The sequence below is a fragment of the Hydrogenophaga sp. genome (assembly GCF_041913525.1).
Taxonomy (GTDB): domain Bacteria; phylum Pseudomonadota; class Gammaproteobacteria; order Burkholderiales; family Burkholderiaceae_C; genus Hydrogenophaga.
The window spans coordinates 1-109,875 of sequence record NZ_JAYSFD010000010.1 but is presented as its reverse complement, the minus strand read 5'-3'; the positions used below and the strand labels follow the sequence as shown (position 1 = coordinate 109,875).

Genomic DNA, 109,875 nt, shown 5'->3' with positions numbered 1-109,875 from the left:
AGGCGCGGCTTCACACCTTCCTGGCAGACAAGCTGGGTGTGGCGTTTCCAAATGCGGCGCAAGAGGGGCAAGAGCCAGAGGAAGCAGATCGGCTCTATGAATCCGCAGCTCGGTGGCTCCTGGAGCAGACACGTGAGACCAGCAAGCACAGCCTGCTGTTCACGGAGAACATTTCTTACGGGTTCCGACGGAACATGCTGGGCATGCGATGGATCGGTCTGACATCGGCCGTTCTGGCTGCAACCTGGCTAGTGCTGGACAAAGTCGTAGCCCTGCCGACAACGTGGGCCGACCTTTGGGGTCTGCTTGTCACGATGCCGACTGGACATCGACTCGGTGTGATGGTCTGCGCAGTAGCCGCTGCCTTGTGGATTCTTGGAGTGTCCAGAGATCGCGTTCGCACTGCAGCGTTCGCGTACGCCGAGCGGCTGATCGCGGCTTGCGAAGCGCTTTCGGACCGCCAGCCAGCTGCTGGCGTCTCGGGACCAGAGGCCACCAAGAAGAGCCGCACTCGCGCTGGCGCAGGTTAGAACCTCCATCCCGCGACCGGGTGAGACTATCAGTGTGACCTCGTGGCGACTGCCAGTCGCACTCTATGCCTGTCACGGTCGCGTTCGATGGTGCCACTGGGTCAGCCCGACAGGGAATATTCCAAGCCCGACAGACTCTATTCCTGCAGATCACGCGCCGGCAGCCTGATCGGCCCTCACTCCACCGTCACGCTCTTCGCCAAATTCCTGGGCTTGTCTACATCCGTCCCCTTGGCCAGGGCCGTGTGATACGCCAGCAATTGCAGCGGCACCACGTGCAGGATGGGCGAGAGCGCGCCGTAGTGCTCGGGCATGCGGATCACGTGGATGCCGTCGCTGCTGGTGATGCGGGTATCGGCGTCGGCCAGCACGTACAGCACACCGCCGCGCGCGCGCACCTCTTGCATGTTGCTCTTGAGCTTCTCCAGCAGGGCGTCGTTGGGCGCCACGGTCACCACCGGCATGGCCGCGGTCACCAGGGCCAGGGGGCCGTGCTTGAGTTCGCCGGCCGGGTAAGCCTCGGCGTGGATGTAGCTGATCTCTTTGAGCTTGAGCGCGCCCTCCAGCGCGATGGGGTAGTGCAGCCCGCGGCCCAGGAAGAGCGCGTTTTCCATGCGCGCGAAGTCCTCGGACCAACTGATCACCTGCGGCTCCAGGGCCAGCACGGCCTGCAGGGCCACGGGCAGGTGGCGCATGGCCTTGAGGTGGGCGGCCTCTTGCTCGTCTGACAGGTGGCCGCGCACCTGCGCCAGTGCCAGCGTCAGCAGGAACAGGCCGGCGAGCTGGGTGGTGAAGGCCTTGGTCGACGCCACGCCAATCTCCACGCCCGCGCGGGTGATGTAGGCCAGTTCGCACTCGCGCACCATGGCGGAAGTTGCCACGTTGCAGATGGTGAGGGTGTGCTTCATGCCCAGGCCCTGCGCGTGGCGCAGCGCGGCCAGGGTGTCGGCGGTCTCGCCGCTCTGGCTGATGGTCACCACCAAGGTGCGCGGGTCGGGCACGCTGGTGCGGTAGCGGTACTCGCTGGCCACCTCCACCTGGGTGGGAATGCGGGCGATGTCTTCCAGCCAGTACTTGGCCGCGCAACCGCTGTAGTAGCTGGTGCCGCAGGCCAGGATGAGCACGCGGTCCACCTCTTTGAACACGCGGTAGGCGCCGTCGCCAAACAGCTCGGGCGTGATGCCATTGACGCCTTCCAAGGTGTCGCCAATGGCGCGCGGCTGCTCGAAGATTTCTTTCTGCATGTAGTGGCGGTACGGCCCCAGCTCGGCCGCGCCGCTGTGCGCGTGCACGGTGCGCACCGGGCGTTGGGCGGCCTCCAGCGAGCGCCCCTGGGCGTCGGCCACCCAGTAGCGGCCCAGTTGCAGGTCCACCAGGTCGCCCTCTTCCAGGTAAACGATCTGGTCGGTCACGCCGGCCAGTGCCATGGCGTCACTCGCCAGGAAATGCTCGGTGCCGCCCTGCCCCACGCCCAGCACCAGGGGCGAACCGGCGCGCGCGCCCACCACGCGGTGGGGTTCGTCTTTGTGGAACACGGCCAGGGCGTAAGCGCCGTGCAACTGCGCCACGGCGGCCTGCAGGGCCACGAAGATGTCGCCGTCGTAGACCGAGTCGATCAGGTGGGCGATCACCTCGGTGTCGGTCTGGCTCTCGAACACGTAACCCTTGGCCCGCAGGGCCGCGCGCAGTTCGTCGTGGTTTTCGATGATGCCGTTGTGCACCAGGGCCACGCGGCCCACGGCGCCGGGGGCGGCTTTCGGCCCGTGGCTGAAATGGGGGTGTGCGTTGTGCACGGCCGGTGCGCCGTGGGTGGCCCAGCGGGTGTGGGCGATGCCGGTGCCGCTGGCAATGCCCTCGGCCTGCACCTGCTGCGCCAGTTCGGCCACCCGCGCCGTGCTGCGCGCGCGCTTCAGGCCACCGGCGTGCACGGCCACGCCGCACGAGTCATAGCCGCGGTACTCCAGCCGCTGCAAGCCCTGAACCAGCACAGGCACGATGTCGCGCCCCGAAACCCCCGCCACGATGCCGCACATGAAACGCTCCTTGGTGTGTGAACGGGCACGATGCTACGCAGAGCCCCAAGAAATAAAACATCAAAAAACCACGGCAGATGAGTAAAAATTCCATACCCAAACGCCTATCGCCAAATCTTTCACATAAGACACGCAGATGGAACCTATCGACATCGACGAAGCCGACCTTCGCCTGCTGGAGCTGCTGCAAACCGATGCGGCCCGCAGCAACCAGGCCCTGGCCGAGGCCGCGCACCTGAGCCCACCCACCACGCTGCGGCGCCTCAAGCGCCTGCGCGCCTCAGGGCTGATCGAGCGGGAAGTGGCCATCTTGTCGCCCGACCGCCTGGCGCCTGTCTTGGGCCACGGCCTCAGCGCCATCGTGGAGATCACGCTGGAACGCCAGGGCGCCGAGTCGCTGGACGCTTTTGAGGCGCGCATGGCGCCCGAGCCCGCGGTGCAACAGTGCTACCGCGTGAGCCCGGGGCCGGATTTCGTGCTGGTGGTGCATTGCGCCGACATGCCGGCGTACCTGGCGCTCACGCAGCGCCTCTTCACCAGCGACGCGAACGTGCGCAACGTGAAGGCCTTCTTTGCGACGCGACGCAGCAAGTTCGAACCGCGCCTGCCCCTGAACAGTGCCAGGCCAACCCCCTAAACAAAACGGTGCAAACGCACGACACGAACGTGTCGTTTGGCGACCAAGGTAAACACTCCGTCGCCAGCAGCCGGTCAGGTGTAACAGGCTATTTACAATTTGCCGCCATCCGTATAACAAGCACAACAGGCATCAGGAGGCTTCATGGACATCTTGTGGACCGGTTTGGCCATCGGCGCAGCGCTGCTGTTGCTGTGCGGCTGGCTGTTTGTGCGCTTCGTGCGCGGCAAGAGCCCCGACGCAGACGACCGCTACGCCCCCGAGCGCATGCTGGTGACCGACCAGATGCAAATGCTCGACTACCTGCACGACACCTTCCCCGGCCAGGTGGTGCTGCCCAACGTGGCGCTGAAAGACATGCTCTCGGTGCGGCGGGCCAAGGACAAATCGCGCGCCAGCCAGCGGCTGAACGAACACAAGGTGGATTTCGTGGTGTGCGACCCCGAGGGCAAGCCCACCTTCGCCTTCGACATTGAGCGCTACCACCTGAGCAACGCCGACGCCTGGGCCGAACGGGTGAAGGTGAAAAACCGCATGCTCAAGACGGCCGGCGTGCGCTTCGTGTTTCTGAAGAACGGCATCCACCGCATGCCTGCCCCGGCCGAGTTCCGCGCGCAGCTCAAGCTGGCCGAACTGCCCAAGCCGAAGTCAGGCACCACGCCCAAACCCCAGACCGACGCCGACCGCGACAGCGTGCTCAAGGAACTGGAGAGCCAGCTCTCCGGTTTTGACCACCAGTACAACGGCAGCCCCAACACGGGCTTCCGCGACTCTGAGGTGATGGGCCTGAGCGGCCTGATGGACCTGGACCCGGACAGCCGCCACCGCGCGCCGCGCGGGCACAGCCGCCGCGGGCGCTGAGCCCGCCCTTCGAGGGCTCAGGCCTTTTTCTGTTTGACTGGCCGCTGCCAGTTGGCAATGGACACCTGCTTGCCCCGCGCCACCGACAGCGCGCCGGGCGCGGTGTCTTTCGTGATGGTGGAGCCCGCGCCCACCGTGCCACCGGCGCCAATGGTCACCGGCGCCACCAGCACGCAGTTGCTGCCCACGTGCACATCGGCCTCGATCACGGTGCGGTGTTTGTTGGCGCCGTCGTAATTGGCCGTGATGCTGCCCGCCCCGTAGTTCACCCGCTCGCCCACGATGGCGTCGCCCAGATAGGCCAGGTGGTTGGCCTTGGCGCCCGCGGCCAGGGTGGAATTCTTCACCTCAACGAAGTTGCCGATGTGCACCTCCGGCCCCAGGTCAGCCCCCGGGCGCAGGCGGGCAAACGGGCCGATCAGGGCACCGGCACCCACTTTCACGCCGGCCTTCTCGCCCTCGATGTGGGTGAAGGGGTGTATCACCGCGCCCGCTTCGATGACGGCATTGGCGATCACGCAGTGCGCGCCAACGCGCACACCATCGCCCAGTTGCACCGAGCCTTCGAACACACAGTTCACGTCAATTTCCACGTCCTGCCCGCACACCAGTTCGCCCCGCACATCAAAACGGGCCGGGTCGGCCAGGCGCACGCCCTGCACCAGCAGCTCATCGGCGCGGCGGCGCTGGTAGGCGCGCTCCAGCTCGGCCAACTGGGCCGGGCTGTTCACGCCCGCCACCTGCACCGCGTCGGTGATGCGGTGGGCGTGCACCGCCAGGCCATCGGCCACGGCGAACTTCACCACGTCGGTGAGGTAGTACTCGCCTTGCGCATTGCGGTTGTCCAGGCGCGCAAGCCAAGCACGCAGCAGGCGCGTGGGCACGGCCATGATGCCGCTGTAAATCTCGCGAATGGCGCGCTGCGCCTCGCTGGCGTCTTTGTGCTCCACGATGGCGCACACCTCGCCACCGTCGCCGCGCACGATGCGGCCGTAGCCGGTGGGGTCGGGCATGTCCAGCGTGAGCAGGGCCAGGTGCTGACCGGCGCACACGTCCAGCAGGGCCTGCAAAGTGGCGGCCTGGGTCAGCGGCACATCGCCCGAGAGCACCAGCGTCACGCCGTCGTCCTGCAGCACCGGCACGGCCTGCTGAACCGCGTGGCCGGTGCCCAACTGGGGCTCCTGGCGCACAAAGCTCAGCGCGGTGGCGGCAGGGGCCGCCAGACCGGCCTCCACCTGCTCGGCCCCGTGGCCGGTGATCACCACCACGCGGCGCGCCGATAACCGCGCGGCGCAGTCAATCACGTGCTGGGCCAGGGCGCGGCCACCGAGACGGTGCAACACTTTGGGCCGTTGACTTTTCATGCGCGTGCCCTTGCCCGCCGCCATCACGACCACATCCACCGGAAACGACATGTTGACCTCTTGTGCAGTTGGAGAGGCCGGCACAACAGCCGGCCTTCGATGGGGGCGGATTATCGCCCGCACCCTCGCCGTGGCGGCTGTGCTGGCGGCCCTGACGGCGTGCACCGCCACCCGAATGGCCTATCAGCAGGCACCCAACCTGTTGCACTGGTGGTTTGACCGACAGGTCGATTTCTCCAGCACGCAATCCAGTTGGGTGCGAGATGACCTGAACAACTTCTTCGCCTGGCACCGCCGCGAAGAATTGCCCCGCATCGCCGAGCGGCTGCGGGCCTGGCAGGGGCTTGCGCGGGCCACCCCCACCCACGACGAGTTCTGCCGCGAGGCCGACGCCATCTTCGAACACCTGCAGCGCCTGGGCGAACAGGCGGTGCCGTCGCTGGCCCGGCTCGCGCTGGACCTTCAGCCAGCGCAAATCGAGCACCTGCAAGACCGCCAGGCCAAGAGCAACGACGAGTTCGCTGAAGAGTTTCTGGAGGGCTCACCGCGCGAGCGCCTTCAACGCCGCCTGGACAAGGCCGTTGACCGGGCCGAGTGGCTCTACGGTCGCCTGAGCCCCGAGCAACGCGACCTGATGCGGCGCGAGCTGCAGGCCTCGCCATTTGACCCGCAGCGCACCCAGGCCGAGCGGCAACGCCGCCAGCGCGACCTGATCGACACCGTGCGCCAGGCCCAGGCCAACCCGGCACGCGCCGAGGCCCTGGTGCGCGCCTACCTGCAACGCGTGAGCCAGTCGCCCACGCCGGGCTACGGCGATTACACCCAGGCCCAACTTCGCCACGGCTGCGCGCAATTCGCCACCCTTCACGCCACCGCCAACCCGGCGCAGCGCGAGCGCGCCGCCAAGCGCCTGCAAGAGTTGGAAAGCGACGCACGCAGCCTGAGCGCCGCGCGCTGACGCGCACGCGCCGTCAGGCCCAGGCCATCCAGACCCAGGCGCCCAGCAGCGACATCAGGGCCACCGGCACGCCAATGCGCGCATGGCGCCGCGCATCGATCACCACGCCCTGCTGGCGCGCCAGATCGGCCACGATGAGGTTGGCGATCGAGCCCACCAGCAGCAGGTTGCCGGCAAAAGTGGTGAACAAGGCCAGCATCACCCCCGCCTGGTGCTCGCCCCCCAGGTGCGGCAACAGCAGCATCACGGCCGGCACGTTGGACACCAGGTTGGACAGCGTCACCCCCACCACCAGCAAGGGGCCCGGGCTGGACAGCGACACCCCGTGCGATTGCAGCCAGGCCACGGCCTGCGCGGCCACGCCGGTGGCGTCAAAAGCGTGGTTCACCACGAACAGGCCCATGAAGAGAATGAGCAGCGGCCAGTCCACCAGCCGCATCACGGCCGAGGTGGCCAGGCGGCGGCTGAGCAACAGCACCGCCGCGCCGATCAAGGCCGCCACTTCGTGGGGGCCATCGGTGAACAGGAACACCGCCATCAACACCGTGGCCACCACCAGGCCCTTCACGGTTTGCCAGGCGTCGAACTCGGGTTCGGGCTCGCCCACGCCTTCTGCTGGCGGCAAGATCGGGTCGCCGTCTTTCACAGGCCCCCAGGTGAGCCAGGCCCACAACAGCACCAGGCCCACCAGCACCGGCACCAGCGCTTGCTGGGCGTAGCTGGCGAAGTGCAGCTTCATCACCGAGCCGATCAGCATGTTCTGCGGGTTGCCGATCAGCGTGGCCGCCGAGCCGATGTTGGCCGCGCACGCCAGCCCCACCAGCAGGGGCACCGGGTCGATGCGCCGGCGCAGGCACAACCTGGCCACCACCGGCGTCATGGCCAGGCAGACCACGTCATTGGAAAACACGGCGGACAGCGCCGCCGCCACCACGATCAGCGCGGCGCTCAGGGCCGGCAGCGGCAGGTTCCACTCGCCCACGCGGCGCGTCACAGCGGAATAGAAGCCCCCCAGGCGCATCTGGGCCGAGATCACCATGAAGGCGAACAGCAGCAGGATGGTGGGCAGGTCAATGGCGGCCGCCGCCTGCGCCACCGTCATGCCGGTGATGGCGATCATCGCGATCGCGCCCAGCAAGGCCACGCCGGAGCGGTCGAGCTTCAGCCGCGGCAGCCCGCCCAGGAACATGCCCAGGTAGACCACGCCGAAAACCGAGATGACGGCCCAGTCGGCCAGGGCAATGTGCAGGGGTTGTCCATTCATGGGCCCGCCATGGTAGCGGGCCCGGGCCGTCAGGGCGACACCACCCGGCGCCCGCGCCAGGCGTCACACCGCAGCCAGGCCAGCAGGCCCAACATCAGGCGGGCGGCCGCCACCCCCACCTGTCCCAAGGCCCGCCCCAGCTCCCGCGCTGGCGCCCCGACCCGCTGCCCGAATCCAGCCGGCGCGCCCTTGACCGATGCCCTGGCCGGCAAGGCCAACCAGTCAAAGGCCAGGCCGTCGCCCCAGGCCTCCACCACCACCCGGGCGCCGAGCGGCACCGGCAAGCTGTCGCCGGCCGACAGCACATGGTCGATGCCGTCGCCCAGCGTCACCCAGGCCCGCCCACGCATCACCAGAAAGCGACTCGCCTCGCGAGGGCGCAGCGCGATGGCCTCGCCCGCGCCCAGGCGCCAGGCGCCCGGGCAACTGTCCGATGTGAAAAAGGTATCAATGGCCATGATCGGCTCCCGTAGCATGTGAGCCCAGATCTTGCGGGCCTGCAGGCGTGCCGTCCAATGAAAGCGAGGCCCACCTTTGATTCACTCCGCGCATCAATCCCCATGAGCACCACCAGCTTCCCCCCCCGCACCCGCCCCATCGGCATGGGCCACCTGCGCGCCTTCGAGGCAGTGGCGCGGCACCTGAATTTCCGCGCCGCCGCCGACGAGCTCTCGCTCACCCAGAGCGCGGTGAGCCGCCAGATTCAGGCGCTGGAGAGCGAGGTGGGCATCGCCCTGTTCCTGCGCCACACCCGGGCGGTGGAACTCACCAGCGCGGGCTCCATGCTGCTGCGCGCGGCCACCGGCGCGCTGGACCGCGTGGACAGCACGGTGCGCCAGATCCGCCAGAGCGCCGGGCGGCGCAGCGTGGCCATCACCACCTGGGCGTCGTTTGCCTCGATGTGGCTGATCCCGCGCCTGGAAGACTTCCAGCGCCAGCACCCCGACATCGACATCCGCATCGACGCCACCGACACCCCGGTGGACCTCAACACCGCCGACGTCGACCTTGCCCTGCGCTATGCCGTGCCACAGGCCGTGCCCGCCGATGCCGTGCGCCTGTTTGGTGAAACGCTCACCCCCGTGGCCAGCCCCTGGCTGCTGCGCACCCACCCCATCCACCGGCTGGAAGACCTGGCGAACTGCGCGCTCATCGAGGCCGGCGACGCCCACCGCACGCGCCACCTGGAGTGGCTCACCTGGCAGCGCTGGCTCGACGAGTTCGCCAGCCCGGCCCGCGCCCCGAAAGACCGCCGCACCGCGCCACCTTCGCGCCTGAGCCCGCAGCGCTGGCTGTACTTCAATTACGCCCACCAGATCGTGCAGGCCGCCCTCACCGGCCAGGGCGTGGCGCTGGCCCGCCTGCCACTGGTGGCCGAGAGCCTGGCCAGCGGCGCACTGGTCGAGCCCCTGCCCCACCACCGCATCGAGTCGCCCCTGGTGTACTGGCTGGTGCTGGCCCCGCGCAGCGCCCAGCGCCCCGAGGTGCAGGCCTTCGCCCAGTGGCTGCAGGCCCAGGCCGCCGCCACGCGACAAGCCATTGGCGACGTGCCCGACCCCGACGCAATGGATCACCTCGATTGAGGACGGTTGGCGCCTAGGCTGGCCCGGCACTGCGGCACACTCAGCCGCCCGGATACCCTACCCCGCATCAAACCCCATGTCCCACGCCAGCCACGCCCGCGGCAACCTGCGCAGCATCGTCGCCATGCTGATCGCCGTGGGCTTCTTCGCCCTGATGGACGCCTTGCTCAAGGCGCTGTCGGCGCGCTACCCGGTGCTGCAGATCGCCGCCCTGCGCGGCATCACCGCCCTGCCCTTTGTGGTGCTCTACATCGCCTGGCGCGGCGCCTGGCCCACCATCCTGCGCGCGCGCTGGCCATTGCACGCGTTGCGCGGCGTGCTGGGCATCGTGATGCTCTCGCTGTTCACCCGCGGCGTGCGCGAGCTGCCACTGTCGGCGGCCTACACGCTGTTTTTCATCGCGCCGCTGCTCATCACGGCCCTGTCGGTGCCCATCCTCAAAGAGAAGGTACCCGCCGCGCACTGGTGGGCCATTGGCGCGGGCTTTATTGGCGTGCTGATCGCCCTCAAGCCCGATGGCGCCGACCTGCAGGCCGGCTTCGTCACCTGGGGCGGACTGGCCGTGCTGGGGGCGGCCGCCTGCTACGCGGTGGCGGCCGTGGCCGGGCGGCTGGCCAGCCGCACCGACAGCAGCGAATCCCTCATCTTCACCATGATGGTCGCCATGAGCGTGGGCGCCGGCGCGCTGGCGCTGCCCGACTGGAAACCCATTGCACCGCAAGACGGCGCGCTGCTGCTGGGCCTGGGCCTCACCGGCTTTGCCGGCCAACTCGCCATCACCGAGGCCTTCCGCCACGGGCAAGCCTCTGCCGTGGCGCCGTTCGAGTACAGCGCCCTGGCCTGGGGCGTGGCATTGGACTGGCTGGTCTGGCACACCCTGCCCGAGGCCCACACCTGGGTGGGGGCGGCCATCGTGATCGGCTGCGGCCTTTACCTGGTGCGGCGCGAAAAGCGCATCACCGAGGCACACGCCACGGCCGAGCACCCGTAAAACGAAACGTCAGCGGCCCGACCAGGCCACGCCGGTGTCGCAAAGGATGGCGTCCAGCGGCACATCGTGCGGCTCGGGCTCCAGATCGGGCAGGTACCCGAAGTCATACCCCAGGCCCACGGTGAAGGGCTTGGGTTGCAAGGCGGCCAGGGTGCGGTCGTAGAAGCCCCCGCCATAACCCAGGCGGTAGCCCCCAGGGCCATAGCCCACGCAGGGCACGAAGATCAGCGTGGGCTGCACGATCTCGGTGTCCTTGGGTTTGGGAATGCCGAAGGCGTCCTCTTCCATGGGGCAGCCGGGGTACCAGGTGTAGAAGGTCAGCGTCTTGTCCACCTTGTTCACCACCGGCAGACCGATTTGACGCAGACGCGCGGCGCCCTGTGCATCGCCCTCCAGGCCGGCTTCCTGCCAGCGGTAGAGCGCGGGCAGCGGATCGAACTCGCCCTTGATCGGCCAGTAGGCGCCGATCACCGCATCCGGCCGGTCGATCAGCCAGAAGCGCATCACCCGCTGCAGCAGGTCATTGCGCCAGGCCCGATCTGCCAGGGACTGGCGCTTGGCGATCAACTCCTTGCGCCAAGCGGTTTTTCGAGCGATTGCCGGGGAACTCTGGCCGTCTTTGTTGTCCATAATCAACTCATGAAACCGGTCAAACACCCACCAGTGCAGCGCTGGCGGTCGCGGCTCATTATGGCCGCCCTCGCACTGCCCTCCCTGGCCTGGTCTCAAGCCCCCGCCGACCAGGCGCTGCTGGACATGCGAGACGCATTCCGGCGCAACAACGCCACCCAACTCTCCGCCTTGCTGCCCAGCGTGCGCGGCCACGCGCTGGAGCCCATGGCCCGCTACTGGGAAACGCGCGCCCGGCTGGACACCGCCAGCCCCGATCAGATCCGCGCCGCGCTCGACGCCATGGCCGGCACCTACTGGGAGGACCGCCTGCGCAACGACTGGCTGCTGCAACTCGGCCGCACCCGCGACTGGACCAACTTCGCCGCCGAGCTGCCACGCTTTCGCATGAACGACGACCGCCAGGTGCGCTGCTACGGCCTGCTGCTGGACGCCAGCAACGGCAAGCTCGCCCCCGATGCGGCCGCGCAGCGCGTGCGCCAGGAATGGCTGGCCCAGCGCGACACCGACGACGGTTGCCAGACCGCCGCCCGGGCCCTGCTGGAGAGCGGCCACCTCACGGCGCAAACCGTGTGGCACCGCGCCCGCCTGGCCATGGAAACCGGTCGCCCCAAGGTGGCCAGCCAGGCCCTGGCCCTGCTCAAGCCCGAATGGGCGGCCATGCTCGACGACATCTCGGCGGCCCCGGCCAAGTACCTGGACGAAAAAATCACCGCCATCCGCCCGCGCACCAAAGAACTCGTCACGCTGGCCATCATCCGCCTGGCCAGCAACGACCCCGACGGTGCCGCCGCCGAACTGGAGCGCACCCGCTGGCGCGCCCAGCTCACGCATGAGGAAAAGGGCTGGCTCTGGGGCGTGATCGGCAAGCGCGCCGCGCAAAAACTGCAAACCAACGCGCTCGATTACTTCGCCAAGGGCGACACCCGCCACATGCACGATGACCACCTGGCCTGGATGGCGCGAGCCGCCTTGCGTGCCAGCCGTTGGGACACCGTGCGCGAGGCCATCGGCGCCATGAGCGACACCCAGCAACGCGACGCCACCTGGGTGTACTGGCAGGCGCGCGCCCTGCAGGCGCGGCAAGACCCCGCCTCGGCCGCTCGTGCGCGCCAGTTGCTGGAATCCATCGCTTCGCCGCACGGCTTCTACGAACAACTGGCCCTGGAAGACCTGGGCCGTCGCGTGGCGCCGCAGCCCCTGCCGGCCCCGCTCACGCCGCAAGAGATCGCCAACGCCGAACGCGACCCTGGCCTGCAGCGCGCCCTGGCCGCCGTGCGCCTGGGCCTGCGCAGCGAAGGCGTGCGCGAGTGGAACTACACCGTGGCGCTGCACACCCCCGGCGGCATGGAAGACCGCGAACTGCTCGCCGCGGCTGACATTGCCTGCCGCAACGCCCTGTGGGACCGCTGCATCAACACCAGCCTGCGCACGCGCGACCAGGTCCACATGGGCCAGCGCTTTCCCACGCCCTACAAAGACGCCGTGGTGGCCCGCGCACGCGACATCGGGCTCGACCCGGCTTATGTCTACGGCCTGATCCGCCAGGAGAGCCGCTTTGTCACCGAGGCTCGCTCCGGGGTGGGGGCCTCGGGCCTGATGCAGGTGATGCCCGCCACCGCGCGCTGGACGGCCAAGAAAATTGGCCTGACCGATTTCCAGCCGCACCAGATCAACGACAAAGACACCAACATCCGCATCGGCACCGCCTACCTGAAGCTCGCGCTCGACGACTTCGACGGCTCCCTTCCCCTGGCCGCGGCGGCGTACAACGCAGGCCCCAACCGCTCGCGCGCCTGGCGCAACGGACCGGTGCTGGCCGGTGAGGTGTGGACGGAAAACATCCCCTTCGAAGAAACGCGCGACTACGTCAAGCGGGTGCTGTCCAACACCACGCTCTACGCGGCCCAGCTCACCGGCCAGGAACAATCGCTTCGCGCCCGCCTGGGCACGGTGGGGCCGCGCAACGCGGCCACGCCCGAACCCTCGCCCGACCTCCCCTGATGCCTGACCACATGAAAAACGTGTTGATCCTCGGCGGCACCGGCTTTGTGGGCCGCCACCTCTGCGAAAAATTGCATCGCCAGGGTTGGCGCATCACCGTGCCCACCCGCCGCCTGGCCAACGCCACGGCCGTGCAACACCTGCCCCGCGTGACCGTGGTGCAGGCCGATGTGCACGACCCGGCACAACTCACTGCCCTGGTGAAAGAGCACGACGCGGTGGTGAACCTGGTGGCCATCCTCCATGGCAACGAGGCCGCCTTCGAGCGCGCCCACGTGGCCCTGCCGCGCGCCCTGGCCCAGGCCTGCGCGGACAGTGGCGTGCGCCGGCTGGTGCACATCAGCGCACTGGGCGCCAGCCTGGACGGCCCGTCCCACTACCTGCGCAGCAAGGCGCGTGGCGAAGACGTGCTGCGCCGCGCCGGGCTTGACCTCACCATCCTGCGGCCCAGCGTCATCTTTGGCGCGGGCGACCGCTTTCTCAACCTCTTCGCCCAACTCCAGGAAAGCGCGCCCCTCGTGCCGCTGGCGGGCGCCAGCGCCAAGTTCCAACCCGTTTGGGTGGAAGACGTGGCGCAGGCCGTGGTGAACAGCCTGCTCGACCAGAACCTGGCACAAAGCAGCGTGGGCCAGACCTTCGACTGCACGGGCCCGACGGTGTACACGCTGGCCGAACTGGTTCGCCTGGCAGGGCGCTACAGCGGCCACCCGCGCCCCGTCTTCCCGCTGCCGGTGGCGCTGGGCTACTTCATGGCCTGCCTGATGGAGCTCGGGCCAGGCCAGCCCATGATGAGTCGCGACAACCTCGCCTCCATGTCGATGGACAACGTGGCCAGTGGGCAATGGCCTGGGCTACAGGCCCTTGGCGTCACGCCTGCCGAACTGACCAGCGTGGCACCGGGCTACCTGGGCCATCGTGGACCACGCAGCCAGCTGTTGCGCCACCGCTCAATGCGCCAATAAAGTAAACAAAATAGGTTCAAAAATGGTGTACTGGGTAAGTATTTTTTGGCACACTCAAAACCCCAAAACAATACTTTCCCTCGCACCATGAGCAACACCGCTGCACAGACCGCCTTCGCCCGGCCGGCCACGCCCATCCGCTCCAATCGCGGCATGAGCGAAAGCCAGCGGGATGTCATTAACCGGCTCAAGCGCATTGAAGGGCAAATCCGCGGCCTGATCGAGATGGTGGAAACCGAGCGCAGCTGCGAAGACGTGGCACAGCAGATGTCGGCCGCGCGCAAGGCGATGGACAAGGCCTTCTACCGCATGATGGCCTGCTCCATGGTCGAAGCGGTGTCGTCCAGCGCGCTGGAAACGTCCGCGCTGCGCGACGTGGAGCGCTCCACCCGCATTCTTGAAAAATACGCCTGAGCGCCGCCATCAGGCCGCTTTGATGCGGGTGGCGCATGAATCGCCCCACCGCATGGCAATGCTGGGCAGCCTGCACTCGCCTACCATGGGGCCTCTTAAGGAGGCCCCATGGCATTGCAACTCGTCATTGGCAACAAGAACTACTCGTCCTGGTCGATGCGCCCCTGGGTGCTGATGAAGCAGGCGGGCATCCCGTTTGAAGAAGTCCAGGTTCGCTTCGATTCCTTCGACGCCGGTTCGCAATTCAAACAATCCCTGCGCCAGCACAGCCCGGTGGGCAAGGTGCCCGTGCTGATCGACGATGGTTTTCCCGTGTGGGACACCCTGGCCATTGCCGAAACCCTGGCCGAGCGCTTCCCCGAGCTGAACCTCTGGCCGAATGACCGCCACCAGCGCGCGCGAGCGCGCAGCGTGTGCGCCGAAATGCACAGCGGGTTCACCTCGCTGCGCCAACATTGCCCCATGAATATCGAAGCCCACCTGCCCGAGGTGGGCCGGCTGATCTGGCGCGACCAAGCCGGGGTGCGCGCCGACCTGGCGCGCCTGTGCGGGCTGTGGGGCGATCTGTTGGCCGCCCAACCGGCAGGTTCCCTGCTGTTTGGCGACTTCACCATCGCGGATGCTTACTTCGCCCCGGTGTGCATGCGAATTCGCACCTACGACCTTCCCCTGCCCGCCGATCTTCGCGCCTATGTGGACCGGGTGGCCGCCTTGCGTGGCGTGAAGGCCTGGATCGACGACGCCCTGGCCGAGCACGACTTCCTCGATTTCGAGGAGCCCTATCGCCTCGGTCCTACCTGAGGCCAGGCGGTCGGCGCCGCCTACACTCGCCCGCATGGAGATTTACTTGGTGGGCGGCGCGGTGCGGGACGCGCTGATGGCCCGACAAACCGACGCCACGCCGCACGCCGACCGCGACTGGGTGGTCGTGGGCGCCACGCCCGAGTCCATGACGGCGCAAGGCTTTCTGCCGGTGGGGCGTGACTTCCCCGTGTTCCTGCACCCGCAAACCCACGAGGAATATGCCCTGGCCCGCACCGAGCGCAAGACCGCGCCGGGCTACCACGGCTTCGCCTTCCACGCCGACCCGGGCGTCACGCTGGAAGAAGACCTGGCGCGGCGCGACCTCACCATCAACGCCATGGCCGTGCCCGCCGAGCAGGCCGACCACCCCGCGCAGGGCCGCCTGGTCGATCCCTACGGCGGCGCCCAAGACCTGCAAGACCGCGTGCTGCGCCACGTGACCAGCGCCTTCGCCGAAGACCCGGTTCGCATCCTGCGACTGGCCCGCTTCGCCGCGCGCTTCCCCGACTTCAGCGTGGCCCCCGAAACCCTGGCCCTGATGCGCGACATGGTGGCCGCCGGCGAGGTGGACCACCTGGTGCCCGAGCGCGTGTGGCAAGAGGTGGCGCGCGGGCTGATGGAACAGCAACCCAGCCGGATGCTGGAGGTGCTGCGCGACTGCGGCGCGCTGGTTCGCCTCATGCCCGAGGTTGACCGGCTGTCGGGCGTGCCCCAGCGCGCCGAGCACCACCCCGAGGTGGACACCGGCGCGCACCTTTTGCTGGTGCTGGACATGGCCGCCCGCCTGGGGGCGCCGCTGCCGGTGCGCTACGCCTGCCTGGGGCACGACCTGGGCAAGGGCAACACACCGGCGGACGTGCTGCCGCGCCACATCGGCCACGAGGCGCGCAGCGTCAAGCTGCTCAAGGGCCTGGGCGAGCGCCTGCGCGTGCCCAACGAGTGCCGCGAACTGGCCGAGGTGGTGGCCCGGGAGCACGGCCACCTGCACGCCAGCCTCGACCTGAGCCCGGCCGCCACGGTACGCCTGCTGGAGCGCTGCGACGCCATCCGCAAGCCCGAGCGCTTCGAGCAGGTGCTACTGGCCTGCGAATGCGATGCGCGGGGTCGGGGCGGCTTGTCCGAACGCCCTTACCCGCAGGCCGACCGGTTGCGCCGGGCACTGAAGGCGGCGCTGGCGGTGAACACCGCCGAGGTGGCGGCACGGGCCATGGCCGATGGCCTGACCGGGCCGAAGGTGGGGGAGCGGGTGCACGCGGCGCGCATCGCCGCGGTGGATGCCGAGGGCGGCTGATCGCCCCGCCACCAATACCCCAGCGGGTTCCTCACATATCGACCCCGGCGGCGAATGGCGTGACACCATTTCGGCTTCCCGCCGGAGGTCGCCATGCCGCACCGCAACCCGCTGAACCGCACCCTGGTGCAAGGCATCCAGGACCTGGGCTTTCGCCGCTGGTACGAGCGCGAATTGCTGTCAAGCCACGCGCACATGGCCCTGGCGCTGCTGGCCACGGTGGCGATGCTGGCCAGCTTCGAGGCCTTGCGCGGGGCCTCGGCGGCCGAGAAGCTGATGAACACCCTGTTCATCCTGGGCTGCGGCGCGGTGGCGGTGTGGGCCATGCGCCGCTATTTGTTTTTGCTGATGCACGCCGAGTCGCTGGCCAACCAGGCCAACTGCCCGCATTGCCAGGCGTATGGCCGTTTTCAGTTGGGTGAAGCCACGGGCCCGGGCAACGGGCCCGACGTGCCGGTGCGCTGCACGCGCTGCGGCCACCACTGGACGCTGCGCGACGACTGAACCGGCATCAGCGCGGCGCGTGGGCGCGCGCCCAGCGCACGATATCGGCCACGCCCATGGCGCCAGGCTGCCGCGCCACCTCCCGGCCACCGGCAAACAGCGCCAAGGTGGGGATGCTGCGAATCTGCAGGCGGCCTGCCAGCGCTTGCGCTTCTTCGGTGTTGACCTTCACCACCCGCATGTGGGGCTCAAGCTGCGCGGCGGCCTGCTCGAAGGCGGGGGCCATCATGCGACAGGGGCCGCACCACGGCGCCCAGAAATCCACCAGCACCGGCACGTCGCTGCGCAGCACGTGCTTCTCGAAAGCGGCCTCGTCCAGCGATGCGGGGTGGCCGGTGAACAAGGGCCGGTGGCACTTGCCGCAATCGGGCGCGCTGCCCAATTGGGCGGCGGCCACCCGGTTGGTGGTGTGGCAGTGGGGGCAGACGATGTGCAGGGTGTCGGTGCTCATGCCCGGGGAGTTGGTGGCGCCGCCACCGAATTCAAGACACTGCCCGGGGTATGGCTCAGAGCAGGTGGGCGATCAGGCTGGCCAACAGGCTGAGCAGCACCGTGGACGCAAAAGGCAAGAACCACTCGCGGCCGAAGGCGCGGAAGTGAAAGTCGCCCGGCAGACGCCCCAGGCCCAGCTTGCGCAGAACGGGCGACACCCAGCTGATGAGCAGCAGGGCCAGGAAGATGACGATCATCCAGCGGATCATGGTGCCCTCTCGCTCAGAGCCGGTGGGTGCGGTCGCCCGCCACAAAGCCCAGCGGCACCCAGCCGCTGGCGCTGGCCGGCGGCGCCAGGGCGATCACCTTGAACAGCTCGCCCATTTCATGCTCGAGCACCAGCTTCTGCATCAGCGCGTTCTGGCGCGCATCGGCGCCACGGGCCTCGTCCATCAGGCCGGCGTTCAGCAGAAAGCGCCCCTGGCTGGTGTAGCCCAGCACCTCCAGGCCGGCGTCTTGCGCCGCCAAGGCGATGCCGGTGAAGTTGACGTGGGTGGTGATGTCTTTCAGGCCCACGTCGGCCAGCGGGTCGCTGTCGCTGCGGTGGGCGCGGTGGCAGATGAGCGTGCCCATGTGCCGCTGCGGGTGGTAGTACTCGGCCTCGGGAAAGCCGTAGTCGATGAAGAAGGCAGCCCCCCGGCGCAGGCGCTCGGCCAGGGTGCGCACGAAGGCCTCGGCCTGGGGGTGGATTTCCGTCAGGTAGTCGTGTGCGCCGTCCACCTCCAGCGGCGGGCGCAAGGCCGTGGGCCGGTCGGCCCAGGCCAGGGCGCCCGTGGCGTCCAGCGCCACGCCGCGCTCGGCCCACTGGCCGCCCACACGCGCCAGCAACTGCACCGGCATGGCGTCGAGCACCTCGTTGCCCACCACCACGCCCTCGATGGCCTCGGGCAGTTCGTTGGCCCACTGCACGCGGCTGGCGTGGGCGGCCAGGGTGGCGCGCTGGCGCTCGCGCAACGTGCCCGACAGATCGACGATGGTGTAGCGCTGCAGCGGCTGGCCCAGGGCGTCCAGCGCCTCAATGAGCTGCAAGGCCAGGGCACCGCTGCCGGCGCCGAATTCCCACACCTCGCGCGTGCCCGTGGCGGCCAGGGCCTGGGCCACCTGCCGCGCCAGGGTGCGGCCGAACAGGGGCGAGAGCTCGGGGGCGGTGACGAAGTCGCTGCCGTCTTCGGGCAAATGGCCAAAGGTCTGGCCGCCGTTGGCGTAATACCCCAGGCCCGGCTCGTACAAGGCCATGGCCATGAAACGGTCGAAGGGCAACCAGCCCCCCGCCTCGGCAATGGCCTGGCGCAGGCGCGCCAGCAGGGCGCTCGTTAAACTGCCGGGTTCGTTCAAGGTTTCGGTTCGCACCCGCCGATTGTCCCCCATGCCCCCCCATTCACCTGCCCCTTCCCCGGCCGGCACCGTCCTGGTGACCGGTGGCGCCCTGCGCCTGGGCGCCGAAATCGTGCAGGCCTTTGCCCGCGCGGGCTGGCACGTCTGGTGCCACTACTCGCGCTCGGCCGAGGCGGCCAACGCCCTGGCGGCCCGCCTGCGCCAGGAAGGTGCCCAGGTGGACACGGTGGCGGCCGACCTGGCCGACAGCGCCCAGGTAGAGGCCATGGTGGCCCACATTGCCGAGCGCGGCGGCCTGCGCGCCGTGGTGAACAACGCCTCGGCCTTCGAGCCCGACACCGGCATCGACTTCGACCCGGCATTGGCGCGCCAGCAAATTGAGGTCAATTTGATTGCGCCCTTGTTGCTGGGGCGCGAGCTGGCCCGCCTGCAGCGCCGCCAGCCCACGGGCGACGCCTGCGTGGTGCACGTGCTCGACCAGAAGGTGCACAACCTGAACCCCGACTATTTCTCTTACACCGTCACCAAGCTCGCGCTGGAGCGCGCCGTGGCCCTGCAAGCCCAGGCCCTGGCGCCCGAGGTGCGGGTGTGCGGCGTGGCCCCGGGCCTGATGTACCTGAGCGGCCCGCAGTCGCCCGAGAACTTCGCGCGGGCCAGCCGCGTGAACCTGCTGCGCCGCCCGATCGACCCGACCGAGGTGGCCCGCACCTGCGTGTTCCTGGCCCAGAGCACAGGCATCACCGGCACCACGGTGAACGTGGACAACGGCCAGCACCTGGTGCCGCTGGCGCGCGACGTGATGTTCGCGGTGGACGAGCTTTACCCGGAGACCTTGCGTGAGCGCGACTGACCCCTACCTGCTGATGCAGACCTGCCGCAAGCTGTTTTTGCGCCGCCACGAGGTGATGGTGCAGATCGGCGTGCACGAGTTCGAGAAAACCGCGCCCCAGCGCATGTGGATCGACGTCGATCTTTACGTGCCGCTGGCCCACACCACGCCGCAGAACGACCACATCGCCGAGGTGGTGGACTACGACTTCGTGCGCGAGGTGGTGGCGCAGCGCATCGCGCGCGGCCACATCGAACTGCAGGAGACGCTGTGCGATGACCTGGCGGACGAACTCATGCGCCACCCCGGTGTGCAGGCGGTGCGCCTGTCCACCTGCAAACCCGATGTGTACCCCGACTGCGACGCGGTGGGCGTGGAGGTCTTCCGCGCCAAGCCGCTCGCCTGATGCCATGAACGCAACCCACGCCGGCACCCAGATCCTCACGCTCACCGGGCTTCGCTTCGACGCGAACCTGGGCATCCTCGACCACGAAAAGCGGGCGCCGCAACCGATTCAGGTGGACGCCGAGCTGAACCAGGGCACCCAGCCGCTGCTGCCGCACGACGACGACATCGGCCACGTGCTCGACTACCGCAAGGTGCGGCAGATCATCATTGACGAATGCACCGCCGAACACGTGAACCTGCTGGAGAGCCTGATCGGCAAGCTCACGCGGCGCCTCATGCAACTGCCCGGCGTGATCGGCGTGCGCGTGAAGATCGCCAAACTCGAAATCTTTGACGACTGCGAAGTCGCCATCCGCATGGAAAGCGGTCAATGGTGAACCCCATGGAAGCCACACTCCCCGACAACGCCTGGGCCGCCGAGCCTGCCGACACCCCCGAGGCCGCCGACCAGGCGCAGGCCTCGCACAAGGAACAGCGCGAAAACCGCAAGCTGGAAAAGCGCCTGTGCCGCGAAGTGGGCCGCGCCATCGTGGACTACAACATGATCGAAGAAGGCGACCGCGTGATGGTCTGCCTCTCGGGCGGCAAAGACAGCTACGGCCTGCTCGACATCCTGATGAAGCTGCAGAAGCGCGCCCCGGTGAACTTCGAGCTGATCGCGGTGAACCTCGACCAGAAGCAGCCCGGTTTTCCCGAGCACATCCTGCCCGAGTACCTCTCGAAGCTGGGCATTCCCTTCCACATCGAGAACCAGGACACCTACTCCATCGTCAAGCGCGTGGTGCCCGAGGGCAAGACCATGTGCAGCCTGTGCAGCCGGCTGCGCCGCGGCATCCTGTACCGCGTGGCCGACGAGCTGGGCGCCACCAAGATCGCGCTGGGCCACCACCGCGACGACATGCTGCAGACCCTGCTGCTGAACATGTTCTTCGGCGCCAAGCTCAAGGGCATGCCGCCCAAGCTGGTGAGCGACGACGGCCGCCACGTGGTGATCCGCCCGCTGGCCTACGTGCCCGAGAAAGACCTGATCCGCTGGGCCGAGATCCGCGAGTTCCCCATCATTCCCTGCACCCTGTGCGGCAGCCAGGAAAACCTGCAGCGCAAGCAGGTGGGCAACCTGCTGCGCGAGTGGGAAAAGAAGTACCCGGGTCGGGTGGAGAACATGGCCACCGCGCTGCAGAATGTGGTGCCCAGCCACCTGATGGACCGCGACCTGTACCCCTTCCAGACGGTCAAGGCCACGGGGCAGGCCGACGAGAACGGCGACAAGGCCTTCGACGACGAGCCGGTGAACACCCCCGCCGCCGAGCCGCGCGCCATCATCCCGATCGCCACGCAGGGCTGAACCCACCGGGCATGAGGCCCGCAGGAGAACCGCCATGAAGCCGAGCACCGTGCACTCCCTGCTTCGCCTGGCCGTCACCGGCCTGCTGGCCCTGGCCCTGGGCGGCTGCGCCAGCGTGTACCTGGTGGACAACCAGGTGCAGAGCTTCGCGCGCTGGGACGACGCCAAGGCCGGCGCGCCCGTGCCGCAGCCCCCGCAGATCTACCACTTCGAGCGCCTGCCATCACAGAAGGAATCGCCCATTGCCGCCAGCCAGGGCGAGCTGGAACGCCTGACCGAGCAGGTGCTGGCCAAGGCCGGCTGGACGCAGGCCACCGCGGGCACAGGCGCGCCGTGGACGGTGTCGGTGAGCGCCAGCACGCTCAAGCTGCCCCGCGCCCCGTGGGAAGACCCGTACAACGGCTGGTGGCCGGGCTTCGGGCCCGCCATGCCCGGGCGCGACTACGTGGTCACCCGCACCGGCCAGGTGATCTGGATGCCCATGTTCCCGCGCTTTGAGACGCCCTATTACCAGCGCCAGGTGCAGGTGGTGGTGCGCCACGCCGCCACCGGCCGCGTGGTCTACGAAACCCGCGCCGCACACGATGGCCGCTGGAACAGCACGCCCGGCCTCTGGACGGCCATGCTCGACGCGGCGCTGCAAGGCTTCCCCGCGCCGCCCGAAGGGCTGCGACAGGTGAACATCGAAGTGCCGCGCTGACCCCCACTTCCCACCAAGGCCCCAACACCGTGCAAGTCACCCGCATCCTGGCCGTGCGCCATGGCGAAACCGCCTGGAACCGAGGCACCCGCATCCAGGGCCACACCGACATCGAACTCAACGAGACCGGCCGCTGGCAGGCCCGACAACTGGCCCGCGCCCTGCAAGACGAGGCCATTGCCGCCGTCTATGCCAGCGACCTCTCCCGCGCCCGCGAAACCGCCGAGGCGGTGGCCGGGCCCATGGGCCTGACGGTGAACACCGACAGCGGCCTGCGCGAGCGCGGCTTTGGCCGCTTCGAGGGCCACACCTGGGACGAGCTGGAACTGAACTGGCCCACCGAAACCCTGGCCTGGCGCAAGCGCATGCCCGACTTCGCACCACCCGGTGGCGAGTCGCTGCTGCAACTGCAGGCGCGCGTGGTGCCCAAGGTGATGGAACTGGCCTCGCGCCACCCGGGCGAGCAGGTGCTGATCGTGGTGCACGGTGGCGTGCTGGACATCCTCTACCGCGCCGCCACCCGGCTTGAGCTGCAGGCCCCGCGCACCTGGGAACTGCCCAACACCGCCATCAACCGCCTGCTCTGGTCGCCCGAAGGCCTGAGCCTGGTGGGCTGGGCCGACACGCGCCACCTGCAAGCCGAGGACGACCGCCTCGATGAAACCACTGCCTGAGCGCCCGTTCCCCGAGCGCCTGGCCTGCGCCGTGGGCCATGGCGTGGCCACCCTCGACACGCCCGCGCTGGTGCTGGACCTGGACGCCATGGAGCGCAACCTGCGGCGCATGGCCGACTGGGCCCGCGCGCGCGGCCTGCGCCTGCGCCCGCACGCCAAGATGCACAAGAGCGCCGAACTGGCCCGGCTGCAGATGGCGCACGGTGCCGTGGGCGTGTGCGTGCAAAAGACCGACGAGGCCCTGGCCCTGGCCCACGCGGGCGTGACAGACATCTTCATCAGCAACGAGGTGATCGCCCCGGCCAAGCTGTTGCGCCTGGCCCGTGCCGTGCGCGAGTTGCCCACGCGCTTTGGCCTGGCGGTGGACAGCGAACAGGGCGTGCACGCCCTGGTGTCGGCCCTGCGCCAGGCGGGCGTCGCGGGCCACGATCGCATCGACGTGTGCATCGAGATCGACGTGGGCCATGGCCGCTGTGGTGTGCCACCCGGCCCCGCCGCGCTGGCCCTGGCCCGCCTGGTGACCGCGGCACCTGTGCTGCGCTTCGCCGGCCTGCACGCCTACCACGGCCGCGCCCAGCACCAGCGCAGCGACGCCGAGCGCCACGCCACCATCGCGCAGGCCGCGCAAGCGGTGACGGCGACGCGGCACGCCCTGGAGGCCGCGGGCATTGCCGTGCCCGTGGTGACCGGGGCGGGCACGGGCAGCTTCGTGCACGAGGCCGCCAGCGGCGTGTGGAACGAGATCCAGCCCGGCTCTTACCTGTTTCTGGACGCCGACTACGCCGCCAACGAGGCCTCGCCCGATGCCCCGGCGTTTGAACACGCCCTGTTCGTGAAAGCCCAGGTGATCAGCCGCAGCGCCGACCGCGCGGTGTGCGACGCCGGCCACAAGAGCCACGCCATCGACACCGGCCTGCCCACCGTGTGGCTGCCCCAGGGCCTGAGCTTTGGCAATGGCGGCGACGAACACGGCGTGCTGCGCGGCGAGCACCTGCCCGAGCTGGGCGAGACGGTGTGGCTGGTGCCCAACCACTGCGACCCCACGGTGAACCTGCACGAGGCCTTGGTGGGTGTGCGCGGCGGGCTGAGCGCGGGCGTGGTGGAGCGCCTGATTCGGGTGGACGCGCGCGGCGCGGTGGGCTGAGGCGACGCGCGCCGATCAAGGCGCGCGAACCTGCGCCTCCAGCCCCAGGGCGCGCACCTTGGCTGCGGCTTTCTCGGCCTGCGCCTTGTCGGCGAATGGCCCCACCCGCACGCGGCTGAGCGTGCCACGCGATGACTCCACCGGGTCCACCACCACCGGCAGCCTGGCCTCGGCCAGGCGCTCTTGCACGCGGCGGGCGTTGGCGGGGTCAGCGAACAGGCCCACGTTGACGACCGGGCCGCTCAGGCGAGGGCGAACGGACTCTGCGGCAGCGGCGGCCACTGTCGGCTTGGCCTCGGTTTGACTGGGGGGCGGGGCAGGCGCAGGCGTCGGCACTGGCTCTGGTGCCGAAACAGGCGCGGCCACGGTGGGCACCGGCACCGGCACCGGCACCGGCACCGGCACCGGCACCGGCTCGGCGCTGGTGACGGGGCCTGCGACGGGTTCGCTCGCGGCAGGGCTGGCCGGCAGCGCGGCGCTGGCCGGCGACGGGGATGGCTCAGCGGGCTGGTCGGCGTCGGCGGGCGGCGCGGCCACAGCGGCCACCACAGCGGGGGCCGGCTCGGCGGGCGGGCGCCCATCTTCCACACCGCGCCACCACCACAGCGCCACCGCCAGGGCCAGAGCGCTGCCCATCAGCAAGGCAGCCACACCCCAACGCTCGGTGCGGCGGCGCTCGGCCAGCGCCTGGCAGGCTTCTTCCACCGTGCGGGCGTGGCGCACGGCCTCGGTCATGCGGGCGCGCACGTCGGCGTGCAGCCAGCCGTCGCCGCCCAGGCCGGGCACCACCGCCGCCAGCACAAGCAAGAGGCCGAGCAAGCCTACGGCCACGCCATCGGGCCAGGCCGCCCACATGGGGCGCATCCACCAGGCCAGGGCCGCCAGGGCGAACACGGCCGAGGCATACAACACCGCCCGCCCCCACAGCCCCCGGTACACCAGCCAGAACAGCGAGAACAGTCCCGCCGCGGTGTTCCAGTGGGCGCGGGCCATGCCGCGCTCATCGAAGGCGGCAAAGACCGTCAGGTAACGCGGGGTGTTCCCGTGCCCCAGGGCGGCCCGGTACAGGGCCGTGGTGGCGTTTTCAGGGGCGGAGACCGGCGCCGTCGTCATGGGTGTGTGTCAAGCACCGGCCTCGAACAGCCCGCCTTCGGTGCGCGGCGGCATCACGCCCAGGTGGCGATAGGCGGCCAGGGTGGCGGTGCGCCCGCGTGGGGTGCGCTGCAGAAAACCTTGCTGAATGAGGTAGGGCTCGATCACGTCTTCGATGGTGTCGCGCTCTTCGCCGATGCTCGCGGCGATGTTGTCCAACCCCACCGGCCCGCCGTCAAAGCGGTGGATCACCGCCTCCAGCAGCTTGCGGTCCATCAGGTCAAAGCCTTGCGGGTCCACGTCGAGCATGGCCAGGGCCTTGTGCGCGATTTCTTGCGTGATGGTGCCGGTGCCCTTCACGTCGGCGTAGTCGCGCACGCGGCGCAACAGGCGGTTGGCGATGCGGGGCGTGCCGCGCGAGCGCCGCGCGATCTCAAACGCCCCCTCGTCTTCGATGGGCGCGCCCAGCAGCCCGGCGCTGCGGCGCACGATGCGCGCCAGTTCATCGGGCGTGTAGAACTCCAGCCGCGCCACGATGCCGAAGCGGTCGCGCAGCGGGTTGGTGAGCATGCCGGCGCGCGTGGTGGCGCCCACCAGCGTGAAGGGCTGCAGGTCGAGCTTGATGCTGCGCGCCGCCGGCCCCTCGCCGATCATGATGTCGATCTGGTAGTCCTCCAGCGCGGGGTAGAGGATTTCCTCCACCACCGGCGAGAGGCGGTGGATCTCGTCGATGAACAGCACGTCGTTGGCTTCGAGGTTGGTGAGCAGCGCGGCCAGGTCGCGCGGCTTCTCCAGCACCGGGCCGCTGGTCTGGCGCAGGTTCACGCCCAGCTCTTGGGCAATGATGTGCGACAGCGTGGTCTTGCCCAGCCCGGGCGGGCCGAACAGCAGCACGTGGTCCAGCGCCTCGCTGCGCTTCTTGGCCGCACCAATGAAGATCTCCAACTGCTCGCGCACCTTGTGCTGGCCCACGTACTCGTCCAGCAGCTTGGGGCGCAGGGCTCGCTCGATGGCCTCTTCCTTGGGCGACACCGTGGCGGCCGAGACCACGCGCGGCGGCGGAGCGAAATCGTCGGTCTGGATGCTCATTTGGCGAGTGACTTGAGGGCCAGCTTGATGCCGTCGGCCACGCCCACGCCAGCGGGCAGGGCCTTGAGCGCGGCGGCGGCGTCTTTTTCGTTGTAGCCCAGGGCCATCAGGGCCTGCTGGATGTCGCCAGCGGCATCGCCCACGGCAGCGGCCGCGCCGGGCAGCCCCAGGTCGGCGCCAATCTTGCCCTTGAGTTCCAGCAGCAGGCGCTCAGCCGTCTTTTTGCCGATGCCGGGCACCTTGACGATGCGCCCGGCCTCTTGCGCCGACACCGCCTGCGCCAGCTCGGCCACGCTCAGGCCCGAGAGCACCGACAAGGCCGTGCGCGGCCCCACGCCGCTGATCTTGATGAGCTGGCGAAAGGCCTCGCGCTCGGCGGCGGTGCCGAAGCCATACAGAATCTGCGCGTCTTCGCGCACCACGAAATGCGTGAGCAGCGAGACCGCCTCGCCGGTGGCGGGCAGGTGGTAGAAGGTGCTCATGGGCACGTCCACCTCGTAGCCCACGCCATGGCAGTCCACCAGGATCTGCGGCGGGTTCTTTTCCAGCAGCGTGCCGGTCAACTTGCCTATCATCGGGGTTTCCTTTCGGGAGGCCGGGCGGGCTCGTCCACCGGCGTCCGTCCCCCGCACAGCGGCCGCCGCCACGGGGTGTTTTTTCCTACTCGCGGGATTATCGGCTTGATTCTCAGACACACCTTCTCCCCCCCGGACAACGAGCGCATGGCGCACTTGTGCGGCCCGCTGGACGCCCACATCCGCACCATCGAGGCCGCGCTCCAGGTGAAGGTGGCGCACCGCTTCGAGCAGTTCCGCGTGGAAGGCCCCAAGGCCCGCGCGCAGCAGGCCATGGAGGTGATCCAGGCGCTTTACGAAATGGCCAAGCGCCCCATTCCCGCCGAGAAGGTGCAGCTCATGCTCAGCGGCGACACCGCCGTGCCCGAGGTGGGCAACGACGCGCCGGCCATGCAGACACGCCGGGGCGAGGTGCGCGGTCGCACGGCCAACCAGGCGCGCTACCTGCAGAACATGTCCACGCACGACATCACCTTCGGCATCGGCCCGGCCGGCACCGGCAAGACCTACCTGGCGGTGGCCTGCGCGGTGGACGCGCTGGAGCGCAGCGCGGTACAGAAGATCGTGCTCACCCGCCCGGCGGTGGAGGCCGGCGAAAAGCTTGGCTTCCTGCCCGGCGACCTGGGCCAGAAGGTCGACCCGTACCTGCGCCCCTTGTACGACGCACTCTACGACCTGATGGGCTTCGACAAGGTGCAGAAGGCCTTCGAGCGCCAGCAGATCGAAATCGCGCCGCTGGCCTTCATGCGCGGGCGCACGCTCAACCACGCCTTCGTCATCCTCGACGAGGCGCAGAACACCACGCCCGAGCAGATGAAGATGTTCCTCACCCGCATCGGCTTCGGCAGCAAGGCGGTGGTCACCGGCGACGTGAGCCAGATCGACCTGCCGCGCACCCAGCTCAGCGGCCTGATCGACGCCGAGCGCGTGCTCAAGCGCGTCACCGGCATTGCCTTCAACCGCCTCACCAGCGCCGACGTGGTGCGCCACCCACTGGTGGCCCGCATCGTCGATGCCTACGACTCGCGCGGCACCGAGGCCGACGAAGCCCCCGCGCCCAAGCGCACCCGTCGCACCGCCTGAGCCCCCCTGCCATGCCCCTGCCCCAACTCAGCCTGTCGCTGCAATTCAGCGACCTCACCGACGCCGCCCCCCACCGCGCCGCACTGCCGCGCCACAAGGTCGCCCGCTGGATTCGCCACGCCCTGGACGGCGATGGCGAGATCACCGTTCGCATCGTTGACGCCGAAGAAGGCCAGGCCCTGAACCGCGACTACCGAGGCAAGGACTACGCCACCAACGTGCTCACCTTCGACTACGCCACCGAACCCGTGGTGATGGCCGACCTGGTGCTGTGCGCGCCGGTGGTGGCGCGCGAAGCGAAGGAACTGAAAAAGCCCCTGGCCGAGCACTACGCGCACCTGCTGGTGCACGGCACGCTGCACGCCCAGGGCTGGGACCACGAGACCAGCGACGAAGACGCCGAGGCCATGGAAGCGCGCGAGATCGAGATCCTTGCCGGCCTGGGGCTGAAGAACCCGTACCGATAAGGCAGGGCGAGCTGCTCAGGGCTGCAGGCGGAAGAGTCGCACGGCGTTGTCGCGCGCCACCTGGCGGGCCACCTCTGGGGGCAACTGCTCCACCAGACTGCGCAGGTTTTGCAGGCCCTCTTCCGTGCCGCCTCGCTCGATGCCGCCGGGGCCATAGAAGCTGTCGCTGCCCAGCATAAAGCGGTCAGGGAAATCGCCGATCAGGGCGAGCCACTGAGGCTTGACCCGGCCCGACGGGTCCAGTGCCGCGGCCGGACGCGGCGCGCTGCGGTTGAGGCGGAAGCTCATGTGCAGGTTGGGATAAGTCTCCAGCATCTGCCGCACGCGCGCCGGGTGGCGGGTGAGCAAGGGCTCAAAGCCCACGTGAGACCAGATGATCACCGCCTTGGGGTTGTGCGCCAGCAGGCGCTTGAAGGCCTCGCCATTGGCCTCGAGCTGCTGGGGGTTGGCCGTGTTCGGCCGCAGCGCCTCGGGCAGCGGCATGGCCTCGGGCACGAGATCGAAGTGCAGATCAATGGGCCGCTGCTGCTCGGCCGCGACATCGGCCAACAAGAGCAGCAAAGGGTGATCGGCCGGCACCGCTTCGTAGGGATGGCTCTCGCCCATGGCCGGCAGCGACAGGTGCACGATGGCGATTTCGCCAAAGCCCACCGCGCCCTGCTTCACATAGTCGAGCGCCTGCTGTCGAAAGCGGGTCTTGATGGCGTCGTCCACGGCACCGGCGGGGGTGTGGTGAATCATGGCGTTGAGGGCGCTGCCACCCAACAGGGCAAAGCGCCCCGGGTGCGAGCGCACCGCCACCTGAAGATCGGACAGGTCATGGAACCCGCGCAGGCTGGTGTCCACCTGCGGCGGCGGCATCAGCAGCGAACGCGCAATGCCCAGGCGGTCCATGCTGGCCACGGCGGCACCGGCCGCACCGGGCGGCAGCGCACCTTTGCTCACCTGAAAATGCATGTGCACGTCGATCAGCGCTGGCACCTGAGCCATCGCCACCGCGCTGCTGGCCAACAGCAGCGCCCCAAGACATCGGCGAAACACCATGAAGGGCCTCCCCTGCGTTCAACGGATCGTGATGGGAATGGTGACCGGCCCGTCGTTCACCAGGTGCACCTGCATGTCGGCACCGAAGCGCCCGGTGGCCACCTGCGGGTGCTGCTCGCGGGCCAGCGCCACGAAGCGGTCGTAGAGTGCCTCTCCCAGGACCGGCGCTGCCGCACCGGTGAAACCCGGGCGGTTGCCGCTGCGGGTGTCGGCGGCCAGGGTGAACTGGCTGACGATCAGCAGGCCGCCGCCCACGTCTTGCACGCTGCGGTTCATCTTGCCGGCCTCATCGGAAAAGACGCGCAGCTTCAAGATCTTGGACAGCAACTTCTGGCCCACCGCCTCGGTGTCGTCGGGCTCGGCGCACACCAGCACCAGCAGGCCGTGTGCGATGGCGCCCACGGTTTGGCCAGCAATGTCCACGCGCGCCTGGCTCACGCGCTGCAACAGGGCGATCAAATCAAGTCCTTCGGGTCGTCGAAATGGGCTTCCACGTCGGTGGGCAGCAACTGAATGGTGGCGCGCAGGCCCGGCACGGCGCTCATGAGGGCCTGCTCCACGCTGGTTCTCAGGGCCGCCGCCCGCCCCAGCGACCAGGCAGCCGGCATGTGCATGTGGACGTCCACGAAACGGCGTTGCCCGGCCTTGCGGGTGTTGAGGTGGTCAAAGCGGATGATCTCCACCCCCTCGCGCTCGTGGGCAAAACCCGACAGCGTCTGCTGGATGGTCTGCAGCACCTCGGGCTCGACCGCCTCGTCCATCAAGCCTTGCGACGAGCGCCACATCAGGTGAAAACCTTCCTTGAGGATGTTGGCGGCCACGCCCATGGCCACCAACGCGTCCAGCCACAGCCAGCCGGTGACCTGCACCAAGACAAGCCCCACCACCACCCCAACCGAGGTCCACACGTCGGTGACCAGGTGCTTGGCGTCGGCCTCCAGTGCGATCGAGCGATGTTGCTTGGCCGCCCGAAACATCACCCAGGCCAGCAAACCATTGAGCGCCGAACTCGCCACCGAGAACACCAGGCCCCAGCCCAGTTGCTCCAGCGGCTGCGGATCGAACAGGCGGTGCCCGGCCGCCCAGATGATGCCCAGCGCCGCCGCGATGATGAGCACCCCTTCGAAGCCCGACGAAAAATACTCCGCCTTGTGGTGGCCGTAGGGGTGGTCTTCGTCGGCGGGGCGGGCCGCGATCGTCACCATCACCAGCCCGAACACCGCGCTGGCGAGGTTCACCAATGACTCCATCGCGTCCGACAACAGGCCCACCGAACCGGTGATGTACCAGGCTAGGGTCTTGAGACCGATGGTGAGGATGGCCACCACGATGGAGGCCATCAGCAAGCGTTGCGGCGTGAGACGCTGAAGGAAGTTTTCGCTCATCCGGCGATTGTCACACCATGCACAATTCCGCCCATGCGCGCCCCGGCCCTGCCCCAACTGTTGCCCTGGCTGGTGGCGGCCGTGGCCGCCCTGGCGGGTGCCGCGCTGCTGGCCAGCAGCGAGTTGAAGGACCGGCGCGAGGCCTTCGACACCAACGCCCGCATTGCCCATCGCCTGCTGAGCCAGCGCCTGGTGCAGCACGACGCCGTGCTCGCCACGCTGGCCTTGCTCAACTCCACCCGTGCCGACCAGCCCGAGCAGCGGCTGCCGGCACTCTACGCCCAGATCTTGCGGGTGACGCGGCGCGAGGCGGGCCAGGCCTGGCCCGATGCCGACCACGCCCAGGCCGAGCAGCGATCACGCCAACTGGGGCACGCGGCGATCTCTGCCCTGGACACCCGCTCCGGCCAGTACGACCTGGTGCTGGCGGCCGGGCCAGGTGCCTACGCGCTTCGCATCGACATGGCGCAGACGGTGCCGCAAGACGAATGGCCCCTGCCCCCGGGGCGCAGCCCCGCCCAGGTGGCGCTGGCGCTGCCAGGCCAGCCGCCCTTTGCGCTGCAAACCGGCCAGGCGAACGGCGGCAACCTCGGCTGGCCCCTGCACTTTGACAAGGTGCTGGCCAGCCCCAGCCAACCCTTTCACCTGGTGGTTTCCCAGCGCGTGGGGCCGTCCGAGCTGCCCTGGATGGCCATGGGCGCCTGGTGTGCGGCCATGGTCGGCATGGCCCTGGCCTGGACCGCGTGGCAGCGTCAACTCACCCGGCGCCGCCGGGCCGAAGACCTGCTGCGGCTGGGGCAGGTCACGCGGCTGAACACCTTGGGCGAACTGGCGGCCGGGCTGGCGCATGAGCTCAACCAACCCCTGACCGCCGTGGTGGCCAACACGCAGGCCTCGCTGCGCCTGCTGCGCGAACAAGGCGACATCGACCCCACCGCCGTGGCGGCCATGGAACAGGCCGTGGCCCAGGCCCGGCGCGCCGCCGAGGTGGTGGCCCGCCTGCGGCGCGTCATTGAACGCCCGGCCCAGGCCGATGGTCTGCCATCCGTGGTCTTGCAAGACGCCGTGCGCGATGCCTTGCACCTGCTGGAGCCCGAATGCCAGCGACGGCAGGTGGCCACCAGCGTGGAGGCACCGGCCCACGAGGTGCGCGTGCGCGCCGATCCGGTGGCGCTTGAGCAAATCGTGCACAACCTGATCATGAACGCGCTGCAAGCAATGGAACAAATGCCCGTCGATCAGCGCCGATTGACGCTGCGCCTGGGCACTGAGGCAAGCATGGGACGACTGGACGTGATCGACACCGGCCCCGGCCTGTCGCCAGCGGTGATGGCCAAGCTCTTCCAGCCCTTTTTCAGCACACGGGCTGGTGGGCTGGGCCTGGGCCTAAGCCTGTGCGACACGCTGGCCACCGGCATGGGCGGTCGCCTGTCGGCGCAGCCCCACCCCAGCGGTGGCGCGGCGTTTTGCCTGACCATTCCCCTGGCCCCCCCATGACCATTCCCCTGTCTCCCCTGATCCAGCTCGTGGACGACGACCAGGCCGTGCGCGACAGCCTGGCCCTGCTGATCGCCACCGTCGGCCTGCGGGTGCAGACCTGGGCCGATCCCGCGGCTTTTCTGGCGGGCTTTGACCGCCAGGCCATCGGCGCCATCGTGCTGGACGTGCGCATGCCAGGCCTGGGCGGCCTGTCGGTGCTGGACACCCTGATCGCCCAAGGGGCCGACCAACCGGTCATCATGCTCACCGGCCACGGCACGGTGGAGATGTGCCGGCGCGCCTTCAAGGCCGGCGCGGCGGAGTTTCTGGAAAAACCGGTGGACGACGAGCGCCTGATCGAGGCCCTGCAGCAAGCCGTGCGCCAGCACGTGCGCTCGCGCCAGCGCCAGCGCGCCGACCAGGCCGCGCGCGAACGCTACGCCCAGCTCTCGGGGCGCGAACGCGAGGTGCTGGGCCTGATCGTCGAAGGCCTGACCAACAAGGAAATCGGCTGCGCCCTTGACCTGTCGCCGCGCACGGTCGAAACCCACCGCGCCAGCGTGTTCGCCAAGCTGGAGGCCGACTCGCTGGCCCAGCTCATTCGCCGCTACGCCGACCTGGTGGAAGGCGACCACCCTGCGTAGTTCTACGGACCCGCGCGCGTAGCGCCACGCATGGGCAAAACCGGGCGCGGTTTCTACAGTTCTCCCACGGTGATTCGCACCGCCACCCACAGGAGAACCCCATGAAAACGCCCATCGCCATCGCAGCCATCGCCCTCTCGCTGGCTTCGGCCTCTGCCCAGGCGCAAGCCGTTCGCACCGAGAAAAACATGTCGCTGGAGCTGGCCAGCCAAATCGCCGCGGCCACTGTGGCCGCCTGCGCCGCCAACCAGTACAACGTGACCGCCGCCGTGGTTGACCGCGCCGGCACCCTGCGCGCCCTCCTGCGGGCCGACAACGCCGGCCCCCACACCGTGGGCGCCGCACAGGGCAAGGCCTTCACCGCCGCGTCGGCTCGCGCCAACACCAGCGCCATGCTGGAAAACGTTCAGAAGAACCCGGGCGCGCAGACCCTGGTGGACATCCCCGGCTTCCTGGTGCTGGGCGGCGGTGTGCCGGTGCGCGTGGGCAACGAAGTGATCGGCGCCGTGGGCGTGGGTGGCGCGCCCGGCGGTCATCTGGACGAGCAGTGCGCCTTGGCCGGCATCGACAAAGTCAAAGAGCTGCTCAAGTGAAGCCCATGCGCCCGCGCCTCATGCGCCACGGCGCGCGGGCTGCCGCGCTGCTTGCCCTGGCACAGCTGGGGTTCGGCGCGCAGGCCCAGCAAGCGCCCACCCCGGCCGACCTCAGCCAATACCGAGGCCTGTTGGCGGCCGCGCACCAGGGAGACCTGGCCCGCATCGCGAGTGCCCCACGGGCAGCGCATCAGGTTCGCGACGCCCACGGGCGCACCCCCTTGCACGTGGCCACCCATGCCCGGCAACACGCCGCCATCCGCGCCCTGGCACAGGCCGGGGCCGACCTGAACGCGCTGGAAAGCGATCGCTACGACGCGGTCACCATCGCCGCCGTGGCCGACGACGAGGACACCTTGCGCCTGCTGCTGTCATTGGGTGCCAGCGCCCGCCAGGTGACCAGCCGCTACGACGGCACCGCCCTGATCGCCGCGGCCCACCTCGGGCATGCCGGCGCGGTGCGCCAACTCATTGCCGCCGGCGCCCCGCTGGACCACGTGAACAACCTGCACTTGACGGCGGTGATCGAGGCCATCGTGCTGGGCGATGGCGGGCCACGCCACCAGGCCACCTTGCAAGCACTGCTTGATGCCGGCGCCGACCTGACCCTCACCGACCGCCAGGGCCGCACGCCGCTGGCGCTGGCCCGCGCCCGCGGTTACCAGGCCATGGTCCAACAGCTGGAACAAGCCGGCGCGCGCTGAGCCGGCCGCCCCTCAGGCCAGGGTCACCCGGGCAAACTTGCGCTTGCCCACCTGCACCACAAACGTGCCGGCCGGCAGCTTCAGGCCCTTGTCGCTCACCACCGCGCCGTCCACCCGCACGCCGCCACCCTCGATGAGGCGGTTGGCCTCGCTGGTGGAAGGTGCCAGGCCCGCCGACTTCAGCAGCGCGCCGATGCCCAGCGGTGCCCCCGACAGCGAGACCTCGGGAATCTCGTCCGGCACACCGCCCTTGCTGCGGTTGATGAAGTCCTGCTCGGCCGCGTCGGCCGCCTGGGCGCTGTGAAAACGCGCGGTGATTTCCTTGGCCAGCATCACCTTGGCGTCCTTCGGGTTGCGCCCGTTGGCCACCTCCTGCTTGAGGGCCTCGATCTCGGCCATCGACTTGAACGACAGCAAGGTGTACCAGCGCCACATCAGCGTGTCGGAAATGCTCAACACCTTGGCGAACATGGTGTTGGGCTCTTCGGTGATGCCGATGTAGTTGTTCTTCGACTTGGACATCTTGTCCACGCCGTCCAGGCCCTCGAGCAGCGGCATGGTCAGGATGCACTGCGGCTCTTGCCCGTATTCCTGCTGCAGGTGGCGCCCCATCAGCAGGTTGAACTTCTGGTCGGTGCCGCCCAGCTCCAGATCACTTTGCAGCGCCACCGAGTCGTAACCCTGCATCAGCGGGTACAGGAACTCGTGCACGCTGATGGGCGTGCCGGCCTTGAAGCGGTCGTGGAAATCGTTGCGCTCCATCATGCGCGCCACTGTGTACTTGGCCGCCAACTGGATCATGCCCATCGAGCCCAGGGGCAGGCACCACTCGCTGTTGTAGCGAATCTCGGTCTTGGCCGGGTCCAGCACCAGGCTTGCCTGCTTGTAATAGGTCTCGGCGTTGGCCTTGATCTGCTCGGGCGTGAGCGGCGGGCGGGTGCTGTTGCGGCCCGAGGGGTCGCCGATCAGGCTGGTGAAGTCGCCGATCAGGAAGATCACCTGGTGCCCCAGGTCCTGGAGCTGGCGCATCTTGTTGAGCACCACCGTGTGGCCAATGTGGATGTCGGGCGCGGTCGGGTCCAGCCCCAGCTTGATGCGCAATGGCACCCCCGTCTTCTCCGATTTGGCCAGCTTTCGCACCCAATCGGCCTGAGGTAACAATTCCTCACAACCCCGCAGCGTCACGGCCAGCGCATCGCGCACGCCGTCCGTCATCACAAGCGCCTCATCGGCCGGGTTTTGTGTACTTTGCGCTTCGTTGGTGCTAAAGGTCATGCTCGTTTCTTCCGATGGCAATTCATGGGCGCTGGCTATACTGCCAAGAGCCAATCGCCGGATTCTAGTTGGCGTGCTTCTTGCACCCTCCGAACCGCGACGCCCTACTCGCCGAACCTCGCGCGAACTTCGGGGCCCGAGGCCACTCTTTTTGTGCTGACTGCACCCCCTTCTGGTGCAGCTTGAGGATTGCTGAATCTACATGTCTACGCTTGTCCACACGCTGGCCGTTCTGGCCACCGCCGCCCGAGACAGCCTGGCCCGCCACCCCCGCCGCTTGATGGGCGGCCTGGGCGCGCTGCTGCTGGGCACCGGCGTCACCGCTTTCGGCATTGCTCCGCTCGCCCCTGACGCCGCCGACCTGCCGGTGCGCGAGGTCGTCGAATCGTTCAACCTGCCCGCCCAGCCGCTGGTGGCCCCGCTGTCCACCGAGGCCGCGCCTTTCATCCTGTATCGCAGCGACACCACGCGCGCCGACGACAGCGCCCAATCGCTGCTCAAGCGCCTGGGCGTGGCCGATGCGGCAGCACAAGAGTTCATCAAGCGCGACGCCAACGCCCGCTTGCTGTTGGGCCGCAATGGCCGCCTGGTGCACGTGCAGGCCACCGATCGCCAAGAGCTGCAACAACTCACCGCGCGCTGGCTCGCGGCCGACGGCAAGTCCTTCCACCGCTTGGTGATCGAGGCCACGCCGCAAGGCTTGAAATCGCGCCTCGAGCAAGGCCAGCTCACCGCCTCGCCGCGCCTGGCCAGCGGCACCATCCGCAGCTCGCTGTTCGCCTCCACCGATGCCGCCGGCATCCCCGACAGCGTGGCCGTGCAACTGGCGGAAATGTTCTCCAGCGACATCGACTTCCGCCGTGACCTGCGCCAGGGCGACCGCTTCAGCGTGGTCTACGAAAGCCTGGACGCCGACGGCGAAAGCCTGAGCGTGGGCCGCGTGCTCAGCGCCGAGTTCGTGAACAACGGCCGCTCACACGAGGCCGTGTGGTTCGAAGCCCCCGGTGTTCGCGGCGGCTACTACAACTTCGCTGGCGAAAGCTCGCGCCGCTACTTCCTGTCTTCGCCGCTGGAGTTCTCTCGCGTGAGCAGCGGCTACGGCATGCGCTTCCACCCCATCTCGGGTGCGCGCAAGGCCCACCTCGGCGTGGACTACGCCGCGCCCACCGGCACCCCGGTGCGCACCGTGGCTGACGCCCAGGTCGAATTCGCCGGCGTGCAGCGCGGTTATGGCAACGTGATCATCCTGCGCCACCGCAACAACCAGACCACGCTCTACGCCCACCTGAGCCGCATCGACGTGCGCAAGGGACAGCGCGTGTCGCAAGGCGACCGCATTGGCGCCGTGGGCTCCACCGGCGCCTCCACCGGCCCGCACCTGCACTTTGAATTCATGGAAGGTGGCGAGCACCGCGACCCGCTGGAAATCGCCCGCCGCAGCGAAGCCGTGAAGCTGCCCGCCGAGATGCGCCAGCGCTTTACCGAGGTGGCACAGGCCCAGCGCCTGAAGCTCTCAGCCGCCGCCAGCGTGCAACAGGCCAGCGCCGACTAAGCCTGAGCACCCGAAACCCCGCCGCCACAACGGCGGGGCCATGAAAAAAGGGAGCCATCGGCTCCCTTTTTCTTGCCCGCGAGCGGCAGTTCAGACGCTGAAGCTCGAACCGCAACCGCAGGTGGTGGTGGCGTTCGGGTTCTTGATGACGAACTGTGCGCCCTCGAGGTCTTCCTTGTAGTCGATCTCGGCGCCCACCAGGTACTGGTAGCTCATGGCGTCAATCAGCAAGGACACGCCGTTCTTGGTCATCTGGGTGTCGTCTTCGTTCACGATTTCGTCGAAGGTGAAACCGTACTGGAAGCCGGAGCAGCCACCGCCCTGCACGAACACGCGCAGCTTCAGATCGGGGTTGCCTTCTTCGGCCACCAGTTCGGCCACCTTGGCAGCAGCGCTGTCGGTAAAGATCAGCGGTGCGGGCATTTCGGTCTGGATGTTCTCTGCCACGGCGCTCATGGTTGTCCTCTGCAATGGTGGTTGGGCTGAGTAGCCCAGAATCGGTGGAAATAGTAAAGCAAGGCGGTCGGGATTGACCGATCCCGATGCCTATGACGGCAATGCCAGTGGGGGCATTTCGGTACAAACCCGCCGGCATCGCCCATGAAAAAACCGCCCCAAGCGGACTTGCGGGCGGTTTTTTCGGGGCCGGAATCGGCAGTGATCAGCGCTTGCTGAACTGCTTGCGGCGGCGTGCAGAACGCAGACCGACCTTTTTCCGTTCCACTTCGCGGGCGTCACGGGTGACGTAACCGGCTTGCGACAGCTGCGACTTCAGACCTGCGTCGTAGTCGATCAGGGCGCGGGTGATGCCGTGGCGCACGGCGCCGGCCTGGCCGGATTCGCCACCACCGTGCACGTTGACCTGAATGTCAAACGTCTCGGCGTTGTCGGTCAGCAGCAGGGGCTGCTTGGCGATCATGATCGAGGTCTCGCGGCCGAAGTAGGCTTGGATGTCCTTGCCATTGACCGTGATCTTGCCGGTGCCCTTCTTCAGGAAGACACGGGCAACGCTGGACTTGCGACGGCCAGTGCCGTTGTTCCATTCACCAATCATCTCAAGGCTCCTTTAGATTTCCAGCACTTGCGGCTGTTGGGCGGTGTGCGGGTGCTCCGCGCCGCCGTAGACCTTGAGCTTCTTGATCATGGCGTAGCCCAGAGGACCCTTGGGCAGCATGCCCTTCACGGCCTTCTCGAGCGCGCGGCCGGGGTGCTTGGCCTGCATGTCACGGAAGTTGGTGGCGTAGATACCGCCCGGGTAGCCCGAGTGACGGTAATAGACCTTGTCGAGGGACTTGTTGCCCGTGACGCGGATCTTGGAGGCGTTGATGATGACGATGTAGTCACCGGTGTCGACGTGAGGCGTGTAAATGGCCTTGTGCTTGCCGCGCAGTCGGAGAGCCACTTCACTGGCAACTCGTCCGAGGACCTTGTCGGTCGCGTCAATCACAAACCACTCGTGCGTCACGTCAGCGGGCTTGGCGCTGAACGTTTTGGTCATGAGTTTTCTCTTTTACGAGGGTTTGGCGGCCCTTTTCCACGGTCGGTGGTCCTCTGACGGGACCCTCTTAGGTGGGGTGAATGCTTCGCCGCGGGGCCAGCAAAATTCGCTACGAAGCCCGCCATTGTACGAAATCGTGGCCCGGCCGGCAAATTCCGGCGCTACCATGCCCGGATGTTCAGTTACCGCCACGCCTTTCATGCCGGCAATCACGCCGATGTGCTCAAGCACATCACGCTGATGGCCACGCTGCGCCACCTCATGCTCAAAGAGACCGGCATCCACCTGATCGACACCCACGCCGGGGCCGGTCTGTACCGGCTGGACGGCGACTACGCCGAGAAGGGCGGCGAGGCGCAGGACGGCATCGTCAAGCTCATGGCCGCCATGCGCCCCACCGAAGGGCAGCCGGCCGAATCGACCCCGGCCATCGACGACTACCTTGACCTGGTGGCCGACTTCAACCCCTCGGGCTCGCTGCGCGTGTACCCCGGTTCGCCCTTCGTGATGCACCGCCTGATGCGCGAGGCCTCGCGCGACCGGCTCAAGCTGTTCGAACTGCACCCGACCGACGGCAAGACCTTGTCGGGCAACGTGGCCCAGCTTGAGGCTGGCCGCTCGATCACGGTGGCGCGCGAAGACGGCTTCGAAGGACTGCGCCCGATGCTGCCACCGCCCCCTGGCGCCGGCGGGTCGCGCCGCGCGCTGGTGCTGATCGACCCGAGCTACGAGATCAAGAGCGATTACCACCGCGTGAGCGCCTGCATTCAGGAGAGCATCAAGCGCTTTCCCACGGGCTGCTACCTGGTGTGGTACCCGGTGATTCCCCGACCCGAGGCGCATGACCTGCCCCGGCGCCTGCGCACCCTGAGCCAACAGGCCCAGCGCCCCTGGCTGCACGCCACCCTGGCCATTGGCCAGCGCCCGGACATGGAAATCAACGAGCGCCCCGGCCTGACCGCCAGCGGGATGTTCGTGATCAACCCGCCACACACCCTCAAGGCCACGCTGCAGGCCAGCCTGCCGTTGCTGCTGAAGGTGCTGGGTCGCGGGCGCGGGCAGGCCCAGTCGGTGGAATCGGGCGGCTGACGGGCGCAGCCGCAGCGGCTTCGTCAGGGCGCGGGCTCGCGCAACAACACCACAGCGGCCACCCCGCTGTTGAGCAAACCGAGCTGGGCCGCCGCCGCCCGGCTGAGGTCAATGAGGCGACCGCGAACGTGCGGCCCTCGGTCATTGATGCGCACCACCACTTCCTGCCCGGTGGACAGGTTGCGCACCCGCACCAAGCTGCCGATGGGCAGTGTGCGATGGGCTGCGGTCAGGGCCTTCGGATCAAAAGGCTGACCATCGGCCATTACCCGACCACGAAAACGCGCCCCGTACCAAGAAGCCAGCCCGCGGGCGATCTCCATGTCGTCGACTGGCTGCGCCTCGACCGCAACCTCCCCCATCGACTCCACTGCCGGCTCCGCCACGGCGGGGGCATTGAACCAGCACAGATTGGCAGCGAATGCCAGGGAGCAAAGTCGATGTCCAGCCACGGGATCTCAAGCCAGTTCAAGGCGTCCCACGATCTCTTGCGTGGCCGCGCTCTGGTTCATGGTGTAGAAGTGCAACCCCGGCACACCGGCGTTGCGCAACTGGTCACACAGGTCGGTGACCACGTCCAGGCCAAACGACTTGATGGAGGCGATGTCATCACCGAAGGCCTGCAGGCGCAGGCGGATCCAGCGTGGAATCTCGGCGCCACAGGCGTCAGAGAAGCGCATGAGCTGGGCCGAACTGGTGATGGGCATGATGCCTGGCACCACCGGGATGTCGGCGCCCAGGCGGTGCGCGTCGTCCACGAAGCGGAAGTAGGCGTCACTGTTGAAGAAGTATTGGGTGATGGCCGAATCGGCACCTGCGCGCACCTTGGCCACAAAGGCCTGCAGGTCGGCGTCGGGTGACTTGGCCTGCGGGTGCACCTCAGGGTAGGCCGCCACCTCCACGTGGAAGTCATGCCCCGTCTCGGCGCGGATGAAGGCCACCAGGTCGCTGGCGTACTGGAACTCACCGCCCAGGCCGTAGCCGCTGGGCAGGTCACCACGCAGGGCCACCAGGCGCCTAACACCCATGGCCTTCAGCTCGGCCAGTTGCTGGCGCACCGAGGCCTTGGTGGCGCCAATGCACGAGAAATGCGAGGCCGCGCTCACGCCCTCGGCCAGGATCTCGCGCACGGTGCTGAAAGTGCCTTCTTGCGTGGAGCCGCCTGCACCATAGGTGACGGAACAGAACTCGGGCTTGTGGGCATACAACGCTTGCCGCACGCCACGCAGGCGCTCAGCGCCTTCGGGCGTCTTGGGCGGAAAGAACTCGAAACTCAGTGGCAGACCCATGGCGGGTGCTCCTTGTGATCAGGCCGGTTCGCCACGGCGGGCGAACACAAAAAACTCGCGATTGCCGTCACCCCCGGTGATCGGGCTGTCGAAATAAGAGATCAAGACCAGGCCTTGCTGGGCACAGGCCTGATCGATGCGCTGGCGCACCAGGGCGTAACTGGCCTCGTTCTTCACCAGGCCACCCTTGCCGATGTGCTCGGGCTGCAGCTCGAACTGCGGCTTCACCAGCATGAGCAGGTGCCCGCCCGGGCGCAGCAGCGGCACGATGGCCGGCCACACCAGGGTCTGCGAGATGAAGGACAGGTCGCCCACCACCAGGTCGAACGGCGCCGCGGCGGCCTCGCCGCCCGCCTGCACCAGGGCATTCGCCGTCAGCTCGCGGGCGTTGCACTTCTCGATGCAGACCACGCGCGCATCGCCACGCAGCGTCGGGTGCAACTGCCCCTGGCCCACGTCCACCCCCACCACCTGCGCGGCGCCGCGCTGCAAGAGCACGTCGGTGAAACCGCCGCTGCTCTGCCCCACGTCGAGACAGCGCAGGCCAGCCACCTCAAGACCGCATTGCGCCAGGGCGCCGTCGAGCTTGAGCCCGCCACGCGAGACGAAACGCGACTCGGCGGTGTCCAGCAGCTCCAGCTCCACCGCCTCGCGCAGCTCTTCGCCGTTCTTGGCGATCGCTTTCCACGCCCCGCCAGGCAGGCGCCACCGCACCCCCGCGGCGATGAGCCGCTGGGCTTGCGAGCGTGAGGCGGCCAGGCCGCGTTCGACGAGGAGTTGGTCAGCGCGCATGGGGCTTCTCTGCCGTGCACCAAGCGGCGTAGCGAGCGGCCGTCAGCCGAGGCGCGGGGGGATCCGCAGACCGGAACGTAGCAGCGCTACGTGAGGATCTGCGGAGGGACCCGCAACGAAGGATCACGGCCGCGCAGTAGCCGCCCTGATTAGTAGCGGTACGTGTCAGGCTTGTAGGGGCCGTTCTTCGGCACACCGATGTACGCGGCCTGCTCGTCGCTCAGCTCGGTCAGCATCGCGCCCACCTTCTTCAGGTGCAGGCGGGCCACCTTTTCGTCCAGGTGCTTGGGCAGCACATAGACCTTGCCCACGTCGTAGCCCTCGGGGTGGCAGAACAGCTCGATCTGGGCGATGGTCTGGTTGGCGAAGCTGGACGACATCACGAAGCTGGGGTGGCCGGTGCCGCAGCCCAGGTTCACCAGACGGCCCTTGGCCAGCAGGATGATGCGCTTGCCGTCCGGGAAGATCACATGGTCCACCTGGGGCTTGACCTCTTCCCACTGGCACTTCTCTTCCAGCTTGGCGACCTGGATCTCGTTGTCGAAGTGGCCGATGTTGCAGACGATGGCCTGGTCCTTCATGGCGGCCATGTGCTCGTAGGTGATGACGTCGCGGTTGCCGGTGGTGGTGACGAAGATGTCAGCCTTGTCGGCGGCCCACTCCATGGTCACGACCTTGTAGCCTTCCATCGCGGCCTGCAGGGCGTTGATGGGGTCGATCTCGGTCACCCACACCTGGGCGCTCAGGGCGCGCAGCGCCTGGGCCGAGCCCTTGCCCACGTCGCCGTAGCCGCAGACCACGGCCACCTTGCCGGCGATCATCACGTCGGTGGCGCGCTTGATGCCGTCCACCAGCGACTCGCGGCAGCCGTACAGGTTGTCGAACTTGCTCTTGGTGACCGAGTCGTTCACGTTGATGGCGCGGAACATCAGCGTGCCCTTGGCCGACATTTCCTTGAGGCGGTGCACGCCGGTGGTGGTCTCTTCGGTCACGCCGATGATCTGGGCGCTCTTGCGGCTGTACCAGGTGCTGTCTTCGGCCAGCTTGGCCTTGATGGCGGCGAACAGAATGCGCTCTTCCTCGCTGCCGGGGTTGGCCAGCACGGACGGGTCTTTCTCGGCCTGCTTGCCCAGGTGCATCAGCAGGGTGGCGTCACCGCCGTCGTCCAGGATCATGTTGGGGCCTTCGCCCTCGGTGCCCTTGGCGCCGAAGTCGAAGATGCGGTGGGTGTAGTCCCAGTAGTCGACCAGGGTCTCGCCCTTCACGGCGAACACCGGCGTGCCGGCGGCAGCGATGGCGGCGGCGGCGTGGTCTTGGGTGGAGAAGATGTTGCAGGAGGCCCAGCGCACTTGCGCGCCCAGGGCTTGTAGGGTCTCGATCAGCACGGCCGTCTGGATGGTCATGTGCAGCGAGCCGGTGATGCGCGCGCCCTTCAGGGGCTGCTTGGCCGCGAACTCTTCGCGGATGGCCATCAGGCCGGGCATCTCGGTTTCGGCGATCTTGATCTCTTTGCGGCCCCAATCGGCCAGACCCATGTCGGCGATGATGCAGTCGGTGTTGACGGGGGTGTTCAGACGTGCGTTCATGTTGCGCTCCAAAGTGAATGAAGCCACGTCCCGGGATGAAGAAAAGCCCATCGCACGAGAGGTGGATGAGCGTCGTTGCCAGAATGTCCGAGCCTCACGCCCCGCGGTGACTGTGTGTCATGGGGGCGCTGCAACGCTCCTCGGATGGGGCCGCATTTTAGCCCAGGGGCGGCACCACTGGTGCAAGACCGCTGGTGAATACCCCCCTGTGCGACACTGCCGACCGCCCATGAACCCCACCCCTCTTGCCCACTGGCCACTGGCCGAGCGCGCGCGCATTCGCGGTGTGCTCACCGACATCGACGACACCCTCACCGAGCACGGCTCCATCGCGCCCGCCGCGCTGGACGCCCTGCACCGCCTGCGCGAAGCGGGCCTGCCGGTGCTGGCCGTGACCGGCCGCCCGGCGGGTTGGAGCGAACCCTTTGCGCTGAGCTGGCCGATGGGTGCCATCGTGGCCGAGAACGGCGCGGTGGCCCTGTGGCGCGGGCCAGATGGCTCGCTGCAACGCGACTACCTGCAAGACGCCGCCACCCGGGCGGCCAACTTCGCGCGCCTGCAGGCCACGGCGCAGCGCGTGCTGGCGGCCCTGCCCCACGCGCGCCTGGCCACCGACAGCGCCGGGCGCGAGACCGACATCGCCATCGACCACAGCGAGTTCGCCCACCTGAGCGAGGAGGACATCGCCCGCGTGGTGGCGCTGATGCGCGAAGACGGGCTGAACGCCACGGTGAGTTCGATCCACATCAACGGCTGGATCGGCGATCACGACAAGTTGGCCGGCGCGCGCTGGATCGTGCGCCACCGCCTGGGCCGCGACCTCGACACCGAACTCGATCAGTGGGTCTATGTGGGCGATTCCACCAACGACGCGCGCATGTTCGGCCACTTCGTGCACAGCGTGGGCGTGGCCAACATCGCCCGCTTCTGGGCGGCTCTTTCCCACCACCCGCGCTACGTCACACCGGGCGAGCGCGGCACCGGCTTCGCCCAACTGGCCGACGCGCTGCTGGCGGCCCGCCAAGACCGGGGCGCGGCATGAGCGAGCACCCGCTGCCACCACCGCGCCACCTGCCGGTGGCCACGCCCGCGCCCGCCCTGGCGCGGCGCGGGCTGCTGGCCATCTTCGGCTCCACGTTTTTTGAGCTGATGGGCTACTTCATGCTCGCGCCCTGGCTCATCCTGCGGCTGAACGCCGATGGCGTGTCCACCGCCATGGCGGGCGTGTTCGCCGCCACCGGCTGGGTGGGCATTTTTCTGATGACGCCGTTCGCCTCGGCCATCACGCGCACCCTGGGCCGACGGCCCACGCTGTGGCTGGCGGCCTTTCTGCCGGCGGTGGCCACGGCGGGCTTTGCGCTCACCTCGTCGCTGGCGGTGTGGTTCGCGCTGCAACTGGCCGCCGGCATGGCTTCGGGCCTGCGCTGGGTGCTGGCCGAGGCGGTGGTGGCCGAGTTCTCGCCGCCGCACCAGCGCGGGCGCAGCGTGGGCCTGTTTGAAACCATGGTGGGCGCCACCTTCGTGCTGGGCCCCATGGTGCTGACCTGGGTGGGCCCGCAAAGCGCGGCGGCGCTGGGCGTGGCCCTGGCCTTCATGTTGGTGGGCCTGGCCTGGAGCCTGCTGATTCCACCGCTTCCCCCGGCGGCCGACGCGCACCAGGCCCGTGTGGGCCTGAGCGGGGTGTGGCTGGCGCTGCGCGCGCACCCGCTGATCATGGCGGTGGGCTTCGTGGGCGGCTTTTTTGAGAGCGGCCTCACTGCCATCCTGCCGCTCTACGGCCTGGCCCTGGGCCTGGGCGTGGCGGCGGCCACCTTGCTGGTGTCGGCCAGCGGCCTGGGCAGCGCGCTGATGATGCTGCCCGCCGGTGTGCTGGCCGACCGCATGGCCCATCACCCCAGCGGGCGCTGGGGAGACGAGCGCGCCGCCAGGCTCACCTTGATGCGCCTGTGCGCCATGGTCACGCTGGCGGCCACGGTGCTCATTCCCCTGGTGGCCGGCACGCCCTGGCTGGCCGCGCCGATCGCGTTTCTGTGGGGCGGGGCGGGCGGCTGCCTCTACACCCTGGCCATGATCGACATCGGCTCGCGCGAGGAAGGCGTGACCCTGGTCAACAGCACCGCCGTGCTCGTGCTCTCGTACACCCTGGGCGGGGTGCTGGCGCCCTCGCTGGGCGCCGCGGCCCTGCAGTGGGCGCCCGTGCTGGGCTTTCCGGTGCTGCTGATCGGCGTGGCCGGCCTGGGGGTGTGGCTGTTGCGCCGGGGTTGAGCAAGCTCAGGCGTGGCGGCCGTCGATCAGGCGGTCGGCCAGGCCACCGCCCAGCCACATGCCGCCCAGCGTGAGCCAGGCGGTCACGGCGAAGATGGCGCCACCCGTCATGCCCGCGCCCACGGCACAGCCGCCGGCCAGCATCGAGCCAAATCCCATGAGCACCGCGCCCGTCACGTAGCGCGGCAGGCTGTAGCCGGGGCCGAAGGTCTCCACCTTGAACTCGCGGCCCAGCGCCGCGCCCAGCATCGAGCCCAGGAACACGCCGGGCATCAGGCCCAGGCCAAAGGTCCAGGGCTTGCCGGGTTCGCTGAGCACGCGCATGAGCCACTCGGCCGAGGGGCCGCTGAAGGTGAGGCCCTGGATCTGCACCGGCTCGAAGGAATGCGACATCACCTGGTAGGTGGCGAACCAGGCCAGCGCCACCATCACGCCAGTGCCGATGCCACCGGCCCACTTCCAGAAGCCCCAGCCGCTGTGGTGCGCGAAAAACACCGCCACTACCAGCCAGAGCGCGCCAAAGGCCAGCCCGTCCCACGGCCCCACGCCGAACAGGGCCAGCAGGCTGCGCGATGGCCCGCCCTCCACCACCCACCAACCCGAAATAGCCTCGCGCAGCGGCGCCAGCACGCCGCCCAGCGCGGCCTGCGCCACCACCGCGAACACCAGGCCCGAGAGCAGCGCGCGCAAATTGCCCTGCGCCGACAAGACCAGCAAGCGGCTGGCGCAGCCGCGCGTGAGCACCATGCCCACACCGAAGACCAGGCCCCCCACCAGCGCGCCGGAGAGGCTGCCGCGGGCCGAGAGCTGGCGCGCGGTGCTCACGTCCAGCCCGCCCGCCACCACCAGTGCCTGCACCAGCACCACCGCGCTGGAGAAGGCCAGCAGCCACACGGCCAGCTTGTCGGCGAAGCGCCCGTGCCAGAACTCGATCACCGCCCCACGCAGGCAGAAGCGCGAGCGCTGCGCAAAGAAGCCGAAGCCCAGGCCCACCAGCAAGCCCGCCACGGCCAACACGCCGGGTTCACCCCAGCGCTCAATCCAGCCCGTCCAGTCCATGGGATCTCCAAATATCAGTTAGTGCTGATATTCTGGCATTCGCAGGCCATCAGGCTTGATCCAGCGCAATTGGGCCCAAGATGGCGGCCAAGCCGCTTTGCAGAAAGGACTCCCCCATGCCCATCCCCTGGCTGACCGCCCTGAAGGTGATCCCCTGGGGCGACGTGATCGAGCACGCGCCCAAGGTGCTGAATGCCGCGCGCAAGCTGATGGACCGCCAGCCCGCGCCCAAGGCGCCGGTGCAACCCTCGCCCCCGATGGACCCCGCCGCCGAGCCGCCCAGCATGGGCGAGCTGCGCAACCGCCTGATCGAAGCCCGCCAGCTCATCGACCAACAAACCGCGCTGCAACAGCAACTGGCGCAGACCGTGACCGACCTGGCCGAGCAGAACGCCCGGCTGGTGGACGCGGTGGACAAGCTGCGCGTGCGCACGCGCCTGATGCTGGGCGCCACCGTGGCCCTGGCGCTGAGTACGTTGTGGCTGTGGCTGCGCTGATCAGCCTCGCTCGCTGCTGAGCGAGGCGTCGCAACCGATGCCCGCCGCGATCCAGCGCCGCGCCAGCCGGCGCAGCAGCGGCGCGGCCCAGGCCCAGCGCGGGCCCAGCACACCGGCGGCGTCGGTGATGGCGCCGCAGCGGTAGAGGCCCTGGGCCTCGTCCCAGCGCAGGGCATCACACGCCCCGTGGGCTTTGCGTGAAATCACCCGCCCCAGCGGGCAGGGCTCGGCCAGGCAGCACACCCCGCAACCGTTGCACGGCGCCCCGAAGGCCGGCTGGCGCGGGGCGTCGGGGTGGATGTGGATGACCTGCTCACGCATGGCCGCGCCAGCAGCTCATCGACTCAGCACAGGCCCCAGCACCCGCCCGGTGTGCGTGCCCAGCTTCACCACCTCTTCGGGTGTGGTGGCGGCCACGATGCGGCCGCCGCCCGTGCCGCCTTCGGGGCCGAGGTCGAGGATCCAGTCGGCTTCGGCCATGACGTCGAGGTCGTGCTCGATCACCACCACGCTGTGGCCGCCGTCCACCAGGCGGTGCAGCACGCGGATGAGTTTCTCCACGTCGGCCATGTGCAGGCCCACGGTGGGCTCGTCGAGCACGTAGAGGGTGTGCGGGGCTTTCTGGCCGCGCCGTCCCACCTCGTCGCGCACCTTGCTGAGTTCGGTGACAAGCTTGATGCGCTGGGCCTCGCCGCCGCTGAGGGTGGGGCTAGGCTGGCCCAGGGTGAGGTAGCCCAGGCCCACGTCTTTGAGCAGTTGCAGCGGGTGGGCGATGGCGGGCATGGAGGCGAAGAATTCCACCGCCTCGTCCACCGCCATCTGCAGCACCTCGCCGATGTTTTTGCCTTTCCAGGTGACGGCCAGGGTTTCGGGGTTGAAGCGCGCGCCGTGGCAGGTTTCGCAGGGCACCTTCACGTCGGGCAGGAAGCTCATTTCGATGGTGCGCATGCCCTGGCCTTCGCAGGCGGGGCAGCGGCCGTCGCCGGTGTTGAAGCTGAAGCGCCCGGGGGCGTAGCCGCGGGCCTTGGCCTCCAGCGTGTCGGCAAAGAGCTTGCGCACCGTGTCCCAGAAGCCGATGTAGGTGGCCGGGCAGGAGCGCGGGGTTTTGCCAATGGGGGTCTGGTCCACCTCCAGCACGCGGTCCACCGGTTCGGTGCCCAGCAGCTTGGTGCAGCCGCCCCAGGCCGGGCGCTCGCCGGCGTCCCAGGCGGCGCGGCCGGCCGCGGTGCTGCGCGCGGCCACGGCGGCGGCGGCGTTGGCCAGCAGCACGTCGCGCGCCAGGGTGGACTTGCCCGAGCCGCTCACGCCGGTGACGACCACCAGGCGCTGCAGCGGCACGCGCGCGTCCACCTTCTGCAGGTTGTGCAGGGCCGCGCCCACCACCTCGATGGCAGGGCCTTGCGGGTCCACCGGGCGGCGCGGCTGCAGCGGGTGCTTCATGGCGTGCAGCAGGTAGCGGCCGGTCACCGAGTCTTCGGCGGCAGAGAGGTCGGCCACCGTGCCTTGCGCGACCACGCGGCCACCGCGCTTGCCGGCGCTGGGGCCGATGTCGATGAGGTGGTCGGCGCGGCGGATGGTGTCTTCGTCGTGCTCCACCACCACCAGGGTGTTGCCCTGCTGGCCCAGCTTGTGCAGCGCATCGAGCAGGATCTGGTTGTCGCGCGCGTGCAGGCCGATGGTGGGCTCGTCCAGCACGTAGCACACGCCCTGCAGGTGGCTGCCGAGTTGCGCGGCCAGGCGGATGCGCTGCGACTCGCCACCGCTGAGGGTGGGTGCGCCACGGTCGAGCGTGAGGTAGCTCAGGCCCACTTCTTCCAGGAAGGCCAGGCGGCTCTCAATTTCGGGCAGCAGGTCGCGGGCGATGTCGGCCTCGCGGGTGGACAAGCCACCGTCGGCCATCATGGCCCGCACCTTTTGCCGCACCTCGCTCACTGAGAGGCGCGCGATGTCGGTGATGGACACGCCGCCGAAGCGCACGGCGCGGGCCTGGGCGTTCAGGCGGGTGCCGGCGCAGGTGGGGCAGGCCTCGTCGGTGAGGCCTTCCACCTCGGGCTCGGCGAAGCTCTGTTCGCGGCCGCGGTCTTTGTCGTCTTGCACCGAATCGTCCAGTGCCTTGCGTTGCTCGCGCGAGAGCTTCACGCCGGTGCCCACGCAGTCGGGGCACCAGCCGTGTTTGCTGTTGTAGGAGAACAGGCGCGGGTCAAGTTCGGGGTAGCTGGTGCTGCACACCGGGCAGGCGCGGGTGGTGGAGAACACCTCCACGTGGCCGATGTCGCGCGTGCTGCGGCCTTGCTCAATGGCCTCTTTCAGGCCGTCCAGCGGGGCGAGCAGGTGCACCAGGCCCTTGCCCAGTTCCAGCGCCTTGGCGAGGGCCTGGCGCAGGGTGGTTTCGTCGGCCGCGTTCACGCGGAAATCGGCCACGGGCAATTCAATGGTGTGCTCTTTGAAGCGGTCGATGCGCGGGAAGCCGGTGGTGGGCAGGAACTCGCCGTCCACGCGCAGGTGGGTGTGGCCACGCGGGCGGGCCCAGTCGGCCAGCTCGGTGTACACGCCCTTGCGGTTGATGACCAGCGGCGCCAGCAGGCCCACGTGGCGGCCGGCGTATTTGCGCAGGATGGTGGCGGCGATGCTGTCGGGGCTTTGCGGCATGACGGCGGCGCCGTCGTGCACGCAGTGCTGGGTGCCCAGCTTCACGTAGAGCAGGCGCAAAAAGTGCCACACCTCGGTGGTGGTGCCCACGGTGGACTTGCGCCCGCCGCGCGAGAGGCGCTGCTCGATGGCCACGGTAGGCGGAATGCCATAGACCGCGTCCACCTCGGGCCGGCCAGCGGGCTGCACGATGCTGCGCGCGTAGGCGTTGAGCGATTCGAGGTAACGGCGCTGGCCTTCGTTGAACAGGATGTCGAAGGCCAGGGTGCTCTTGCCCGAGCCGCTGACGCCGGTGATCACGTTGAACTGGCCGCGCGGAATGTCCACGCTGAGGTTCTTGAGGTTGTGCTCCTTGGCGTTGACGATGCGAATCGCCTCGGGCGGGCGGTGCGCCACGCGTGGCGCGGCGGCGGGCACGGGCTCGTTGAGGGCATAGACGCGGTCCATGGCCAGGGCGTAGTCGCGCAAGGCCTTGGCGGTGTGGCTGCGCGGGTGCTCGCGCACTTGCTCGGGCGGGCCTTCGGCCACCACCTCGCCGCCGCCGTCGCCGCCCTCGGGGCCCATGTCGATGAGCCAGTCGGCGGCGCGGATCACGTCCAGGTTGTGCTCGATCACCACCAGCGAGTGGCCGGCGTCCAGCAGCTTGCGCAGGCTGCGCATGAGCTTGGCGATGTCGTCGAAGTGCAGGCCGGTGGTGGGCTCATCGAACAGGAACAGCGTGCCCTTGCGCGAGAGCGGCTGGCGGCTGGCGCTGGCCGATTTGGCGGCCTCGGCCAGGAAGCCGGCGAGCTTCAGGCGCTGCGCCTCGCCGCCCGAGAGGGTGGGCACGGGCTGGCCGAGCTTCACGTATTCGAGGCCCACGTCGACGATGGGTTGCAGGGCGCGAATCACCTCGCGGTCGGCTTTGAAAAGATCGGCGGCCTCGCTCACGGTGAGGTCAAGCACATCGGCCACGTTCAGGTGGCGGCCACCGCGCTCGATGCTCACCTCCAGGATTTCGGGGCGGTATCGCTTGCCGTCGCAGTCGGGGCAGCGCAGGTACACGTCGCTCAGGAACTGCATCTCCACGTGCTCGAAGCCCGAGCCGCCGCAGGTGGGGCAGCGGCCGTCGCCGCTGTTGAAGCTGAACTTGGCCGGGGTGTAGGCGCGCTGGCGGGCCAGGGGCGCGTCAGCGAACAGCGAGCGGATGGCGTCCCACGCGCCCACGTAGCTCACCGGGTTGGAGCGCGCCGTCTTGCCGATGGGCGACTGGTCAACGAAGACCACGTCGGCCAGTTGCTCGGCGCCCAGCAGGCGGTCGTGCAGGCCGGGCGATTCGGTGGCCTGGCCGAAGTGGCGCATGAGCGCGGGGGCCAGCACGTCTTGAATCAGGCTGGACTTGCCCGAGCCGCTCACGCCGGTGACCACCACCAGGCGCTGCAGCGGAATGTCCACCGACACGTTTTTCAGGTTGTGCTGGCGCGCGCCCTCCAGCACGAGGCGGGGCGTGTTGTCGCTCACCATGCGCTTGAAGCCCATGCCGATGGTCTTGCGCGCGCCCAGGTAGGCGCCGGTGAGGGTGTCGGCCGCGCGAATCTGCTCGGGCGTGCCGTCAAACACGATCTGCCCGCCGCGCTCACCGGGGCCGGGGCCCATGTCGATCAGGCGGTCAGCGGCCAGCATCACGGCCGGGTCGTGCTCGACCACCACCAGGGTGTTGCCGGCGTCGCGCAGGCGCAGCATGGCGTCGTTGATGCGGGCCATGTCGCGCGGGTGCAGGCCGATGCTGGGCTCGTCCAGCACGAACAGGGTGTTCACCAGCGAGGTACCCAGCGCGGTGGTGAGGTTGATGCGCTGCACCTCGCCGCCCGAGAGGGTGCGGCTTTGGCGGTCGAGCGTGAGGTAGCCGATGCCCACCTCGCACAGGTAGCGCACGCGGGTGTTGATCTCATCGAGCAGCAGCTTGAGCGCCTGGGCCTGCCCGCTGCTGGCGGTTGTGCCGGCCGGCACCAGCGTGTCGGCCAGTGAGTGGAAGAAGCGCCGCAGCTTGTCCAGCGGCATGAGCATCAGGTCGTGCAGGCACAGGCCGGGCAGCGCCTCCAGTTGCGCGCGATTCCATTGCACGCCTTGCGGCAGGTAGCGCTGCGCGGGCGGCAGCACGGCGTCGGCCTGGGCCTTGGTGCCAATGCGCCAGAGCAGGCTGTGGTGCTTGAGGCGCGCGCCCCGGCACACCGGGCATTCGGTGTAGCTGCGGTACTTGGACAAGAGCACGCGGATGTGCATCTTGTAGGCCTTGCTTTCCAGGTACTCGAAGAAGCGGTCCACGCCGTACCACTGCTGGTTCCACTTGCCGTTCCACTGCGGCGAGCCGTGCAACACCCAGTGCTGCTGCTCGGGCGTGAGCTTGGCCCAAGGCGTGTCGCGCGGGATGCCGGCGGCCTCGGCGTGGCGCATCAGGTCGTCCTGGCACTCTTTCCAGGCCGGCGTCTGGAACACCTTGATGGCGCCGTTGCGCAGGGTGAGCTTGTCGTTGGGGATGACCAGGCCGTAGTCCACCCCGATCACGCGCCCGAAGCCGCGGCAACTGTCGCAGGCGCCCACGGCCGAGTTGAACGAGAACATCGAGGGCGAGGGGTCGGTGTAGCGGATGTCGCTCTCGGGGCAGTGCAGGCCGGTGCTGAAACGCCAGATGTCAGGTTCCGCGTCGTCTCTCAGCGCGTACACCATGAGCTTGCCGCCGCCGCGCTTGAGGCCGGTCTCGATGGCTTCCATCACGCGGGCCGGCTCGGCGTTGGCCAGGCGGAAGCGGTCGGCCACCACGTCGAGCAGCTTCACTGCCTCGATCACCGGCTTGGCCTTCTTGCCCTTGGCGGGCGTCTCTTCTTTCACCTCGCGCTGCACGGTGCGCTCGGCCTGCACGCGGGTGTAGCCGCTGGCCGAGAGCCATTGCTCGATTTCCTCGGGCGTGGTGCTGGCCGGCAGTTCCACCGGGAAGGTGACCACCAGGCGCGGGTCACCGCTTTCGCTGGCGCGGCGCTGCAGCTCGGCCAGGATGGTCTCGGGCGAGTCGTGGCGCACGGGCAGCGCGGTCTCGCGGTCGAACAACTCGGCCCCGCGCGCGAACAGCAGCTTGAGGTGGTCGTTCAGCTCGGTCATGGTGCCCACGGTGGAGCGCGACGAGCGAACCGGGTTGGTCTGGTCGATGGCGATGGCCGGGGGCACGCCCTCCACCCGGTCCACGGCCGGTTTGTCCATGCGGTCGAGGAACTGGCGGGCGTAGGCGCTGAAGGTTTCCACGTAGCGCCGCTGGCCTTCGGCGAACAGGGTGTCGAACACCAGGCTGGATTTGCCCGAGCCGCTGGGCCCGGTCACCACCGTGAGCTCGCCGGTGCGGATGTCCAGGTCGAGGTTCTTGAGGTTGTGCTGGCGCGCGCCGCGAATGCGGATCAGGCCCTCGCCGCTGTCTTGCCCCTGAGGCTCGGAAAGGGATTCGTCGGTCGGGCGCAGATCGTCGGACATGCAGGGCTCCAGATGGGAAGCCGAACATTCTAGGGAGGCCGCAAAACGGCGTCGCCTGTCACACAAAGCCCCAGCGCCACGCCCGGCGAGGCTTGACGGACCGAGTGCCATGGCCCAGCGGGCGTCGCCATTCGCCTGCCCTGGGCTCGGAAGGGGAACGCAGCGGTTTTCGGCCAACCGGGCACGGCGGTTGCACCCGCTGGCCTCGCCTGGCCCGGCCGTGCTGCCTCTTGTTCAACCCACACGCCCAGACTCACATGACCCCTGCAGCCTCCTACGCGATTGCCTCTGGCGCCTCCACACGCACCCTTTTGATGCGCAGCCCATCGGTCCCGCCCGCTTATGCGTACGGCCCCAGCCTGAGCGAACGCACCAAAACGCTGCTGCTGGGCGAGCCGCCCCCGCGCAGTACCTGCTGGCGTCGGCCATTGCACCGGCGGCGTTGAGCGCCTGCGGGGTGGAGCTGGGTCGCCCCATGGCCGAGCTGTCGGCCGCACGGCGGCAGGCGGCCGACCAGGCCAGCGCCCTGGACAGCGACGACCTGCTGGCGCTGTTCGATGCGGTGAACACACCCGACACCCTGACCATGATCAACGCCGCCCTGGCCCTGGATCGCTATGGCATTTCTGGCCTCCTCAATACCCTTCGCCCACTCGCGCATGCCTGCTGCAGTGCCATCGACAAGCACGCCAACGCCCACCTGGTGGTGCAAGGCAGTGGCGCGGACATGAGCGCCTTCAGCGAACAAGCCCTGCCCGCGCGCCAGGTCTGGCTGCCGCTGGGCACGCAACTGCGGGTGACGGGGCAGTGGCCCACCATTACGGAAGAAGGCCTGCCCGCCCGCTTCATTGCCCGAGCCCATGAAGGCGAAGGCAGCTGGTACATCAACGAAGGGCTCTGGCCCACCATGGCGCCGCGCACCTCTGGCGAGGTCAACGACACCACCCCCATTGGCCCCGAGCACGGCGTGCAATCGCGCGCCATCGGCGAGGGCCGCTTTCAGGACGTGGTCATCAGCCCTTACGACGTGCGCCCGAACAAGTACCTGTTCACCGTGGACGCGCGCGGCATCAACATCGTGCTGGAGCGCACGGCCACGGCCAACCCGCGCGGCATGGTGCTGCACAGCAACCTCAGCGCCCGCGCCCTGGCCGCCGGCGAAGTGTGGTTCCTGAGCGAGGACACGGTGCAGATCAACAACGGCTCGGTGCGATTCGGCGTGCGAACCCCCGAGCAATGGGACGCGGTGGCCCGCCTGTGGCAGGCCCTGGGTTACCGCGTGCGGCAGGTGGGCTTCAAGCGGCGCTTCGGGCCTGAGGAGACGCTGGACATCAAGGTGTTGCCGCCCCCCGACGAACTGTGAGGCAGGCGCCCGCAGCGCTTACTTCACCACCATCACCGGCACCGGCGAGTAGGTGAGCACCTTTTGCGCCACGCTGCCCAGCACCAGGGCCTTCACGCCCTGGCGGCCATGCGAGGCCATCACGATCAGGTCGCAGCCCTCGGCCTTGGCGGTTTCCAGAATGCCCTCGTACACCACGTTGCGCTCAATGGTGTCGCCCGCGAAGGCCACGCCCTGCGCCTGGCAGGCAGCCTTGATGGCCTCCAGGGCCGTGCCGGCGGCGCGCTGGGCCTCGGCCAGGTAAGCCTGCAGGCCCACGGCGGAGGCCTCGCCGATGCCGATGTAGGGGAAGGGGTCGATCACGTACACGCCCACCACCTCGGCACCATGGGTCTTGGCCAGATCGGCGGCCACGCCAGCGGCGCGCAGGGCCAGTTCGGAGCCATCGGTGGGAACCAGAATTTTCTTGAACATGGGGTACCTCCTGTGTCGAATGCTAGGCGGGTTGCGTGCAATCGGGTTTGAGACAAGTCAATCCGGGCCGGCGGGCCGGACAGCCACCGCACAGTACTTGAGTTCGGCAATCTTGCCCAGCGGATCGAGCGCTGGGTTGGTGAGCAGGTTGGCCGCCGCCTCGGCGTAGGCAAAGGGAATGAAGGCCGTGTTCGCCGGCATGCCCTCGTCCACCCGCACCGGCAGGCACACCTCGCCCCGGCGCGAGCGCACGCAAGCCTGCGCGCCCGCCACCAGGCCCAGCCGCGCGGCGGTGGCCGGGTGCAGGCTGAGCACCGGGCCGGGCTCCAGCGCGTCCAGCGTGACGCTGCGCCGCGTCATGCTGCCGGTGTGCCAGTGCTCCAGTTGCCGGCCGGTGATGAGCACCAGCGGGTACTCGGCATCGGGCTGCTCGGCCGGCGGGCGCAGCGCCACGGGCACCAGGCGGGCCCGCCCATCGGGCGTGGGAAAGCCATCGGTGAACACCACCGCGTGGCCCGGGTCGGTCTCGTCGGCCACCGGGTAGGTCACGGCGCCTTCGCGCCACAGGCGGGCCCATGACAGCCCCCGGATGCTGGGCATGAGGGCGCGCATTTCCTCGTACACCGCGCCAATGCCCTGCGTGGCGTCGGTGCTGGCGCTGCCGTCGGGCGCCACGCCATAGGCCCAGGGCAGGCCCAGGCGGCGGGCCAGCTGCTCGGTGATCCAGGCGTCGGCGCGGGCCTCGCCTGGCGCGGGCACGGCGCGGCGGCCGAGCTGCACGCAGCGGTCGGTGTTGGTGACGCTGCCGGTCTTCTCGGGCCAGGCGGTGGCGGGCAGCACCACGTCGGCCAGGGCGGCGGTTTCGGTGAGGAAGATGTCTTGCACCACCAGGTGGTCGAGCCGGGCCAGGGCCTCGCGGGCGTGGGCCGCGTCGGGGTCGCTCATGGCCGGGTTCTCGCCCTGGATGAGCATGGCGCGCACGCGCCCCGCCTGCGCCGCCTGCATGATTTCCACCACCGTCAGGCCGGGCTCGGCGCCCAGGCTGCCGGCGGGCAGGCCCCACAGCGCCTCGGCGCGCTGGCGGGCAGCCGCGTCGTCCACGCGCTGGTAGTCGGGCAAGACCATGGGAATCAGGCCGGCGTCGCTGGCGCCTTGCACGTTGTTCTGGCCGCGCAGCGGGTGCAGGCCGGTGCCAGGGCGGCCGATCTGGCCGGTGACCAGGGCCAGGGCGATCAGGCAGCGCGCGTTGTCGGTGCCGTGGGTGTGCTGGCTCACGCCCATGCCCCACAGAATCATGGCCGCCTTGGCCTGGGCGTAGGCGCGCGCCACCTCGCGAATGGTGGCCGGCGCGATGCCGCACACCGGCGCCATGGCCTCGGGCGAGAAGTCGGCGGCGTGGTCACGAATGGCCTCGAAGTCGCGCGTGTGGGCCGCGATGTAGGCCGGGTCGGTCAGGCCCTCTTGCACGATCACGTGCAGCATGGCGTTGAGCAAGGCCACGTCGGTGCCGGGCTGAAAACCCAGGTGGCGCCAGGCGTGGCGGGCCAGCTCGGTGCGGCGCGGGTCGGCCAGCACCAGCTTCGTGCCCTGGCGCACGGCGTTCTTGATCCAGCTCGCGCCCACGGGGTGGTTTTGCGCCGGGTTGGCGCCGATCAGCAGCACGAAGTCGGCGTGCGCCACGTCGCGCAGCGGGTTGCTCACCACCGCAGAGCCCAGGCCTTCCATCAGCGCGGCCACGCTGGAGGCGTGGCACAGGCGGGTGCAGTGGTCCACGTTGTGGGTGGCGAAGGCGCTGCGGATGAGCTTCTGGAACAGGTAGGCCTCTTCGTTGGTGCCCTTGGCCGAGCCGAAGCCGGCCACCGGGCTGGCCCGGCCCTGGCCGGGGTAGGCATCGCGCGCGCGGCGCAGGCCAGCGGCGGCGGCGTCGAGCGCCTCGTCCCAGCTGGCCTCGCGGAACAGCTCGCGCCAGTCGCGGTGCTGCACGGCCAGCGGGTCTTTGGGCGCATCGGCGCGGCGGATCAGCGGGCGGGTGAGGCGCTCGGGGCTGTGGGCGTAGTCAAAGCCGAAGCGGCCCTTCACGCACAGGCGCGAGTCGTTGGCCGGGCCGGCGATGCCCTCCACGTGCTGGATGCGGCCCTCGCTCACGTGGTAGCGCAACTGGCAGCCCACGCCACAGAAGGGGCAGACCGAGTCCACCTGCTCGGTGGCGGGCTGGGCAAAGGCCCCATTGGCCGGGGCGATGGCGCCGGTGGGGCAGGCCTGCACGCACTCGCCGCAGGCCACGCAGGTGCTCTGGCCCATGGGGTCGGCCTGGTCGAACACGATCTGCGCGTGCCCACCGCGAAAGGCCAGGCCCAGCACGTCGTTGCCCTGCACGTCGCGGCAGGCGCGGACACAGCGGGTGCACTGGATGCAGGCGTCCAGGTTCACGGCCATGGCCGGGTGCGAAAGGTCTTGCCCAGCGGCGGGCCGGCCGGGGAAACGCCCCGCCCTGGCGCCGGCCACGCCGGCCCAATGGGCCAGCTCGCTGTCGTGTTTGCGCATGGAGGTGTCGGGCGCGTCGGCCAGCAACAGCTCCAGCACGGTGCGCCGCGTCGACGTGGCGCGATCGCTGGCGGTGTGCACCACCATGCCGGGCTGCGGTGCGCGGCAGCACGAAGGGGCCAGCACGCGCTCGCCCTGGATCTCGACCACGCAGGCGCGGCAGTTGCCGGGGCTGCCCAGGCGTTCCTGGTGGCACAGGTGCGGCAGGACCACGCCCACGCGCTGGGCCACTTGCAGCAGGGTCTCGCCGGGGCGCGCTTCCTGGGGCTGGCCGTCCAGCGTGAAGGCGATGGGCGCGGCGTCGGGGGGCAGGTCGTGCGGCTTCATGCGGCACCTCCTTCGGTCACTTCATGGGGAAAGAAACGCAGCACCGAGTCCACCGGGTTGGGCGCGGCCTGGCCCAGGCCGCAGATGCTGGCGTCGCGCATCACCTGCGACAGTTCGCCCAGCAAGGGCGCGTCCCACACTGGGGCCTGCAAGAGCTGCACCGCGCGGGCGGAGCCGGCGCGGCAGGGCGTGCATTGGCCGCACGATTCGTGCTCGAAAAAGCGCATCAGGTTGAGCGCCGCGTCTCGCGCGCGGTCGTGCTGGCTGAGCACCACCACCGCCATCGAGCCCACGAAGCAGCCGTGCTCGGCCAGGGTGTCGAAGTCCAGCGGCACGTCGGCCAGCGAGGCCGGCAAGATGCCGCCCGAGGCCCCACCGGGCAGGTAGGCGTAGAGCGTGTGCCCCTCACACAGGCCGCCGGCGTGTTCCTGCACCAGCTCGTTGAGCGTGATGCCGGCCGGCGCCAGGTACACGCCGGGCCGGCGCACGCGGCCCGACACCGAGAAGCGCCGCAGGCCGCTGCGCCCGCGCCGGCCCTGCACGGCCAGCCAGGCGCCGCCGCGCGCCAGGACCACGGGCACCCACCACAGCGATTCCAGGTTGTGCGCCAGCGTGGGCTGGCCGAACACGCCGTGCAGGGCCACGATGGGCGGCTTCAGGCGCGGCAGGCCGCGCTTGCCCTCAATCGACTCGATCAGCGCCGACTCTTCGCCGCAGATGTAGGCGCCCGCGCCCCGGCGCAGTTCGATGGCGGGCGGCTGGAAGGCCGGAAATGCCTGCTGCAGCTCGGCCAGCGCCTCGCGCGCCATGCCCAAGGCCTGCGCCAGGTGCTGGCGGGCGTCGTGGTACTCGTCGCGCAGGTAGAGCCACACGCACTCAGCGCCCACCACCTGCGCGGCGATCAGCGCGCCTTCGAGCATTTGCAGCGCGCCGGCCTGCGGGTCGGTGAGCACGGCCCAGTCTTTGAAGGTGCCCACCTCGCCTTCGTCGATGTTCACCACCAGGTGACGCGGGCCGGGCTGGGCGCGCACCGTCTCCCACTTGCGCCAGGCCGGAAAGCCGGCGCCGCCCAGGCCGCGCAAGGCCGATGCCTTCAGCTCGGCCAGCACCGCGTCGGCGCTCAGCTCGCCTGAGAGCAGGCGGCGCAACTGCGCCATGTCGCGCGGAACGGGCGCGGGCAGCGGGCGCGGGCCGGTCTCGCCACGGGCCAGCAGCCCCAGCACCGACTCGGCGCTGGCCTGCGGCACCTGGCGCTGGCCCACGCTGGCGGCTGGCGCCGCGTGGCACAGGCCCATGCAGGGCGCGGCCTCCACCCGGGCTTGCGTGCCCAGCTGGCCCTGCAGATCGGCCAGCAGCGACTCGCCGCCCGCCATGGCGCACGACAGGCTGGTACACACGCGCACCACGGTGGCGGGCAGCTCGGCCTGGTCGTCCACCACGGTGAAGTGGTGGTAGAAGCTGGCCACCTCGAACACCTCCACCTGGCTCAGGCGCAGGCGCTCGGCCAGAGCCGCGAGGTGGCCGTGGCGCAGCACGCCCTCGGCGTCGTTGAGGCGGTGCAGGTGCTCGATGAGCAGGTCGCGCCGCTCGGGCAAATCCGCGCACAAGGCCTGCACGCGATCGCGCGCCTGGGGCGTGACCTGCCGGCCTTTGGGCGTGGCGCGTGGGCGGCGCGGGGCAGGCTCGGCGCGCAAGGGAATGGTGCGGCAGGCAATGGGGTCCATGCGGTCTCCGGGGTCTGGTGGCTGGCGCGCAGGCTAGCACCGGCACGGTGGGCAAATATGATCTGGTTTGCCTATTTCATCCACTCCCCCGCATGTGGCACGTCCATCTCTCTGCGCACTGGCGCCTGGGCCGCGAGCCCGATGAACTGCAAGACGCCGGTCCGCTGCTGGCGCTGCTGTCGGCCGTGCACGCCACGGGCAGCCTGGCGCAGGCGGCCCGCGAGCTGGGCCTGTCGTACCGCCACGCCTGGGGCCTGGTCGCCCAGACCGAAGCCCGCCTGCAACAGCCCCTGGTGCAACGCGGCCGGGGCCAGGGCTCAAGCCTCACCGCCGTGGGCCAGCGCCTGGTGTGGGCCGACCAGCGCGTGTCGGCCCGGCTGCAGCCGCTGCTGCAATCGCTGGCCAGCGAGGTGGAGGGCGAGCTGGACCGCACCCAGCGGCGCGACCGCGCGGTGCCACGCCTGCACGCCAGCCACGGCTTCGCGGTGGAGCGCCTGCGCGAGCACCTGGCCACGCGCCAAGTGCCGGTGGAGCTGCGCTACCGCAACAGCCTGGAGGCGGTGGCGGCGCTGGCCCAGGGCGACTGCGAGCTGGCCGGTTTTCATGTGCCGCTGGGCGAGTTCGAGACGGCCGCCGCGCAGCGCTTTCTGCCTTGGCTGCGCGAGGGCAGCCACCAGCTGGTGCAACTGGCGGTGCGCACGCAAGGCATCTTCGTGGCCACGGGCAACCCACTGGGCATCCGTGGCCTGCCCGACCTGCGCCGGCGCGGCCTGCGCTTTGTCAACCGACCCGAAGGCTCGGGCACCAGGGTGCTCACCGACCTGCTGCTGCAGCGCCACGGCATCGCGCCGCGCCAGGTGGCGGGCTACGACGACACCGAACTCACCCACGCGGCCGTGGCCGCCTACGTGGCCAGCGGCATGGCCGACGTGGGCATTGGTGTGCAGACGGCCGCGGCGCGGTTCGGGCTGGGTTTCATTCCCCTGCTGCGCGAGCGCTACTTCTTTGCCTTGCCGGCCGACCCGGCGCACCAGCGCATGCTCAAGCCCATCGTGTCGGTGCTGCAATCGGCCGCCTTGCGCTCGCAAGTGGCCTCGCTGCCGGGCTACGAGGCGGCCGACACCGGCCGCTTGCTGACGATCGGCGAGGCCTTCGGCGCCTGACGCCTAGGGGGGAAGCACCACGGGTGGCCCCCACATCCATTCTTCAAACAAGCATGAGCTTAAGGGCATGCGCGGCCCGAGCAGCCATGAAAAAGTGGCGCCTCACCCTTTTCCCCTTCACCACTTTGACAGGACTTGCCCGTGTACGGTTCGATTTCATTTGATCCAGCAACCTCACAGATAGCCATAACTCCGCCCTTCTACTCTCATCTCCAAACCCCAAAAACGCTGATCAACAGCCAAGCGAAAACAGCGATGCAAGACGCCGACAATGCCCTGCGGCGGATTGGCATGCATGAGACAGATAGCGGTGACCTCTTCAGCGACGTCATGAACCTAAACGTCGTCTTGCGGCCTGAAGACAAAGACTTTGCAATCAGCGCACTGGCTATCCATTACTGCCTGCCACAGAACGTGCAAGCCCAACGGGTTGCGCTGTTCTCCACCGCATGGGCCAGGTACTCGCCATCGTTCGCCGATCAGACCCAGTCCAGGACACAGCAACTTCTTGCGGAACTCGTGTCCAAGACCCTCCCGACGGAGCTGATCGAACCGTGGACCTGCATCAACTGCCAATGGCTATCGCTGCAATTCCAGCGACCCCTGCACGAGATCACGGGACTTCCAATGGTGTCCACGCTGGGCGCACTCCACCAACGCACAGACTTGGACAAGCTGCCTCAGCCTTGCCGAAAGGTGCTGGTCGATCTGGTGTTATCTCGACCCATTACCGAGCGGTATAGCGTGGCCCAGGTCCTGGCCGCGCTGTCAACCAGCAACCTTCAAAAGTACCTCGGCGCCCTCGTCGACACCAAACGACACCCATCTTGGAGTGGCTTGGGCGATTACGTGATGAAGGCCCACTTGCCCGACGCCTGGGCCAAAGCCTTGAGCGACGCTGGCCCGAACAACCTGGACAGCTTCGTCGCAGCGCTGGCTCTGTACTGCAACCGAGCGGTCGATGACTACATCGCCTTCGCCGACCGCCTGTGCAGAAGCACCATGGACGCGGCGAGGTCGGGCGTTGACATGGGCAATCGCTGGAACACCACCTGCCGCAACACCATTCTGTCCTTGCAGAACCAGATGCGACAGCAATCCACCAACTGGACCGCCGAGTTGCGCAAATCGGGGTACAGCGCCTACAGCCAGTCGCCAGACGAGCGCAAAGTCCAACAACGCGAGGCGCTGCAGGCCTGGGGAATAGACCAGCTCGTGCGCTGGATCGATGGTCCAGTGACCGCGCCACGCGCCAGGGCGGCCGCAAGGAAGGTCAAGCAGCCACCTGCACCCGAGTCGCGTCCAGCCGAGGACAAAGGCAAAGCCAGCGATACCACGGTCAATGCCAGCGACATGCCATATCTGCTGCCCACGGCCCTGCGCGACTGCGCGAAGTTTCTGCTGGGGGAGCTGAGCGACCTAAGCGCGCTGGCCCGCGAACTGAAACAAGAAAGCGTTATCGATTCCTCGCTGACCCAGACCGCCTCGGCGCTTGAGGCCGTCGCCTGCGCGGACCCGAGCGCACAGCGGGACTTAGAGAGCGACCAAAACCTGCTGTCAGGAGCGGACGAGGCTCTGACCAACTTGCGAACCCGCCTGATGGCAGCAAAAACCCAAGCCAAACTGGACGAGCGATTCGAGGCGGCGCTGGCCCAGGCACTGCGAAAAGAGGCGCTTGTGCTGGGCAAGCGGCAAGGCGGCGTTATCGAATGCGCCCTGCCAGTGGCGCAATGGGCCTCGGTTCACCAGCGCTACCACCAGCGCCTGCTGCCCCTGCGCAACACGGTGGACATGGTCGGCAGCAACTTGGTACTTGACCAAGACCATGCCCTGGCGCTGTACGTCACCGGCTCAAGTCAGAGCGGCTACGCTTTCGACATCTCGGTGCACCTGTGGACCAGGCACGCGGGCAAAACCTCGCAGCCTTCTCTCGAGAAGGGAGCCTACCCGCGCATGAACACCGATGACTGGTTCGACACCTACCAGCCCTGCTGCGTGCTGCACGTACGGCTCTGACCAAGTAAACCTCTGCTGGCGCTCGCGACGGGCATCGTGTCGGTGCGCCAGTTGACCGCGCTGCCATCCCAAGAGGTGCCGTTGCCTGGCGAAGAGGCATTCACCACCGTCCGAATGCTGAGGATCCATCAAGTCGCCCGATCTGAACCCGCCTCAAGCGCGGCCTCGGATCATCCATCGATTCATCAAACAAGCGTCAGGCCCCGGGCATGTCTGATGGCAGGGCGCGTAGGAGATTGGGCATGGGCTTCGCCCCCCTTCTTCACCTCCAAAGGCTCCACACATGTACGGTTCGATTCACTTTCGGGCAGACATCGCCCAGATGGTGTTCACACTCCCCTATCACTCTCACCTCTCGACATCCATGGAGGTGACCCGTCAGAACCTGGCGACGGCACAAGAGGACTGTCGCCTCGCCCTCGAATGGATGGGGGAAACAGGCTCGCGGGACGTCACCCTGTACCAGGACGTCTGCACGCTGAACACCTGCCTGCCCCCCGCCATCAAGGAATTCGCCATGCGCTCGCTGGCCATCCACCGGCGACTGCCACCAGATCAGCAAGTCCACCGGATACAGCGCTTTGCACAGGTCTGGGACAACTGTTCCTTGATCCCCACCCAGCGGCCCGAGTGGCGGCAACAAAAGGCCATCGCCATGGTGGTGGCCAAGACCTACCCGACCGAGTTGATCGAGGCTTGGACCCGGGTGGTTTGTCGCTGGCTAGCCCCCATGGCCGCCGACGACCTGCACGCCATCACCGGCCTGCCAGAAACGCCGGCTTTTGCCGCCATCCACCGACGCCGCGACCTGGGCAACCTGAGCCAAACGCAGCGGACCACCCTGGCCGACCTGCTGCTGACGCGGTCGTCCCTCGACCGGGAAGAAACGGTCCGACGCATGGACTCTCTGCCAACGAACACCTTGAGCCGCCAGTTGGACGCCATGGCCGCCACCCGCCAGCACCCCGCTTGGGCCCAGTTGGGCGACTACCTGATGAAGGTCCACTTGCCTGACGCCTGGGCCAAAGCCTTGAAAGCCTCTTCCCTCGATGACCAGGGCGCATTCGAGGACGCGCTGGCGCTGCACGTCGGGCAGGCGGTGGATGCCTTTCTCAGCCTGGTTGAGCGCACGCTGAGGGACACCTTGGACGCGGTGCGCACGGGCATTCGCCTGGGCGATCGCTGGGACACCGCCAGTCGCCAAGCCATGGAGGCCTGGGAGGAACACGCCAGACGCCAGACCAACACATGGACCGTTCAACTGCGCCGTTCACTGCGCGGCAGCCCGCCCGCGTCGCCAGCCGAGCACTCACCCGCCGATCGTGAAGCGCTGCAGTCGTGGGGCATCGACCAGCTGGTTCGCTGGATCGATGGCCCGGTGACCGCGCCTCGCTCCAGGACCGCCGTCACCAAGGTCCAGTTGCAATCGCCACCCGACCCCCTACCCAATGAGGACAACGCAGGCGCCAGGGACTCGCAAACCGACGCCCGCGACATGCCCCAGCTCCTGCCCATGGCCCTGAGCGACTCTGCGCGGTTCCTGCTGGGGGAATGGCAAGACCTGAGCGCGCTGGCGGACCACCTGGGCCAGCGCGCCTTGATTGACCCCTGGCTCAACAGCACGACCGCCGACCTGCGGGCGATTGCAATGCAGCGGGGGTACGCCAAACGCGATCTGGCGGCTGAGCACGAGCTGCTGACCCGGGTCGATCAGTCGCTGGCGCAGTTGCGCACCGGCTTGCAGTCGGTCAAGGCCAAGGCACAACTGAGTGAACGGTTCGGCACGGCACTGGCCCAAGCCCTGCGCATCGAGAGCCTGGTGTTGGGCAAACGCCAAGGCGGCGTCATCGCCTGCCCCCTGCCCGCCACGCACTGGGGCCTGGTGCACGAGCGCTACCACCAACGCCTGCTGCCCATGCGCCACACCGTGGCCATGGGCAACGGCACGCTGGCACTGGGCAACGACCAGGCGCTGGCCTTGTACGTCACCGGCTCCAGCCAGAGCGGCTATGCCTTCGACATCTCGGTGCACCTGTGGGCCCGGCGCACGGGCAAATCGTCACAGCCCTCCCGCGAACAGGGGGCCTACCCGCGCATGAACACCGACGATTGGTTCGACACCTACCAGCCCTGCTGCGTGCTGCACGTGCCGCTGGCCAGCTAAGGCGGCTCAGGCGCGCCGCACACCCGCCGGCAGCTCGGCGGCGCGTTCCCAGGCGCCGCTGGCAAACCAGGCGTCGCCCGCCAGCCAGGCGCTGAGCATGGGCAGGGCATCGAAACCCCAGAACACGTGCCCCTGCACCACCACCGTGGGCACCCCGAACAGGCCCAGGGCCAGGGCCTCATCGGCGTTGGCGCGCAGGCGTTGCTTCACCGTGTCGCTGTCGGGCTCCAACCAGGGCTTGCCGCGCTGGGCCATGTGGTCCATCAGGCGCTCGCGCAAGGCCTGCAGGCGCTCGGGGGCCACCGCGTCCTGGCCGCCGTGCCACACGTGGTGGAACAACTGCTCGGTCACCCAGCGGTTGGTCTCGCCCGGGGCGTCGTCGGTGGCGGTGGAGAGGCCCAGGCGCAAGAGCGGCAGCGGGTTGAAGGGATGGGCGGCCGGCAGCTCCAGGCGCACGCCATGGGTGTGCGCCAGCCACTGCACCTGGCGGTAGGTCCAGTCGCGCTTGCCCGCGATCTCGGCCGGCCCCAACTGTCCGTGCTGCTTGAGCATGGCGGCGAACAGCACCGGGCGGTAGTGCACCACCACGCTGTGCCCCTTCAGCGCCTGCGGCAAGGCCTCGAAGGCCAGGTGCGCGTATGGCGAGATCGGGTCGTAGAAGAACTGGATATCGGTCATGCGGCCTCAACACTCTCGGGGTCGATGCGGGCCCAGATGGCGCGCTTGGCCGCGTCGTCCATGCGCGACCATTCGCGAAGCTCGGTCAGCGAACGCTGGCAGCCCACGCAAGCGTGGCCAGCGTCGTCGAGTCGGCACACCGAAATGCAGGGCGAGGGCACGCTGGCCTGGGGCTGGCGGCGGCGGGCGTCGGCCCAACGGGGACGGGGATCGGCGGAAGTGGCGGAGGTCTGCGGCATGTCAGGTCAGGCTGGGGCTTGGGTCACGTCGGCCACCGGGGCGCCGGTGTAGCGCTGCAACTGGTCGGGCGTGAGGGGAAACACGGCGTGGGGGTGGCCGGCGGCGGCCCACACCACGTCAAAACGAAACAGGCGCTCGTCGATCAGCGTCACCGGCTCTTCGGCGTGCGCCAGCGGCGAGACGCCACCAATGGAGAAGCCGGTCTTGGCCTTCACGAAGTCGGCGTCGGCGCGGCCGAGCTTGCCGCCCTCGGCGCAGACGATGGCCTGCACCTTCTTCTCGTCCACGCGCAGGTCGCCCGAGGTCACCACCAGCACGGCGCGCTCGTCGCTCTTGCGGCGAAAGATGATGCTCTTGGCGATCTGGCCCAGCGCCACGCCCAGCGTGTCGGCCGCCTGCTGCGCGGTGCGCGCGGCGTCGCTGAGCATGGTGGGGGCGTGGGGGTGGCCCAGGGCCGACAGGCGCTCGGTCACGCGTTGCACGGCGGCGGTCGATGCGGGGGCAAGGTCACTCATGAAGCAGGCAGCAGAACAAAAGAAACGGGGTCAGGTGCCGCGCTTGACCAGCATGAGGCTGGCGCCCATGAGCATGAGCACACCGCCAAACACGCGGTTCTGGGCGCGGCGCGCGCGGGCCGTGGCCAGCCAGCGCTGCAGGCGCGAGGCCAGGAAGGCGTAGCCATGCATCACCACCAGGTCCACCGAAATGGTGGTCACCAGCAGCACCAGCAGTTGCAGCCACAGCGGTTGGGTCGGGTCAATGAACTGGGGCAGCACCGCCACCATGAACACAATGCCCTTGGGGTTGGTGACGTTGGTGAAGAAGCCCAGTGCCAGGCGCTCTCGCAGCGAGGGCACGCCGGCCTTGGCGGGCAGGGCCTCGCCGCCGGGGGCCGGCCCCTGCACCGGCGCGCGCCACTGCTTGATGCCCAGCCAGATCAGGTAGGCCGCGCCCACCACCTTCACCACGGTAAAGGCCGTGGCCGAGGCCACCAGCACCGCGCCCACGCCGGCGCCGGCCACCAGCAAGATCACCGCCAGGCCCAGTTGCAAACCCAGCACCGTGGCGCTGGCGGCGCGAACGCCGTAGGCCAGGCCATGCGTCATGGACAGCACCGCGCCCGAGCCGGGCGACAGGGCGATCGCCCACGACGCAAAAAAGTACGCCCACCACACCTGCCAGTCCATCGCCACACCTCACCCGCCGACAGCGGTCAAAGGGTGAATTCAACCACAGGCCCGCACACCCTGGCGGGTATCAGCCCGCCCGTTTGGCCAGCAGGGCGCGGCCCACGCGCGAGCCGCTGGGGCGGCCCAGTTGCTCGCTGATGTAGGCGCCCGCGTCCACCAGGCGGTTCAGGTCAATGCCGGTCTCGATGCCCAGGCCGTGCAGCAGGTACACCACGTCTTCGGTGGCCACGTTGCCGGTGGCGCCCTTGGCATAAGGGCAGCCCCCCAGGCCCGACACCGACGACTGGAAGTTCCACACCCCCAGCTCCAGCGCGGCGTAGGTGTTGGACAAGGCCTGGCCGTAGGTGTCGTGGAAATGGCCGCTCACGTGGTCAATGTCGTAGTGCTGGAGCGTGGCCTCGATGGCGGCCTGCACCCGGCGCGGCGTGCCCACGCCAATGGTGTCGGCCACGTCCACGCGCTGCACGCCAATGCCCTTCATCAGCCCGGCCAGGTAGGCCACGCGCTCGGGCGCGATGTCGCCCTCATACGGGCAGCCCACGGTGCAGCTCATGGCGCCGCGCACCGCGATGCCCGCGGCCAGGGCCGCCTGCACCACCGGGGCGAAGCGCTCGATGCTCTCGGCGATGGAGCAGTTGATGTTCTTCTGGCTGAAGGCCTCGCTGGCCGCGCCGAACACCACGATCTCGTCGGGCTTGTCCAGCACCGCGGCCTCGTAGCCCTTGAGGTTGGGCGTGAGCACCGAGTAGCGCACACCGGCCTGGCGCGCGATACCGGCCATGACCTCGTGGTTGTCGGCCATCTGCGGCACCCACTTGGGGCTCACGTAGCTGGTCACCTCAATCTCTTTCAGGCCAGCGTCTTGCAGGCGCTGCACCAGGCCGATCTTGACCTCGGCCGGCACCGGCTGTTTTTCGTTCTGCAGGCCGTCGCGCGGGCCCACGTCGATCAGTTGCACACGGGAAGGGATGTTGTTGGTAGCCATCGATTTGCCTTTAGCGGTTTTCTGCTAGGATTCAAAGCAACACGGCCCCCTTCAACGTAACTGCCATGGCAGCCAAGTTGCTTGGGGGTTTTTTATTGCTGCGCGTTGTGTTGTCATGCCCATGCGTCCTGCCAGCCGGCTGGCGCGCCCATGCCAGCCAGGTTCAGCCCAAGATGCCCGAGTTCCGGGAATGTCGCCAGATGGTCCTTCATGCGAGCCGGCCAGGACGACGTGGGATTGATAACCCCCAGCATCTGGCGGAGGATTCGCAGCAGCAAGAAGCACCTGGCGAGGGCGTGAGAATCTCCCGCAAAACCCGCCACCCAAGGCATCTCCGCCTCCGGAGGAAGCTTAGGCTGATCCACGATGTTGCGGTTCCAAAGCCGGCTGTGGTGGGCACACACATTGCGCAGATAGTTCAGGCTGCGCAGCCAGGTCGCAAACACCCGCCCATTTCGAACGCCATACTTCGCTGCGATCGCGTCCTGCTCTGCCTCGCGCATGCCTCCAAACAAGGTGGACAAGGTGCCAAAGTCCCACACCTCGCACGCCACCCACATCGCCAGAGGCAATCCGTATTTGGTGCGGTTGTGGGCAACGAACTCCTCTCGGGAACGCAGGATCAGCTGTGCGTGTTTCGCCAGCCATTCGTGGTGCCGGGTCAATCCACTGTCACGGTTCAGCTCCTGGCCGAACTTGTGGTGCAACAGATCAGCGCGCAAATACGCGAAGGGGTCCAATTGCCCAAGCGTGTGCGACACATCCACCCGCAACGCGATCTCCACTCGTTCCAGTGCGTCCATGGCCAGCAGGCGCAGTTCCTTGTCGAACACATACAGATCAACGGCGTTCTGAAACGTGGCGCCGGGCTTAAAGGTGTCAAGCGCTACCGTCTCCACCTTGCCCTGACGTCGGTCGTTTCGCGCATCCCAAACGCAGCATGGACCTGATCGCTCCCGAAAGGCAAACCAGTAGCCGCTGAGCCGGTAGTAGCCGATGCGGTGCAGGTAGTTCAGCGCCTTGACGGCATCATTGACAAGCATGCCCCTTGATCGCAGTTTGTCCAGTTGCTGCTCAAGACTGAGCCAAGGCTTTGGGTAACTCATGACATTCCCCTGAGCGAGGAGTGCGACCTGCGATTGCCCTGCTCGTGAACTTGAGATGAGGTGAGTTTGGCGACTGGCTCCCGCAACCTATCAACCACGATCCCCGCTGTGACTTCTATTGGAAACATTCGGCCATTGTGTCAATCAGTAGCCGCGTACCGGGTCCACCACGCCGGCCACCGGTTCACCGCGCTGCAGGGCGGCGATCTTGCCGGCGATCTGCGCGATGCTTTCATCGCGCAGGGTGCGGGCCGAGGTGTGCGGGGTGACGGTGAGGCGGGGATGGGTCCAGAAGGGGTGGTTGGCGGGCAGCGGCTCGGTGCGGAACACATCGAGCGTGGCGCCCGCCAGGTGGCCGCTGTCCAGCAGGGCCAGCAGGTCGTCGTCCACCAGGTGCGCGCCGCGCGCCACGTTGATCAGGTAGCCCCCGGGCAGCAGGCGGCCCAGGGTCTGGCGGTTGAGGATGTTCTCGGTCTGCGGCGTGAGCGGCAGCAGGTTCACCAGCACGCGGCACGAGGCCAGGAAACCGTCGAGCGCGGCCTCGCCCGCGTGGCACACCACGCCGGGCACCTCGCGCGGGCTGCGGCTCCAGCCATGCACGGGGAAGTCGAACACCCGCAGGGCCTGGGCCACGCGCGTGCCCAGCACGCCCAGGCCCATCACGCCCACGGGCCAGTCGGCGCGGCTGCGCGGCTTGCGGTACGACCAGCGGCCCTCGCGGGTGTCGGCCTCGTAGCCGTCGAACTCGCGAAAGTGGCGGATCACGGCGTGGCACACGTACTCGGCCATCTGCACCGACATGCCCGCGTCGTCCAGCCGCACCACGCGCAGGCCCGGGGGCAGGCGCAGCTTGAGCAGCGCGTCCACGCCAGCGCCGGTGTTGAACAAGGCTCGCAAGTCGGTCTGTTCGTCAATGAAGGCCTGCGGCGGGGCCCAGACCACGGCCCAGTCGGCGGGCGGGTCGCCCGGCTGCCAGGCGCTGACTTGCGCCCCGGGCAAGGCGGCCTGCAGGCCGGCCACCCAGGGCTCGGGTTTTTGTTGGGAAAGGCAAACGGTGATGCGCATGCCCAAACCTTAGCAGCCTGCCCCGCCGTGGCCTGACGCTCAGGCGGCGGCCAGCTTGAGCAGCTCGGCGCCCTCGGTCACCTGGTCGCCGGGCGCGTACAGCAGCTCGGCCACGGTGCCGTCGGCCGGCGCGGCGATGGTGTGCTCCATCTTCATGGCCTCCATCACCGCCAGGGCCTGGCCCTTCTTCACCGCGTCGCCCGCCTTCACGGCGAAGGACACCACCTTGCCCGGCATGGGCGCGGTCAGGCGCCCGCCCTCGGCAGCGGTTTCGCCGGCGTGGGCCAGCACGTCCACCTCCACGATCTGGGTGGCGCCGCGCGCGGTGAACACGTGCACCGTCTCGGCTACGGCCCAGGTCTGCACCAACTCGCGGCGGCCGGCGTACTGCAGGTCAAAGCGGCTGCCGTCGGCCACGGGCTCGATCAGCAGCGGGCCTTCGGTCTCGCCCACGGCCAGGGTGAGCGCGCCGGCGCGGCCGTAGCTCAGGCGGGCCTGCACGGCCTCGCCTCGGTACTCGAAATCAAAACGGCGCTGCGTGACGCCGTGCGAGCGGAAACCGTCGCGGCGCGAGAAGGGGTCGTTGCCCTGCAGCGCGCGCTCGGCCAGAAGGGTCTGGGCCACGGCGGCGGCCACCGCCGTGTCGCGGCCCACGCGGTCCTGGTCGAACAGCACCTCGGCCTCACGCGGGATGAGCGCGGTGTCCAGGTCGGCCTGCGCGAACGAGCGGCTGGCCACCACGTGGCGCAGGAACTGCACGTTGGTGGCCAGGCCCACGATGCGGGTCTCGGCCAGGGCGGCGTCCAGCTTGGCCAGCGCCTCTTCGCGGGTGGCGCCGTGCACGATGAGCTTGGCCACCATCGAGTCGTAGAAGGGGCTGATGGCGTCGCTCTCGCGCACGCCGTCGTCAAAGCGCACCGCGCCGCGCTCGAAGGCCACGTGGGTGGGCTTGCGGTAAACCTGCAGTGAGCCGGTGGCGGGCAGGAACTGCTTGTCGGGGTTTTCGGCGCAGATGCGGGCCTCGATGGCGTGGCCGCTGAAGTGCAGTTGCTCTTGCGTGAGCGGCAGCGGCTGGCCGGCGGCCACGCGCAGTTGCCACTCCACCAGATCGAGGCCGGTGATGGCCTCGGTCACCGGGTGCTCCACCTGCAGGCGGGTGTTCATCTCCATGAAGTAGAAGCGCATGCCGCCCTCGGGCGGCTGCTCCACGATGAACTCCACTGTGCCGGCGCCCACGTAGTTCACCGCCTTGGCGGCGGCCACGGCGGCCAGGCCCATCTGCTGGCGCATCTCGGGCGTCATGCCGGGGGCCGGGGCCTCTTCCAGCACCTTCTGGTGGCGGCGCTGCACCGAGCAGTCGCGCTCGAAGAGGTACACGCAATTGCCTTGCGTGTCACCGAACACCTGAATCTCGATGTGGCGCGGTCGCTGCACGTACTTTTCGATCAGCACCGCGTCGCTGCCAAAGCTGTTGCGCGCCTCGCGCTGGCAACTGGCCAGGGCATCGGCGAATTCCTCGGGCTTGTAGACCGCGCGCATGCCCTTGCCGCCGCCGCCCGCGCTGGCCTTGATGAGCACCGGGTAGCCGATGCGGTCGGCCTCGTGCTTGAGCATCACCGGGTCTTGGTCGCTGCCGTGGTAGCCGGGCACCAGGGGCACGCCGGCTTTCTCCATGAGCTGCTTCGACTCGGCCTTCAGGCCCATGGCCAGGATGGCCGAGGCCGGCGGGCCGATGAACACCAGGCCGGCCTCGGCGCAGGCGTTGGCGAAGGCCTCGTTTTCGCTGAGGAAGCCGTAGCCAGGGTGGATGGCCTGGGCGCCCGTGGCCTTGGCCGCCTCGATGATGCGTTCCCAGCGCAGGTAGCTGTCGCGCGGGGCGCTGCCGCCGATGTGCACCGACTCATCGCAGGCCGCGACGTGCTTGGCGCGGGCGTCGGCGTCTGAGTAGACCGCCACGGTCTTGATGCCCAGGCGGCGGGCAGTGGCGGCCACGCGGCAGGCAATCTCGCCGCGGTTGGCAATGAGGATCTTGGTGAACATGGCGGGGTCTCCGGTGGAATCGATGGGGATCAGTGGCAGGGGGTGGGGTCTGGTGCCTGTTCGTGGCCGAGGTCGGCTTCGCTGGCGCAGCGCATGCCCAGGCGGTCCAGCAGGGCGCGGTCTTTGGCGGCCTGCGGGTTGCTGGTGGTGAGCAGCTTGTCGCCATAGAACATGCTGTTGGCGCCGGCCATGAAGCACAGGGCCTGCAGCGACTCGGGCATCTCCTCGCGCCCGGCGGAGAGGCGCACCATGGCGCGCGGCATGCAGATGCGCGCCACGGCGATGGTGCGCACGAACTCGAACGGGTCCAGGGCCTCGGTGCCGGCCAGCGGCGTGCCTTCGACCTGCACCAGGTTGTTGATGGGCACGCTCTCGGGGTAGGGGCCCATGTTGGCCAGCTGCACGATGAGGCCAGCGCGCTGGCGGCGCGTCTCGCCCATGCCCACGATGCCGCCCGAGCACACCTTCAGGCCGGCGCTGCGCACGCGGTCGAGCGTGTCCAGGCGGTCTTGGTAGGTGCGGGTGGTGATGATCTGGCCGTAGAACTCGGGCGAGGTGTCGAGGTTGTGGTTGTAGTAATCGAGCCCGGCCTCTTGCAGTTGCTCGGCCTGGCCGTCGCCCAGCATGCCGGCGGTGAGGCAGGTCTCCAGGCCCATGGCCTTGACCTCGGCAATCATTTCGCCAATGGCCTGCAGATGGCGCTCTTTGGGGCTGCGCCAGGCCGCGCCCATGCAGAAGCGGGTGGCGCCGCTGGCCTTGGCGGCGCGCGCGGCTTCCAGCACCTCTTGCAGCGGCAGCAGCTTCTCGGCCTTCAGGCCGGTGTCGAAGTGGGCCGATTGCGGGCAGTACTTGCAGTCTTCTTCGCAGCCCCCGGTCTTGATGGACAGCAGGGTGGAGAGCTGCACGGCGTTGGGATCGAAGTGCTCGCGGTGCACCTGCTGGGCGCGGAACATCAGGTCATTGAAGGGCAACTCGAACAAGGCGGCCACGGCGTCCACCGTCCAGGGCGTGGCGTTGCGGCGCTGCGCGTCGAGGCTGGGCGTGAGCGACTGGATCTGGTTGGGGCTTGGCTTCATGGTCATGGGAATGCAGTGAGATCGGCGGTTTCCGTCGGCGCCAGCGCGGGCTGGGCGTCGCGCAGCAGCTGCAGCAACTCCGCCGACGAGAGAGAAAAATGCCGGGCGGCAGAGGCCGCGCAGGCATCGCGCAAACGGGGCAGATAGCCCCAGCAGGGAGCGCGCAAGCCCACCTGCAGGGCGCAGAGGTTATCCGCTGCGTGTGGCATGTCGGGGTCGACGGTGTTGGCCACCCAACCCGCCAGTCGCAGGCCACGCGCGCGGATGGCCTCAGCGGTGAGCAGCGCGTGGTTGAGGCAGCCCAGGCGCAGGCCCACCACCAGCAGCACCGGCAAGCCCAGGCCCTGGGCCAGATCGGCCGTGTCCCAGCCGGCGCCCAACGGCACGCGAAAGCCGCCCACGCCCTCGACCAGGGCCCAGTCGCCCATGGCGGCGCTGCGGGCGATGGCCGCCAGCAGCGGTTCGCGCGCGATGGTGCGGCCTTCCAGACGCGCGGCAATGTGCGGTGCGCAGGGCTCTCGGAACTGCATCGGCCCCACCTGCTCGGGGCGCATGCCCAGCGATTGCGCGGCGTGCAGCAGGGCCACGTCTTCGTTGAGCCAGCGGCCAGTGGCGTCGTCGAACACCTGGCCGGCCGCCACCGATTTGATGGGCGCCACCCGGGCGCCGGCTTGCTGCAAGGCCACGGTGAGCGCGGCGGTGACCAGGGTCTTGCCGATCTCGGTGTCGGTACCGGTGACAAACAGGCCCTTCATGCCGCCAGCTCCTGACACCGGCCCGAGACGCCCAGCGTCTGGGCCGCGAGGGCCAAGGCGGCCACCAGGCGGCTCACATCGGCCGCGCTGTGCGTGGCGCACAGGGTGACGCGCAGGCGGGCGCTGCCCTCGGGCACGGTGGGTGGGCGAATGCCGGGCACCCGCAGGCCCTGCGCCTCCAGCGCGGCCGACAGGCGCATGGCCGCGGCGTTGTCGCCCAGCACCAGGGCCTGCACCGGGGTGGGCGATTCGAGCAGGCGCCAGGGCAGCTCGGGGTGCTGCGCCAGCACGGCCCGCACGCCCTCGCGCCACTGGGCGATGCGCTCACGCAGGGCCGCGCGCCGCTGCACGCCTTCGCTGCCGGCGATCAGGCGCAGACCGGCCAGCACCGCGTGCTCCAGCGCGGGCGGCGAAGCGGTGGAAAAGATGTAGTTGCGCGCGGTCTGCAGCAGGTACTCCAGCACCGGCCCATGCGCCACCACGAAGGCACCGGCCACGCCCGCGGCCTTGCCCAGGGTGCCCACCAGCACCAGGCGCTCGCTGCGCAGGCCGGCGGCCTCGATGGCGCCCAGGCCGCGCTGGCCCAGCACGCCCAGGCCATGGGCCTCGTCCACCAGCAGCAAGGCGTCGTGCCGCTCGGCCAGGGCCAGCAGTTCGGCCAGGGGGGCCACGTCACCGTCCATGCTGAAGACGCTGTCGGTGACGATGAGCTTGCGCCGCGCCGCGCTGGCGGCCAGCAGCGCGTCCAGGGCGGCGGTGTCGGCGTGCGGGTAGAGCTGCACACGGGCGCGGGCCAGGCGCGCGCCGTCGATGAGCGAGGCGTGGTTGAGGCGGTCGCAAAACAGTTCGGCCTCGGCGTCGCCCAAGGCGGTGACCACGCCCAGGTTGGCCATGTAGCCGGTGCAGAAACCCAGCGCCCGCGCCTGCGGAATGTGGGGGGCGTAGGCATCGCCCAGCCACTGCGCCACCGCCTCGTGCGCGGCGGTGTGGCCGCTGACCAGGGGCGAAGCGCCCGAGCCACCACCCCACTGGCGGGCGCCCTCGACCAGGGCGTGGGCGATGGTCGGGTGCGCCGCCAGGCCCAGGTAGTCGTTGCTGCAGAACATGAGCAGCTCGCGCTCGCGCCCGTCGGCGCCGAGCACGCGCTGGTGCGGCGCGGTGCCGCTGGTGGCCACGCGCAGGCGGCGAGTGAGCTGGGCCGCCTCTCGACGGGCCAATTCGGAGTTCAGGTGTTCAAACCACATCGTCTAAGGTGTCCTTGACCGACGCGGCCAGCCACAGGGCAATGGTCGGGTCGATCACATAAGGCGGCATCAGATAGACGCTGCGGCCGATCGGTCGGATCAGCAGCTCACGCGCGCGGCCCGCGAGGTGAAAGCGCTCGGCGAACCCGGGCATGGCGGCGGGCACGTCGAAGGCGAGGATGGTGCCGCGCTGGCGCAGGTGCGCCACGCGGCCGTCTTGCGCCAGGGGCGCGAAGGCATCGGCCAGCCACTGGGCCTGTGCGGCGTTGGCGTCGAGCTGGCCAGCATCGAAGCGGTCGAGCACGGCGTTGGCGGCGGCACAGGCCAGGGCGTTGCCGGTGTACGAGTGCGAGTGCAGAAAGCCCCGGGCCGTGTCGTCGGACCAGAAGGCCTGGAACACCGCGTCGGTGGTGAGCACCAGCGACAGCGGCAGCGTGCCACCGGTGATGCCCTTGGACAGCAGCAGAAAGTCGGGCCAGTCGGCGGCGCCGGCCGGCTCGGTGTGTTCCCAGGCGAAGAAGCGCCCGGTGCGACCGCAGCCCACGGCGATTTCGTCAGCGATCAGGTGCACGCCGAACTCGCGGCACAGGGCGCGCACCGCGCGCAGGTAGGCCGGCGAGTGCATCACCATGCCGGCCGCGCCCTGCACCAGCGGCTCAACAATGAGCGCGGCGATCTCACCGTGGCGCTGCGCCAGCAGCTCGCGCAGGGCCTCGATGGCCTGCGCCTCGTTGCCCAGGCGGCTGTCGGGCGACTCCACCGTGTGCGATCGCATGAGCAGCGGGTCGTACGCGTCGCGGAACACGGCCACGTCGGTCACGGCCAGCGCCCCGATGGTTTCGCCGTGGTAGCCGTGGCGCAGGCAGGCGAAGTGGCGCTTGGCCTCCTGGCCCAGGTTGCGCCAACTGTGAAAGCTCTGTTTGAGCGCGATCTCCACCGCACTGGCGCCATCGCTGCCAAAAGACACGTGGCCCAGCGCGCCGCCGGTGCGCGCGCCCAGGCGCTCGGCCAGGCGCACGGCCGGCTCGTGGGTGCAGCCGGCCAGCATCACGTGCGGCAGGGTGCGGGCCTGGGTGGCGATGGCCTCGGCCAGGCCTTCGTCGGCGTGGCCGAACAGGTTCACCCACCAGGAGCTGATGGCGTCGAAGTAACGGCGCCCGGCGTGGTCATAGAGCCAAGGCCCCTCTCCGCGCGCGATGGACAGCGGCGGCTGTTGCGCCGCCCGCGCCATTTGCGTGCACGGGTGCCAGACGGCCGCGAGGCTGCGGCGCGACCAGTCGGCCGTGTCCAGTGGGGCGCGCGCGTTCATGCGGGGCTCAGCCTTGCACCCAGGACGGCTTGCGCTTGTTCAGGAAGGCCTGCACGCCCTCGCGCCCCTCAGGGCTGACGCGAATGTCGGCAATGCCGCGCACGGTGTCGTTCACCAGCGAATCGCTGATCTCGCGCTCGGCCACGTCTTGCACCAGGCGCTTGCAGGCGCGCACAGCCGCCGGGCTGGCGTTCACCAGGGCGCGCACGATGTCGTCCACCTTGGCGTCGAGGGCGTCGGCGCCCACCACCTCATGCACGAAGCCAATGCGGTGCGCCTCGGCGGCGCTGAACACCTCGGCGGTGAGGCTGTAGCGGTGCGCCGCGCGCGGGCCCATGGCGCGAATCACGTAGGGGCTGATGGTGGCCGGGATCAGGCCGATCTTGACCTCGCTCAGGCAGTAGGTGGCGCTGTCCACGCTCACCGCGATGTCGCAGGCCGCCACCAGGCCCATGCCACCCGCGAAGGCGTGGCCTTGCACGCGGGCCACGGTGGGGTGCGGGCATTCGTAAATGGCGCGCAGCATGTCGGCCAGCGCGGCGGCGTCGGCCAGGTTTTCTTCGCGCGTGTAGTCGGCCATGCGGCGCATCCAGTTCAGGTCGGCGCCTGCGCAGAAGGCCGGGCCCTCGGCGGCCAGCACCACGGCGCGCACGTCATCGCGCTCGCCCACGGCGCTGAAGGCCTCGGTGAGCTGGGCGATGACCTCATCGTTGAAGGCGTTGCGCACCTCGGGGCGGGTGAGCGTGATGCGGGCGACGCGGTCTTGAACCGACACGGTCAGCGATGGGCTCGGGGTGGTGGTCATGCCTTGGACTCCTCTTGCAACAGGTACACCAGGTCCAGCTCAGGGCAGGGCTGGCCGAGCGCGGTGAGCGCGGCCGTGACCTGGCCGCGGTGGTGCGTGCCGTGGTTGAACACGTGGGCCAGCGTGGCGGCGATGGGCAGTTGCACCGCCTGGCCGCGCATGTTGGTGTAGGTGAGATGGCCGTCGAAGCGCTCGGCGGGCCACGACGCGATCAGCGGCAGCCAGTTGGCCGCACCGCCCTTGAGCGCCTGGCCCAGGCGGTCGCGGTCGGGCTCGACCTCGGCGTCGAGCGCCACCTTGGGCGACACGCCCTTGGCAAAGCGCGGGTACCACAGCATGTGCTCGCCCACCAGCAGGTGGTTGAGCGTGCCGTGAATGCTCTTGAAGAACAGGCCGCCGTCTCGGCGGTAGTCGGCCTCGGGCAGCGCGGCCACCGCGTCGATCAGGCGGCGCGTGGCCCACACGTTGTAGCGGGCCAGTTGAGCAAAGTGCGCGTGCGGGCTCATGGCGTCACATGCGGAAGACGCCGAACTTCGTCTCGGGAATCGGCGCGTTCAGCGCGGCGCTCAGGCCCAGGGCCAGCACGCGGCGGGTGTCGGCCGGGTCGATGATGCCGTCGTCCCACAGACGCGCGGTGGCGAAATAGGGGTGGCCCTGCTCCTCGTACTGGCGCTTGATCGGCGCCTTGAAGGCCTCTTCTTCCTCGGCGCTCCACTGGCCGCCCTTGGCCTCGATGCCGTCGCGCTTGACGGTGGCCAGCACGCTGGCGGCCTGCTCACCGCCCATCACGCTGATGCGGGCGTTGGGCCACATCCACAGGAAGCGCGGGCTGTAGGCGCGACCGCACATGCCGTAGTTGCCCGCACCGAAGCTGCCACCAATGATCACGGTGAACTTCGGCACGGCGGCGGTGGCCACGGCCGTGACCATCTTGGCGCCGTTGCGCGCGATGCCTTCGTTTTCGTACTTGCGGCCCACCATGAAGCCGGTGATGTTCTGCAGGAACACCAGCGGGGTCTTGCGCTGGCAACACAGCTCGATGAAGTGCGCGCCCTTGAGCGCCGACTCGCTGAACAGAATGCCGTTGTTGGCGATGATGCCCACCGGCATGCCCTCGATGCGGGCGAAGCCGCAGACCAGCGTGGTGCCGTAGCGGGCCTTGAACTCGTCGAACTCGCTGCCGTCCACGATGCGGGCGATGATTTCGCGCACGTCAAAGGGCTTGCGCGTGTCGGTGGGGATCACGCCGTACAGCTCTTCGGCCGGGTAGAGCGGCTCCACCGGGTCGATCAGCGCAATGGGCGGCTGCTTGCGAGCATTGAGGTTCTTCACCGCCTGACGCGCCAGCGCAATGGCGTGCAGGTCGTTCTGCGCCAGGTGGTCGGCCACGCCCGAGAGGCGCGTGTGCACGTCGCCACCGCCCAGGTCTTCGGCCGTGACCACCTCGCCCGTGGCGGCCTTCACCAGCGGCGGGCCACCCAGGAAGATGGTGCCCTGGTTCTTCACGATGATGGTCTCGTCGCTCATGGCCGGCACGTAGGCGCCACCGGCCGTGCACGAGCCCATGACCACCGCGATCTGCGCAATGCCCTGCGCGCTCATGTTGGCCTGGTTGAAGAAGATGCGGCCGAAGTGGTCGCGGTCGGGGAACACCTCGTCCTGGTTGGGCAGGTTGGCGCCGCCCGAGTCCACCAGGTAAATGCAGGGCAGGTGGTTCTGCTGCGCCACCTCTTGTGCGCGCAGGTGCTTCTTCACCGTGAGCGGGTAGTAGGTGCCGCCCTTCACCGTGGCGTCGTTGCACACGATCATGCAGTCCACCCCGCTCACGCGGCCGATGCCGGCGATCACGCCCGCACACGGCGCGTCGCCGTTGTACAGGCCGTGCGCGGCCAGCGGCGCCAACTCCAGAAAGGGCGTGCCCGGGTCCAGCAGCATCTGCACGCGGTCGCGCGGCAGCAGCTTGCCGCGCGCGGTGTGCTTGGCGCGCGCCGCCTCGCCACCGCCTTGCGCGGCCTGGGCGATCTGCGCCTGCAAATCGGCCACCAGGGCGCGCATGGCCTCGGCATTGGCCTGGAAATCGGCGGAACGGGAATTGAGTTGGGTCTCCAGCGTGGGCATGGGGGTATCCGGTGGTTGCAGGGCGATGGCGCAGCATAGACAGGAAGGGGACGCAGCGGACGCCTTGTGGGTTGCAAATCGCGCCACTGGCCGGCACACTCGCCCCATGCCCCAGCCCACCCGTCCGTTCATCCCGGTGGCGGCCGACGCCCTCACCCAGGGCGTGGCCGCCACTCCCATGGCATTCGTGCAGGCCATCCTGCAGGCCTATGCGCTGCGCGACCTGAGCGCGGCTTCGGCGCTGGAGCTGGCACAAATCGCGCCAGATGACGTGCACCGGCCGTCGGCCCGCATCACGGCCGCGCAAATGGAAGCCCTGTCGGGGGCGGCCATGCGCGAACTCGACGACGAGGCCCTGGGCTGGTTCGAGCGCCCCCTGCCCTGGGGCAGCCACGGCATGCTGGCCCGCGCCTCGCTCTCAGCCCCCACCCTGGGCGTGGCCCTGAAGCGCTGGTGCCGCCACCACGGCCTGCTCACCACCCGCGTGCGCCTGGGCCTGAGCGAGCACGAGGGCGAGGCCACCCTCGCCATCGACGACCTGGGCATCACGCCCGGGCTGCAAGAGTTCTGCATCGTCTCGGTGATGCGCAACATCCACGGCCTGGCGAGCTGGTTCATCGACTCGCGCATTCCCGTGCTGGGCGTGACTTTTCCTTTTGCGCAACCCGATCACGCGGAGGCCTATGGCGTGCTGTTCGATGGCCCGGCGGTGTTTGGCGCCGAGCGCGCCACCCTGCGCTTTGACGCCCGCTACCTGGCCCTGCCCGTTCAGCGCGACGAAGCCGCCATGGTGCAAATGCTGCAGCGCGCCCTGCCCTTGCAGGTGCGCCCCTACCGGCGCGACCGCCTGCTGGTGCAGCGCGTGCGCCAGGTGCTGGCCAACCAGCCCCTGGCCGCCCACAACGCCGACGACCTGGCCGCCGTGCTCCACACCTCAGCCCGCACCCTGCACCGCCAGCTGCGCGACGAAGGCGCCTCGCTGCAAGCCCTGAAAGACGAGGTGCGGCGCCAGCGCGCCATCGAACTGCTGCAGCGCACGCAACGCCCCATCAAGCAGGTGGCGCAGGCGGTAGGCTTTGTGAACGAGAAGAGCTTCATCCGGGCCTTCAAGGCCTGGACGGGGCGCTCACCGGGGGAATGGCGCAGCCATTGAAGCCCGCAGTTCGTCCATGTGGTGAAACACCCGCGGCAGGCCCAGCCCCTGGAAGGCGCGGCCATGCCCTTGCGGGCAGTAGCCCCACACCGTGGCGCCAGCGGCCAGCCCGGCCATGGCGCCGGTGCCCGTGTCTTCGATCACCAGGCAGCGCGCCGGGTCCACGCCCAGGTGCGCGGCGGCGGCCAGGTACACGTCAGGGTGGGGCTTGGAGCGCGGCAGGTCGTGGCCGCTGAAGATGGCCTGGCCAAAGTAAGGGGCCATGCCCGCCATTTCGATCTGCATCACCACCTTGGCCTTGTCGGCGCCTGAGGCACAGGCGATGCGCCCGCTGGTGTGGCCGTGCGCGGCCACCACAGCCTGCAAGGCACCCTCCACCGCGCGCAGCTCGGCGCGCAGGCGCTGGTCGCGCCGGGCGTAGAACGCGCGCATCCAGTCTTCGGTGAGCGGGCGGCCGGTCTCGACCTCAATGCGGGCGCGTTCGTCGCGCACCGCCTTGCCAATGAAGATGCGCTCGCACTCGGCCTGGCTCAGCGGCCAGCCGGCTTCGTTGAGCATCTCGCGCAACACCCCGTTGGTGATGGGCTCGCTGTCCACCAGCACGCCATCGCAATCGAACAACACCGCCTCAAACATCTCGCTCTCTCAACTTCCGCGTTCAATTCAGGATGTCGCCATCCGCGTAAAACCACTGGCCGCCCTCGCGCACGAAGCGGCTGCGCTCGTGCAGGCGCACACCGCGCCCGCCCACGCGCGAGCGGGCCACGAACTCCACCTCGGCGTGTGCGTCGTCCTGCGCCACGTGCCGCCGCACCTCAAGCCCCAGCCAGCGCTGACCGGGCTCCAGGTCAAGATCGGCCGGGCGGGTGCTGGCGTGCCAGGTGGCCCGCAGGTGCGCCACGTCGCCGCGCACAAAGGCGCTGTAGCGCGAGCGCATGAGCGACTCGGCATCGGGCGCCGGCACGCCCGTGCCCAGGTAGCGGCCACAGCAGGCATCGAAGGCGAGCGGCCGGCCGCGCGCGTCCTGGCGGCCACAGGGACAGGCCTCGCTCATCCCGCCTTCTTCGCCTTGCGCTGCTCCAGCGTCTCGGTGGGGCCGCCCTGCTTCACCCACTCACCGAAACCGCCGTCGATGTGGGCCACGTTGTCCATGCCCATGTCCTTCAGGGCCTTGGTGGCCAGCGCGCTGCGCCAGCCCGCGCCACAGAACAACACGAATTCCTTGCCCTCGTCGCCAAAGGCCGGCTTGAAATACGGCGAGGCCGGGTCCACCCAGAACTCCAACATGCCACGCGGCGCGTGCAAAGCCCCCGGCGCCGTGCCCTCCCGCTCCAACTCGCGCACATCGCGAATGTCCACCAACTGCAGCCGCGCATCCCCCGCCGCCAGCCGCTGCTTCACCTGCTCAACGGAATACGTCGTGATCTGCGCCGTGGCCTCGTCCACCAGCGCCCGGAACCCCTTGGTGATCGGCATGGTTTGTCTCCTGAAGTGAAAAGGGATTATCGAATGGCAACCTGGGGCGAAGTCGGCCCGAACCGCTCACACGGCCAGCCGGCGCGAAGTGCCTCCATCCAGGATGCCGCGGGTCCGGCTCCGCCGGCCCGCAAGGCATCGCCCCCTTGAGGGGGTCGCGCGCAGCGCGGCGGGGGTGGACCTACTTCCTCCAGAAGTGCCGGCTGAACAGCACCAGCACCGTCAGCAACTCCAGCCGCCCCAGCAGCATGGCAAAGCTCAGCACCCAGGTCTGGAACGCGCTCAGGCCGCCGAAGTTGCCGCTCGGCCCCACGGCGCCCAGGCCGGGGCCGATGTTGTTCACCGTGGCCACCACGGCCGAGAAGGCGGTGACGATGTCCAGCCCGGTGAACAGCAGCACCATGGTCAGGCCCATGGTGGCGGCGCCGTAGATGAGCATGAAGCCCAGCACCGAGGTCATGACCGACATGGGCATCACCTGCCCGGCCAGCGTCACCGGGTTGACCACGCGCGGGTGGATGATGCGCACCAGCTCGCGCCGCGCCTGCTTGAGCAGCAGCACCATGCGAACCATCTTGATGCCGCCACCGGTGGAGCCCGCGCAAGACGCGAAGCAGCCCAGGAACATCAGCAGCACCGGCGCGAACACCGGCCACTGCGCGTAGTCGGTGGACGCATAACCGGTGGTGGTGGCCAACGACACCACATGGAAAGCGCTGGTGCGAATCGCCTCGGGCACCTCGTCCACCACGCCGTGCACCATCAGCAGCACCGCCACCAGCGCCACCGACAGCAGCAGCACGCTGGCGTAGGTGCGGATCTCGCGGTCGTTGGTGACGGGGCGCAGCGAGCGGGTGCGAAACACCATGAAGTAGCGCACGAAGCTGATGCCCGCCAGCGCCATGAACACCGTGGCCACCCACTCCACCTGGGCCGACTGGAAGTGCCCGATGCTGGCGTCGTAGGACGAGAAGCCCCCCAGGCCCATGGTGGTGCACATGTGCATGAAGGCATCGGCCCAGCCCATGCCGGCCCAGCGGTAGGCCAGCATGCAGGCGGCCGACAAGAGCACGTACACGCCCCACAGGCCGCGCGCGGTCTCGGCGATGCGCGGGGTGAACTTGGTGTCTTTCATGGGGCCGGGCGTCTCGGCCTTGTAGAGCTGCACGCCGCCCAGGCCCAGCAGGGGCAGCACCGCCACCACCAGCAGCATGATGCCCAGCCCCCCGATGAGTTGCAGGAAGCAGCGCCACACGTTCACCGACACGGGCAAGTGGTCCAGCCCCGAGAGGGCCGTGGCGCCGGTGGCGGTGAGCGCGCTCATGGCCTCGAAATAGGCCTTGCTCACGTCAATGCCGGGCACGGTGAGCATGAGCGGAAACGCCGCGTAGGCGGGCAAGACCAGCCACACCAGGTTCACCAGCAGAAAACCGTCGCGCGGCAACAGTTCACGCCGGTGGCGGTGGGTGAAGTGGGCCAGCACCGCGCCGCTGGCCACGGTGAGGGCGAAGCCATAGGCCCACACCAGCGCGTGGTGCTGCCGGTCCAGAAACCAGGCCCAGGCCAGCGGCACCAGGAAAGACGGGGCGAACGCGAGCAGGATGCGCGAGAACACCGACAGCACGGGCAGAAACATGTCCATGGGCTTAGCCGAAGAAGGTGGCGCCCACCTGGAACAGCTTCTCCACCTGCCGCACCTGGCGCTTGTTGGGAATGAACAGGATGAGGTGGTCGTCGGTCTCGATCACCGTGTCGTGGTGCGGCATGAGCACCTCGGAGCGCCGGCCCTCGCCGCGCACGATGGCACCCAGGCGGGTGCCGCTGGGCCACTTGACGTCTTCCACCCGGCGGCCCACCAGCTTGCTGGTCTTGGCGTCGCCACGGGCCACGGCCTCCATGGCCTCGGCGGCGCCACGGCGCAGGCTGTGCACGGCCACCACGTCGCCCCGGCGCAGGTGGGTGAGCAGCTCGCCGATCACGGTTTGCGCGGGCGCGATGGCGATGTCGATGGTGCTGCCCTGCATCATGTCGGCGTAAGCGCGGCGGTTGATGAGGGCCATCACGCGCTCGGCGCCCATGCGCTTGGCCAGCATGGACGACATGATGTTGTCCTCGTCGTCGTTGGTGAGCGCCAGGAACAGGTGCATCTGGCCCACGCTCTCGTCTTGCAGCAGGTCTTCGTCGGCGCCGTCGCCGTTGAGGATGAGCACGCTGGACGGCAACTGGCTGGCCAGGTACTCGCAGCGGCGCTTGTCGCGCTCGATCAGCTTCACCTCGCATTGGCCCACCAGGCTGCGCGCCAGGCGCAGGCCCACCTTGCCGCCACCGGCGATCATCACGCGCTGGACGGGACGGTCAATGTTGTGAATGGCGCCCAGCACGTAGCGGATCTTTTCGGTGTCGGCCAGCACAAACACCTCGTCGCCGGCCAGGATGCGCGTCTGCGGCGTGGCCTCGATCTCGGCGTCCAGCCGATACAGCGCCACCACCCGCATCTGCGCGTGCGGAAAGCGCTCGCGGAACTCGCCAATGGTGTGGCCCACCAGGGCACCGCCGTTGGTGGCGCGCACCACGATCAGGCTGGCGCGGCCGTCGGCAAACTCCAGCACCTGCAGCGCCTCGGGGTAGCGAATGAGCTGGTGGATGTAGCGCGTCACCGACTCTTCGGGGCAGATCACGTGGTCCACCGCGAAGCCGCTCTTGCCCAGCAGGGCGTCGCCTTCCACGAACTCGGGCGATCGCAGGCGGGCAATGGTGCTGGGCACGTTGAACACGTCGTGCGCCACCTTGCACACCACCAGGTTGGTGTCGTCGTTGGCGGCGCAGGCAATCAGCATGTCCGCGTCTTTGGCGCCGGCGTCCAGCAGCACCGAGGGCTGAATGCCGTTGCCCACCACGCCGCGCAGATCCAGGCGGTCTTCCAGCAGGCGCAGGCGCTGCGGGTCGGTGTCGATGACGGTGATGTCGTTCTGCTCGGACACCAGGCTCTCGGCCACGCTTTCGCCGACCCGACCGGCGCCCAAAATGATGATGTTCATGCAGTGGATGCTACCGCCGCGGCCGAGCGAACCTGGCTGCTCGCCGAGCGCGATGCTTGGGATTACAACCCGCGCTGAATGATGATCTTCTGCACGTCGCTCGTGCCTTCGTAAATCTGGCACACGCGCACGTCGCGGTAGATGCGCTCCACCGGGAAGTCGCTCACCACGCCGTAGCCGCCCAGGGTCTGGATGGCCACGGAGCACACGCGCTCGGCCACCTCGCTGGCGAACAGCTTGGCCATGGCCGCCTCTTTCAGGCAGGGGCGGTTGGCGTCGCGCAGGGCGGCGGCGTGCCAGATGAGCTGGCGCGCGGCCTCCAGCTGGGTGGCGCAGTCGGCCAGGCGAAAGCCCACAGCCTGGTGATTGAAGATAGCGGTGCCAAAGCTCTCGCGCTGCTTGGCGTAGTCAATGGCCACCTCCAGCGCGCTGCGGGCCATGCCCACGCTCTGCGCGGCAATGCCGATGCGCCCACCCTCCAGGGCCGAGAGCGCGATCTTGTAGCCCTCGCCCTCTTCGCCGATCCGGTTCTCCGCTGGCACGCGGCAGTTCTCAAAGGTGATCTGCGCCGTGTCGCTGCTGTGCTGGCCCAGCTTGTCTTCCAGGCGCGCCACCAAATAGCCGGGCGTGTCGGTGGGCACGATGAAGGCGCTCATGCCCTTCTTGCCCGCGGCCTTGTCGGTCACGGCAATCACGATGGCGACCTGCCCGTTCTTGCCGCTGGTGATGAACTGCTTCACGCCGTTGATCACGTATTCGTCGCCCTGCTTTTGCGCCGTGGTGCGCAGGGCCGACGCATCCGAGCCCACGTGCGGCTCGGTCAGGCAGAAGGCGCCCAGCAGCTCGCCGGCGGCCAGGCGGGTGAGCCATTTCTGCTGCTGCGCCGCGTTGCCGTAGCGCATGAGGATGGCGTTGACCGGGCAGTTGGTCACGCTGATGGCGGTGCTGGTGCCGCCGTCGCCGGCGGCGATCTCTTCCAGCACCACGGCCAGGGTCAGGTAATCCAGCCCCGCGCCGCCCAGGGCCTCGGGCACGCAGATGCCATAGGCGCCCAGCTCGGCCAGGCCTTTGTGGGCCTCTTTCGGGAAATGGTGTTCCTTGTCCCACTTGGCCGCGTGGGGCCACAGCTCGGCCTGGGCAAAGGCGCGCACGGCGTCGCGGATGGCTTCTTGGTCGGGGGTCAACAACATGTTGTGTCTCGGTTTGGGGGGTTCACCAATGGGCGGCGCGCTGGCCGTCGAAGTGGATCAGGCGGCCGTTGTCCTCGGGGCTGACGCTGGCCAGCACCGCGCGCAGGCCAGCCACGCTGTCGGCCAAGGCCACCGGGGCGCTGGTGCCGCCCATGTCGGTCTGCACCCAGCCCGGGTCCAGCGCCACCAGGCGGGCGCGCGGGTAGTCGAACCGGGCGCTAGCCACGGCCATGTTCAGCGCGGCCTTGCTCACGCGGTACAGCCAGGCATTGCTGGCGGGCACGCTGGCGATCTGGCTCATGCGGCTGGTCAGCGCGGCGAACACGCCACCGGCCTCTTCCACCATGGGCAGCACCTGCGGGATCACCTGCATCAGGCCCAGCACGTTGGCGTGCATCACGCGGTCAAAGGCCTGCTGGGTGGGGGGCGTGGTGGCGCCGGCGCGGTCCATCACGCCGGCCACGTACAAGGCCACGTCCAGCTTCTCGCCATCGAGCTGCCAAGAAAAACCGCTCACGCTGGCCGGGTTGGCCACGTCCACCCGCAAGGCCTGGGCGCCCAGGTCTTGCAGGCGGGCCAGGCCCGCGTCGTCGCGCGCGGTGGCGATCACGCGGTCGCCGGCCTCGCGGTACTGGCGCACCAGTTCCAGGCCAATGCCGCGCGAGGCGCCGATGACGAGAACGGTGGCCATCAGAGCAATTCGATGGCCATCGAGGTGGCCTCGCCACCGCCAATGCACAGCGTGGCCACGCCGCGCTTGCCGCCGCGCGCCTGCAGCGCGTGGATCAGCGTGACCAGAATGCGCGCACCGCTGGCGCCAATGGGGTGGCCCAGGGCGCAAGCGCCGCCGTTCACGTTGAGCTTCTCGTGCGGCACCTTCAGCTCGGCCATCAGCGCCATGGGCACCACGGCGAAGGCCTCGTTCACTTCCCACAGGTCCACGTCGCCCACGGCCCAGCCCACGTTGGCCAGCAGCTTCTGGGTGGCGAACACCGGCGCGGTGGTGAACCAGTTGGGCTCTTGCGCGTGGGTGGCGTGGCCGACGATGCGGGCAATCGGCTTGGCGCCCATGGCCTGCGCGGTGGAGGCCTTGGCCAGCACCAGGGCGGCGGCGCCGTCGTTGATGGACGAGCTGGAGGCGGCGGTGATGGTGCCGTCCTTCTTGAAGGCGGGCTTGAGCGCCGGAATCTTGTCGAGCTTGACCTTGCCCGGGCCTTCGTCCACCGACACCACGCGCTCGCCGCTGCGGTCTTTCACGGTAACGGGCACGATTTCTTTGGCAAAGGCGCCGCTTTCGGTGGCGGCCTTGGCGCGCTGCACCGAGGCGATGGCGAAGGCGTCTTGCTGCTCGCGGGTGAACTGGTACTTGGCGGCGCAGTCTTCACCGAAGGTACCCATGGAGCGGCCGGCCTCGTAGGCGTCTTCCAGGCCGTCGAGCATCATGTGGTCGTACACGCGGTCGTGGCCCATGCGGTAGCCGCCACGGCCCTTGAGCAGCAGGTAGGGGGCGTTGGTCATGCTCTCCATGCCACCGGCCACCATCACCTGCGCGCTGCCGGCCAGCAGCATGTCGTGGGCCAGCATGGTGGCCTTCATGCCCGAGCCGCACATCTTGGACAAGGTCACGGCGCCGGCCGACAAGGGCAGGCCGCCCTTGAGCGCGGCCTGGCGGGCCGGTGCCTGGCCCTGGCCCGCCATCAGGCAGTTGCCGAACAGCACCTCGTTCACGTCGGCCGGCTTCACGCCGCTGCGCTCGACGGCGGCCTTGATGGCCGCACCGCCCAGGTCGTGGGCAGACAAAGCGGCGAAGTCGCCCTGGAAAGCCCCCATGGGGGTGCGGGCGGCGCCGAGGATGACGATGGAATCGCTCATGAACAGTCTCCTAGATGAAGCGGTGAAAAAGGGTTGAGTAAAGGATCAGGTGGCGGGCGCGGTGGCGGCGTGCAGCCGCCGCTGGCGCTCGTAGGGGAACACGTCGTGCACATGGCCGGCGCGAATGCGCGCCTGTTGGGCCTGCCAGAAATCCACGTCCAGCAGGTCGGCGTGGTGGCGCATGAAGGCCTCGCGCACCACCGGGTGGCCCAGCAGGAAGGGGCCGAAGGTTTCGGGGAACACATCGTGGCGGGCCACGGGGTACCAGACCTCGCCCGAGAGCTCGTCTTCTTCGTGGCGCGGCGGGGGTACGCGGCGGAAGTGGCAGTCGGTGAGGTACTCGATCTCGTCGTAGTCGTAGAACACCACCTTGCCGTGGCGGGTGATGCCGAAGTTCTTCCACAGCATGTCGCCGGGGAAGATGTTGGCCGAGACCAGGTCTTTGATGGCCTGCCCGTAATCGGCCACCACGCGGTCGATCTGGGCGCGCACCGCCTCGTCGTGCGGGTGGGCCTGCAGCGCCTCCAGCAGCTCTTGCAGGTAAAGGTTCAGCGGAATCATGCGCCGCTCGATGTACACGTGCTTGAGCACCACCTCGGTGGTGCCGTCGCCATCGCGGTCACTGATCTCGACCTGGCTGGGCGCGTGGGCCAGCAGCTCGGCGATCAGCTCATCGGTGAAGCGCGCGCGGGGAAAGCCCACCTCGGAGAACTCCAGCGTCTCGGCCATGCGGCCCACGCGGTCGTGCTGTTTCACCAGTTGGTACTTGGCGCGCACCTGTTCGCGCGTGGTGTCTTTTGGCGCGGGGAAGCGGTCTTTGATGACCTTGAACACAAAGGGGAACGAGGGCAGGTGAAACACCAGCATCACCAGCCCCTTGATGCCCGGCGCCAGGCAGAAGCGGTCGCTGCTGTGGCGCATGTGCGAGAGAAAGTCGCGGTAGAAGAGCGTCTTGCCCTGCTTGGCCAGGCCCAGCGCGTTGTAGAACTCGGCGCGCGGCTTGCGCGGCATGAGCCCGCGCAGAAACTGCACGTAGGCGCTGGGAATCTCCATCTCCACCATGAAGTAGGCCCGCGCGAAGCTGAACAGAATGAGCAGGTCGTCCTCGCCCATGAGCACCGCGTCCACCACCAGCCGGCCCTCGCGGTCGTGCAGGATGGGCAGCGCAAACGGCAGCTCTTGAAAGCCGTTGATCACCTTGCCCACCACGTAGGCCGCCTTGTTGCGAAAGAACAGGCCACTGAGCACCTGTATCTGGCAGTTCGCGCGCAGCCGCGCAAAGCTGAACTGCCGCCGCCACGCGGCCAGCACCAGCGCCGCGTCGCGGGCCAGGTCGGCAAAGGGCACGGTGAGGCCGAAGTCGGCGATCAGGCGCTGCACCTCGTCCTGCAAGGTGTCGGGCGTGGGGTAGTAGCAGCGGTAAGTGGGCACCGCGCCCGGGCCATCGTTTTCGATGTACTCGGTGGAGACCGCGGGGCGCACGAAGATGAAGTCGTTCTGGAAGTAGGCCCGCTTCAGGATCTTGGTGGTGACCGAGTTGAAGAAGGTCTCGGCCAGCTCGGGCTGGTGGTGGTTCACCAGCAGGCCGATGTAGTGCAGCTTGATCTGCTCCCACACCGCCATGGGCTGCTGGTCGGCCTGGAATTCCTTGGTGAGCCGGCGCACGCACTCGCGCACGCGCAGGTCGTAAAACTCGATGCGCTCGCGCTGGGCACGTTGCTGCGCCACCCAGTCGCGGGTTTCAAACCGGTGCTTGGCCCGAGCCGACTCGGTGCGGAACAGGCGGTAGTGCCGGTTGAAGCCATCCATCATGGCCTGGGCGATGTCGGGCGCCAGTGGGGAGTCCAGGCGTTGCGCGAACATGGCCAGGCCGGCAATGGGGCCGGGCCGCTCAGGCCGGGCGCCGGGCGGTCACCCCCGCCACGGCTGCGCGGTAGAGCGACTCCAGCCCGTTGTTGGCATCCACCGTGAGCAGCAGGTCGTGCAGCAGGCCGTCTTTCAGGCCGTACACCCAGGCGTGCAGGGCCAGCTTCTGGCCGCGCGCCCAGGCGTCTTGCACCACGGTGGTTTGCACCACGTTGACGACCTGCTCGATCACGTTGAGCTCGCACAGCGCATCGTGGCGCTGATCGGCCGGCAGCGACTCCAGCAGCGTGTGGTGGCGGTCGCGCACGTCCTTGATGTGGCGCAACCAGTTGTCGGCCAGGCCCACGCGGGCGTCTTGCAGCGCGGCCAGCACGCCACCGCAGCCGTAGTGGCCCACCACCATCAGGTGCTCGACCTTGAGCATGTCCACCGCGTACTGAATGGTGGACAGGCAGTTCAAGTCGGTGGGCACCACCACGTTGGCCACGTTGCGGTGCACGAACACCTCGCCGGGGGCCAGACCGGTGATCTGGTTGGCCGGCACGCGGCTGTCGGAGCAGCCGATCCACATGTACTTCGGGCTCTGCTGGGCCAGCAGGTCGGTGAAGAAGGTGGGCTTCTCATGGACCATCTGGGCCGCCCAGGCGCGGTTGTGGTCGAACAGGTCTTGCAGTTGTGAGCTCATGGGGCAATTGTCAGCGACGCGCGCACCCGGGCCGATCAGGCCGTCTCGGCGAACAGCTCGCGGCCGATCAGCATGCGGCGAATCTCGCTGGTGCCCGCGCCGATCTCGTACAGCTTGGCGTCGCGCCACAGGCGGCCGGTGGGGTATTCGTTGGTGTAGCCCACGCCACCCAGCGCCTGAATGGCCTCGCCGGCCATCCAGGTGGCTTTCTCGGCGGTGTACAGAATCACGCCGGCCGCGTCCTTGCGCAGGGTGCGGCTGTGCTCGCCACGGTCACAAGCCTGGGCCACGGCGTAGCCGTAGGCGCGGCAGGCCTGGAAGGTGGAATACATGTCGGCGATCTTGCCCTGCATGAGCTGGAACTCGCCAATGGCCTGGCCGAACTGCTTGCGCTCGTGCACGAAGGGCACCACCACGTCCATGCACGCGGCCATGATGCCCAGCGGGCCACCCGAGAGCACCACGCGCTCGTAATCGAGGCCGCTCATCAGCACCTTGGCGCCATTGCCCTCGCCGCCCAGCACGTTCTCGGCCGGCACTTCGCAGTCATCAAAGAACAGCGGGTAGGTGTTGCTGCCGCGCATGCCCAGCTTGTCCAGGTGCTCGCCCTTGGTGAAGCCCTTGAAGCCCTTCTCGATGATGAAGGCCGTCATGCCGCGCGCGCCCATCTCGGGCTCGGTCTTGGCGTAGACCACCAGGGTGTCGGCGTCGCCGCCGTTGGTGATCCACATCTTGCTGCCGTTGAGCACGTAGCGGTCGCCCTTCTTGTCGGCGCGCAGCTTCATGCTCACCACGTCAGAGCCGGCACCGGGCTCGCTCATGGCCAGCGCGCCCACGTGCTCGCCGCTGATCAGCTTGGGCAGGTACCTGGCCTTCTGCTCCTTGGTGCCGTTGCGCTTGATCTGGTTGATGCACAGGTTGCTGTGCGCGCCGTAGCTCAGGCCCACCGAGGCGCTGGCGCGGCTGATCTCTTCCATGGCCACCATGTGGGCCACGTAGCCCATGTTCACGCCGCCGTCTTCCTCGGGCACGGTCAGGCCGTGCACACCCAGGTCGCCCAGCTTGCGCCACAGGTCGGCGGGGAACAGGTTGTCCTTGTCGATCTGGGCGGCGCGGGGCGCGATCTCGGCCTCGGCAAAATCGCGCACGGCCTCGCGCAGGGCGTCGACGTCTTCGCCGAGGTTGAAGTTGATGCCAGGCAGGTCGATCATGGTGTCTCCAGTGAGTGGGTGGAACGGGCGTCAGCCCTGGATGGTGTCGCGGCCGGTCACCGCCATGAGCGTGCAGCCCATGGTGGCAATGAGTTTTTCCTGCCCGTTGTCGATGGCAAACGCCTGGCCCTCGGCCACGGTGATGGTGCGCCCGGGCTTGAGCACCGTGCCCACCATCCGAAAGCGCTGGCCCTTGGCGGGTGCGAGCAGGTTGATCTTGAATTCGATGGTGAGCACGGCGGCGTCGGCCGCCATGAGCGAGAAACCCGCGTAGCCGCAGGCCGAGTCGAGCGCGGTGGACACCACGCCCGCGTGCAGAAAGCCGTGCTGCTGGGTCAGGCCGGGGGCCCAGTCCAGGCCAATCTCCACCACCCCGGGCTCCACGCGCAGCAACTGCGCGCCCAGCGTGCCCATGACGCCCTGGCGCGCAAAGCTGTCGCGCACGCGCTGCTCGAAATCGGGGGTTCGGGGAAGGAAGGTGGGCTGGGTCATGGGTGACTCGGTTAACCGGTGGATTCTAAGTTGACGTTTACGTAAACGTCAAAACCCAATTGTCACCCGCGCTATGCTCCCCGCGCCATGCCGTTTTCCCTGCAATCCCCGGTTCACAGCGACCTGACCATCAAGAAGAGCCGCTTCATCGGCTGTGTGGAGCCGGTGCCCGACCGGGCCGCGGCGCTGGCCCGGGTGGCGGCGCTGTGGCAGGAACACCCTAGCGCCACGCACGTGTGCTGGGCCCTGATGGCCGGTGGCCATTCGGCCGCCAACGACGACGGCGAGCCCGGCGGCACCGCCGGGCGGCCCATGCTGGAGGTGCTGCGCCACCAAGACCTGGACGGCGTACTGGCCACGGTGGTGCGTTATTACGGCGGCACGCCGCTGGGCGCCGGCGGCCTGGTGCGCGCCTACACCGATTCGGTGGCGCAGGCCTTGTTGCACGCGGTGAAAGTGCCGGTGGTGCGCCTCACCACCCTGCGCTGCACCGTGCCGTATGCGCTGGAAGGCTGGCTGCGGCGCGAGTTGCCGGCGCACAGCGCCCAGTTGCTAGACGTGTCGCACGGCGAAGGGGTGGACGTGACCCTGCAACTGCCCGAAGGCCAGGCCGCCGCGCTGAAGGCCCGCATCCACGACGCCAGCCAGGGCCAAGCCATCTGGCCCAACGACACCTGAGGCGACCGGCCTCAGGCCTTCTTGTCGGCCTTGGCGAGCAGCGAGCGCGCCTCTTTCTCGTGCACCTTCACCTCGTCCAGCGTGGCCACGATGTCGGCCATCTGCTCTTCGAGCTGGCGGCGGTGCTCGGCCAGCACCGCCAGGAACTTGCGCAACTGCGGCCCGGTATCGCGCGGGCTGTCGTACATGTCGATGATGTCCTTGGCCTCGGTCAGCGACAGGCCCAGGCGCTTGGCGCGCAGCGTGAGCTTCAGGCGGGTGCGGTCGCGCGCGCTGTACACCCGGTTGCGCCCGCCGGGCCCTTCGCGCTGCGGCTGCAGCAGGCCCATGTCCTCGTAGAAGCGGATGGCGCGGGTGGTCAGGTCAAACTCTTGCGCCAGGTCGCTGATGGTGTAGGTGGGGTTCGTCGCCATGGGCGGGGCTTCTCGGGTGTTGCGTGGCAGACAGCGGGGCGCAGGGGCCGTCCCTAGAATGGGCCGATCACCCGCCGCCTTGACGTTGACGTTAACGTCAAACAGGCCCGGCATCTTAAATCAATCCCCCGCCGCATGACCGCCTCCGCCGACCTCGAAGCCCGCCTCCACTACCCGTTGCAGTCGTCCCTGCCCGAACAAGGCCGCTGCCTGCCGGTGGCCCCCGGCGTGAAGTGGATCCGCATGTCACTGCCCTTCGCGCTGGACCACATCAACCTCTGGCTTCTGCGCGACGAGATCGACGGCCGCGCCGGCTGGACGGTGGTGGACTGCTGCATCACGCGCGACGAGGCCAAGGCGCAATGGGAATCGGTGTTCGCGCACGAGCTGGAAGGCCTGCCCATCCTGCGCGTGATCGTCACGCACATGCACCCCGACCACATCGGCCTGGCGCACTGGCTGTGCGAACGCTGGAGCACGCCCGAGCACGAGTGCCGGCTGTGGATCAGCGCCACCGACCACGCCACCGCCCGCATCGCCAGCCAGAGCACCACCGGCTTCGGCGGCGAGGCCGCGGCCGACCACTTCGCCAGCCACGGCCTCACCGACCCCGAGGCCCAGGCCAAGGTGCGCGCCCGCGCCAGCTACTACCCCGACCTGGTGCCCGCCGTGCCGCGCCGCTACCGCCGCCTCATCGACGGCCTGCGGGTGCGCATCGGCGGCCACGACTGGCGCTGCATCAGCGGCTACGGCCACGCGCCCGAGCACATGGCCCTGCACTGCGAGGCGCTGGGCGTGCTCATCAGCGGCGACATGGTGCTGCCGCGCATCTCCACCAACGTGAGCGTGTACGAGCAAGAGCCCGAGGCCGATTCGCTCACCCTCTTCCTCGATTCGCTGGAGAAATTCCGCCCCCTGCCGGCCGACACCCTGGTGCTGCCCTCGCACGGCCGGCCGTTCACGGGCCTGCACGAGCGGCTGGACCAACTGCACCAGCACCACGCCGACCGCCTGGCCGAGGTGATGGACGCCTGCGCCCAGAAGCCCTGCAGCGGCGCCGACATCGTGCCGGTGATGTTCCGCCGCCCGCTGGACCTGCACCAGATGACCTTCGCCATGGGCGAGGCCGTGGCCCACCTCAACCGCCTGTGGCACCAGGGCGCGCTGCGCCGCGAGCGCGACGCGCAAGGCGTCTGGCGCTTCAGCCCCAGCGCCTGAAGCGGCTCAGTCGTCCAGCGGCAAGGCCGCGTGCTTGAGCGCGTGGCGGCGCTGCTGGTGGTCGGGCATCACGCTGGCCACCACGTCCCAGAACTGCGGGCTGTGGTCCATGTGGCGCAAGTGGCTGAGCTCGTGCACCACCACGTAGTCCACCATGTCCATCGACAGGAACACCAGCCGCCAGTTCAGGCGGATGGTGCCGTCGGCGCTGGCGCTGCCCCATCGCGTGCCGGCGCTGGACAGGCGCAGGCGCGACCACTGCACGCCCAGTGGCGGGGCGAACAGGTGCAGGCGCTCGGTGAACACCGCCGTGGCCCGCTTCATGAGCCAGGCCTGGGCGGCATCGCGAATCTGCGATTCGCTGGCGTGGGCCGGCAGGCCCAGGCGCAAGGTAGCCAGTTGGCCGTCGGTGGCGGGGTCAAAGCCCACGCTGCGCGGTCCCAAGCCACGGGTGGGGTCGAGCACCAGGCGCACACTCTCGCCCAGCAGATCGAACTCGACGCCATCGGCCCAGACCACGCGGGCCCGCGCCATTTCGCCAGCGCGCTCGCGCGCGCGCTGCAGCTTCTCCAGCACCCAGTCGGCCTTCTGCACCAGCAGGGCATCCACCTCGCCCAGCGGGGTCCAGCGCGGCGCGCTCACCACCAGCCCCTCGGGGCTCACCGACAGGCCAATGGTGCGGCGCTTGCCGCGCCGAAATTCGTAGGCCACCTCGCAAGCCCCCAGGCGCACGCTGCGGTTGGCGCGCGGGTGGTGCCAGGTGGCGGGTTGAAACACGGCGTGCAGCGGCAGCGCGGGCTCGGCCGATGGCGTCGGCGCGGGCGGTTCGGGCGCTCGCCGCGGCACCGGCAGCGGGTCAGGCCCGGTAAGGAAATCAAGCGCGAGCTGCACGAAGCGCTGCATGCGCGCCCTCAAGCCGTGGCGCGGTAGGCGTCGGGGTCCAGGCGGCGCATTTCGGCCTCGATCCAGTCCTCGACCTCGCGCATCAACTCATCGGCATCGCGCCCCTGGCTGGGAATTGGCTTGCCAATGGAAAACTCCACCGTGCCCGGCCGCTTGATGAGGGCCTTGCGCGGCCAGCACTTGGCCGAGGTGACGGCAATGGGAATCACCGGTGCACCGGTGGCCACGGCCAGGCGGGTGCCGCCCGACTTGTACTGCCCTTTGTGGCCGCGCGCAATGCGCGTGCCCTCGGGGAACATGATCACCCAGGTGCCCTGGTCCAGCAGGCGCTGGCCTTGCTGCACCACCTTGTTGAAGGCCTGGGCGCGCTTGCTGCGGTCAATGTGGATCATGTCCATCTTGGCCATGGCCCAGCCGAAGAACGGCACGTAGAGCAGCTCTTTCTTGAACACGTAGGCCAGCGGGTGCGGCATCAGCGTGGGCATGCAAAACGTTTCCCAGGTGGACTGGTGCTTCACCAGCAGAATGGCCGGCGCCGTGCTGCCCACCGGCAGGTTCTCGAAGCCGATCACGTGGTTGCGAATGCCCAGAATCAGCTCGCCGCCCTTCACCGCCAGGCGCAGCCAGCCCGCGCACATCCAGTAAATCTGGTGGCTGTTGAGAAAGGGCGCGGCGATCAGCACGGCGAGTGCCCAGGGCACGACGGTCACCGCCATGAACAGCAGGTGCAGGATGGAACGCAGGGCGTGGACGACGATCATGGAGCGGGTTTGGGGGAAAGGGGTTGGGCCAGCAGCCAGTCGGCGAACTCGGCCAGGTCGCTGTGCACACGGGTGCCGGCCGGCAACTGGGGCCACAACTCACCAGCGGTCTCGCGCAAGGCTTCCGACTGGCCGGTGAGCAGCAAATGGGCAGGGCAACCCGCGGCGGCGGCGGCCTGTACGTGGCGCAGGGCGTTGCCGGCGGCCGGCACCTCGGCCAGGGGCACGCCAAAACGCGTGCCAATCTGGCGGAACAGGCCCGGGGCGGGCTTGCGGCAATCGCAGACCTCCTCAGGCGCATGGGGGCAGAAGAAGACGGCCTCCACGCGCGCACCCACCGCCGCCAACTGGCGGTGCATGCGAACGTGAATGGCGTTGAGCGAGGCCATGTCGAACAGCCCCCGGCCAATGCCCGACTGGTTGGTGGCCAGCACCACCCGCCAGCCCCCGTGGTTCAGGCGGGCCACCGCCTCCAGCGCGCCGGGCAGCGGCTCCCACTCGTCCGGCGAGGCCACCTTGTCGTCGCGGCTGCGGTTGAGGGTGCCATCGCGGTCGAGGATGAGCAGTTTCATCGCAGCGCTCCGTTGAGGGGCCGGGGGAGTGGCGATCAGGCCGCCAGGCGCGACAGATCGGCCACGCGGTTCATGGCGCCGTGCAGGTGGCGCAGCAGCGCCAGGCGGTTGGCCTTCAGCGCCGCGTCGTCGGCATTGACCATCACGCCGTCAAAGAAGGCGTCCACCGGCCCGCGCAGCGCGGCGAGGATCTGCAGCGAGGCGGTGTAATCGCCGGCGGCGAAGCTGCTGGCCGACTGGTCCACGATGGGGCCCAGCAGGTCAAACAGCGCGCGCTCGGCCGGCTCTTGCAGCAGCTCGGGCAGCACACCGGCGCCCTCGCCTTCGGCCTTCTTCAGGATGTTGCCAATGCGCTTGTTGGCCGCGGCCAGGGCCTCGGCCTCGGGCAGCGCGGCAAAGGCGCGCACCGCCAGCAGGCGCTTGGCCACGTCGCCCAGGCGCTGCGGGCGCAGCGCCAGCACGGCGTCCACCTCTTGGGCGGTGTAGCCCTGCTCACGCAGGCTGCCGGCCAGGCGGTCGTAGATGAAGTCGGCCAGGGCGGGCGTGGCGTCCTGAATGAGCGCACCGAAGGCCGGCACAGCGCCCGACAGCAGCGCGTCCAGGTCCAGCGGCAGGTCTTTCTCGATCAGCATGCGCACCACGCCGAGGGCGTGGCGGCGCAGGGCAAACGGGTCTTTGTCGCCGCTGGGCAGGTTGCCGATGCCGAACATGCCCACCAGCGTTTCCAGCTTGTCGGCCAGCGCCACCACCGTGCCCGTGGCGTTGCGCGGCAACTCGTCGCCGGCGAAGCGGGGCTTGTAGTGGTCTTCAATGGCGATGGCGATGTCTTCGCCCAGGCCGTCGTGGCGCGCGTAGTAGCCACCCATGATGCCCTGCAGCTCGGGGAACTCGCCCACCATGTCGGTGAGCAGGTCGGTCTTGGCCAGGCGGGCGGCCGTGTCGGCCTGGTCCACCAGCGCGGCGTTGCCCAGTTGCTGCGCGATGGCGCGGGCAATGGCGCGCACGCGCTCCATGCGCTCGCCCTGCGTGCCCAGCTTGTTGTGATAGACCACCTTGGCCAGGCCTTCAACGCGGCTCTCCAGCGTCTTCTTGCGGTCTTGGTCAAAGAAAAACTTGGCGTCGGCCAGACGCGGGCGCACCACGCGCTCGTTGCCGCCGATCACGGCGCTGGCGTCCGCCGGGCTGATGTTGCTCACCACCAGGAAGCGGTTGGTGAGCTTGCCGTGGGTGTCCACCAGCGGGAAGTACTTCTGGTTGGCCTTCATCGTGAGAATCAGGCATTCCTGCGGCACGGCCAGGAACTGCTCTTCGAAGGCGCAGGTGAGCACATTGGGGCGCTCCACCAAGGCCGTCACCTCGTCCAGCAGGGCCTCGTCCATCAGCACTTCGTAGCCCGGGCCGAGCTTCTCGGCGGCCTGGGCGAGCTGCTGCACGATGGCGAAGCGGCGGTCATTGAAGGCGGCCAGCACGGCGCCATCGCGCGCCAGGGTCTCGGCGTAGGCGTCGGCGTGGGCGATGAGCACCGGGTCCACGGCGGCCTCAAAGCGGTGGCCGTGCGTGCTGTTGCCCGCCACCAGGCCCAGGGCCGTCACCGGCACCACGGCGGCGCCGTGCAACGCCACCAGGCCGTGGGCTGGGCGCACGAATTGCACGCTGCTCCAGCCCGGCATCTCGCAGCCGGATTCGAGCTGGTAGGTCATGACCTTGGGAATGGGCAGGCGGGCGATGGCCTCGTCCAGCGCCTTCTGCAGGCCAGCGGCCAGGGCCACGCCTGGGGCAATGCTGTCGTAAAACAGCGCCTCGGCCTTGCCATCGGGGGCGCGGCGCAGGCCGGCCACGGCGCTGGCATCGGCCCCCAGGGCGGCCAGGCGCTTGAGCAGGGCCGACGTGGGCTGGCCATCGGCCCCCAGGCCCACGGTCACGGGCATGAGCTTTTGCGACACGGGCTTGTCGGCGGCCTGGGCCAGCACGCCGGTGACGTGCACGCCCAGGCGGCGCGGCGACGCAAACGGCGTGACCGTGGCATCGGCGGACGCCAGGCCCTGGTCTTTCAGCGACTGGGCCAGCACGCCGGCAAAGGCATCGCCCAGCTTCTTCAGCGCCTTGGGCGGGAGTTCTTCAACGAACAGTTCAACGAGCAGGTTCTGTGCGGTCATGTGGTGCGTCTCGGCTCAGGCGGCTTTCTTGGCGATCTGCTCAACCCATTCGCGGGGCGCCATGGGGAAGCCCAGGCGCTCGCGGCTCTCGTAGTAGCTTTGCGCCACGCTGCGGGCCAGGTTGCGGATGCGGCCGATGTAGGCGGCGCGCTCGGTGACCGAGATGGCGCCACGCGCGTCCAGCAGGTTGAAGCTGTGCGCGCACTTGAGCACCTGCTCATAGGCCGGCAGCGCGAGTTGCTGCTCCATCAGGTGCTTGGCCTGCTTCTCGTGGGCGTTGAACGCGGTGAACAGGAAATCGGCGTCGGAGTGCTCGAAGTTGTAGGCCGACTGCTCTTTTTCGTTTTGCAGGTAGACGTCGCCATAGCTCATGGTCTCAGTCCACTTGAGGTTGTAGACGTTGTCCACGCCCTGCAGGTACATGGCCAGGCGCTCCAGGCCATAGGTGATCTCGCCGGTGGCGGGCTTGCAGTCAATGCCGCCCACCTGCTGGAAGTAGGTGAACTGCGTCACCTCCATGCCGTTGAGCCAGACCTCCCAGCCCAAGCCCCAGGCGCCCAGCGTGGGGTTCTCCCAGTCGTCTTCCACGAAGCGGATGTCGTTCTTCTTCAGGTCAAAGCCCAGGGCCTCCAGGCTGCCCAGGTACAGCTCCAGGATGTTGGCCGGCGCGGGCTTGAGCACCACCTGGTACTGGTAGTAGTGCTGCAGGCGGTTGGGGTTCTCGCCGTAGCGGCCGTCCTTGGGGCGGCGGCTGGGCTGCACGTAGGCCGCTTTCCACGGCTCGGGGCCAATGGCGCGCAGAAAGGTGGCGGTGTGGCTGGTGCCGGCGCCCACCTCCATGTCGTAGGGCTGCAGCAGCGCGCAGCCCTGGGCGTCCCAGTAGGACTGCAGTTTCAGAATGATTTGCTGGAAGGTCAACATGGGCCTGGCCGATGGCAATCGGCAAACGGGTAAATCCGGCCGCCCGCGGACGCGGGGCCGCGCAAACCCGTGATTTTACGGGGCCACTGCCGCCCAGCGGCGCCTCGGCCCTCGGACAGGCGCGGGGGGCCTCACTTCTTCGTTGACGTGGCCGGCGTTGCCCCGGCAGGCGGGGTGCTGGGCGACTCGCCCTCAACCCGCCGGCGGCGCTCTGTCGCCTCCAGCCACTCCAGTGCGATCTGCGCCGCGTTGATGCGCCTCACGTAGAACCCGATGGGCGCCCCCACCGACTCCGACTTGGTGATGGCCCCCAGGTAATTGTCGAAGGCGGTGAACAGGGTGCTGAGGTCAATGGAGGCGTCGCGCCCCTTGTCCACGCTGTTGAGCGTGGCAGCCAGGCCGGACAGCTTTCCCGCCTCGGACTGCGCGACAGTCTGCGCCGCCTGGGCGACGGTTTCGCCCAGGGCGGCGCCCATTCCGAAAAAGGGCAGGCGACTGGGAACGTGAATGGCCCGGTCCACCAGCTTCTCCACGTTCTGAGCAGCGGGGGTGGTCAAGGCGCCGTTCACCAAGATGCTCACGTGAGCCGTGAACCCCTGGTCGCTGATCATTTGCCGCACATCATCAAGCACCGACTGCTCTGTGCCGAGGCCACCAGACTCGCTGTTGATCAGCGTCCCCACACGCAGGCGCTCCACCATGGCGGCGATGTCAGCGTCTGACAGCCCAGATGGCGACATCTTGCTGCGCACCAGGTGAATCATGCCCACGAAACTGGAACCGTAGGCCACACCCGTCAGCAAGGTCAGGCTCTTGTCCACCGCGTCACCCCGGGTCTGCGACGCCACTTTGATCATGCCCGCCGGGTCCGCCGGATTGAGCCGCAGCGAGGCACTTGCGAAGCTGGCGTTCCACGCCTCGATGGCCTTGGGCAAGTCCAGCGTCACCGGCTGCAGCATGGCCACCTGTCGGTGCGTGGCGTTGGCGGTGATGACCAGGGTGCCCACCAGATCGTGGCTGTCTTGCTGCTGCGCCACTAGGGCGCCGGCCTGATTGGCCAGCTTGGACGCTTGCTGGGGCAGGCCCGCGGTGTTCTCTCGCACCATCTGCTCCACACGCGAGCGCACCGCGCCCGCCGACCCTTCCGTGCCGTGGTGCTTGAAGTACTGAATGTCGATCTGCACGTTGTCACTGGCCAGCGGCTTGCGATCCACCTTGACCTGGGAAAAGTCCAGCGGGCTTTCCGACAGGCCCGAGCAATCGATCTCCAGCATGCGATCGCGCTCCACCTGTATGGCTGCGTCGTTGTCCAGCCGCTTGGCGATGTAATCGGACGCGGCTTTCTCAATGCCGTGGTTCAGCTCCTCAAGACGGGTTTCCAGGGCGGTGACGTCAATGCCCATCGACATCATTTCGCTCAAGGTCATGGCCAGGCTTCGACGCATGGACATGAGCGAGTGCATGCGCTCCAGGGCGGCGTCGGTTCGGCTTTGAATGGATCGAATCTTGTCCAGCTGCACCAACAGGCTGGGCGGCACGATGTGTCCTAGCACCAGCGCGGGATGGTCATAGGGGAGAGAAAACGACATGAGTGGTCCTCTTGGCAGGTGCCCATGCACCAAGCCAAGAAGTTTTCACGTTCTGCACACGCCGCGGCTCACGTGCGGCTGATGAACCCTTGACGATGCGATCACGGCCTGGGGCCAAACACCCAGGTACCGCGCCGGTCACCGGCCAAACCGCCTCTTGCTTCGACGGGGCCGGATGTTCAGCATCGCGCCGAAGGCCACCGCCAGCGCACCCAGCCACATCGGCACCAGGCCCCACCGCGCCGCCCAGTGGGCGTAAGGCGTGGCGCCCGTCATGCCGGTGGCGTCGGCCTCAAGGCGTCCACGCGTCAACCGTGGCCACTGCGCGGTCACCCGCCCTTTGGCATCGATCACGGCGGTGGCGCCCGTGTTGGTGGCCCGCAGCATCGGTCGGCCCAGCTCCATCGCCCGCAGACGCGAAATGGTGAGGTGCTGGTCAATGGCGACCGTGTCGCCAAACCACGCAATGTTGCTTAAGTTGACGAGCACCGTCGGCGCCTGGGCGGGGTCTCGAAACTGGACCGCCAGCTCTTCCCCAAACAAATCTTCGTAACAGATGTTCGGCGCAATGCGCTGCCCGGCCCACGCCCAGGCAGGTTGCGGCAAAGCGCCCCGATTGAAGTCGCCCAGCGGAATGTTCATCAACTCGGTGAACCAGCGGAACAACGGGGGCACGAACTCACCGAACGGCACGAGGTGGTGTTTGTCGTAGCGATACGCCGATGCCCCCCGACTGTCAGCCGCCTGGGTCAGCTCCCTCGCCACCGCCGGGGACAGGCCCCAGGCTGAATTGGTGTAACCCTCCGTGGCCGAGCCCAAGGGCAAGCCCAACAGCACACCCACTGGCGGCGCTTCATCTGCGGCCAGCGCCGCCAGGCTGCCTCGCCAAAAATCCCCGCCCAACTGCTGTGGCAGCACGGGCACCGCCGTCTCCGGGGCCACCACCAAGTGAGGCCCACGGCCAGTGCGCGCGGCCTGCACCGCCTCTTGCCACTGAGCCGGGTACCAAGACAAGGCCTGGGTCATGCCCGTGCCCGGCTCGAACTTCTGGTCTTGCGGAATGTTGCCCTGCAGCAGCCACACCTTCATCTCGCCCACTGGCGCCAGGTTGCGGTAGCCCCATGCCCGCCATCCTTCGGCAGGCCCCATCGACCACAGCGACAAGGCAAGGGGAACAATCCAGATACTCGCCCGCCCAAGGTCGCGAGCGAGAGAGCCTGAGTGGAGGCCTGCGCGAGCCGCAGAGGGCGTGCCGCCCCCAAGCCGAGGCGGCCGGCTCACCGGCGACAACAACCACGCCGCCATCCAACGCCAGGAAGCCGTGACGAGCGACCCGAGCGCGTAGGCCATCAAGGCAGCCACCGCCCCCATGCCATAGACCCCCACCCAGGGGGCCCAAGCCGCCAATGTGTCCGCATGGGCGTACCCGATCGCTCCCCAGGGAAACCCCGTGAACCAATGACCTCGCGCCAGCTCGGCCAGGGTCCACAAGGCAGCGAACATCAAGGCCTGCCGCACACGGGAAGGCGGCGCCCATGCGCACAACAGCCCCATCGCCAAGGCGTAATAAAGCGCCAGCAGCCCTGCCAGGGCCAGCACAGCCAGAACGGCCAGCCACGCGGGCATGCCGCCGTAGGTGTGCATCGACACGAAAAGCCACCAGAAGGTGCCAGCCAACCAGGCGGTGGCGAACACCCAGGCGCGCCACATGCCTTGGCCCACGCGGGTAGAGAACTGCAAGGCCACCACCAGGCCGGCCAGGGCCAGCACCTGCAGCCCCCCAGACGGTTTACCCGCCTCCCACAGACCGACCGATGCCCAAGGCCAGGCGATGGAAACAGCCTGAAGCCCCCCCATCAGAAGGCAGAGAAGGAACCACGCCAAGCCGCCTCGTCGCGCGGGCCGACCGGGAGGCCGGCGACTCATCGGGTCAAAACTCGATGGCGAGTGCAGGGAGTCGAAGAGGCTGCGCATGCGGCAGGGGCAGGCGACCGGCTCAGGTCTCGGTGGGCACCGGCATGACCTTGAACCACTTCACCGCACCGCCCTTGCTGTGAAGCACCACGAAGCGCAGGTTGTCGATGTCGTGTTCCTCGCCACGCTTGGGCACATGGCCCATGGTGTGGGCGATCAGACCGCCGATGGTGTCAAAGTCGTCTTCGGGCAACTTCAGGCCGAACGACTCGTTGATGCGCTCAACCGGCGTGTCGCCGCTGACGCGCCAGGTCTTGTCGGCCAAGGCAAAGATGTCGCCATCGTCCTCGGCCACGTCAAATTCGTCCTCGATCTCGCCAACGATTTCTTCCAGCACGTCCTCAATGGTGATCAGGCCGGCCACGCGGCCGAATTCGTCGATCACGATGGCCAGGTGGTTGCGGTTGCCGCGAAACTCCCGCAGCAGATCGTTCAGCCCCTTGCTTTCCGGCACAAAGGTGGCGGGGCGCAACAAGGCACGTATGTTGAGCTCTGGCGCCCGCTGCAGCTTGAGCAGGTCTTTGGCCAGCAGGATGCCGATGATGTTCTCGCGCTCGCCTTCGTACACCGGGAATCGCGAGTGCGCCGTGTTGATGACGATGTGCAGCAACTCGTCGTATGGCGCATCAATGTTGAGCACATCCATGCGGGGAGCGGCCACCATCACATCACCCGCGCTCATGTCCGCGATGCGGATCACGCCCTCCAGCATCACCCGCGACTCGGCGTTGATGATGTCGTTGTCCTCAGCCTCGGCCAAGGTCTCGATCAGCTCGTCCTTGGAGTCAGGCCCGGGGTGAATGAACTCCGCGAGTTTTTGCAGAAATCCGCGTTTGTCGACATGCCGCAGGCTGCGCTGCGGCCCACTACTGGGGGGGGAATCGGCCACTGAAGGGAAGGGTTGGTTGAAACAGGGGGCAAGAATACCCCATGGTCATGACGCCATGCAAAACCCGGGCCTGCCGCTTCGGCGTGTGGCTCAGCCTCGCGCTTTGTCGCGCGCATCGCGCACGCCCTGGCGAATGTCCTGCAACACCGACAACATGTCCCAGAACTGCTTGGCCTGGGCCTTGAGGTGGTAATCGGTCACCGCGACTTGCTCATTCACGATTTCCGCGACGCGAGAGTCAAAGTCGGCCGGTGGCAGGCGCAAATGGGCCTCGCTCTCGGAGCCAGCCCGCTCGATCACCGCCCCGGCGTTGCGTGCGATCTTCAGCATGGCGGTGTTTTCCGACAGGGCATGAATGAAAAGCTGCGTGACACCCTCGTTTCGCGCCTTGGTGGCGGCGCGCTCGAACAGCATGCCGCCATAGCCGCGCCCACGCACCTTGGGCGACACCGACACCCCAAACTCAGCACAACTGGACAGTTGCGGGTCCACCGAAAAGGCCAGGTGTGCCATGCCGATCAACTCGAGCTTGCGATTGAAGATACCGAACAGCTCATCCCGGTCAAAGTTCAACTGGTCCACGTAGCGGCGAATCTGCTCGTCGTTGGCCATGTAGCCAAAGCGCAGGTAGCGGTCATGCGGCTCCAAGGCCAGCAGGTGGCTGAGGATGGCGTCGCGGTGCGAGGGCGAAAGTGACCGAATGGGCACTCGCTTGCGCGAGGGCGTCGGCACGGGCGTGGAGATGGCGTCAGGCATGGCGATCTAGGGTTAACCCTATATTGGAAACCAATTCCACCGGCAATTGGTGTCACAGGGCTTGTACACGACAGACGGCCCCGCGCAAAGCGGGATCAAACGGGTAGCGCCGTGGTGCGTTTGACCCAGTCCATGACAAAGCTTGTCTTGCAGTCTTGCACGCTGGGATGCTTGAGCAAGGTGTTCATCATGAACTGGGAATACGCCGCCATGTCCGCCACCACCAGGCACAACTGGTAATCCATTTCACCGGTCAGGGCAGAGCATTCCACCACCTCTGGCCACCCCATCACGCTGGCCCGGAACTCGTCCATGGGGTTACGCTTGGCGCTGCCGCTGTGCTTTTCCAGCCTGACGCTGACATAGGCCGTGAGCCCCAGGCCCAAAGCCTCTGGCTTCAACAGCGCCACATAGCGCTCGATGACCCCACTGTCTTCGAGGCGGCGAATGCGGCGTAGAACGGCGCTGGGCGACAGGCCGACTTGCTGGGCCAAATCGTCGTAGGTACGGCGCCCGTCCTGCTGAAGGCAACGAAGAATGGCCCGATCGAGCTTGTCAAATGCGGTCATGCGCTCAATTTTGCAGGAATCTTGCGATCGACCGCCAGTTCGAGGCAAAGAACGCCATTTTTTTGCCCAGGCCCGCCCATACAGTGGCGCCCACCGCATCAGAGGAGACCGACATGACCACCAACCACGCCTCGACCTCAGCCACCACGTCCTCGGCCACCACTTGGGACAACCCCATGGGCACCGATGGCTTCGAGTTCATCGAATACGCCGCGCCCGATCCAGCCGCCATGGGCGCCCTGTTCGAACGAATGGGCTTCCAGGCCGTCGCCCGCCATCGCCACAAAGCGGTCACGCTGTACCGGCAGGGCGACATCAACTTCATCATCAACGCCGAGCCCGACAGCTTCGCCCAACGCTTCGCGCGCCTGCATGGCCCCAGCGTGTGCGCCATTGCCTTCCGGGTGCAAGACGCCAAGGCGGCCTACGAACGCGCAATCTCGCTGGGCGCATGGGGCTACGCCGGGCAGGCCGGCCCAGGCGAATTGAACATCCCCGCGATCAAAGGCATTGGCGACTCGATCATCTATTTCATTGACCGCTGGCGCGGCAAGAACGGCGCGCAGCCCGGCGACATCGGGAACATCGGGTTTTTCGATGTTGACTTCGAGCCCCTGCAGCCCAATTCGGCGGTCAACCTCAACCCAGTGGGCCATGGGCTGACCACCATCGACCACCTCACCCACAACGTGCACCGCGGCCGCATGGAGGAATGGGCCGGCTTTTACGAGCGCCTTTTCAACTTCCGCGAGGTGCGCTACTTTGACATCGAGGGCCAAGCCACCGGCGTCAAGAGCAAGGCCATGACCAGCCCCTGCGGCAAGATCCGCATCCCGATCAACGAAGAGGGCAACGAGAAGGCGGGGCAGATCACCGAGTACCTGGACCGGTACCACGGCGAGGGCATCCAGCACATCGCGCTCACCTCCACCGACCTCTACGCCTCGGTCGACAGCCTGCAGATGGCGGGCATTCAGCTGCTCACCACCAGCGAGACCTACTACGAGTTGCTGCCCAAGCGCATTCCCGACCACGGCGAAGACCTGGAAGGACTGCGCCAGCGCAACATCCTGGTCGACGGCCGCCCTGGCGACCTCTTGCTGCAGATCTTCAGCGAGAACCAGTTGGGTCCCATCTTTTTTGAGTTCATCCAGCGCAAGGGCAACCAAGGCTTCGGCGAAGGCAATTTCAAGGCACTCTTCGAAACCATGGAGCTCGACCAGGTGCGCCGCGGCGTGCTCAAGGCCTAAGGAGCCACTCATGGCCGTCCAACCCGTTGTTTATGGCAACAGCCACCGCCCGCCAAGGGGCGACTACGAACGCGCCAACGCCGACTACACCTGCACCCAGGATTGGGCGCAGTACACCGAGCAAGACCACGACACTTTCCGTCGGCTGTACCAGCAGCAATTGAGCCGCTTGCCTGGTCTGGCGTGTGACGCCTTCTTGTCCGCACTGCCCAGCATGGAACTGGGGCGTGGCATTCCCCGGTTTGGCGACATCAACCAGCGCTTGCGTCAGGCAACGGGTTGGGAAATCGTGGCAGTGCCCGGGCTCATTCCCGAGCTTGCCTTCTTTGAGCTGCTGGCGCGCCGGCGCTTTCCCGTGACCGACTGGATTCGCACGCCTGCCGAGTTCGACTACATCGTCGAGCCCGACGTGTTCCACGACCTGTTCGGCCACGTGCCCATGCTGTTCAACCCCGTGTTTGCCGACTACGTCCAACGTTACGGCGAAGGCGGCCTCAAGGCTCACGCCCTGGGCGCTGGTGAGTTGCTGGCTCGGCTTTACTGGTACACGATCGAGTTCGGCCTCATCCGGCAGGCGGACGGGCTTCGCGCCTATGGCGCCGGCTTGCTGAGCTCACCAGCAGAGCTGGCGCACAGCGTGCAATCGCCATCGGCTCGGCGTATCGGGCTGGACTTGGTGCGCTGCATGCGAACCCGCTACACCATCGATTCCTTTCAGGCCACCTACTTTGTGATCGACAGCCTGGACCAACTGATTGACATGACGGCGCCCGATTTCGCGCCGCTTTATGAATTGGTCCGGGCCGCCGGCGACTTGTCGGCCGCTGCCATCCAGGCAAGCGACGTCGAGATCACCTCAGGTAAGTAGGCCAGTTCGATGTGGCCGGCCGATTCCACCCAACGGTTCTCCGCCCCCGGCAATGTGGCCGTTTCTGCCGGGAACACCACGTTGTCGGCGGCACTTGCCCAACAGAGAAAGCGCGCGTAGACGGGCTCGCAAAGCCTGGCCCGCTCCCGCCCTCTGAGCTGCGCCAGCCAGTCGCTGCCCAGGCGCATCTGCTGGCCATTGGTGGTACGGCTCCAGCGCGCCAACCATGTGCCCTGGTGGGGTGTGCCAATCGTCACCACTCCCATGACGCGCTGCACTGCCAGCTGGGGCTGCACAGCCAACCACGCACGGATCGCCAATCCCCCCATGCTGTGCCCCACCAAGAACACACGACGCCCTGTGGCCGCCTCAGCCTGAAGTACCGCCGCACCAATCGCGTCGACATACGCGTCTATGCTGGCAAACACTGGCTCAAGATTCACCGTGACATATGGCCGCCCCTCCGCTCGGCATCGTCGCAGCCAAGGCAGCCAAAACCCCCGATTGCACAGATAGCCATGCACAAACACGACGGGCGCCAGATCACTTGGCCCCATTGCCGTGTCGGGCAACTGCCGCCATGCAAATGGCTGCCGCCACCCAAACACCTTCAGGTTTAGCCACCACTCCGTCCACCACGTCTGCGCCCAGCGCCTTGGACCTGCACGAGTGCGCCGAGACAACATGGAGGCAAGTGCCAACTCCAAAGCGATCACGCAGCTCGAGGCGACAGGAGGGGCCATGGCGAGTGCCAGCGCCAGCGGCCAGCCTTTGAGCCAGGCCACCAGACCACAGGCAATGACCAGTACCACCACCCCAACGGCCTGCAGCCTTCCCACCGCGGAGGCTTCGCTTTGCCTAGAGGTTTCGATTTCTCGCAGAACCCTTCTCCTGTCAACGACGCGCAGCACCAACCGCCAATTCAGGCTGTCGCCTAGGCGGATCAACCAACGGCCCTAGCGCGGCACACTCTGACACCAACCCATGCCAGAGTCTGAACCACCGCCATGCCCCGCTCCTTTGACGAGTTTCGCACCGCCTGCACCGCCTTACGCCTGACGGTCTTCGAACGTGGATGGCTTTCCTCCAATGGAGTTCTCTTTCGTTCCGATGAAGGAAACTGCCTGGTCGACACCGGTTACGCCACCCATGCCCCGCAAACCGTGGCCTTGGTCAAATCTGCCCTCAATGGCGCACCGCTTCACACCGTGATCAACACGCACCTGCACAGCGACCATTGTGGAGGCAACGCCGCCTTGGCTGGCGTCTACCCAGGCCTAGAGGTCCTCATTCCGCCAGGCCAAACCGCAGCAGTCGCCGCATGGGACACCGACGCCCTCAGCTACGGGCCAACCGGACAGACCTGTCCCCGTTTCCATTTCACCTCAACGCTGTCACCTGGACAGTCGATCCGCCTCGGAGGATGGACTTGGCAAATACATGCCGCGAAGGGCCATGACCCCCATTCAATCGTCTTGTTCCAGCCAGAGCACGGCGTCCTGCTCTCCGCTGACGCCCTTTGGGAAAACGGGTTTGGCGTGGTCTTTCCCGAGCTTGACGGCATTGACGCCTTTGACGAAGTCGGCACCACGCTCGACCTCATCGAGTCTCTGTCCCCAAACTTCATCGTGCCGGGCCACGGCGCTGCATTTACCGACCTCGATGGCGCGCTGCAAAGGGCACGCTCACGCCTTGCCCAGTTCCAGAGATCCCCTGAGAAACACCGCCGTCATGCGGTCAAAGTCTTGATCAAATTCAAGCTGTTGGAATGGCAGCAAACCGACATCGCCCAATTGATCAACTGGTTTCGCGAAACGCCCTATTTCCGCACCATCGCCCCAAGCGACGGCATGACCTCAACAGACAGCAAGAGCGTCGCCACCTATCTGCACGGCCTGCTGCATGAACTCCAAAAGGCAGGCGCACTGGAGATCCTCGGCAACTCAGTACGCAATCGCTAAATCTGAGGCAACGTTGAATGCCTAATGGTCATTATCTGACCTGCCCCCCATAAGGCGTACCAGTTGAAGGTTAGTAGAGTCCGTTTAC

107 protein-coding genes and 1 riboswitch (1 of these 108 only partly in view) are annotated in these 109,875 nt (G+C 68.4%); of the genes, 40 read left to right on the top strand and 67 right to left on the bottom strand.

The features are described from left to right. On the top strand, nt 1-530 hold the 3' portion of the coding sequence (locus tag ACE3RQ_RS13460; protein ID WP_374522539.1) for a hypothetical protein. The gene continues 301 nt to the left of window position 1, outside the view; 530 of the gene's 831 nt are visible here — the last part of the coding sequence; its start codon lies beyond the left edge, outside the window; it ends in the stop codon at nt 528-530. 176 nt (nt 531-706) lie between these two features. Here the strand turns inward: ACE3RQ_RS13460 and glmS are convergent, their stop codons facing one another. Continuing rightward, nucleotides 707-2,563: a glutamine--fructose-6-phosphate transaminase (isomerizing) gene (gene glmS, locus ACE3RQ_RS13455; protein ID WP_374522538.1), complete on the bottom strand. Its 1,857-nt coding sequence runs from the start codon at nt 2,561-2,563 to the stop codon at nt 707-709. Nucleotides 2,564-2,699: 136 nt separating this feature from the next. Here glmS and ACE3RQ_RS13450 point away from each other — a divergent pair, with 136 nt between their 5' ends. After that, nucleotides 2,700-3,200, top strand: a complete 501-nt coding sequence (locus tag ACE3RQ_RS13450) for an Lrp/AsnC family transcriptional regulator (protein WP_374522537.1) — start codon at nt 2,700-2,702, stop codon at nt 3,198-3,200. A 144-nt stretch (nt 3,201-3,344) separates the two neighbouring features. After that, nucleotides 3,345-4,061 carry a DUF2726 domain-containing protein gene (locus tag ACE3RQ_RS13445; protein WP_374522536.1) on the top strand — a complete coding sequence of 239 codons (717 nt, stop codon included), beginning with the start codon at nt 3,345-3,347 and terminating at the stop codon, nt 4,059-4,061. A gap of 17 nt (nt 4,062-4,078) precedes the next feature. Here ACE3RQ_RS13445 and glmU read toward each other — a convergent pair whose 3' ends face one another. Then, nucleotides 4,079-5,476: a bifunctional UDP-N-acetylglucosamine diphosphorylase/glucosamine-1-phosphate N-acetyltransferase GlmU gene (glmU, locus tag ACE3RQ_RS13440; RefSeq protein ID WP_374522535.1), complete on the bottom strand. Its 1,398-nt coding sequence runs from the start codon at nt 5,474-5,476 to the stop codon at nt 4,079-4,081. A 79-nt stretch (nt 5,477-5,555) separates the two neighbouring features. Between glmU and ACE3RQ_RS13435 the strand changes: the two genes are divergently transcribed. Continuing rightward, complete coding sequence (locus ACE3RQ_RS13435) at nt 5,556-6,383, top strand: DUF6279 family lipoprotein (RefSeq protein WP_374522534.1); 828 nt, start codon at nt 5,556-5,558, stop codon at nt 6,381-6,383. A 13-nt stretch (nt 6,384-6,396) separates the two neighbouring features. Here the strand turns inward: ACE3RQ_RS13435 and ACE3RQ_RS13430 are convergent, their stop codons facing one another. Beyond that, nucleotides 6,397-7,647 carry an SLC13 family permease gene (locus ACE3RQ_RS13430; protein ID WP_374522533.1) on the bottom strand — a complete coding sequence of 417 codons (1,251 nt, stop codon included), beginning with the start codon at nt 7,645-7,647 and terminating at the stop codon, nt 6,397-6,399. 29 nt (nt 7,648-7,676) lie between these two features. Beyond that, entirely contained in the window at nt 7,677-8,105 is a 429-nt protein-coding gene (locus ACE3RQ_RS13425) for a DUF2917 domain-containing protein (RefSeq protein WP_374522532.1), read from the bottom strand. Nucleotides 8,106-8,207: 102 nt separating this feature from the next. Between ACE3RQ_RS13425 and ACE3RQ_RS13420 the strand changes: the two genes are divergently transcribed. Together ACE3RQ_RS13420 and ACE3RQ_RS13415 are read left to right on the top strand one after the other, a co-directional pair. After that, on the top strand, nt 8,208-9,230 hold the full coding sequence (locus ACE3RQ_RS13420) for a LysR substrate-binding domain-containing protein (RefSeq protein WP_374522531.1): 1,023 nt from the start codon (nt 8,208-8,210) through the stop codon (nt 9,228-9,230). Nucleotides 9,231-9,306: 76 nt separating this feature from the next. Beyond that, nucleotides 9,307-10,221, top strand: coding sequence for a DMT family transporter (locus ACE3RQ_RS13415; protein WP_374522530.1), 915 nt, complete (start codon nt 9,307-9,309; stop codon nt 10,219-10,221). A 9-nt stretch (nt 10,222-10,230) separates the two neighbouring features. Here the strand turns inward: ACE3RQ_RS13415 and ACE3RQ_RS13410 are convergent, their stop codons facing one another. Beyond that, entirely contained in the window at nt 10,231-10,851 is a 621-nt protein-coding gene (locus tag ACE3RQ_RS13410) for a 5-formyltetrahydrofolate cyclo-ligase (RefSeq protein ID WP_374522529.1), read from the bottom strand. 60 nt (nt 10,852-10,911) lie between these two features. Between ACE3RQ_RS13410 and ACE3RQ_RS13405 the strand changes: the two genes are divergently transcribed. The 6 genes from ACE3RQ_RS13405 (at nt 10,912) to ACE3RQ_RS13380 (ending at nt 16,830) form a co-directional block, all read left to right on the top strand. After that, nucleotides 10,912-12,855: a transglycosylase SLT domain-containing protein gene (locus ACE3RQ_RS13405; protein WP_374522528.1), complete on the top strand. Its 1,944-nt coding sequence runs from the start codon at nt 10,912-10,914 to the stop codon at nt 12,853-12,855. Between the two features lie 11 nt (nt 12,856-12,866). Then, entirely contained in the window at nt 12,867-13,817 is a 951-nt protein-coding gene (locus ACE3RQ_RS13400) for a complex I NDUFA9 subunit family protein (protein ID WP_374522527.1), read from the top strand. Nucleotides 13,818-13,904: 87 nt separating this feature from the next. Then, nucleotides 13,905-14,231 (top strand): metal-sensitive transcriptional regulator, encoded by a 327-nt coding sequence (locus ACE3RQ_RS13395; protein WP_374522526.1) that lies wholly within the window; start codon nt 13,905-13,907, stop codon nt 14,229-14,231. 108 nt (nt 14,232-14,339) lie between these two features. Next, nucleotides 14,340-15,032, top strand: a complete 693-nt coding sequence (locus tag ACE3RQ_RS13390; RefSeq protein ID WP_374522525.1) for a glutathione S-transferase family protein — start codon at nt 14,340-14,342, stop codon at nt 15,030-15,032. Between the two features lie 34 nt (nt 15,033-15,066). Next, on the top strand, nt 15,067-16,326 hold the full coding sequence (locus ACE3RQ_RS13385) for a multifunctional CCA addition/repair protein (protein ID WP_374522524.1): 1,260 nt from the start codon (nt 15,067-15,069) through the stop codon (nt 16,324-16,326). Between the two features lie 93 nt (nt 16,327-16,419). Then, the gene (locus ACE3RQ_RS13380; protein WP_374522523.1) at nt 16,420-16,830 is read left to right on the top strand and encodes a hypothetical protein; all 411 of its coding nucleotides are present in this window, start codon (nt 16,420-16,422) and stop codon (nt 16,828-16,830) included. A 7-nt stretch (nt 16,831-16,837) separates the two neighbouring features. Here the strand turns inward: ACE3RQ_RS13380 and trxC are convergent, their stop codons facing one another. From trxC to ACE3RQ_RS13365, 3 genes are read right to left on the bottom strand one after another with little or no spacing between them, the layout of a single operon-like run. Next, the gene (trxC, locus tag ACE3RQ_RS13375; RefSeq protein ID WP_374522522.1) at nt 16,838-17,281 is read right to left on the bottom strand and encodes a thioredoxin TrxC; all 444 of its coding nucleotides are present in this window, start codon (nt 17,279-17,281) and stop codon (nt 16,838-16,840) included. Between the two features lie 55 nt (nt 17,282-17,336). Then, complete coding sequence (locus ACE3RQ_RS13370) at nt 17,337-17,531, bottom strand: DUF2905 domain-containing protein (protein ID WP_374522521.1); 195 nt, start codon at nt 17,529-17,531, stop codon at nt 17,337-17,339. A 13-nt stretch (nt 17,532-17,544) separates the two neighbouring features. Beyond that, a complete protein-coding gene (locus ACE3RQ_RS13365; RefSeq protein WP_374522520.1) occupies nt 17,545-18,690 on the bottom strand; it encodes a class I SAM-dependent methyltransferase in 1,146 nt (381 codons plus the stop codon). Between ACE3RQ_RS13365 and ACE3RQ_RS13360 the strand changes: the two genes are divergently transcribed. The 7 genes from ACE3RQ_RS13360 to ACE3RQ_RS13330 are packed head-to-tail and all read left to right on the top strand — an operon-like array spanning nt 18,689 to nt 23,757. Continuing rightward, nucleotides 18,689-19,507 carry an SDR family oxidoreductase gene (locus tag ACE3RQ_RS13360; protein WP_374522519.1) on the top strand — a complete coding sequence of 273 codons (819 nt, stop codon included), beginning with the start codon at nt 18,689-18,691 and terminating at the stop codon, nt 19,505-19,507. The two genes, ACE3RQ_RS13365 and ACE3RQ_RS13360, sit on opposite strands and share 2 nt — an antisense overlap. A gap of 13 nt (nt 19,508-19,520) precedes the next feature. Further along, nucleotides 19,521-19,892: a dihydroneopterin aldolase gene (locus ACE3RQ_RS13355; RefSeq protein WP_374522582.1), complete on the top strand. Its 372-nt coding sequence runs from the start codon at nt 19,521-19,523 to the stop codon at nt 19,890-19,892. Nucleotides 19,893-19,896: 4 nt separating this feature from the next. Beyond that, nucleotides 19,897-20,271 (top strand): dihydroneopterin aldolase, encoded by a 375-nt coding sequence (locus ACE3RQ_RS13350; RefSeq protein ID WP_374522518.1) that lies wholly within the window; start codon nt 19,897-19,899, stop codon nt 20,269-20,271. A 5-nt stretch (nt 20,272-20,276) separates the two neighbouring features. Next, nucleotides 20,277-21,239, top strand: a complete 963-nt coding sequence (ttcA, locus tag ACE3RQ_RS13345; RefSeq protein WP_374522517.1) for a tRNA 2-thiocytidine(32) synthetase TtcA — start codon at nt 20,277-20,279, stop codon at nt 21,237-21,239. A gap of 34 nt (nt 21,240-21,273) precedes the next feature. Next, complete coding sequence (locus ACE3RQ_RS13340; RefSeq protein WP_374522516.1) at nt 21,274-21,939, top strand: hypothetical protein; 666 nt, start codon at nt 21,274-21,276, stop codon at nt 21,937-21,939. Nucleotides 21,940-21,968: 29 nt separating this feature from the next. Continuing rightward, complete coding sequence (locus ACE3RQ_RS13335; protein ID WP_374522515.1) at nt 21,969-22,613, top strand: histidine phosphatase family protein; 645 nt, start codon at nt 21,969-21,971, stop codon at nt 22,611-22,613. Continuing rightward, on the top strand, nt 22,597-23,757 hold the full coding sequence (locus tag ACE3RQ_RS13330; protein WP_374522514.1) for a DSD1 family PLP-dependent enzyme: 1,161 nt from the start codon (nt 22,597-22,599) through the stop codon (nt 23,755-23,757). Before ACE3RQ_RS13335 ends, ACE3RQ_RS13330 begins: the two co-directional genes overlap by 17 nt. Before the next feature lie 15 nt (nt 23,758-23,772). Here ACE3RQ_RS13330 and ACE3RQ_RS13325 read toward each other — a convergent pair whose 3' ends face one another. From ACE3RQ_RS13325 to ruvA, 3 genes are read right to left on the bottom strand one after another with little or no spacing between them, the layout of a single operon-like run. Beyond that, the gene (locus tag ACE3RQ_RS13325) at nt 23,773-24,870 is read right to left on the bottom strand and encodes an SPOR domain-containing protein (RefSeq protein ID WP_374522513.1); all 1,098 of its coding nucleotides are present in this window, start codon (nt 24,868-24,870) and stop codon (nt 23,773-23,775) included. A 9-nt stretch (nt 24,871-24,879) separates the two neighbouring features. Then, the gene (gene ruvB / locus ACE3RQ_RS13320; protein ID WP_374522512.1) at nt 24,880-25,938 is read right to left on the bottom strand and encodes a Holliday junction branch migration DNA helicase RuvB; all 1,059 of its coding nucleotides are present in this window, start codon (nt 25,936-25,938) and stop codon (nt 24,880-24,882) included. Next, the gene (ruvA, locus tag ACE3RQ_RS13315; protein WP_374522511.1) at nt 25,935-26,513 is read right to left on the bottom strand and encodes a Holliday junction branch migration protein RuvA; all 579 of its coding nucleotides are present in this window, start codon (nt 26,511-26,513) and stop codon (nt 25,935-25,937) included. The genes ruvB and ruvA overlap by 4 nt, the downstream gene beginning before the upstream one ends. Nucleotides 26,514-26,618: 105 nt before the next feature. On the opposite strand from ruvA, the gene ACE3RQ_RS13310 reads away from it, so the two are divergent. Together ACE3RQ_RS13310 and ybeY are read left to right on the top strand one after the other, a co-directional pair. Continuing rightward, nucleotides 26,619-27,596 carry a PhoH family protein gene (locus ACE3RQ_RS13310; RefSeq protein ID WP_374522510.1) on the top strand — a complete coding sequence of 326 codons (978 nt, stop codon included), beginning with the start codon at nt 26,619-26,621 and terminating at the stop codon, nt 27,594-27,596. 11 nt (nt 27,597-27,607) lie between these two features. Next, nucleotides 27,608-28,063 (top strand): rRNA maturation RNase YbeY, encoded by a 456-nt coding sequence (gene ybeY / locus ACE3RQ_RS13305; protein WP_374522509.1) that lies wholly within the window; start codon nt 27,608-27,610, stop codon nt 28,061-28,063. A gap of 15 nt (nt 28,064-28,078) precedes the next feature. Here the strand turns inward: ybeY and ACE3RQ_RS13300 are convergent, their stop codons facing one another. From ACE3RQ_RS13300 to ACE3RQ_RS13290, 3 genes are read right to left on the bottom strand one after another with little or no spacing between them, the layout of a single operon-like run. Then, nucleotides 28,079-29,107 carry an amidohydrolase family protein gene (locus ACE3RQ_RS13300; RefSeq protein ID WP_374522508.1) on the bottom strand — a complete coding sequence of 343 codons (1,029 nt, stop codon included), beginning with the start codon at nt 29,105-29,107 and terminating at the stop codon, nt 28,079-28,081. An 18-nt stretch (nt 29,108-29,125) separates the two neighbouring features. Next, nucleotides 29,126-29,566 (bottom strand): D-aminoacyl-tRNA deacylase, encoded by a 441-nt coding sequence (gene dtd / locus ACE3RQ_RS13295; RefSeq protein WP_374522507.1) that lies wholly within the window; start codon nt 29,564-29,566, stop codon nt 29,126-29,128. Beyond that, nucleotides 29,563-30,492 (bottom strand): cation diffusion facilitator family transporter, encoded by a 930-nt coding sequence (locus tag ACE3RQ_RS13290; protein ID WP_374522506.1) that lies wholly within the window; start codon nt 30,490-30,492, stop codon nt 29,563-29,565. Before ACE3RQ_RS13290 ends, dtd begins: the two co-directional genes overlap by 4 nt. Nucleotides 30,493-30,525: 33 nt before the next feature. Here ACE3RQ_RS13290 and ACE3RQ_RS13285 point away from each other — a divergent pair, with 33 nt between their 5' ends. The 4 genes from ACE3RQ_RS13285 to ACE3RQ_RS13270 all read left to right on the top strand — a co-directional run bounded on the left by ACE3RQ_RS13285 (nt 30,526) and on the right by ACE3RQ_RS13270 (nt 33,912). Continuing rightward, entirely contained in the window at nt 30,526-31,989 is a 1,464-nt protein-coding gene (locus ACE3RQ_RS13285; protein WP_374522505.1) for a sensor histidine kinase, read from the top strand. Then, on the top strand, nt 31,986-32,615 hold the full coding sequence (locus ACE3RQ_RS13280; protein ID WP_374522503.1) for a response regulator transcription factor: 630 nt from the start codon (nt 31,986-31,988) through the stop codon (nt 32,613-32,615). The genes ACE3RQ_RS13285 and ACE3RQ_RS13280 overlap by 4 nt, the downstream gene beginning before the upstream one ends. A gap of 101 nt (nt 32,616-32,716) precedes the next feature. Further along, the gene (locus tag ACE3RQ_RS13275; protein WP_374522502.1) at nt 32,717-33,208 is read left to right on the top strand and encodes a heme-binding protein; all 492 of its coding nucleotides are present in this window, start codon (nt 32,717-32,719) and stop codon (nt 33,206-33,208) included. A 20-nt stretch (nt 33,209-33,228) separates the two neighbouring features. Further along, on the top strand, nt 33,229-33,912 hold the full coding sequence (locus ACE3RQ_RS13270) for an ankyrin repeat domain-containing protein (protein WP_374522581.1): 684 nt from the start codon (nt 33,229-33,231) through the stop codon (nt 33,910-33,912). Nucleotides 33,913-33,924: 12 nt separating this feature from the next. On the opposite strand, the gene tyrS is transcribed toward ACE3RQ_RS13270, so the two are convergent. Continuing rightward, nucleotides 33,925-35,127: a tyrosine--tRNA ligase gene (tyrS, locus tag ACE3RQ_RS13265; RefSeq protein ID WP_374522580.1), complete on the bottom strand. Its 1,203-nt coding sequence runs from the start codon at nt 35,125-35,127 to the stop codon at nt 33,925-33,927. A gap of 262 nt (nt 35,128-35,389) precedes the next feature. Here tyrS and ACE3RQ_RS13260 point away from each other — a divergent pair, with 262 nt between their 5' ends. Continuing rightward, nucleotides 35,390-36,739, top strand: coding sequence for a peptidoglycan DD-metalloendopeptidase family protein (locus ACE3RQ_RS13260; protein ID WP_374522501.1), 1,350 nt, complete (start codon nt 35,390-35,392; stop codon nt 36,737-36,739). Nucleotides 36,740-36,829: 90 nt separating this feature from the next. On the opposite strand, the gene erpA is transcribed toward ACE3RQ_RS13260, so the two are convergent. The 3 genes from erpA to rplM all read right to left on the bottom strand — a co-directional run bounded on the left by erpA (nt 36,830) and on the right by rplM (nt 38,237). Then, nucleotides 36,830-37,195 carry an iron-sulfur cluster insertion protein ErpA gene (gene erpA / locus ACE3RQ_RS13255; RefSeq protein ID WP_374522500.1) on the bottom strand — a complete coding sequence of 122 codons (366 nt, stop codon included), beginning with the start codon at nt 37,193-37,195 and terminating at the stop codon, nt 36,830-36,832. Nucleotides 37,196-37,400: 205 nt separating this feature from the next. Further along, the gene (gene rpsI, locus ACE3RQ_RS13250) at nt 37,401-37,793 is read right to left on the bottom strand and encodes a 30S ribosomal protein S9 (protein WP_374522499.1); all 393 of its coding nucleotides are present in this window, start codon (nt 37,791-37,793) and stop codon (nt 37,401-37,403) included. 12 nt (nt 37,794-37,805) lie between these two features. Continuing rightward, nucleotides 37,806-38,237, bottom strand: a complete 432-nt coding sequence (gene rplM, locus ACE3RQ_RS13245) for a 50S ribosomal protein L13 (RefSeq protein WP_374522498.1) — start codon at nt 38,235-38,237, stop codon at nt 37,806-37,808. Nucleotides 38,238-38,411: 174 nt separating this feature from the next. On the opposite strand from rplM, the gene ACE3RQ_RS13240 reads away from it, so the two are divergent. Continuing rightward, nucleotides 38,412-39,326 carry a 23S rRNA (adenine(2030)-N(6))-methyltransferase RlmJ gene (locus ACE3RQ_RS13240; protein WP_374522496.1) on the top strand — a complete coding sequence of 305 codons (915 nt, stop codon included), beginning with the start codon at nt 38,412-38,414 and terminating at the stop codon, nt 39,324-39,326. A gap of 23 nt (nt 39,327-39,349) precedes the next feature. On the opposite strand, the gene ACE3RQ_RS13235 is transcribed toward ACE3RQ_RS13240, so the two are convergent. The 4 genes from ACE3RQ_RS13235 to ahcY all read right to left on the bottom strand — a co-directional run bounded on the left by ACE3RQ_RS13235 (nt 39,350) and on the right by ahcY (nt 42,993). Next, nucleotides 39,350-39,778 carry a septal ring lytic transglycosylase RlpA family protein gene (locus tag ACE3RQ_RS13235; RefSeq protein ID WP_374522495.1) on the bottom strand — a complete coding sequence of 143 codons (429 nt, stop codon included), beginning with the start codon at nt 39,776-39,778 and terminating at the stop codon, nt 39,350-39,352. A gap of 6 nt (nt 39,779-39,784) precedes the next feature. Continuing rightward, nucleotides 39,785-40,615 (bottom strand): methylenetetrahydrofolate reductase [NAD(P)H], encoded by an 831-nt coding sequence (gene metF / locus ACE3RQ_RS13230; protein ID WP_374522494.1) that lies wholly within the window; start codon nt 40,613-40,615, stop codon nt 39,785-39,787. Nucleotides 40,616-40,633: 18 nt separating this feature from the next. Then, nucleotides 40,634-41,407 (bottom strand): TlyA family RNA methyltransferase, encoded by a 774-nt coding sequence (locus ACE3RQ_RS13225; protein ID WP_374522493.1) that lies wholly within the window; start codon nt 41,405-41,407, stop codon nt 40,634-40,636. A 149-nt stretch (nt 41,408-41,556) separates the two neighbouring features. Continuing rightward, a complete protein-coding gene (gene ahcY, locus ACE3RQ_RS13220; protein WP_374522492.1) occupies nt 41,557-42,993 on the bottom strand; it encodes an adenosylhomocysteinase in 1,437 nt (478 codons plus the stop codon). A gap of 60 nt (nt 42,994-43,053) precedes the next feature. Beyond that, a riboswitch (S-adenosyl-L-homocysteine riboswitch) is annotated at nt 43,054-43,141 on the bottom strand. An 81-nt stretch (nt 43,142-43,222) separates the two neighbouring features. On the opposite strand from ahcY, the gene ACE3RQ_RS13215 reads away from it, so the two are divergent. Together ACE3RQ_RS13215 and ACE3RQ_RS13210 are read left to right on the top strand one after the other, a co-directional pair. Further along, nucleotides 43,223-44,035 (top strand): HAD-IIB family hydrolase, encoded by an 813-nt coding sequence (locus tag ACE3RQ_RS13215; protein WP_374522491.1) that lies wholly within the window; start codon nt 43,223-43,225, stop codon nt 44,033-44,035. Next, nucleotides 44,032-45,258, top strand: coding sequence for an MFS transporter (locus ACE3RQ_RS13210; RefSeq protein WP_374522490.1), 1,227 nt, complete (start codon nt 44,032-44,034; stop codon nt 45,256-45,258). The genes ACE3RQ_RS13215 and ACE3RQ_RS13210 overlap by 4 nt, the downstream gene beginning before the upstream one ends. Before the next feature lie 6 nt (nt 45,259-45,264). On the opposite strand, the gene ACE3RQ_RS13205 is transcribed toward ACE3RQ_RS13210, so the two are convergent. Then, nucleotides 45,265-46,317, bottom strand: coding sequence for a YeeE/YedE family protein (locus ACE3RQ_RS13205; protein ID WP_374522489.1), 1,053 nt, complete (start codon nt 46,315-46,317; stop codon nt 45,265-45,267). A gap of 116 nt (nt 46,318-46,433) precedes the next feature. On the opposite strand from ACE3RQ_RS13205, the gene ACE3RQ_RS13200 reads away from it, so the two are divergent. Beyond that, nucleotides 46,434-46,814 (top strand): hypothetical protein, encoded by a 381-nt coding sequence (locus ACE3RQ_RS13200; RefSeq protein WP_374522488.1) that lies wholly within the window; start codon nt 46,434-46,436, stop codon nt 46,812-46,814. Here ACE3RQ_RS13200 and ACE3RQ_RS13195 read toward each other — a convergent pair whose 3' ends face one another. Then, complete coding sequence (locus ACE3RQ_RS13195) at nt 46,815-47,135, bottom strand: hypothetical protein (RefSeq protein WP_374522487.1); 321 nt, start codon at nt 47,133-47,135, stop codon at nt 46,815-46,817. 15 nt (nt 47,136-47,150) lie between these two features. Further along, on the bottom strand, nt 47,151-52,961 hold the full coding sequence (gene uvrA / locus ACE3RQ_RS13190; RefSeq protein WP_374522486.1) for an excinuclease ABC subunit UvrA: 5,811 nt from the start codon (nt 52,959-52,961) through the stop codon (nt 47,151-47,153). A 475-nt stretch (nt 52,962-53,436) separates the two neighbouring features. Here uvrA and ACE3RQ_RS13185 point away from each other — a divergent pair, with 475 nt between their 5' ends. After that, nucleotides 53,437-54,324 carry a hypothetical protein gene (locus ACE3RQ_RS13185; RefSeq protein WP_374522485.1) on the top strand — a complete coding sequence of 296 codons (888 nt, stop codon included), beginning with the start codon at nt 53,437-53,439 and terminating at the stop codon, nt 54,322-54,324. 18 nt (nt 54,325-54,342) lie between these two features. On the opposite strand, the gene ACE3RQ_RS13180 is transcribed toward ACE3RQ_RS13185, so the two are convergent. From ACE3RQ_RS13180 to ACE3RQ_RS13170, 3 genes are read right to left on the bottom strand one after another with little or no spacing between them, the layout of a single operon-like run. Then, nucleotides 54,343-54,777 (bottom strand): universal stress protein, encoded by a 435-nt coding sequence (locus ACE3RQ_RS13180; protein WP_374522484.1) that lies wholly within the window; start codon nt 54,775-54,777, stop codon nt 54,343-54,345. 57 nt (nt 54,778-54,834) lie between these two features. After that, nucleotides 54,835-57,648 (bottom strand): formate dehydrogenase subunit alpha, encoded by a 2,814-nt coding sequence (gene fdhF, locus ACE3RQ_RS13175; RefSeq protein WP_374522483.1) that lies wholly within the window; start codon nt 57,646-57,648, stop codon nt 54,835-54,837. Then, nucleotides 57,645-59,372, bottom strand: coding sequence for an NADH-ubiquinone oxidoreductase-F iron-sulfur binding region domain-containing protein (locus tag ACE3RQ_RS13170; RefSeq protein ID WP_374522482.1), 1,728 nt, complete (start codon nt 59,370-59,372; stop codon nt 57,645-57,647). The genes fdhF and ACE3RQ_RS13170 overlap by 4 nt, the downstream gene beginning before the upstream one ends. A 92-nt stretch (nt 59,373-59,464) precedes the next feature. On the opposite strand from ACE3RQ_RS13170, the gene ACE3RQ_RS13165 reads away from it, so the two are divergent. The 3 genes from ACE3RQ_RS13165 to ACE3RQ_RS13155 all read left to right on the top strand — a co-directional run bounded on the left by ACE3RQ_RS13165 (nt 59,465) and on the right by ACE3RQ_RS13155 (nt 64,715). Further along, entirely contained in the window at nt 59,465-60,535 is a 1,071-nt protein-coding gene (locus ACE3RQ_RS13165; RefSeq protein ID WP_374522481.1) for a substrate-binding domain-containing protein, read from the top strand. A 141-nt stretch (nt 60,536-60,676) separates the two neighbouring features. After that, on the top strand, nt 60,677-62,551 hold the full coding sequence (locus ACE3RQ_RS13160) for a hypothetical protein (protein WP_374522480.1): 1,875 nt from the start codon (nt 60,677-60,679) through the stop codon (nt 62,549-62,551). Between the two features lie 364 nt (nt 62,552-62,915). Further along, complete coding sequence (locus ACE3RQ_RS13155; RefSeq protein ID WP_374522479.1) at nt 62,916-64,715, top strand: hypothetical protein; 1,800 nt, start codon at nt 62,916-62,918, stop codon at nt 64,713-64,715. 6 nt (nt 64,716-64,721) lie between these two features. On the opposite strand, the gene ACE3RQ_RS13150 is transcribed toward ACE3RQ_RS13155, so the two are convergent. From ACE3RQ_RS13150 to ACE3RQ_RS13080, 15 genes are all read right to left on the bottom strand, one after another. Further along, complete coding sequence (locus ACE3RQ_RS13150) at nt 64,722-65,393, bottom strand: 2-hydroxychromene-2-carboxylate isomerase (protein WP_374522478.1); 672 nt, start codon at nt 65,391-65,393, stop codon at nt 64,722-64,724. Beyond that, nucleotides 65,390-65,632, bottom strand: coding sequence for a DUF1289 domain-containing protein (locus ACE3RQ_RS13145; RefSeq protein ID WP_374522477.1), 243 nt, complete (start codon nt 65,630-65,632; stop codon nt 65,390-65,392). Before ACE3RQ_RS13145 ends, ACE3RQ_RS13150 begins: the two co-directional genes overlap by 4 nt. 6 nt (nt 65,633-65,638) lie before the next feature. Then, entirely contained in the window at nt 65,639-66,148 is a 510-nt protein-coding gene (locus tag ACE3RQ_RS13140; protein WP_374522476.1) for a YbaK/EbsC family protein, read from the bottom strand. A gap of 30 nt (nt 66,149-66,178) precedes the next feature. Next, nucleotides 66,179-66,820, bottom strand: a complete 642-nt coding sequence (locus tag ACE3RQ_RS13135; protein ID WP_374522475.1) for a LysE family transporter — start codon at nt 66,818-66,820, stop codon at nt 66,179-66,181. Between the two features lie 70 nt (nt 66,821-66,890). Continuing rightward, nucleotides 66,891-67,808, bottom strand: a complete 918-nt coding sequence (locus ACE3RQ_RS13130; RefSeq protein WP_374522474.1) for a hydroxymethylglutaryl-CoA lyase — start codon at nt 67,806-67,808, stop codon at nt 66,891-66,893. A 113-nt stretch (nt 67,809-67,921) separates the two neighbouring features. Beyond that, nucleotides 67,922-68,914, bottom strand: a complete 993-nt coding sequence (locus ACE3RQ_RS13125) for an Abi family protein (RefSeq protein WP_374522473.1) — start codon at nt 68,912-68,914, stop codon at nt 67,922-67,924. A 144-nt stretch (nt 68,915-69,058) separates the two neighbouring features. Beyond that, entirely contained in the window at nt 69,059-69,979 is a 921-nt protein-coding gene (locus ACE3RQ_RS13120) for a 2-hydroxyacid dehydrogenase (RefSeq protein ID WP_374522472.1), read from the bottom strand. Nucleotides 69,980-70,018: 39 nt separating this feature from the next. Continuing rightward, nucleotides 70,019-72,019: an acetyl-CoA carboxylase biotin carboxylase subunit gene (locus tag ACE3RQ_RS13115; RefSeq protein WP_374522471.1), complete on the bottom strand. Its 2,001-nt coding sequence runs from the start codon at nt 72,017-72,019 to the stop codon at nt 70,019-70,021. 29 nt (nt 72,020-72,048) lie between these two features. Next, nucleotides 72,049-73,095 (bottom strand): biotin synthase BioB, encoded by a 1,047-nt coding sequence (bioB, locus tag ACE3RQ_RS13110; RefSeq protein WP_374522579.1) that lies wholly within the window; start codon nt 73,093-73,095, stop codon nt 72,049-72,051. A gap of 2 nt (nt 73,096-73,097) precedes the next feature. Next, nucleotides 73,098-73,850 (bottom strand): dethiobiotin synthase, encoded by a 753-nt coding sequence (gene bioD / locus ACE3RQ_RS13105; protein ID WP_374522470.1) that lies wholly within the window; start codon nt 73,848-73,850, stop codon nt 73,098-73,100. Then, a complete protein-coding gene (locus tag ACE3RQ_RS13100) occupies nt 73,847-75,094 on the bottom strand; it encodes an 8-amino-7-oxononanoate synthase (RefSeq protein WP_374522469.1) in 1,248 nt (415 codons plus the stop codon). Before ACE3RQ_RS13100 ends, bioD begins: the two co-directional genes overlap by 4 nt. Further along, nucleotides 75,084-76,403, bottom strand: coding sequence for an adenosylmethionine--8-amino-7-oxononanoate transaminase (bioA, locus tag ACE3RQ_RS13095; RefSeq protein WP_374522468.1), 1,320 nt, complete (start codon nt 76,401-76,403; stop codon nt 75,084-75,086). The genes ACE3RQ_RS13100 and bioA overlap by 11 nt, the downstream gene beginning before the upstream one ends. A 7-nt stretch (nt 76,404-76,410) precedes the next feature. Continuing rightward, entirely contained in the window at nt 76,411-77,208 is a 798-nt protein-coding gene (locus ACE3RQ_RS13090) for an enoyl-CoA hydratase/isomerase family protein (RefSeq protein ID WP_374522467.1), read from the bottom strand. Then, on the bottom strand, nt 77,205-77,714 hold the full coding sequence (locus ACE3RQ_RS13085; RefSeq protein WP_374522466.1) for a DinB family protein: 510 nt from the start codon (nt 77,712-77,714) through the stop codon (nt 77,205-77,207). The genes ACE3RQ_RS13090 and ACE3RQ_RS13085 overlap by 4 nt, the downstream gene beginning before the upstream one ends. A 4-nt stretch (nt 77,715-77,718) precedes the next feature. Further along, nucleotides 77,719-79,326: a carboxyl transferase domain-containing protein gene (locus tag ACE3RQ_RS13080; RefSeq protein WP_374522464.1), complete on the bottom strand. Its 1,608-nt coding sequence runs from the start codon at nt 79,324-79,326 to the stop codon at nt 77,719-77,721. A gap of 106 nt (nt 79,327-79,432) precedes the next feature. Between ACE3RQ_RS13080 and ACE3RQ_RS13075 the strand changes: the two genes are divergently transcribed. Next, nucleotides 79,433-80,479: an AraC family transcriptional regulator gene (locus ACE3RQ_RS13075; protein WP_374522463.1), complete on the top strand. Its 1,047-nt coding sequence runs from the start codon at nt 79,433-79,435 to the stop codon at nt 80,477-80,479. Here ACE3RQ_RS13075 and ACE3RQ_RS13070 read toward each other — a convergent pair. From ACE3RQ_RS13070 to ACE3RQ_RS13015, 12 genes are all read right to left on the bottom strand, one after another. Next, a complete protein-coding gene (locus tag ACE3RQ_RS13070) occupies nt 80,453-81,115 on the bottom strand; it encodes an HAD family hydrolase (RefSeq protein WP_374522462.1) in 663 nt (220 codons plus the stop codon). The two genes, ACE3RQ_RS13075 and ACE3RQ_RS13070, sit on opposite strands and share 27 nt — an antisense overlap. 22 nt (nt 81,116-81,137) lie before the next feature. Beyond that, on the bottom strand, nt 81,138-81,533 hold the full coding sequence (locus ACE3RQ_RS13065) for a YchJ family protein (protein WP_374522461.1): 396 nt from the start codon (nt 81,531-81,533) through the stop codon (nt 81,138-81,140). Then, the gene (locus tag ACE3RQ_RS13060) at nt 81,530-81,955 is read right to left on the bottom strand and encodes a rhodanese-like domain-containing protein (RefSeq protein WP_374522460.1); all 426 of its coding nucleotides are present in this window, start codon (nt 81,953-81,955) and stop codon (nt 81,530-81,532) included. The genes ACE3RQ_RS13065 and ACE3RQ_RS13060 overlap by 4 nt, the downstream gene beginning before the upstream one ends. Nucleotides 81,956-82,136: 181 nt before the next feature. Further along, nucleotides 82,137-83,597 (bottom strand): TrkH family potassium uptake protein, encoded by a 1,461-nt coding sequence (locus ACE3RQ_RS13055; RefSeq protein WP_374522459.1) that lies wholly within the window; start codon nt 83,595-83,597, stop codon nt 82,137-82,139. A gap of 4 nt (nt 83,598-83,601) precedes the next feature. Then, nucleotides 83,602-84,993: a Trk system potassium transporter TrkA gene (trkA, locus tag ACE3RQ_RS13050; protein ID WP_374522458.1), complete on the bottom strand. Its 1,392-nt coding sequence runs from the start codon at nt 84,991-84,993 to the stop codon at nt 83,602-83,604. 62 nt (nt 84,994-85,055) lie between these two features. Beyond that, nucleotides 85,056-86,183 carry an acyl-CoA dehydrogenase family protein gene (locus ACE3RQ_RS13045; protein ID WP_374522457.1) on the bottom strand — a complete coding sequence of 376 codons (1,128 nt, stop codon included), beginning with the start codon at nt 86,181-86,183 and terminating at the stop codon, nt 85,056-85,058. Between the two features lie 22 nt (nt 86,184-86,205). Continuing rightward, complete coding sequence (locus ACE3RQ_RS13040; protein WP_374522456.1) at nt 86,206-86,874, bottom strand: SDR family oxidoreductase; 669 nt, start codon at nt 86,872-86,874, stop codon at nt 86,206-86,208. Continuing rightward, entirely contained in the window at nt 86,874-88,055 is a 1,182-nt protein-coding gene (locus ACE3RQ_RS13035; protein ID WP_374522455.1) for an acetyl-CoA C-acyltransferase, read from the bottom strand. Before ACE3RQ_RS13035 ends, ACE3RQ_RS13040 begins: the two co-directional genes overlap by 1 nt. Before the next feature lie 45 nt (nt 88,056-88,100). Beyond that, a complete protein-coding gene (aceK, locus tag ACE3RQ_RS13030) occupies nt 88,101-89,918 on the bottom strand; it encodes a bifunctional isocitrate dehydrogenase kinase/phosphatase (protein ID WP_374522454.1) in 1,818 nt (605 codons plus the stop codon). 28 nt (nt 89,919-89,946) lie between these two features. After that, nucleotides 89,947-90,606: a carbonate dehydratase gene (gene can, locus ACE3RQ_RS13025; protein ID WP_374522453.1), complete on the bottom strand. Its 660-nt coding sequence runs from the start codon at nt 90,604-90,606 to the stop codon at nt 89,947-89,949. A 35-nt stretch (nt 90,607-90,641) separates the two neighbouring features. Continuing rightward, nucleotides 90,642-91,817 carry an isovaleryl-CoA dehydrogenase gene (locus tag ACE3RQ_RS13020; RefSeq protein WP_374522452.1) on the bottom strand — a complete coding sequence of 392 codons (1,176 nt, stop codon included), beginning with the start codon at nt 91,815-91,817 and terminating at the stop codon, nt 90,642-90,644. A 30-nt stretch (nt 91,818-91,847) separates the two neighbouring features. Further along, nucleotides 91,848-92,309: a PaaI family thioesterase gene (locus ACE3RQ_RS13015; protein ID WP_374522451.1), complete on the bottom strand. Its 462-nt coding sequence runs from the start codon at nt 92,307-92,309 to the stop codon at nt 91,848-91,850. 87 nt (nt 92,310-92,396) lie between these two features. On the opposite strand from ACE3RQ_RS13015, the gene ACE3RQ_RS13010 reads away from it, so the two are divergent. After that, a complete protein-coding gene (locus ACE3RQ_RS13010) occupies nt 92,397-92,987 on the top strand; it encodes a YigZ family protein (protein ID WP_374522450.1) in 591 nt (196 codons plus the stop codon). Nucleotides 92,988-92,998: 11 nt separating this feature from the next. Here ACE3RQ_RS13010 and ACE3RQ_RS13005 read toward each other — a convergent pair whose 3' ends face one another. Beyond that, nucleotides 92,999-93,400 (bottom strand): MerR family DNA-binding transcriptional regulator, encoded by a 402-nt coding sequence (locus tag ACE3RQ_RS13005; protein ID WP_374522449.1) that lies wholly within the window; start codon nt 93,398-93,400, stop codon nt 92,999-93,001. A gap of 135 nt (nt 93,401-93,535) precedes the next feature. Between ACE3RQ_RS13005 and ACE3RQ_RS13000 the strand changes: the two genes are divergently transcribed. Further along, entirely contained in the window at nt 93,536-94,618 is a 1,083-nt protein-coding gene (locus tag ACE3RQ_RS13000) for an MBL fold metallo-hydrolase (protein WP_374522448.1), read from the top strand. A 6-nt stretch (nt 94,619-94,624) separates the two neighbouring features. On the opposite strand, the gene ACE3RQ_RS12995 is transcribed toward ACE3RQ_RS13000, so the two are convergent. The 10 genes from ACE3RQ_RS12995 to ACE3RQ_RS12950 form a co-directional block, all read right to left on the bottom strand. Then, a complete protein-coding gene (locus ACE3RQ_RS12995; RefSeq protein ID WP_374522447.1) occupies nt 94,625-95,521 on the bottom strand; it encodes a M48 family metallopeptidase in 897 nt (298 codons plus the stop codon). An 8-nt stretch (nt 95,522-95,529) separates the two neighbouring features. Continuing rightward, nucleotides 95,530-96,282, bottom strand: coding sequence for a lysophospholipid acyltransferase family protein (locus ACE3RQ_RS12990; protein ID WP_374522446.1), 753 nt, complete (start codon nt 96,280-96,282; stop codon nt 95,530-95,532). Next, nucleotides 96,279-96,854: a D-glycero-beta-D-manno-heptose 1,7-bisphosphate 7-phosphatase gene (gene gmhB, locus ACE3RQ_RS12985; protein WP_374522445.1), complete on the bottom strand. Its 576-nt coding sequence runs from the start codon at nt 96,852-96,854 to the stop codon at nt 96,279-96,281. Before gmhB ends, ACE3RQ_RS12990 begins: the two co-directional genes overlap by 4 nt. A 35-nt stretch (nt 96,855-96,889) precedes the next feature. Continuing rightward, nucleotides 96,890-99,010 (bottom strand): glycine--tRNA ligase subunit beta, encoded by a 2,121-nt coding sequence (gene glyS, locus ACE3RQ_RS12980; protein ID WP_374522444.1) that lies wholly within the window; start codon nt 99,008-99,010, stop codon nt 96,890-96,892. A 15-nt stretch (nt 99,011-99,025) separates the two neighbouring features. Next, a complete protein-coding gene (glyQ, locus tag ACE3RQ_RS12975) occupies nt 99,026-99,931 on the bottom strand; it encodes a glycine--tRNA ligase subunit alpha (RefSeq protein ID WP_374522443.1) in 906 nt (301 codons plus the stop codon). A gap of 131 nt (nt 99,932-100,062) precedes the next feature. Next, the gene (locus tag ACE3RQ_RS12970) at nt 100,063-101,520 is read right to left on the bottom strand and encodes a hypothetical protein (RefSeq protein ID WP_374522442.1); all 1,458 of its coding nucleotides are present in this window, start codon (nt 101,518-101,520) and stop codon (nt 100,063-100,065) included. Between the two features lie 138 nt (nt 101,521-101,658). Then, nucleotides 101,659-103,446: an apolipoprotein N-acyltransferase gene (lnt, locus tag ACE3RQ_RS12965; protein ID WP_374522441.1), complete on the bottom strand. Its 1,788-nt coding sequence runs from the start codon at nt 103,444-103,446 to the stop codon at nt 101,659-101,661. Between the two features lie 70 nt (nt 103,447-103,516). Further along, nucleotides 103,517-104,383: an HlyC/CorC family transporter gene (locus ACE3RQ_RS12960; protein WP_374522440.1), complete on the bottom strand. Its 867-nt coding sequence runs from the start codon at nt 104,381-104,383 to the stop codon at nt 103,517-103,519. A gap of 90 nt (nt 104,384-104,473) precedes the next feature. Next, nucleotides 104,474-105,139 (bottom strand): GNAT family N-acetyltransferase, encoded by a 666-nt coding sequence (locus tag ACE3RQ_RS12955; RefSeq protein WP_374522439.1) that lies wholly within the window; start codon nt 105,137-105,139, stop codon nt 104,474-104,476. A 95-nt stretch (nt 105,140-105,234) separates the two neighbouring features. After that, nucleotides 105,235-105,708: an Lrp/AsnC family transcriptional regulator gene (locus ACE3RQ_RS12950; protein WP_374522438.1), complete on the bottom strand. Its 474-nt coding sequence runs from the start codon at nt 105,706-105,708 to the stop codon at nt 105,235-105,237. A 113-nt stretch (nt 105,709-105,821) separates the two neighbouring features. Here ACE3RQ_RS12950 and hppD point away from each other — a divergent pair, with 113 nt between their 5' ends. Further along, nucleotides 105,822-106,958 (top strand): 4-hydroxyphenylpyruvate dioxygenase, encoded by a 1,137-nt coding sequence (gene hppD, locus ACE3RQ_RS12945; RefSeq protein ID WP_374522437.1) that lies wholly within the window; start codon nt 105,822-105,824, stop codon nt 106,956-106,958. Nucleotides 106,959-106,968: 10 nt separating this feature from the next. Continuing rightward, entirely contained in the window at nt 106,969-107,826 is an 858-nt protein-coding gene (gene phhA / locus ACE3RQ_RS12940) for a phenylalanine 4-monooxygenase (RefSeq protein WP_374522436.1), read from the top strand. On the opposite strand, the gene ACE3RQ_RS12935 is transcribed toward phhA, so the two are convergent. Continuing rightward, nucleotides 107,745-108,737 (bottom strand): esterase/lipase family protein, encoded by a 993-nt coding sequence (locus ACE3RQ_RS12935; RefSeq protein WP_374522435.1) that lies wholly within the window; start codon nt 108,735-108,737, stop codon nt 107,745-107,747. The genes phhA and ACE3RQ_RS12935 overlap by 82 nt on opposite strands. Before the next feature lie 96 nt (nt 108,738-108,833). Here ACE3RQ_RS12935 and ACE3RQ_RS12930 point away from each other — a divergent pair, with 96 nt between their 5' ends. Next, on the top strand, nt 108,834-109,787 hold the full coding sequence (locus tag ACE3RQ_RS12930; protein ID WP_374522434.1) for an MBL fold metallo-hydrolase: 954 nt from the start codon (nt 108,834-108,836) through the stop codon (nt 109,785-109,787). Nucleotides 109,788-109,875: the final 88 nt, after the last annotated feature.

Excerpts from the sequence above, each read along its gene's own strand:
- glmS (WP_374522538.1), bottom strand. The coding sequence starts at position 2,563 with ATGTGCGGCATCGTGGCGGGGGTTTCGGGGCGCGACATCGTGCCTGTG.
- ACE3RQ_RS13450 (WP_374522537.1), top strand. The coding sequence starts at position 2,700 with ATGGAACCTATCGACATCGACGAAGCCGACCTTCGCCTGCTGGAGCTG.
- ACE3RQ_RS13445 (WP_374522536.1), top strand. The coding sequence starts at position 3,345 with ATGGACATCTTGTGGACCGGTTTGGCCATCGGCGCAGCGCTGCTGTTG.
- glmU (WP_374522535.1), bottom strand. The coding sequence starts at position 5,476 with ATGTCGTTTCCGGTGGATGTGGTCGTGATGGCGGCGGGCAAGGGCACG.
- ACE3RQ_RS13430 (WP_374522533.1), bottom strand. The coding sequence starts at position 7,647 with ATGAATGGACAACCCCTGCACATTGCCCTGGCCGACTGGGCCGTCATC.
- ACE3RQ_RS13425 (WP_374522532.1), bottom strand. The coding sequence starts at position 8,105 with ATGGCCATTGATACCTTTTTCACATCGGACAGTTGCCCGGGCGCCTGG.
- ACE3RQ_RS13420 (WP_374522531.1), top strand. The coding sequence starts at position 8,208 with ATGAGCACCACCAGCTTCCCCCCCCGCACCCGCCCCATCGGCATGGGC.
- ACE3RQ_RS13415 (WP_374522530.1), top strand. The coding sequence starts at position 9,307 with ATGTCCCACGCCAGCCACGCCCGCGGCAACCTGCGCAGCATCGTCGCC.
- ACE3RQ_RS13410 (WP_374522529.1), bottom strand. The coding sequence starts at position 10,851 with ATGGACAACAAAGACGGCCAGAGTTCCCCGGCAATCGCTCGAAAAACC.
- ACE3RQ_RS13405 (WP_374522528.1), top strand. The coding sequence starts at position 10,912 with ATGGCCGCCCTCGCACTGCCCTCCCTGGCCTGGTCTCAAGCCCCCGCC.
- ACE3RQ_RS13400 (WP_374522527.1), top strand. The coding sequence starts at position 12,867 with ATGAAAAACGTGTTGATCCTCGGCGGCACCGGCTTTGTGGGCCGCCAC.
- ACE3RQ_RS13395 (WP_374522526.1), top strand. The coding sequence starts at position 13,905 with ATGAGCAACACCGCTGCACAGACCGCCTTCGCCCGGCCGGCCACGCCC.
- ACE3RQ_RS13390 (WP_374522525.1), top strand. The coding sequence starts at position 14,340 with ATGGCATTGCAACTCGTCATTGGCAACAAGAACTACTCGTCCTGGTCG.
- ACE3RQ_RS13385 (WP_374522524.1), top strand. The coding sequence starts at position 15,067 with ATGGAGATTTACTTGGTGGGCGGCGCGGTGCGGGACGCGCTGATGGCC.
- ACE3RQ_RS13380 (WP_374522523.1), top strand. The coding sequence starts at position 16,420 with ATGCCGCACCGCAACCCGCTGAACCGCACCCTGGTGCAAGGCATCCAG.
- trxC (WP_374522522.1), bottom strand. The coding sequence starts at position 17,281 with ATGAGCACCGACACCCTGCACATCGTCTGCCCCCACTGCCACACCACC.
- ACE3RQ_RS13370 (WP_374522521.1), bottom strand. The coding sequence starts at position 17,531 with ATGATCCGCTGGATGATCGTCATCTTCCTGGCCCTGCTGCTCATCAGC.
- ACE3RQ_RS13360 (WP_374522519.1), top strand. The coding sequence starts at position 18,689 with ATGCCCCCCCATTCACCTGCCCCTTCCCCGGCCGGCACCGTCCTGGTG.
- ACE3RQ_RS13365 (WP_374522520.1), bottom strand. The coding sequence starts at position 18,690 with ATGGGGGACAATCGGCGGGTGCGAACCGAAACCTTGAACGAACCCGGC.
- ACE3RQ_RS13355 (WP_374522582.1), top strand. The coding sequence starts at position 19,521 with ATGCAGACCTGCCGCAAGCTGTTTTTGCGCCGCCACGAGGTGATGGTG.
- ACE3RQ_RS13350 (WP_374522518.1), top strand. The coding sequence starts at position 19,897 with ATGAACGCAACCCACGCCGGCACCCAGATCCTCACGCTCACCGGGCTT.
- ttcA (WP_374522517.1), top strand. The coding sequence starts at position 20,277 with ATGGAAGCCACACTCCCCGACAACGCCTGGGCCGCCGAGCCTGCCGAC.
- ACE3RQ_RS13340 (WP_374522516.1), top strand. The coding sequence starts at position 21,274 with ATGAAGCCGAGCACCGTGCACTCCCTGCTTCGCCTGGCCGTCACCGGC.
- ACE3RQ_RS13330 (WP_374522514.1), top strand. The coding sequence starts at position 22,597 with ATGAAACCACTGCCTGAGCGCCCGTTCCCCGAGCGCCTGGCCTGCGCC.
- ACE3RQ_RS13325 (WP_374522513.1), bottom strand. The coding sequence starts at position 24,870 with ATGACGACGGCGCCGGTCTCCGCCCCTGAAAACGCCACCACGGCCCTG.
- ruvB (WP_374522512.1), bottom strand. The coding sequence starts at position 25,938 with ATGAGCATCCAGACCGACGATTTCGCTCCGCCGCCGCGCGTGGTCTCG.
- ruvA (WP_374522511.1), bottom strand. The coding sequence starts at position 26,513 with ATGATAGGCAAGTTGACCGGCACGCTGCTGGAAAAGAACCCGCCGCAG.
- ybeY (WP_374522509.1), top strand. The coding sequence starts at position 27,608 with ATGCCCCTGCCCCAACTCAGCCTGTCGCTGCAATTCAGCGACCTCACC.
- ACE3RQ_RS13300 (WP_374522508.1), bottom strand. The coding sequence starts at position 29,107 with ATGGTGTTTCGCCGATGTCTTGGGGCGCTGCTGTTGGCCAGCAGCGCG.
- ACE3RQ_RS13290 (WP_374522506.1), bottom strand. The coding sequence starts at position 30,492 with ATGAGCGAAAACTTCCTTCAGCGTCTCACGCCGCAACGCTTGCTGATG.
- ACE3RQ_RS13285 (WP_374522505.1), top strand. The coding sequence starts at position 30,526 with ATGCGCGCCCCGGCCCTGCCCCAACTGTTGCCCTGGCTGGTGGCGGCC.
- ACE3RQ_RS13280 (WP_374522503.1), top strand. The coding sequence starts at position 31,986 with ATGACCATTCCCCTGTCTCCCCTGATCCAGCTCGTGGACGACGACCAG.
- ACE3RQ_RS13275 (WP_374522502.1), top strand. The coding sequence starts at position 32,717 with ATGAAAACGCCCATCGCCATCGCAGCCATCGCCCTCTCGCTGGCTTCG.
- ACE3RQ_RS13270 (WP_374522581.1), top strand. The coding sequence starts at position 33,229 with ATGCGCCACGGCGCGCGGGCTGCCGCGCTGCTTGCCCTGGCACAGCTG.
- tyrS (WP_374522580.1), bottom strand. The coding sequence starts at position 35,127 with ATGACGGACGGCGTGCGCGATGCGCTGGCCGTGACGCTGCGGGGTTGT.
- ACE3RQ_RS13260 (WP_374522501.1), top strand. The coding sequence starts at position 35,390 with ATGTCTACGCTTGTCCACACGCTGGCCGTTCTGGCCACCGCCGCCCGA.
- erpA (WP_374522500.1), bottom strand. The coding sequence starts at position 37,195 with ATGAGCGCCGTGGCAGAGAACATCCAGACCGAAATGCCCGCACCGCTG.
- rpsI (WP_374522499.1), bottom strand. The coding sequence starts at position 37,793 with ATGATTGGTGAATGGAACAACGGCACTGGCCGTCGCAAGTCCAGCGTT.
- rplM (WP_374522498.1), bottom strand. The coding sequence starts at position 38,237 with ATGACCAAAACGTTCAGCGCCAAGCCCGCTGACGTGACGCACGAGTGG.
- ACE3RQ_RS13240 (WP_374522496.1), top strand. The coding sequence starts at position 38,412 with ATGTTCAGTTACCGCCACGCCTTTCATGCCGGCAATCACGCCGATGTG.
- metF (WP_374522494.1), bottom strand. The coding sequence starts at position 40,615 with ATGGGTCTGCCACTGAGTTTCGAGTTCTTTCCGCCCAAGACGCCCGAA.
- ACE3RQ_RS13225 (WP_374522493.1), bottom strand. The coding sequence starts at position 41,407 with ATGCGCGCTGACCAACTCCTCGTCGAACGCGGCCTGGCCGCCTCACGC.
- ahcY (WP_374522492.1), bottom strand. The coding sequence starts at position 42,993 with ATGAACGCACGTCTGAACACCCCCGTCAACACCGACTGCATCATCGCC.
- ACE3RQ_RS13215 (WP_374522491.1), top strand. The coding sequence starts at position 43,223 with ATGAACCCCACCCCTCTTGCCCACTGGCCACTGGCCGAGCGCGCGCGC.
- ACE3RQ_RS13210 (WP_374522490.1), top strand. The coding sequence starts at position 44,032 with ATGAGCGAGCACCCGCTGCCACCACCGCGCCACCTGCCGGTGGCCACG.
- ACE3RQ_RS13205 (WP_374522489.1), bottom strand. The coding sequence starts at position 46,317 with ATGGACTGGACGGGCTGGATTGAGCGCTGGGGTGAACCCGGCGTGTTG.
- ACE3RQ_RS13200 (WP_374522488.1), top strand. The coding sequence starts at position 46,434 with ATGCCCATCCCCTGGCTGACCGCCCTGAAGGTGATCCCCTGGGGCGAC.
- ACE3RQ_RS13195 (WP_374522487.1), bottom strand. The coding sequence starts at position 47,135 with ATGCGTGAGCAGGTCATCCACATCCACCCCGACGCCCCGCGCCAGCCG.
- uvrA (WP_374522486.1), bottom strand. The coding sequence starts at position 52,961 with ATGTCCGACGATCTGCGCCCGACCGACGAATCCCTTTCCGAGCCTCAG.
- ACE3RQ_RS13185 (WP_374522485.1), top strand. The coding sequence starts at position 53,437 with ATGGCCGAGCTGTCGGCCGCACGGCGGCAGGCGGCCGACCAGGCCAGC.
- ACE3RQ_RS13180 (WP_374522484.1), bottom strand. The coding sequence starts at position 54,777 with ATGTTCAAGAAAATTCTGGTTCCCACCGATGGCTCCGAACTGGCCCTG.
- fdhF (WP_374522483.1), bottom strand. The coding sequence starts at position 57,648 with ATGAAGCCGCACGACCTGCCCCCCGACGCCGCGCCCATCGCCTTCACG.
- ACE3RQ_RS13170 (WP_374522482.1), bottom strand. The coding sequence starts at position 59,372 with ATGGACCCCATTGCCTGCCGCACCATTCCCTTGCGCGCCGAGCCTGCC.
- ACE3RQ_RS13165 (WP_374522481.1), top strand. The coding sequence starts at position 59,465 with ATGTGGCACGTCCATCTCTCTGCGCACTGGCGCCTGGGCCGCGAGCCC.
- ACE3RQ_RS13155 (WP_374522479.1), top strand. The coding sequence starts at position 62,916 with ATGGAGGTGACCCGTCAGAACCTGGCGACGGCACAAGAGGACTGTCGC.
- ACE3RQ_RS13150 (WP_374522478.1), bottom strand. The coding sequence starts at position 65,393 with ATGACCGATATCCAGTTCTTCTACGACCCGATCTCGCCATACGCGCAC.
- ACE3RQ_RS13145 (WP_374522477.1), bottom strand. The coding sequence starts at position 65,632 with ATGCCGCAGACCTCCGCCACTTCCGCCGATCCCCGTCCCCGTTGGGCC.
- ACE3RQ_RS13140 (WP_374522476.1), bottom strand. The coding sequence starts at position 66,148 with ATGAGTGACCTTGCCCCCGCATCGACCGCCGCCGTGCAACGCGTGACC.
- ACE3RQ_RS13135 (WP_374522475.1), bottom strand. The coding sequence starts at position 66,820 with ATGGACTGGCAGGTGTGGTGGGCGTACTTTTTTGCGTCGTGGGCGATC.
- ACE3RQ_RS13130 (WP_374522474.1), bottom strand. The coding sequence starts at position 67,808 with ATGGCTACCAACAACATCCCTTCCCGTGTGCAACTGATCGACGTGGGC.
- ACE3RQ_RS13125 (WP_374522473.1), bottom strand. The coding sequence starts at position 68,914 with ATGAGTTACCCAAAGCCTTGGCTCAGTCTTGAGCAGCAACTGGACAAA.
- ACE3RQ_RS13120 (WP_374522472.1), bottom strand. The coding sequence starts at position 69,979 with ATGCGCATCACCGTTTGCCTTTCCCAACAAAAACCCGAGCCCTGGGTG.
- ACE3RQ_RS13115 (WP_374522471.1), bottom strand. The coding sequence starts at position 72,019 with ATGTTCACCAAGATCCTCATTGCCAACCGCGGCGAGATTGCCTGCCGC.
- bioB (WP_374522579.1), bottom strand. The coding sequence starts at position 73,095 with ATGAAGCCAAGCCCCAACCAGATCCAGTCGCTCACGCCCAGCCTCGAC.
- bioD (WP_374522470.1), bottom strand. The coding sequence starts at position 73,850 with ATGAAGGGCCTGTTTGTCACCGGTACCGACACCGAGATCGGCAAGACC.
- ACE3RQ_RS13100 (WP_374522469.1), bottom strand. The coding sequence starts at position 75,094 with ATGTGGTTTGAACACCTGAACTCCGAATTGGCCCGTCGAGAGGCGGCC.
- bioA (WP_374522468.1), bottom strand. The coding sequence starts at position 76,403 with ATGAACGCGCGCGCCCCACTGGACACGGCCGACTGGTCGCGCCGCAGC.
- ACE3RQ_RS13090 (WP_374522467.1), bottom strand. The coding sequence starts at position 77,208 with ATGACCACCACCCCGAGCCCATCGCTGACCGTGTCGGTTCAAGACCGC.
- ACE3RQ_RS13085 (WP_374522466.1), bottom strand. The coding sequence starts at position 77,714 with ATGAGCCCGCACGCGCACTTTGCTCAACTGGCCCGCTACAACGTGTGG.
- ACE3RQ_RS13080 (WP_374522464.1), bottom strand. The coding sequence starts at position 79,326 with ATGCCCACGCTGGAGACCCAACTCAATTCCCGTTCCGCCGATTTCCAG.
- ACE3RQ_RS13075 (WP_374522463.1), top strand. The coding sequence starts at position 79,433 with ATGCCCCAGCCCACCCGTCCGTTCATCCCGGTGGCGGCCGACGCCCTC.
- ACE3RQ_RS13070 (WP_374522462.1), bottom strand. The coding sequence starts at position 81,115 with ATGTTTGAGGCGGTGTTGTTCGATTGCGATGGCGTGCTGGTGGACAGC.
- ACE3RQ_RS13065 (WP_374522461.1), bottom strand. The coding sequence starts at position 81,533 with ATGAGCGAGGCCTGTCCCTGTGGCCGCCAGGACGCGCGCGGCCGGCCG.
- ACE3RQ_RS13060 (WP_374522460.1), bottom strand. The coding sequence starts at position 81,955 with ATGCCGATCACCAAGGGGTTCCGGGCGCTGGTGGACGAGGCCACGGCG.
- ACE3RQ_RS13055 (WP_374522459.1), bottom strand. The coding sequence starts at position 83,597 with ATGGACATGTTTCTGCCCGTGCTGTCGGTGTTCTCGCGCATCCTGCTC.
- trkA (WP_374522458.1), bottom strand. The coding sequence starts at position 84,993 with ATGAACATCATCATTTTGGGCGCCGGTCGGGTCGGCGAAAGCGTGGCC.
- ACE3RQ_RS13045 (WP_374522457.1), bottom strand. The coding sequence starts at position 86,183 with ATGTTGTTGACCCCCGACCAAGAAGCCATCCGCGACGCCGTGCGCGCC.
- ACE3RQ_RS13040 (WP_374522456.1), bottom strand. The coding sequence starts at position 86,874 with ATGGCCACCGTTCTCGTCATCGGCGCCTCGCGCGGCATTGGCCTGGAA.
- ACE3RQ_RS13035 (WP_374522455.1), bottom strand. The coding sequence starts at position 88,055 with ATGAGCGATTCCATCGTCATCCTCGGCGCCGCCCGCACCCCCATGGGG.
- aceK (WP_374522454.1), bottom strand. The coding sequence starts at position 89,918 with ATGTTCGCGCAACGCCTGGACTCCCCACTGGCGCCCGACATCGCCCAG.
- can (WP_374522453.1), bottom strand. The coding sequence starts at position 90,606 with ATGAGCTCACAACTGCAAGACCTGTTCGACCACAACCGCGCCTGGGCG.
- ACE3RQ_RS13020 (WP_374522452.1), bottom strand. The coding sequence starts at position 91,817 with ATGATCGACCTGCCTGGCATCAACTTCAACCTCGGCGAAGACGTCGAC.
- ACE3RQ_RS13015 (WP_374522451.1), bottom strand. The coding sequence starts at position 92,309 with ATGACCCAGCCCACCTTCCTTCCCCGAACCCCCGATTTCGAGCAGCGC.
- ACE3RQ_RS13010 (WP_374522450.1), top strand. The coding sequence starts at position 92,397 with ATGCCGTTTTCCCTGCAATCCCCGGTTCACAGCGACCTGACCATCAAG.
- ACE3RQ_RS13005 (WP_374522449.1), bottom strand. The coding sequence starts at position 93,400 with ATGGCGACGAACCCCACCTACACCATCAGCGACCTGGCGCAAGAGTTT.
- ACE3RQ_RS13000 (WP_374522448.1), top strand. The coding sequence starts at position 93,536 with ATGACCGCCTCCGCCGACCTCGAAGCCCGCCTCCACTACCCGTTGCAG.
- ACE3RQ_RS12995 (WP_374522447.1), bottom strand. The coding sequence starts at position 95,521 with ATGCAGCGCTTCGTGCAGCTCGCGCTTGATTTCCTTACCGGGCCTGAC.
- ACE3RQ_RS12990 (WP_374522446.1), bottom strand. The coding sequence starts at position 96,282 with ATGATCGTCGTCCACGCCCTGCGTTCCATCCTGCACCTGCTGTTCATG.
- gmhB (WP_374522445.1), bottom strand. The coding sequence starts at position 96,854 with ATGAAACTGCTCATCCTCGACCGCGATGGCACCCTCAACCGCAGCCGC.
- glyS (WP_374522444.1), bottom strand. The coding sequence starts at position 99,010 with ATGACCGCACAGAACCTGCTCGTTGAACTGTTCGTTGAAGAACTCCCG.
- glyQ (WP_374522443.1), bottom strand. The coding sequence starts at position 99,931 with ATGTTGACCTTCCAGCAAATCATTCTGAAACTGCAGTCCTACTGGGAC.
- ACE3RQ_RS12970 (WP_374522442.1), bottom strand. The coding sequence starts at position 101,520 with ATGTCGTTTTCTCTCCCCTATGACCATCCCGCGCTGGTGCTAGGACAC.
- lnt (WP_374522441.1), bottom strand. The coding sequence starts at position 103,446 with ATGAGTCGCCGGCCTCCCGGTCGGCCCGCGCGACGAGGCGGCTTGGCG.
- ACE3RQ_RS12955 (WP_374522439.1), bottom strand. The coding sequence starts at position 105,139 with ATGCCTGACGCCATCTCCACGCCCGTGCCGACGCCCTCGCGCAAGCGA.
- ACE3RQ_RS12950 (WP_374522438.1), bottom strand. The coding sequence starts at position 105,708 with ATGACCGCATTTGACAAGCTCGATCGGGCCATTCTTCGTTGCCTTCAG.
- hppD (WP_374522437.1), top strand. The coding sequence starts at position 105,822 with ATGACCACCAACCACGCCTCGACCTCAGCCACCACGTCCTCGGCCACC.
- phhA (WP_374522436.1), top strand. The coding sequence starts at position 106,969 with ATGGCCGTCCAACCCGTTGTTTATGGCAACAGCCACCGCCCGCCAAGG.
- ACE3RQ_RS12930 (WP_374522434.1), top strand. The coding sequence starts at position 108,834 with ATGCCCCGCTCCTTTGACGAGTTTCGCACCGCCTGCACCGCCTTACGC.